Source organism: Rhodococcus sp. IEGM 1306 (genome assembly GCF_036541985.1).
GTDB classification, from domain to species: domain Bacteria; phylum Actinomycetota; class Actinomycetes; order Mycobacteriales; family Mycobacteriaceae; genus Rhodococcus_F; species Rhodococcus_F qingshengii.
On the sequence record NZ_JAZHFF010000001.1, the window covers coordinates 241,902 to 356,108 of the forward strand.

The 114,207-nt window shown below is 61.8% G+C and carries 110 protein-coding genes (2 of these 110 running past the window's edge); 60 read left to right on the forward strand and 50 right to left on the reverse strand.

Annotated elements, in window-relative coordinates:
* From V3587_RS01270 to V3587_RS01290, 5 genes are all read right to left on the reverse strand, one after another.
* On the reverse strand, window positions 1-53 hold the start of the coding sequence (locus V3587_RS01270) for an NAD(P)H-dependent flavin oxidoreductase (protein WP_411742220.1). 853 nt of this gene lie to the left of the window's left edge; the window shows 53 of its 906 coding nt (coding positions 1-53); the start codon lies at window positions 51-53; the stop codon falls past the left edge of the window.
* Window positions 54-106: 53 nt separating this feature from the next.
* Window positions 107-1,762: a class I adenylate-forming enzyme family protein gene (locus V3587_RS01275; protein ID WP_283376236.1), complete on the reverse strand. Its 1,656-nt coding sequence runs from the start codon at window positions 1,760-1,762 to the stop codon at window positions 107-109.
* A 41-nt stretch (window positions 1,763-1,803) separates the two neighbouring features.
* Window positions 1,804-2,568 carry an SDR family NAD(P)-dependent oxidoreductase gene (locus V3587_RS01280; RefSeq protein WP_283376037.1) on the reverse strand — a complete coding sequence of 255 codons (765 nt, stop codon included), beginning with the start codon at window positions 2,566-2,568 and terminating at the stop codon, window positions 1,804-1,806.
* A gap of 54 nt (window positions 2,569-2,622) precedes the next feature.
* On the reverse strand, window positions 2,623-3,753 hold the full coding sequence (locus V3587_RS01285; protein ID WP_003939840.1) for a thiolase family protein: 1,131 nt from the start codon (window positions 3,751-3,753) through the stop codon (window positions 2,623-2,625).
* A gap of 134 nt (window positions 3,754-3,887) precedes the next feature.
* On the reverse strand, window positions 3,888-5,351 hold the full coding sequence (locus tag V3587_RS01290; RefSeq protein ID WP_283376038.1) for an MFS transporter: 1,464 nt from the start codon (window positions 5,349-5,351) through the stop codon (window positions 3,888-3,890).
* 195 nt (window positions 5,352-5,546) lie between these two features.
* Here V3587_RS01290 and V3587_RS01295 point away from each other — a divergent pair, with 195 nt between their 5' ends.
* A complete protein-coding gene (locus V3587_RS01295) occupies window positions 5,547-6,704 on the forward strand; it encodes an acyl-CoA dehydrogenase family protein (RefSeq protein WP_003940617.1) in 1,158 nt (385 codons plus the stop codon).
* Window positions 6,705-6,770: 66 nt separating this feature from the next.
* On the opposite strand, the gene V3587_RS01300 is transcribed toward V3587_RS01295, so the two are convergent.
* Genes V3587_RS01300 through V3587_RS01310 form a run of 3 tightly spaced genes read right to left on the reverse strand, consistent with a single transcriptional unit; the run spans window position 6,771 to window position 9,893 of the window.
* Window positions 6,771-7,991 carry a CoA transferase gene (locus tag V3587_RS01300; protein ID WP_054188392.1) on the reverse strand — a complete coding sequence of 407 codons (1,221 nt, stop codon included), beginning with the start codon at window positions 7,989-7,991 and terminating at the stop codon, window positions 6,771-6,773.
* 31 nt (window positions 7,992-8,022) lie between these two features.
* Window positions 8,023-9,021 carry a MaoC family dehydratase gene (locus tag V3587_RS01305; RefSeq protein WP_054188391.1) on the reverse strand — a complete coding sequence of 333 codons (999 nt, stop codon included), beginning with the start codon at window positions 9,019-9,021 and terminating at the stop codon, window positions 8,023-8,025.
* Window positions 9,018-9,893: an HpcH/HpaI aldolase/citrate lyase family protein gene (locus V3587_RS01310; protein ID WP_054188390.1), complete on the reverse strand. Its 876-nt coding sequence runs from the start codon at window positions 9,891-9,893 to the stop codon at window positions 9,018-9,020. Before V3587_RS01310 ends, V3587_RS01305 begins: the two co-directional genes overlap by 4 nt.
* A 200-nt stretch (window positions 9,894-10,093) precedes the next feature.
* Between V3587_RS01310 and V3587_RS01315 the strand changes: the two genes are divergently transcribed.
* The 5 genes from V3587_RS01315 to V3587_RS01335 all read left to right on the forward strand — a co-directional run bounded on the left by V3587_RS01315 (window position 10,094) and on the right by V3587_RS01335 (window position 14,230).
* Window positions 10,094-11,245, forward strand: coding sequence for an acyl-CoA dehydrogenase family protein (locus V3587_RS01315; RefSeq protein WP_003940468.1), 1,152 nt, complete (start codon window positions 10,094-10,096; stop codon window positions 11,243-11,245).
* A 31-nt stretch (window positions 11,246-11,276) separates the two neighbouring features.
* Window positions 11,277-12,023: a GntR family transcriptional regulator gene (locus tag V3587_RS01320; RefSeq protein ID WP_042448526.1), complete on the forward strand. Its 747-nt coding sequence runs from the start codon at window positions 11,277-11,279 to the stop codon at window positions 12,021-12,023.
* A gap of 67 nt (window positions 12,024-12,090) precedes the next feature.
* Window positions 12,091-12,543, forward strand: a complete 453-nt coding sequence (locus V3587_RS01325) for a MaoC family dehydratase (protein WP_003940415.1) — start codon at window positions 12,091-12,093, stop codon at window positions 12,541-12,543.
* Window positions 12,544-12,583: 40 nt separating this feature from the next.
* On the forward strand, window positions 12,584-13,780 hold the full coding sequence (locus tag V3587_RS01330) for an acetyl-CoA C-acetyltransferase (protein ID WP_050654613.1): 1,197 nt from the start codon (window positions 12,584-12,586) through the stop codon (window positions 13,778-13,780).
* Between the two features lie 60 nt (window positions 13,781-13,840).
* Window positions 13,841-14,230 carry an ArsR/SmtB family transcription factor gene (locus V3587_RS01335; protein WP_003940184.1) on the forward strand — a complete coding sequence of 130 codons (390 nt, stop codon included), beginning with the start codon at window positions 13,841-13,843 and terminating at the stop codon, window positions 14,228-14,230.
* Between the two features lie 7 nt (window positions 14,231-14,237).
* Here the strand turns inward: V3587_RS01335 and V3587_RS01340 are convergent, their stop codons facing one another.
* From V3587_RS01340 to V3587_RS01350, 3 genes are all read right to left on the reverse strand, one after another.
* Window positions 14,238-14,735: a hypothetical protein gene (locus V3587_RS01340; RefSeq protein ID WP_003940625.1), complete on the reverse strand. Its 498-nt coding sequence runs from the start codon at window positions 14,733-14,735 to the stop codon at window positions 14,238-14,240.
* A 111-nt stretch (window positions 14,736-14,846) separates the two neighbouring features.
* The gene (locus V3587_RS01345) at window positions 14,847-15,497 is read right to left on the reverse strand and encodes a pyridoxamine 5'-phosphate oxidase family protein (protein ID WP_003940212.1); all 651 of its coding nucleotides are present in this window, start codon (window positions 15,495-15,497) and stop codon (window positions 14,847-14,849) included.
* Between the two features lie 17 nt (window positions 15,498-15,514).
* The gene (locus V3587_RS01350; RefSeq protein WP_030537185.1) at window positions 15,515-16,468 is read right to left on the reverse strand and encodes a DNA-3-methyladenine glycosylase family protein; all 954 of its coding nucleotides are present in this window, start codon (window positions 16,466-16,468) and stop codon (window positions 15,515-15,517) included.
* 45 nt (window positions 16,469-16,513) lie between these two features.
* On the opposite strand from V3587_RS01350, the gene V3587_RS01355 reads away from it, so the two are divergent.
* Complete coding sequence (locus tag V3587_RS01355; RefSeq protein WP_054188389.1) at window positions 16,514-17,065, forward strand: ribonuclease H family protein; 552 nt, start codon at window positions 16,514-16,516, stop codon at window positions 17,063-17,065.
* 5 nt (window positions 17,066-17,070) lie between these two features.
* On the opposite strand, the gene V3587_RS01360 is transcribed toward V3587_RS01355, so the two are convergent.
* The 3 genes from V3587_RS01360 to V3587_RS01370 form a co-directional block, all read right to left on the reverse strand.
* The gene (locus V3587_RS01360) at window positions 17,071-18,069 is read right to left on the reverse strand and encodes an acrylyl-CoA reductase family protein (protein ID WP_283376039.1); all 999 of its coding nucleotides are present in this window, start codon (window positions 18,067-18,069) and stop codon (window positions 17,071-17,073) included.
* An 80-nt stretch (window positions 18,070-18,149) separates the two neighbouring features.
* Entirely contained in the window at window positions 18,150-19,283 is a 1,134-nt protein-coding gene (locus tag V3587_RS01365; RefSeq protein WP_050654615.1) for an oxidoreductase, read from the reverse strand.
* 4 nt (window positions 19,284-19,287) lie between these two features.
* Entirely contained in the window at window positions 19,288-19,815 is a 528-nt protein-coding gene (locus tag V3587_RS01370; RefSeq protein ID WP_283376040.1) for a nuclear transport factor 2 family protein, read from the reverse strand.
* A gap of 125 nt (window positions 19,816-19,940) precedes the next feature.
* Between V3587_RS01370 and V3587_RS01375 the strand changes: the two genes are divergently transcribed.
* Complete coding sequence (locus V3587_RS01375) at window positions 19,941-20,846, forward strand: amidohydrolase family protein (protein ID WP_172403435.1); 906 nt, start codon at window positions 19,941-19,943, stop codon at window positions 20,844-20,846.
* A 52-nt stretch (window positions 20,847-20,898) separates the two neighbouring features.
* On the opposite strand, the gene V3587_RS01380 is transcribed toward V3587_RS01375, so the two are convergent.
* The 3 genes from V3587_RS01380 to V3587_RS01390 all read right to left on the reverse strand — a co-directional run bounded on the left by V3587_RS01380 (window position 20,899) and on the right by V3587_RS01390 (window position 25,686).
* Window positions 20,899-23,637 carry a S8 family serine peptidase gene (locus V3587_RS01380; protein WP_283376041.1) on the reverse strand — a complete coding sequence of 913 codons (2,739 nt, stop codon included), beginning with the start codon at window positions 23,635-23,637 and terminating at the stop codon, window positions 20,899-20,901.
* 339 nt (window positions 23,638-23,976) lie between these two features.
* Window positions 23,977-24,720, reverse strand: a complete 744-nt coding sequence (locus V3587_RS01385) for an SDR family NAD(P)-dependent oxidoreductase (protein ID WP_030537180.1) — start codon at window positions 24,718-24,720, stop codon at window positions 23,977-23,979.
* Window positions 24,721-24,747: 27 nt separating this feature from the next.
* Window positions 24,748-25,686 (reverse strand): 3-oxoacyl-ACP reductase, encoded by a 939-nt coding sequence (locus V3587_RS01390; protein ID WP_007729451.1) that lies wholly within the window; start codon window positions 25,684-25,686, stop codon window positions 24,748-24,750.
* A gap of 370 nt (window positions 25,687-26,056) precedes the next feature.
* Here V3587_RS01390 and V3587_RS01395 point away from each other — a divergent pair, with 370 nt between their 5' ends.
* Complete coding sequence (locus V3587_RS01395; protein ID WP_007729448.1) at window positions 26,057-27,652, forward strand: acyl-CoA synthetase; 1,596 nt, start codon at window positions 26,057-26,059, stop codon at window positions 27,650-27,652.
* 56 nt (window positions 27,653-27,708) lie between these two features.
* Here the strand turns inward: V3587_RS01395 and V3587_RS01400 are convergent, their stop codons facing one another.
* The 3 genes from V3587_RS01400 to V3587_RS01410 form a co-directional block, all read right to left on the reverse strand.
* Window positions 27,709-28,956 (reverse strand): Nramp family divalent metal transporter, encoded by a 1,248-nt coding sequence (locus V3587_RS01400; protein WP_020909201.1) that lies wholly within the window; start codon window positions 28,954-28,956, stop codon window positions 27,709-27,711.
* A 129-nt stretch (window positions 28,957-29,085) separates the two neighbouring features.
* Window positions 29,086-29,577 carry a nuclear transport factor 2 family protein gene (locus tag V3587_RS01405; RefSeq protein WP_003939809.1) on the reverse strand — a complete coding sequence of 164 codons (492 nt, stop codon included), beginning with the start codon at window positions 29,575-29,577 and terminating at the stop codon, window positions 29,086-29,088.
* 32 nt (window positions 29,578-29,609) lie between these two features.
* On the reverse strand, window positions 29,610-30,485 hold the full coding sequence (locus V3587_RS01410; RefSeq protein ID WP_083056640.1) for a TIGR03619 family F420-dependent LLM class oxidoreductase: 876 nt from the start codon (window positions 30,483-30,485) through the stop codon (window positions 29,610-29,612).
* Between the two features lie 138 nt (window positions 30,486-30,623).
* Between V3587_RS01410 and V3587_RS01415 the strand changes: the two genes are divergently transcribed.
* The 4 genes from V3587_RS01415 (at window position 30,624) to bphC (ending at window position 34,784) form a co-directional block, all read left to right on the forward strand.
* Window positions 30,624-31,532 (forward strand): IclR family transcriptional regulator, encoded by a 909-nt coding sequence (locus tag V3587_RS01415; protein WP_007729442.1) that lies wholly within the window; start codon window positions 30,624-30,626, stop codon window positions 31,530-31,532.
* A 76-nt stretch (window positions 31,533-31,608) separates the two neighbouring features.
* On the forward strand, window positions 31,609-32,478 hold the full coding sequence (locus tag V3587_RS01420; protein WP_019745379.1) for an alpha/beta fold hydrolase: 870 nt from the start codon (window positions 31,609-31,611) through the stop codon (window positions 32,476-32,478).
* A gap of 171 nt (window positions 32,479-32,649) precedes the next feature.
* Entirely contained in the window at window positions 32,650-33,828 is a 1,179-nt protein-coding gene (locus V3587_RS01425; RefSeq protein ID WP_283376042.1) for an acyl-CoA dehydrogenase family protein, read from the forward strand.
* A 35-nt stretch (window positions 33,829-33,863) separates the two neighbouring features.
* Window positions 33,864-34,784: a biphenyl-2,3-diol 1,2-dioxygenase gene (gene bphC / locus V3587_RS01430; protein WP_003940493.1), complete on the forward strand. Its 921-nt coding sequence runs from the start codon at window positions 33,864-33,866 to the stop codon at window positions 34,782-34,784.
* Between the two features lie 64 nt (window positions 34,785-34,848).
* Here bphC and V3587_RS01435 read toward each other — a convergent pair whose 3' ends face one another.
* From V3587_RS01435 to V3587_RS01445, 3 genes are all read right to left on the reverse strand, one after another.
* The gene (locus V3587_RS01435; protein WP_019745377.1) at window positions 34,849-36,162 is read right to left on the reverse strand and encodes a bifunctional o-acetylhomoserine/o-acetylserine sulfhydrylase; all 1,314 of its coding nucleotides are present in this window, start codon (window positions 36,160-36,162) and stop codon (window positions 34,849-34,851) included.
* A 37-nt stretch (window positions 36,163-36,199) separates the two neighbouring features.
* Window positions 36,200-36,715, reverse strand: a complete 516-nt coding sequence (locus V3587_RS01440) for an OsmC family protein (RefSeq protein WP_007732784.1) — start codon at window positions 36,713-36,715, stop codon at window positions 36,200-36,202.
* Window positions 36,716-36,956: 241 nt separating this feature from the next.
* A complete protein-coding gene (locus V3587_RS01445) occupies window positions 36,957-37,718 on the reverse strand; it encodes an enoyl-CoA hydratase-related protein (protein ID WP_064074266.1) in 762 nt (253 codons plus the stop codon).
* Between the two features lie 117 nt (window positions 37,719-37,835).
* Between V3587_RS01445 and V3587_RS01450 the strand changes: the two genes are divergently transcribed.
* Entirely contained in the window at window positions 37,836-38,429 is a 594-nt protein-coding gene (locus tag V3587_RS01450; RefSeq protein WP_003940428.1) for a TetR/AcrR family transcriptional regulator, read from the forward strand.
* On the opposite strand, the gene V3587_RS01455 is transcribed toward V3587_RS01450, so the two are convergent.
* Window positions 38,430-39,032: a TetR/AcrR family transcriptional regulator gene (locus V3587_RS01455; RefSeq protein ID WP_058037890.1), complete on the reverse strand. Its 603-nt coding sequence runs from the start codon at window positions 39,030-39,032 to the stop codon at window positions 38,430-38,432.
* Between the two features lie 325 nt (window positions 39,033-39,357).
* Between V3587_RS01455 and V3587_RS01460 the strand changes: the two genes are divergently transcribed.
* From V3587_RS01460 to V3587_RS01525, 14 genes are all read left to right on the forward strand, one after another.
* A complete protein-coding gene (locus V3587_RS01460) occupies window positions 39,358-40,161 on the forward strand; it encodes an SDR family NAD(P)-dependent oxidoreductase (protein ID WP_283376043.1) in 804 nt (267 codons plus the stop codon).
* A 55-nt stretch (window positions 40,162-40,216) separates the two neighbouring features.
* Window positions 40,217-41,338, forward strand: a complete 1,122-nt coding sequence (locus tag V3587_RS01465; RefSeq protein WP_003940189.1) for a DUF5938 domain-containing protein — start codon at window positions 40,217-40,219, stop codon at window positions 41,336-41,338.
* Window positions 41,339-41,411: 73 nt separating this feature from the next.
* A complete protein-coding gene (locus V3587_RS01470) occupies window positions 41,412-42,932 on the forward strand; it encodes an AMP-binding protein (protein ID WP_283376044.1) in 1,521 nt (506 codons plus the stop codon).
* 205 nt (window positions 42,933-43,137) lie between these two features.
* Window positions 43,138-44,517, forward strand: a complete 1,380-nt coding sequence (locus V3587_RS01475) for an MFS transporter (protein ID WP_007732774.1) — start codon at window positions 43,138-43,140, stop codon at window positions 44,515-44,517.
* A gap of 137 nt (window positions 44,518-44,654) precedes the next feature.
* A complete protein-coding gene (locus V3587_RS01480; protein WP_042448493.1) occupies window positions 44,655-45,197 on the forward strand; it encodes a VOC family protein in 543 nt (180 codons plus the stop codon).
* Between the two features lie 2 nt (window positions 45,198-45,199).
* Window positions 45,200-45,964 carry an SDR family NAD(P)-dependent oxidoreductase gene (locus tag V3587_RS01485; RefSeq protein ID WP_042448491.1) on the forward strand — a complete coding sequence of 255 codons (765 nt, stop codon included), beginning with the start codon at window positions 45,200-45,202 and terminating at the stop codon, window positions 45,962-45,964.
* A complete protein-coding gene (locus tag V3587_RS01490; protein WP_042448488.1) occupies window positions 45,954-46,874 on the forward strand; it encodes a 3-keto-5-aminohexanoate cleavage protein in 921 nt (306 codons plus the stop codon). Before V3587_RS01485 ends, V3587_RS01490 begins: the two co-directional genes overlap by 11 nt.
* A 58-nt stretch (window positions 46,875-46,932) precedes the next feature.
* Complete coding sequence (locus V3587_RS01495) at window positions 46,933-47,289, forward strand: hypothetical protein (RefSeq protein ID WP_007732768.1); 357 nt, start codon at window positions 46,933-46,935, stop codon at window positions 47,287-47,289.
* Window positions 47,290-47,336: 47 nt separating this feature from the next.
* A complete protein-coding gene (locus V3587_RS01500; protein ID WP_197686824.1) occupies window positions 47,337-47,723 on the forward strand; it encodes a hypothetical protein in 387 nt (128 codons plus the stop codon).
* Entirely contained in the window at window positions 47,720-48,715 is a 996-nt protein-coding gene (locus V3587_RS01505; RefSeq protein ID WP_042448479.1) for a dihydroxyacetone kinase subunit DhaK, read from the forward strand. Before V3587_RS01500 ends, V3587_RS01505 begins: the two co-directional genes overlap by 4 nt.
* 32 nt (window positions 48,716-48,747) lie before the next feature.
* Window positions 48,748-49,377: a dihydroxyacetone kinase subunit DhaL gene (gene dhaL, locus V3587_RS01510; protein WP_007732765.1), complete on the forward strand. Its 630-nt coding sequence runs from the start codon at window positions 48,748-48,750 to the stop codon at window positions 49,375-49,377.
* Window positions 49,374-50,267: a 3-keto-5-aminohexanoate cleavage protein gene (locus V3587_RS01515; protein ID WP_007732764.1), complete on the forward strand. Its 894-nt coding sequence runs from the start codon at window positions 49,374-49,376 to the stop codon at window positions 50,265-50,267. The genes dhaL and V3587_RS01515 overlap by 4 nt, the downstream gene beginning before the upstream one ends.
* Window positions 50,260-51,990, forward strand: a complete 1,731-nt coding sequence (locus tag V3587_RS01520; RefSeq protein ID WP_042448473.1) for an IlvD/Edd family dehydratase — start codon at window positions 50,260-50,262, stop codon at window positions 51,988-51,990. Before V3587_RS01515 ends, V3587_RS01520 begins: the two co-directional genes overlap by 8 nt.
* Window positions 51,977-52,732 carry an SDR family oxidoreductase gene (locus V3587_RS01525; RefSeq protein ID WP_007732761.1) on the forward strand — a complete coding sequence of 252 codons (756 nt, stop codon included), beginning with the start codon at window positions 51,977-51,979 and terminating at the stop codon, window positions 52,730-52,732. The genes V3587_RS01520 and V3587_RS01525 overlap by 14 nt, the downstream gene beginning before the upstream one ends.
* Before the next feature lie 5 nt (window positions 52,733-52,737).
* Here V3587_RS01525 and V3587_RS01530 read toward each other — a convergent pair whose 3' ends face one another.
* The 3 genes from V3587_RS01530 to V3587_RS01540 form a co-directional block, all read right to left on the reverse strand.
* Window positions 52,738-53,523 carry an IclR family transcriptional regulator gene (locus V3587_RS01530; RefSeq protein WP_007732760.1) on the reverse strand — a complete coding sequence of 262 codons (786 nt, stop codon included), beginning with the start codon at window positions 53,521-53,523 and terminating at the stop codon, window positions 52,738-52,740.
* A gap of 92 nt (window positions 53,524-53,615) precedes the next feature.
* The gene (locus tag V3587_RS01535) at window positions 53,616-55,172 is read right to left on the reverse strand and encodes an alpha/beta fold hydrolase (RefSeq protein ID WP_065455879.1); all 1,557 of its coding nucleotides are present in this window, start codon (window positions 55,170-55,172) and stop codon (window positions 53,616-53,618) included.
* A gap of 78 nt (window positions 55,173-55,250) precedes the next feature.
* Window positions 55,251-56,018, reverse strand: coding sequence for a MerR family transcriptional regulator (locus tag V3587_RS01540; protein WP_125052026.1), 768 nt, complete (start codon window positions 56,016-56,018; stop codon window positions 55,251-55,253).
* Window positions 56,019-56,193: 175 nt separating this feature from the next.
* On the opposite strand from V3587_RS01540, the gene V3587_RS01545 reads away from it, so the two are divergent.
* From V3587_RS01545 to V3587_RS01560, 4 genes are all read left to right on the forward strand, one after another.
* Window positions 56,194-57,144 carry a TauD/TfdA dioxygenase family protein gene (locus V3587_RS01545; protein ID WP_283376045.1) on the forward strand — a complete coding sequence of 317 codons (951 nt, stop codon included), beginning with the start codon at window positions 56,194-56,196 and terminating at the stop codon, window positions 57,142-57,144.
* A 142-nt stretch (window positions 57,145-57,286) separates the two neighbouring features.
* On the forward strand, window positions 57,287-58,417 hold the full coding sequence (locus V3587_RS01550; RefSeq protein ID WP_230359936.1) for an ABC transporter permease: 1,131 nt from the start codon (window positions 57,287-57,289) through the stop codon (window positions 58,415-58,417).
* Window positions 58,414-59,100 (forward strand): ABC transporter ATP-binding protein, encoded by a 687-nt coding sequence (locus V3587_RS01555; RefSeq protein ID WP_003939803.1) that lies wholly within the window; start codon window positions 58,414-58,416, stop codon window positions 59,098-59,100. The genes V3587_RS01550 and V3587_RS01555 overlap by 4 nt, the downstream gene beginning before the upstream one ends.
* Before the next feature lie 27 nt (window positions 59,101-59,127).
* Window positions 59,128-59,679 carry a TetR/AcrR family transcriptional regulator gene (locus V3587_RS01560; protein WP_054781557.1) on the forward strand — a complete coding sequence of 184 codons (552 nt, stop codon included), beginning with the start codon at window positions 59,128-59,130 and terminating at the stop codon, window positions 59,677-59,679.
* Between the two features lie 9 nt (window positions 59,680-59,688).
* On the opposite strand, the gene V3587_RS01565 is transcribed toward V3587_RS01560, so the two are convergent.
* Window positions 59,689-60,063, reverse strand: coding sequence for a nitroreductase family deazaflavin-dependent oxidoreductase (locus V3587_RS01565; RefSeq protein ID WP_283376046.1), 375 nt, complete (start codon window positions 60,061-60,063; stop codon window positions 59,689-59,691).
* A 110-nt stretch (window positions 60,064-60,173) separates the two neighbouring features.
* Between V3587_RS01565 and V3587_RS01570 the strand changes: the two genes are divergently transcribed.
* From V3587_RS01570 to V3587_RS01595, 6 genes are all read left to right on the forward strand, one after another.
* A complete protein-coding gene (locus tag V3587_RS01570) occupies window positions 60,174-60,848 on the forward strand; it encodes a TetR/AcrR family transcriptional regulator (protein ID WP_208690225.1) in 675 nt (224 codons plus the stop codon).
* Window positions 60,849-61,044: 196 nt separating this feature from the next.
* Entirely contained in the window at window positions 61,045-62,517 is a 1,473-nt protein-coding gene (locus V3587_RS01575; RefSeq protein WP_003940419.1) for an aromatic amino acid ammonia-lyase, read from the forward strand.
* Between the two features lie 99 nt (window positions 62,518-62,616).
* The gene (locus tag V3587_RS01580) at window positions 62,617-63,732 is read left to right on the forward strand and encodes an ABC transporter ATP-binding protein (RefSeq protein ID WP_099697510.1); all 1,116 of its coding nucleotides are present in this window, start codon (window positions 62,617-62,619) and stop codon (window positions 63,730-63,732) included.
* Window positions 63,729-64,379: an ABC transporter permease gene (locus tag V3587_RS01585; RefSeq protein WP_003940005.1), complete on the forward strand. Its 651-nt coding sequence runs from the start codon at window positions 63,729-63,731 to the stop codon at window positions 64,377-64,379. The genes V3587_RS01580 and V3587_RS01585 overlap by 4 nt, the downstream gene beginning before the upstream one ends.
* The gene (locus tag V3587_RS01590; RefSeq protein WP_030536962.1) at window positions 64,376-65,116 is read left to right on the forward strand and encodes an ABC transporter permease; all 741 of its coding nucleotides are present in this window, start codon (window positions 64,376-64,378) and stop codon (window positions 65,114-65,116) included. The genes V3587_RS01585 and V3587_RS01590 overlap by 4 nt, the downstream gene beginning before the upstream one ends.
* A gap of 11 nt (window positions 65,117-65,127) precedes the next feature.
* Window positions 65,128-66,036, forward strand: coding sequence for an ABC transporter substrate-binding protein (locus tag V3587_RS01595; RefSeq protein ID WP_030536963.1), 909 nt, complete (start codon window positions 65,128-65,130; stop codon window positions 66,034-66,036).
* A 522-nt stretch (window positions 66,037-66,558) separates the two neighbouring features.
* Here V3587_RS01595 and V3587_RS01600 read toward each other — a convergent pair.
* From V3587_RS01600 to V3587_RS01655, 12 genes are all read right to left on the reverse strand, one after another.
* Entirely contained in the window at window positions 66,559-66,717 is a 159-nt protein-coding gene (locus V3587_RS01600) for a hypothetical protein (protein WP_180279583.1), read from the reverse strand.
* A gap of 121 nt (window positions 66,718-66,838) precedes the next feature.
* Window positions 66,839-67,807, reverse strand: coding sequence for a formimidoylglutamase (hutG, locus tag V3587_RS01605; RefSeq protein ID WP_099697511.1), 969 nt, complete (start codon window positions 67,805-67,807; stop codon window positions 66,839-66,841).
* 23 nt (window positions 67,808-67,830) lie between these two features.
* Complete coding sequence (gene hutI, locus V3587_RS01610; RefSeq protein ID WP_029256288.1) at window positions 67,831-69,021, reverse strand: imidazolonepropionase; 1,191 nt, start codon at window positions 69,019-69,021, stop codon at window positions 67,831-67,833.
* 37 nt (window positions 69,022-69,058) lie between these two features.
* Entirely contained in the window at window positions 69,059-70,732 is a 1,674-nt protein-coding gene (hutU, locus tag V3587_RS01615; RefSeq protein ID WP_099697512.1) for a urocanate hydratase, read from the reverse strand.
* A 42-nt stretch (window positions 70,733-70,774) separates the two neighbouring features.
* Window positions 70,775-72,211 (reverse strand): purine-cytosine permease family protein, encoded by a 1,437-nt coding sequence (locus V3587_RS01620; RefSeq protein ID WP_003940251.1) that lies wholly within the window; start codon window positions 72,209-72,211, stop codon window positions 70,775-70,777.
* Window positions 72,212-72,414: 203 nt separating this feature from the next.
* Window positions 72,415-73,779 carry an FAD-binding oxidoreductase gene (locus tag V3587_RS01625; protein ID WP_054187470.1) on the reverse strand — a complete coding sequence of 455 codons (1,365 nt, stop codon included), beginning with the start codon at window positions 73,777-73,779 and terminating at the stop codon, window positions 72,415-72,417.
* Between the two features lie 16 nt (window positions 73,780-73,795).
* Window positions 73,796-74,869, reverse strand: coding sequence for a histidinol-phosphate transaminase (locus tag V3587_RS01630; protein WP_054187469.1), 1,074 nt, complete (start codon window positions 74,867-74,869; stop codon window positions 73,796-73,798).
* Entirely contained in the window at window positions 74,866-76,434 is a 1,569-nt protein-coding gene (hutH, locus tag V3587_RS01635) for a histidine ammonia-lyase (RefSeq protein WP_099697513.1), read from the reverse strand. The genes V3587_RS01630 and hutH overlap by 4 nt, the downstream gene beginning before the upstream one ends.
* Window positions 76,435-76,543: 109 nt before the next feature.
* Complete coding sequence (locus V3587_RS01640) at window positions 76,544-77,335, reverse strand: IclR family transcriptional regulator (RefSeq protein ID WP_007732728.1); 792 nt, start codon at window positions 77,333-77,335, stop codon at window positions 76,544-76,546.
* A gap of 91 nt (window positions 77,336-77,426) precedes the next feature.
* Window positions 77,427-78,089 carry an IclR family transcriptional regulator gene (locus V3587_RS01645; protein ID WP_003939923.1) on the reverse strand — a complete coding sequence of 221 codons (663 nt, stop codon included), beginning with the start codon at window positions 78,087-78,089 and terminating at the stop codon, window positions 77,427-77,429.
* A 37-nt stretch (window positions 78,090-78,126) separates the two neighbouring features.
* Entirely contained in the window at window positions 78,127-79,269 is a 1,143-nt protein-coding gene (locus V3587_RS01650) for a CaiB/BaiF CoA transferase family protein (protein WP_054187466.1), read from the reverse strand.
* 11 nt (window positions 79,270-79,280) lie between these two features.
* Window positions 79,281-80,450 (reverse strand): acyl-CoA dehydrogenase family protein, encoded by a 1,170-nt coding sequence (locus tag V3587_RS01655; protein ID WP_007732726.1) that lies wholly within the window; start codon window positions 80,448-80,450, stop codon window positions 79,281-79,283.
* 234 nt (window positions 80,451-80,684) lie between these two features.
* Here V3587_RS01655 and V3587_RS01660 point away from each other — a divergent pair, with 234 nt between their 5' ends.
* From V3587_RS01660 to V3587_RS01685, 6 genes are all read left to right on the forward strand, one after another.
* Complete coding sequence (locus V3587_RS01660; RefSeq protein ID WP_283376047.1) at window positions 80,685-85,331, forward strand: NAD-glutamate dehydrogenase; 4,647 nt, start codon at window positions 80,685-80,687, stop codon at window positions 85,329-85,331.
* Window positions 85,332-85,440: 109 nt separating this feature from the next.
* Complete coding sequence (hutC, locus tag V3587_RS01665) at window positions 85,441-86,196, forward strand: histidine utilization repressor (RefSeq protein ID WP_024487384.1); 756 nt, start codon at window positions 85,441-85,443, stop codon at window positions 86,194-86,196.
* Window positions 86,197-86,413: 217 nt separating this feature from the next.
* Window positions 86,414-87,808 carry a serine hydrolase domain-containing protein gene (locus V3587_RS01670; RefSeq protein ID WP_283376048.1) on the forward strand — a complete coding sequence of 465 codons (1,395 nt, stop codon included), beginning with the start codon at window positions 86,414-86,416 and terminating at the stop codon, window positions 87,806-87,808.
* Window positions 87,809-87,900: 92 nt separating this feature from the next.
* The gene (locus V3587_RS01675) at window positions 87,901-88,980 is read left to right on the forward strand and encodes a dipeptidase (RefSeq protein WP_007732718.1); all 1,080 of its coding nucleotides are present in this window, start codon (window positions 87,901-87,903) and stop codon (window positions 88,978-88,980) included.
* 32 nt (window positions 88,981-89,012) lie between these two features.
* Window positions 89,013-89,948: an alpha/beta fold hydrolase gene (locus V3587_RS01680; protein WP_283376049.1), complete on the forward strand. Its 936-nt coding sequence runs from the start codon at window positions 89,013-89,015 to the stop codon at window positions 89,946-89,948.
* Window positions 89,949-90,035: 87 nt separating this feature from the next.
* Window positions 90,036-90,542 carry a ClbS/DfsB family four-helix bundle protein gene (locus V3587_RS01685; RefSeq protein ID WP_050656853.1) on the forward strand — a complete coding sequence of 169 codons (507 nt, stop codon included), beginning with the start codon at window positions 90,036-90,038 and terminating at the stop codon, window positions 90,540-90,542.
* Here the strand turns inward: V3587_RS01685 and V3587_RS01690 are convergent.
* Window positions 90,533-91,111, reverse strand: coding sequence for a GNAT family N-acetyltransferase (locus tag V3587_RS01690; RefSeq protein ID WP_030536976.1), 579 nt, complete (start codon window positions 91,109-91,111; stop codon window positions 90,533-90,535). The two genes, V3587_RS01685 and V3587_RS01690, sit on opposite strands and share 10 nt — an antisense overlap.
* A gap of 214 nt (window positions 91,112-91,325) precedes the next feature.
* On the opposite strand from V3587_RS01690, the gene V3587_RS01695 reads away from it, so the two are divergent.
* Entirely contained in the window at window positions 91,326-92,120 is a 795-nt protein-coding gene (locus tag V3587_RS01695) for an SDR family NAD(P)-dependent oxidoreductase (RefSeq protein WP_149357914.1), read from the forward strand.
* A gap of 1 nt (window position 92,121) precedes the next feature.
* Here the strand turns inward: V3587_RS01695 and V3587_RS01700 are convergent, their stop codons facing one another.
* Genes V3587_RS01700 through V3587_RS01715 form a run of 4 tightly spaced genes read right to left on the reverse strand, consistent with a single transcriptional unit; the run spans window position 92,122 to window position 94,888 of the window.
* A complete protein-coding gene (locus V3587_RS01700) occupies window positions 92,122-92,580 on the reverse strand; it encodes a nuclear transport factor 2 family protein (RefSeq protein WP_161121085.1) in 459 nt (152 codons plus the stop codon).
* Window positions 92,581-92,631: 51 nt separating this feature from the next.
* Window positions 92,632-93,420, reverse strand: a complete 789-nt coding sequence (locus tag V3587_RS01705) for an SDR family NAD(P)-dependent oxidoreductase (RefSeq protein ID WP_020909164.1) — start codon at window positions 93,418-93,420, stop codon at window positions 92,632-92,634.
* Window positions 93,421-93,450: 30 nt separating this feature from the next.
* The gene (locus V3587_RS01710; protein WP_003940353.1) at window positions 93,451-93,747 is read right to left on the reverse strand and encodes a hypothetical protein; all 297 of its coding nucleotides are present in this window, start codon (window positions 93,745-93,747) and stop codon (window positions 93,451-93,453) included.
* Window positions 93,725-94,888, reverse strand: a complete 1,164-nt coding sequence (locus V3587_RS01715; RefSeq protein WP_003940257.1) for a Rieske 2Fe-2S domain-containing protein — start codon at window positions 94,886-94,888, stop codon at window positions 93,725-93,727. Before V3587_RS01715 ends, V3587_RS01710 begins: the two co-directional genes overlap by 23 nt.
* A gap of 237 nt (window positions 94,889-95,125) precedes the next feature.
* Here V3587_RS01715 and hsaA point away from each other — a divergent pair, with 237 nt between their 5' ends.
* The 7 genes from hsaA to V3587_RS01750 all read left to right on the forward strand — a co-directional run bounded on the left by hsaA (window position 95,126) and on the right by V3587_RS01750 (window position 101,065).
* Complete coding sequence (hsaA, locus tag V3587_RS01720) at window positions 95,126-96,292, forward strand: 3-hydroxy-9,10-secoandrosta-1,3,5(10)-triene-9,17-dione monooxygenase oxygenase subunit (RefSeq protein WP_003940567.1); 1,167 nt, start codon at window positions 95,126-95,128, stop codon at window positions 96,290-96,292.
* A gap of 38 nt (window positions 96,293-96,330) precedes the next feature.
* Complete coding sequence (locus tag V3587_RS01725) at window positions 96,331-97,623, forward strand: glutamine synthetase family protein (RefSeq protein ID WP_007732696.1); 1,293 nt, start codon at window positions 96,331-96,333, stop codon at window positions 97,621-97,623.
* Between the two features lie 65 nt (window positions 97,624-97,688).
* The gene (locus tag V3587_RS01730; RefSeq protein WP_007732695.1) at window positions 97,689-98,048 is read left to right on the forward strand and encodes an ArsR/SmtB family transcription factor; all 360 of its coding nucleotides are present in this window, start codon (window positions 97,689-97,691) and stop codon (window positions 98,046-98,048) included.
* Window positions 98,041-98,502 (forward strand): SRPBCC family protein, encoded by a 462-nt coding sequence (locus V3587_RS01735; protein WP_007732694.1) that lies wholly within the window; start codon window positions 98,041-98,043, stop codon window positions 98,500-98,502. Before V3587_RS01730 ends, V3587_RS01735 begins: the two co-directional genes overlap by 8 nt.
* Before the next feature lie 81 nt (window positions 98,503-98,583).
* Window positions 98,584-99,465: an SMP-30/gluconolactonase/LRE family protein gene (locus tag V3587_RS01740; RefSeq protein ID WP_007732692.1), complete on the forward strand. Its 882-nt coding sequence runs from the start codon at window positions 98,584-98,586 to the stop codon at window positions 99,463-99,465.
* Between the two features lies 1 nt (window position 99,466).
* Window positions 99,467-100,483, forward strand: coding sequence for a TIGR03617 family F420-dependent LLM class oxidoreductase (locus tag V3587_RS01745; protein ID WP_007732690.1), 1,017 nt, complete (start codon window positions 99,467-99,469; stop codon window positions 100,481-100,483).
* Window positions 100,484-100,513: 30 nt separating this feature from the next.
* A complete protein-coding gene (locus V3587_RS01750) occupies window positions 100,514-101,065 on the forward strand; it encodes a pyridoxamine 5'-phosphate oxidase family protein (RefSeq protein WP_073512548.1) in 552 nt (183 codons plus the stop codon).
* 79 nt (window positions 101,066-101,144) lie between these two features.
* Here V3587_RS01750 and V3587_RS01755 read toward each other — a convergent pair whose 3' ends face one another.
* Window positions 101,145-102,677, reverse strand: coding sequence for an FAD-dependent oxidoreductase (locus V3587_RS01755; RefSeq protein WP_037128865.1), 1,533 nt, complete (start codon window positions 102,675-102,677; stop codon window positions 101,145-101,147).
* A 153-nt stretch (window positions 102,678-102,830) separates the two neighbouring features.
* Here V3587_RS01755 and V3587_RS01760 point away from each other — a divergent pair, with 153 nt between their 5' ends.
* From V3587_RS01760 to V3587_RS01790, 7 genes are all read left to right on the forward strand, one after another.
* Window positions 102,831-103,457 carry a TetR family transcriptional regulator gene (locus V3587_RS01760; RefSeq protein ID WP_030536987.1) on the forward strand — a complete coding sequence of 209 codons (627 nt, stop codon included), beginning with the start codon at window positions 102,831-102,833 and terminating at the stop codon, window positions 103,455-103,457.
* 192 nt (window positions 103,458-103,649) lie between these two features.
* On the forward strand, window positions 103,650-104,813 hold the full coding sequence (locus V3587_RS01765) for a steroid 3-ketoacyl-CoA thiolase (RefSeq protein WP_007732681.1): 1,164 nt from the start codon (window positions 103,650-103,652) through the stop codon (window positions 104,811-104,813).
* Between the two features lie 34 nt (window positions 104,814-104,847).
* A complete protein-coding gene (locus V3587_RS01770; RefSeq protein WP_283376050.1) occupies window positions 104,848-107,028 on the forward strand; it encodes an acyl-CoA dehydrogenase in 2,181 nt (726 codons plus the stop codon).
* A 7-nt stretch (window positions 107,029-107,035) separates the two neighbouring features.
* Window positions 107,036-108,238 (forward strand): lipid-transfer protein, encoded by a 1,203-nt coding sequence (locus V3587_RS01775; protein WP_003940027.1) that lies wholly within the window; start codon window positions 107,036-107,038, stop codon window positions 108,236-108,238.
* Window positions 108,238-109,107: a MaoC/PaaZ C-terminal domain-containing protein gene (locus V3587_RS01780; RefSeq protein ID WP_042448411.1), complete on the forward strand. Its 870-nt coding sequence runs from the start codon at window positions 108,238-108,240 to the stop codon at window positions 109,105-109,107. Before V3587_RS01775 ends, V3587_RS01780 begins: the two co-directional genes overlap by 1 nt.
* Window positions 109,107-109,757, forward strand: coding sequence for a PaaI family thioesterase (locus V3587_RS01785; protein WP_003940283.1), 651 nt, complete (start codon window positions 109,107-109,109; stop codon window positions 109,755-109,757). The genes V3587_RS01780 and V3587_RS01785 overlap by 1 nt, the downstream gene beginning before the upstream one ends.
* A 78-nt stretch (window positions 109,758-109,835) precedes the next feature.
* On the forward strand, window positions 109,836-110,624 hold the full coding sequence (locus tag V3587_RS01790) for an SDR family NAD(P)-dependent oxidoreductase (RefSeq protein WP_007732675.1): 789 nt from the start codon (window positions 109,836-109,838) through the stop codon (window positions 110,622-110,624).
* Window positions 110,625-110,655: 31 nt separating this feature from the next.
* Here V3587_RS01790 and V3587_RS01795 read toward each other — a convergent pair whose 3' ends face one another.
* Entirely contained in the window at window positions 110,656-111,480 is an 825-nt protein-coding gene (locus tag V3587_RS01795; RefSeq protein ID WP_283376051.1) for a mycofactocin-coupled SDR family oxidoreductase, read from the reverse strand.
* A gap of 135 nt (window positions 111,481-111,615) precedes the next feature.
* Here V3587_RS01795 and V3587_RS01800 point away from each other — a divergent pair, with 135 nt between their 5' ends.
* The gene (locus tag V3587_RS01800) at window positions 111,616-111,771 is read left to right on the forward strand and encodes a hypothetical protein (RefSeq protein WP_003940615.1); all 156 of its coding nucleotides are present in this window, start codon (window positions 111,616-111,618) and stop codon (window positions 111,769-111,771) included.
* Between the two features lie 40 nt (window positions 111,772-111,811).
* On the opposite strand, the gene V3587_RS01805 is transcribed toward V3587_RS01800, so the two are convergent.
* The 3 genes from V3587_RS01805 to V3587_RS01815 all read right to left on the reverse strand — a co-directional run.
* A complete protein-coding gene (locus tag V3587_RS01805; protein ID WP_283376052.1) occupies window positions 111,812-113,308 on the reverse strand; it encodes a DUF222 domain-containing protein in 1,497 nt (498 codons plus the stop codon).
* Window positions 113,309-113,384: 76 nt separating this feature from the next.
* Window positions 113,385-113,900 (reverse strand): nuclear transport factor 2 family protein, encoded by a 516-nt coding sequence (locus V3587_RS01810; protein WP_007732673.1) that lies wholly within the window; start codon window positions 113,898-113,900, stop codon window positions 113,385-113,387.
* Between the two features lies 1 nt (window position 113,901).
* Window positions 113,902-114,207, reverse strand: the 3' end of a protein-coding gene (locus tag V3587_RS01815) for a TIGR03619 family F420-dependent LLM class oxidoreductase (RefSeq protein WP_283376053.1). The gene runs 591 nt beyond the window's last position; the window shows 306 of its 897 coding nt (coding positions 592-897); its start codon lies off the right edge, out of view; the stop codon is at window positions 113,902-113,904.

Below are 114,207 nucleotides of genomic sequence, written 5' to 3' on the forward strand. Positions count from 1 at the left end.
ATGCCAGAGGTGCACTGCGCGATGACGAGGTCAGGAGTCGAGATGATGAACATCGGTGAAGCGAGAACCGGGACACGCAGTTGCGACGTCAGGTCTGCGAAGGTCGTCACCTGGAACCGCCTTTCTGATCGACGGATTCGAGAAGTCTCGAGCGGAGGTCGGTCTTGAGGACCTTACCGGCAGCCGATGTCGGAAGGAGTTCTACCTCGACGACTTCGCGAATCTTCTTGTACGGCAGCACCTGCTCGGCGACAAACGCCTTGATCTGCTCGGCGTCGAACTCGGCGCCCGGAATCATCACCACGAAGGCTACGGGCTCCTGGCCGTTGCTCCCCACTTCGCGGCCGACAACCGCAGCAGTCGAGATCGCCGGGTGCGAAACCAGAATCTCTTCGAGTTCCCGCGGATAGACGTTGTACCCCTTGTAGATGAGCATGTCCTTGGCCCGGTCACAGATGAAGAGGTATCCGTCCGAGTCCAGGTACCCGATGTCTCCCGTGTCCAACCAGCCGTCGACGAACTGTTCTGCGGTGGTTTCCGGGTGTCCGAGATAGCCGTCGGTGACCTGAGGCCCACGCACCCACAGTTCGCCGCGTTCGTTCTCGCCCAGAACGGTCTTCCGGTCGAGCTGATCGCGAATCTGGATTTCGGTGTCGAAGATCGGGAGGCCGACGCTGCTCTGCCGATATTCCGAGCCGTTGATCAGCGGAGCGGCCGTGACCACACAGGTGGCCTCGGTCAGCCCGTACCCTTCGACGACGAGCGCTTTGGGAAATGCCCGGCGGAGTGCGGCGAGCGTGACACTGTCGATCGGGGCGGCACCCGAAGACACGACGCACACGCTGTCGGTGTTGCGCACCGTAGCGTCGGGATGAACCGACAGTGCGTGCCACATGGCGGGAGACCCGGTGAGATAGGTGGCCTCGTGCTTTTCGATCAGCTCGAGCATCCGGCCGGGTTCGAACCGACCGGCGAACACCTGGGTGAGACCGGAAATCAACAGGAACGACGTGTTGAGCAACGAATGTGCGTGGAAGAGCGGGGAGACCACGATGGTCGCCCCGGTCCCGGGCGTCGGACCGAGCACGTCGAGGCCGTCGATGCGTCGAGGCGTGACGAGACCGTCAGGACCTGCTTCCAACTCGTGACCGGTTCTCCACCCACACATCTGCGTGATGTTGCCGACGACGTTGCGGTGAAGAACACGAACACCTTTGGAGACTCCGGTGGTTCCGCCGGTGAACGCGATGTGTGCGATGTCGTCGCTACGAACCGAGGCAGGGGTGAATTCGGTGGGTAGATCGGCGATGAAGGAGTCGAATGCGACGACCGACTCCGGTGTGTCGAGCGCGCCCTCGGTGTCCTGGACCATCACGATCGTACGCACGGAGGTTCCTGAAGCGGCCGCGAGCAGTACGTGCAGCTGCGAACTCTGAGTCACTGCAGCAACGGCGGACGTCTCTTCGATCTGCTTGCGCAGGCCGAGCTCTGGCTGCAGTGGGTTGACCAATGTGACTGTCGCCCCGGCCTGTAGGCATCCGTAGTAAGCCTGGAGGAACTCGACGCAGTTCCCGAGGTGCATCAACACCACGTCGCCGACGCCCACCCCGGCTTGCCGCAGTGCGCCGGCGAATTGCGCACTGCGCTGACCGAGTTCGCGGAAGGTGCACGTACGCTCGCCTTCCACGACGGCGAGGCGGTCACCGTAGAGCGCCGCCATGCTGGGCGCCCAGTACGCCATGGTGGTATCCGGGTATTGCATGTTGTGCCGCAGTTGTGGATTGGCGATCACGCTGGTGCCCGTCACCGGGGAGCCATTCGGATAGCGCCGTCGAGTCTGATGGTCTCGCCGTTGAGGTAGCCGTTCTCGAGCATCGAGACGGCGAGCTGGCCGAACTCGTCCGGACGACCCAGTCGTGAGGGATTGGGAACAGAGGCTTCGAGGGCCGTGCGCACGTCTTCGCGTAGGCGCGCCAGCAGGGGAGTGTCCATGATGCCGGGAGCAATGGTGTTTACGCGGATTCCGCGGCTGGCGAGATCGCGGGCAGCGGTGACCGTCATACCGACGATGCCGGCTTTGGACGCTGTGTAGTTGATCTGACCGATCTGACCTTCGAATGCTGCGACCGACGCCGTCATGATGATGGCACCTCGCTCACCGTCCACTGCGTCGAGTTCCGCCATCCGCTCGGCGCCGAGACGGAGTGCGTTGAACGAACCGACAAGATTCAGCTTGACGACGAACTCGAAATCTTCGACCGATCCGGCTTTTCCGTCCTTGTCGAGAATGCGCATACGACGCCCGGCGCCCGCGCAGTGGACGACGCCGCGGAGGCCGCTGCGCTCGTGCGCCGCGTCGAGTGCTTCGGCGAATTGTTCGCTGTCGGTGACGTCGGCCGGGGCGAATTGTGCGGCAGCACCGAGATCGGCCGCCACCTGCTTACCGTCGGACGAAGGCAGATCGATCAACGTGACCTGCGCTCCGGCGTCGAGCAGCCGTCGAGCGGTTGCCAGGCCGAGGCCTGAAGCGCCGCCGGTGATCGCGGTGGAAAGTCCCTCGAGTTTCATGGATCAATTCTTCTTTCCTGCTGGATGACGTGTCGGCCCGAAAGCGTTGTCGGGTCAGATCAATTCGAGAATGGTCGCATTGGCCATGCCGCCGGCCTCGCACATCGACTGGAGACCGTAGCGAATTCCGTTGTCGCGCATGTGATGTGCCAGGCGAGTCATCAAGATCGCACCTGATCCGCCGAGTGGGTGGCCGACCGCGATAGCGCCGCCGAGCGGATTCACACGATCGATGGCTGCGCCGGTTTCAGCCTGCCAGGCAAGCGGGACGGGGGCGAATGCCTCGTTGATCTCGAAGGCGCCGATGTCGTCGATGGACAATCCGGAGCGATCCAATGCCTTTGCGGTGGCGGCAATCGGACCGGTGAGCATGATGACCGGGTCGTCGGCTGCGACCACTGCGGTGTGAATACGAACGAGCGGCTTCCACCCACGTGCCCGGGCGTACTCGCTGGTCGTGACGAGTGTGGCGCCCGCCCCGTCGGAGATCTGAGAAGAGTTGCCGGCGTGGATGGCACCGTCGGCGTCGAAGGCCGGGGGCAACTTCGCGAGCGACTCCACACTTCCGCCTCGCCGAATGCCTTCGTCCTGGGACAAGCCCGCGATCGGAGTGATCTGCCCGGTGAATGCCCCTTCATCGGTGGCACGGGCCGCGAGTTCGTGTGAGCGGAGGGAGTATTCGTCCAGAGCTGTTCGTGTGAGTGCCCATTTCCGGGCCATCATCTCGGCGCCGGTCCCCTGGCTGAAACCGTCCACCCCGTAGCGTTCGAGTACCGAAGCCGGAAAATGCTCACCGTTCTTGCTGGCGGTACCCATCGGTACTCGTGACATCGATTCGACGCCTCCGGCTACGACCACGTCGTTCTGACCGGAGATGACGGTGGCCGCAGCAAAGGAAACTGCCTGCTGGCTCGATCCGCAGGCCCGGGTCAGTGTGACGCCGGGAACGCTGTCGGGCCAGCCGGCAGCGAGTGCCGCTGTGCGGGCGATGCTTCCGGCCTGCTCGCCGACCTGACTGACGCAACCCCAGATCACGTCGTCGACCGTCGCCGCGTCGAGTCCGGTCCGTTCAGCGAGCGCACGCAGTACATGGGCGGACAACTCGGCCGGATGGATCTCCGAGAGGGCGCGGCCGCGACGGCCGATCGGTGTACGTACTGCGTCGACGATGACGGCATCTCGCATGTATCTCTCCTGCTGTTCGTGCCCGGTTCTGCGACTGTGCGGTCGGGGCGTGTCTCGAGTCGATCACGAGCGGGTCGACCCGGCAATGTCTTTCGGTGAATGGCTTTGTTAGCGAATGGCTATACGTGGAGTACTCAGCCTCGGATGAGCTTGCGATCGCGCTCGGGATTGGCGAAGACGAGGACCAGAACCGCGGCGATCACTCCGATGACGCCGATTGCCTGGAAGGACTGGGCGTAGCCGTCGGCCGGGGTTGCAGCGTTGTCCACGATGACTCCCGTTGCGTAAGGAGCAATCAGGCCACCGATCGACATGATGGCGAGGAAGAATCCCATCGTTCCGGCAGTCTGCTGCGGCGGGCACAGCTCCGAGATCGCAGCGTTGATGAGCGGGAAGGTGATTGCCGAGAACCCGTAGCCGATCGAGACCATGGCGACAGCGACGATGGGGGTGGAGATCTGTGGCAGGAACAGGAGAATCGATCCGCAGATCAGAACGCCGACACAGGGAACGATGACGCGAACCGTACGAGAGGTGAAGCCGCGGCCGATCAACTTGTCCGTGACGGAACCGGAGGTGATCATGAGGACGAGACCGACGATCGAGGGCAGCGCGAACATCGAACCGGCTTGCATCGCACTGTATCCGAGGCCGACCTCGAAGTACGACGGCAACCAGGTGAGAACGACGGTGGTCAGCGCGTAGATGGTCGCGATGAGGAAGCAGCAGCTGACGAAGGTGCGGGAGAGCAGGATCTTGCGCCACGGAACGTTGGGCTCGGTGACCGCCTTCGTGGCTGTCCCGGCTGCCTCGGTTGCTTCTGTATCTGCAGTCTTGGTCGCCTTGACGGCCTTGCTCGTGTACGGGCCCTCGGACCAACCGGCCAGCCAGCAACCCATCCACACGAGACCGAGAACGGAGAGCGAGAGAACTGCTGCGCGCCAGCCGTAATGAACGGCGATGAAGGTCAGTACCGGCGCGAGGGCGATCTTTGCGACAGAGGCGGATCCGGCGAGCATTGCGCCGGGAAGGCCGCGCTTGGCCGGCGGGTGCCACGAGTACGCCGCGGTGTGCATCAGCGCCGAACTGGGGCCTTCGGCAAATCCGAGGAGCATGCGCGAGACGATCAACATCGCGAGGCTGGCGCCGAGAACGAGGGGGAGCATGACCACGGACCAGATTGCGGCCAGGATCAACAGCGCCCAACGCAGGGTCAGGTACTTGTTGAGCGGTCCGGCGAGGAATCCACCGATGCAGAACATCAGGAAGAAGAGCGAGCCGACCATGCCGATTTGCGAAGACTTCAGTCCGAGCTCACGAGCGAGGGGCTGAGCGATGATTCCGAGGACTGCCTTGTCCGCGTAGTTGACGATGTAGAGGAAAACGACGAGCCCGGTCATCGTCCACGCACGCTTGCGGGTACCGAAGACGGGAACTGCTGACGAATCTGGCGTTGCTGTTGCTTCGGGCTGGACGTCGTTACGCTGTGGCGCGATGGGGGTCACGTGGTGTCCCTTCGAGACTGGTGGGCGGATGCGATCGTGCTCGAAGCGCGGCCTCGAAGCGATCGATGGTGGTGTGTTTGCCGGCTGACTCATTCAACGTGTTCTGGATCACTTTGAGCAATGTCGCGTCGATGATCGGAACGATAGCGGTTGCCTATGTATCGCAGGTCAGGCCATATTGGTACGCCCTATCGGACGCATAGCCGATGAGTGTTGGATCGAATGCGGAACATTGAGGCAAGGTGAGATCAGGATCACCCTGTCCCCTTGACCGACTGGAGTTCATACATGCAGCGCACCGTGTTCAACGAGGATCACGAGGCATTCCGGGCAACCGTTCGCGATTTCATCGCGAAGGAAGTAACCCCGGTCCACGAGAAGTGGGAAGAGGACGGTCACCCGCCCCGTGACTTCTACCGACGACTCGGAGAGCTGGGCGTACTCGGAATTCAGGTGCCGGAAGAATACGGCGGAGGCGGCGAGAAGTCGCTCAAGTTCAACGTCGTCGTCGCCGAGGAAGTTGCTGCCGCCGGGGCGTCATTCGGCTCGCAGTCGGTGCATACGAACCTGATCCTGCCCTACCTGCTCGAGTACGCGAACGAAGAACAGAAGAGCCGCTGGTTGCCGGGCTTCGCTTCCGGAGATCTGATGTTCGCGATTGCGATGACCGAACCGGGAACAGGATCGGATCTGGCGAACATCGCGACCACGGCCAAGCTGTCGGAGGACGGTACGCACTACGTGGTCAATGGTTCCAAGACGTTCATCACCGGTGGAGTACTTGCCGACCGCGTCCTGGTGGTGTGCCGTACCGCGCCCAGCACAGCGGAGAACCGGCGCACGGGGTTGTCGATTCTGGTGATCGATACGTCGTCGCCCGGATACTCGGTGGGGCGCAAGATCAACAAGATCGGGCTCAAGACCTCCGACACTGCGGAGCTTTCGTTTGTCGACGTCAAGGTGCCCGTCGAGGACCGACTCGGAGAAGAGGGCGACGGCTTCAGCTATCTGACCCACAACCTGGCTCAGGAGCGGTTGACCATCGCGTTCGGAGCGGCCGCCACTGCCAGTGCAGCGCTTCGCTTTGCCATCGACTACGTCAAGGACCGCAAGGTGTTCGGCAAGCCGGTCGCGGCCTTCCAGAACACCAAATTCGTTCTGGCCGAATGCGCTACCGAGGTTGATGCCATCCAGCTGGTGTCCGACAACGCACTCGAATGTCATGACCGCGGCACTCTGACGATTCCCGACGCAGCGAAGGCGAAACTGTTCTGCACCGAGGCGGCAGGTCGAGTGATCGACAAGTGCCTCCAATTGCACGGCGGGTACGGCTACATCACCGAGTATCCCATCGCGCGTCTTTACGCAGACACGCGTGTCACACGAATCTACGGTGGCACAAGTGAAGTCATGAAGACCATCATCGCGAAGGATCTTGGTCTCTGACGCACTCTCGACATGTTGTCGGCCTCGGAACAAGTGTTCCGAGGCCGAAAACATCTTCCGGGTAGGTCAGTTCGCCGGAACCCCGACCACGCCGTCCGCGATCAGCGTCGAGGCGTGATCGGCGTTGGTTCCGAGGATGTCGGCGAGCACCGCGATCGAATCGCCGCCGACCTCGGAGGCGGGTCCGGTACCCAGGTGTGCGCCGTCGAACGAGGCAGGATTGGCGGCAGCCAGGTAGCTTCCGATTCGAGGTTGATCGAGTGCGGAGAACATCGGGTTGTTCTCCAGTTCGCCAGATTTCACCACTTCCTCGAAACTGCGGTACCTCTCGAACAGAACCGACGATGTGTCCAGCGCTGCAGCGATCTCGGCGCCGCTGTGTTCCCGGAACCAATGTGAGAACAGAGCAGTGAGTACCTCTCGATGACGGTAGCGATCCGCTTCGGTGGAGAAGTCGGCTCCGAGCGCAGCTTCGACAGCGTCGACAGCCGCCGTGGTGCCGGTGACCGACGCAAGGTCGCGGAAATGGCGGGTAGTGAGTGCAACGATCATGAACCGTTCGTTGTCGCTGGAGACGAAATCGATTCCGTACGTGCCGTAGACGGCGTTTCCGCCGGACTCGCGACTGCGACCGTTCACTTGTACCTCGGTGAGGTAACCGAGGGTTCCCGCGGTGGCCAATGCGACGTCTTCGAGTGGGAGCGTGATCCGAGATCCATGTCCGGTCGAGTCACGTTGGCGCACTGCGGCAGTGATCGACAGGGCGGCGTAGAGCCCGCATGCGACGTCCCAGGCGGGCAGTGCGTGGTTGACAACTCCGGCGTAGTCGGCGGGGCCGGTGATCTGTGGAAATCCCAAGGCGGCGTTGACCGTGTAGTCGACTCCGGGGCTGCCGTCGCGGCGTCCGAGGATCTCGAGGGTGATGACGTCGCTACGCAACTGGGCCAGGGAGTCGTGGCTCATCCACTTACGGCCGCCGGCGTTGGTGACCAGGATTCCGCCGCCAGGTCCCGGCGCCGTGACCAGTTGGCGTATCAGTTCTTGGCCGCGTTCGGCGCGCATGTCCACTGACAGTGACCGTTTGCCTTTGTTGAGTCCGGTCCAGTAGATGCTCTCGCCCTTGTCTGTGACGGGCCAGCGGTTGTAATCGGAGGCACCTCCGATCGGGTCGATCCGGATCACCTCGGCGCCGAGTTGGGAGAGCGTCAGTCCGCACAGCGGCGCGGCGACAAAGCTCGAGACCTCGACGATGCGAAGCCCGGACAGCGGGCCTGGGCTCTGAGTCATGTGTGGTCCTCCGTGATAGAAGAGTGTGTGCTCATGCCATCAACACGGTGAAACGCCAGTCGAGAACCGGAGTTTGTGTTGCAGAAGCATTGTGGGAGAACACGAGCGAACGCAGTTGCACTGCGGTTCCGTGTTCGAGGGGCGACGAGTTTTCGACGTGCAGTTCGCTCGTGAGGGTATCGCCCTCGTGAACGGGTCCGGTGTGATCGCACGAGTGCCACCCGAGAACCGTCACCACGTTGGGCAGAGCGCGAGTCGCCTGGGCGAGTGCGATCCCGATGGTGTGGCCGCCGTAGACGAGGCGACCGTGGGCGCCGACGCGATCGTCATGGTGCGTCGCTGCGATGTTCAAGCTCAGCCGGGCAAGTTCGGGTGCGCTGGAGACGACGTCGCCGCTGCTGTGGAAGACGGAGCCCACCAAATCGGAATCGAAGTGCCTGCCGGGTACCCGCTCTCGATACGTGTCGAGGTCCCAACCGTCAGGTGATACGTACGGAGCCGGTTCGGACGGACCGATCGCCCCGAGGTCGTCGGCGTGGCGAGTTCTCGTCTCGATCGGGTCGGGGCTCAGGGGGAGCATGGCGCAGCGGTAGAAGTCGAGGACCGTGTTGCCGTTCTGATCAGCAGACGTCATCCGTAGCGCGGCAAGTCCGGTGGCGCCGCGTCCCGGCTTGGCCGAGTTCTCGCGTAGACCGACAACCTCGGTGCGCGTGTACAGAGTGTCGCCGAGTACCGGGAAACGGTGGAATCGCAGTCCACGGTAGAAGAGGTTCGCCTTGACGTGGTGTGTGACCACGGTTGACTGGCCGATGGCGATGTCGGTGACCAGTCCTGGATTCGCCACTGGTGCAACGGAACCCGTGACGCTCGACGACAAGTGTGCGTCGAGAGGCAAGCGCATGCGGTCACCGAGGATCGCCTGATGGGAGGCGGCGAGTCCACTGGTCAACGTCACCGCGGGGGCTTCGTCGAAGATCTGACCATGGGTGAGCTCGTCGAAGTACGGGCCTCCCACGTAGTGCTCGCTCATACGGTGACTCCTTCGGCTCGGGCAAGCGTACGACGCGCTGCCACGGCCACAGCTTCGTCGAGCATCTGGCCGTCGAGTTGGGCGGCACCCGAACCCAGGGTTTCGGCTTCTTCGAGTGCGGTCAGTACCCGTCGGGCGTCATTGACGGCGTCGTCCGAAGGAGTGAATGCGGTAGTGGCCGAGTCGATCTGCGCCGGGTGGATGACCCATTTGCCGTCGAACCCGAGAGCGCTGGTCCAGTGCGCGGCGCGGCGGAAAGCGTCGTCGTCGGTGATGCCGAGAAAGGGCCCGTCGATGGCTGCGACGCCGGCTGCGCGGCAGGCGATCAGGATTCTGTCCTGGACGGCAAGCCAGTGTTCAGGCAGTGCCGAGCGTGAACGGCCGAGCGCTGCACCGAGATCGGCGTATCCGATGATCACGGCTTGGAGACGAGGAGTCGCGCGGGCGATGGAGTCGGCATTCTGGACGCCGAGCGGAGTTTCGATCAGGGCTTGCAGGGTGGTGTGGTGCCCACCGGCAGTGAAGAGGATGTGCTCGGCCTCGAGTAGTTCGTCGGCGGACTCGACCTTCGGGACGATCACGCTCGTCAGCGATTCTCCGAGGGCGCCGCAGGCGATCAGGTCGTCGCGGGCCCATGGTGTGGTCAGGCCGTTGATTCGGACCGAGATGGTGCGCGCCCTACCGAACTCGTGCACCAAGGTGCTCACGAGGGTTCGCGCCAGGTCCTTGTTCGCCGAAGTGACGGCATCTTCGAGGTCGAGAATCACCTCGTCTGCGTTCGAGAAGAGTGCTTTGCGTGCCTTGCGCTCGTCTGAACCCGGCGCGACCAGGGACGCGCGACGTCTGGTGGCGCGGTAGTGGTTCTCGTCCATAGTGTGTCGATTACCTCGATCTGGAAATCAAATGTACGGCCAGTTGTGAAGTGGATGAGCTGCCGTGAACGGCGTTGATGTGCACGGAACTGCCTCGATGCTGGCAGTTGCTGCGTATCGATGTCAAGGCGCGGTATTGACATTGCGCGAACAATATCGAAATATGGCCGTACAAACTTATTTCAAGTCGAGGCGGATTCATGCTCAAGCTCAACGACGAAGAGACATTCCTGATCGAAACCGTGCGCCGGTTCGTCGACCGAGAGGTCAAGCCCACGGTCCAGGAGGTGGAGCACGCGAACGAGTATCCCGAGAAGTGGATCGATCAGATGAAGCAGATCGGGATCTACGGGCTCGCGATTCCCGAGGAGTACGGCGGATCGCCGGTGTCCATGCCCTGTTATGCGCAGGTGACGCAAGAACTGTCGCGCGGATGGATGTCCCTGGCGGGAGCGATGGGCGGGCACACTGTGGTCGCCAAGCTCATCTCGCTGTTCGGTACCGAAGAACAGAAGGTGAAGTACCTGCCGCGAATGGCAACCGGCGAGATCCGGGCAACGATGGCCCTCACCGAGCCCGGCGGAGGTTCCGATCTGCAGGCCATGACAACCAACGCCAAGAGCGACGGCACAGATCTGGTCGTCAACGGCGCCAAGACATGGATCACCAATGCCCGCCGATCCGGCGTGATCGCCTTGCTGTGCAAGACCGATCCAAGCGCAAGCCCTCGTCATGCGGGCATCTCGATCGTTCTCGTCGAGCACGGCGAAGGGCTGACCGTCTCCCGCGACCTCCCGAAGCTCGGATACAAGGGCGTCGAGAGTTGTGAACTGTCCTTCGACAATTACCGCATCTCCGAGTCGGCCATTCTGGGCGGTACTCCCGGAAAGGGTTTCGGGCAGATGATGAAGGGGCTCGAGACCGGCCGTATACAGGTGGCTTGCCGCGCACTGGGCGTCGCCACGGCCGCACTCGAGGATTCACTTGCCTACGCGCAGCAGCGCGAGAGCTTCGGCCAGCCGATCTGGAAGCACCAGTCGATCGGCAATTACCTCGCCGACATGGCAACGAAGCTGACGGCCGCACGGCAGCTGACGTGGCACGCGGCGCAGATGTACGACAGCGGCGAGCGGTGCGACATGGAGGCAGGCATGGCCAAGCTGTACGCCTCCGAGGTGGCGATGGAAATCGCTTTGTCCGCCGTCCGCATCCACGGCGGTTACGGCTACTCGACGGAGTACGACGTCGAGCGGTATTTCCGTGATGCACCACTGATGATCGTCGGGGAGGGAACCAACGAAATTCAGCGCAACGTGATCGTTTCGCAGCTGGTTGCCCGCGGCGGTCTGTGACGGACCGGTGAGCAAGTAGGATCATGTCGCTATGAGCGGTAAGGAAAGAGAGACGGAGCCGGCGTACCAACGCCTCTCTCGTGAGCTTCGTCAGCAGATCTCTGCCGGTACCTACCGCGACGGCATTCAACTGCCCACCGAATCCGAACTGGCGCAGCATCACGGCGTGAGTCGGCAGACGGTCCGCCGAGCCTTTCACGATCTGGTTGCCGAGGGCATCGTGTACCGAGTACCCGGGCGCGGAACGTTCGTGACCGAGAACAGCGGCCGCTATCTCCGTCATCTCGGATCCATCGAAGATCTCATGAACCTTTCGCGGGACACGACGATGGAAGTGGTGTCACCGCTGCACCGGCGCGTGGACATCGAGGCGGCCAGTCGGCTTCGGCTCGACACCGACGTCGTGTACACCGTGGTCTTCCGGCGGATACACGAGGGAGTTCCGTTCGTGCAGACGACGGCGCATCTGCCGGAGGCGATCGCGCGGCAGATCATCGACCTGCCCGCCATGGCGGCCGGTGCGGTGAGCGCCAATACGGTGATCGGCTTGCTGGAACCGCTGATCGACAGTCCGATTGTCGAAGCAGCACAATCGATCACGGTGTCCCCGGCCACGGCGGACGTTGCCAGGGACGTCGATTGCGAAATCGGCCACGCCATGTTGCGGGTGGACCGTTTGTACTCCAACGCGCAGGGCGTTGCCAACGAGTTGTCGGTGAGCTATTTCTTGCCGGAGCAGTACACGTATCGGGTCACGCTGCGCCGCGGCGCACATTGACGCTGCGCCGCGGCGCACATTAGCGCTGCACTTTTCTTTGCTGTTCAACACCTTTCAGGAGAGAACTATGCGAATTTTCAACGGAATCGACGAAGTGGAGACGGCTGTCGGTGAGCACTTGGGCTACAGCGCGTGGTTCCCGGTCACACAGGACCGGATCGACAAGTTCGCCGACGCCACCGAGGATCACCAGTGGATTCACGTGGATCCCGAGCGCGCAGCGCAGGGTCCGTACGGCGGCACCATCGCCCACGGCTATCTGACTCTTTCGTTGTTGCCGGTGCTCGGCGCTCAGGTGATGCGTGTCGACGGAATCTCCATGACCGTGAACTACGGAAGCAACAAGGTGCGATTCCCCGAACCGGTCAAGGTCGGTTCTTCGGTGCGGGCAGGTGCGGAGATTCTTTCCTTCGAGCGCACCGCGAAGGGCGCGACGATAGTCGTGCGGTACACGATCGAAATCGAAGGAGCGGGTAAACCTGCGCTGGTGGCGGATACCGTGCGCCTGTTGGTCTCCTGAATCCTTTTCCATTCTTCCAGAACGAGATTCGAGGTCAGTTGTGAAACGAGCAGCATTGGTGGCGCCGGTCAGAACCGCGGTGGGCCGTTTCGGAGGGGCACTTCGTGACGTGCCTGCGGAAAGTTTGGCTGCCACTGTCGTCAAGGAGACCGTGCGTCGTAGCGGAATCGATCCGTCCCGCATCGACGACGTCGCGATGGGGCAGTCGTATGCCAATTCGGAGGCACCGTGCATCGGAAGGTGGGCGGCGCTCGAGGCCGGGTTGCCGATTTCGGTAGCCGGCTTCCAGACGGATCGCCGATGTGGAACGGGTCTGCAGGCCATCGTTACCGCGGCCATGATGGTCCAGACGGGTGCGGCCGACGTGGTTCTCGCGGGTGGCGTCGAATCGATGAGCGGGATCGAGCACTACACCACCGGAGCGCGGTGGGGCACCAGATCCGGTGGGCTGCAACTGTTCGACCGCCTCGATCGTGGCCGCGAGCGCTCGCAACCCGAGTGGCGATTCGGTCGGATCAGCGGAATGATCGAAACGGCCGAGAACGTCGCGACACGCTGCGGGATCACGCGGGAAGAGTCGGACACCTTCGCCGTCGACAGCCACCGAAAGGCAACACTGGCAAGAGAATCCGGCCGCTTCGATGCCGAAATCGTCGCCGTCGAACTGACGGATCGAAAAGGGAACGTCACACAGTTTCGTGCTGACGAGGGGATTCGTCCGGATACCTCACTCGAAACCTTGGCACGGCTGCGTGCGGTGACCGAGGGAGGCGTCGTGACCGCCGGTAACGCCAGCCAGCAGAACGACGCTGCGGCAGCGATGTTGGTTGTCGCCGAGGATCGTCTGGACGAGCTGGGGCTGGAACCCATCGGGTTCCTCGACAGTTGGGCCGCGGCCGGTTGTGAACCGGCGCTGATGGGCCTCGGGCCGGTTGCCGCCGTCTCGAAACTGTTTGCTCGCACCGGGGCACGCTTTGCCGATTTCGATCTGGTCGAGCTGAACGAGGCGTTTGCGTGCCAGGTTCTCGGCGTCGTGAAGGAATGGGGATTCGAGGACCTCGATCGCCTGAACGTCAACGGTTCCGGCATCTCGCTCGGGCACCCCGTGGGAGCGACGGGTGCGCGTATGGCAACAACCGCGCTTCACGAACTCGGCCGACGCGGCGGCGGAAAAGCGCTGTTGACCATGTGTATCGGCGGTGGCCAGGGTATGGCGGCCGTGGTGGAGTCTGCCTGACGAGGTTCGCTTCTGGGTACACTTGCGGCGGGGGATCGGAAGTTCTACGGAGGCAGTCGGTTGACGAATGCAGGCGCAGCAGACACCAGTGGCGCGCTGAGCGTCGAGGATGTTCGTCGCGCCAGGGCCGCACTCGAGGGTTTGGACGTCACCAGTTGGTCCGGTCGCTTCGAGCTTCTCTCCGACACCAATCGTCTGCGTCTGTTGCTCTGCCTTCATCACGCACCGGGTATCTGCGTCACGGATTTGTCCGTGGCGCTGGGGATGAGCGGCACAGCCGTCTCACATGCGCTGCGGCTACTGCGTAGCCAGGGGTGGGTGAGCGCGACCCGCGACGGCCGATCGATGCGATACCAACTGGCGGACGACACCGTTCACCAGCTGCTGCATTCGATCGGCGCCACACATTTTCACGACGAGACACCCACCCCCGGGCACACGCACAGCTGAGCGCTACTCAAGGAGTCGCGAAGAACTTCTCGACGGCCGGCGCAGCGTTCGGGTTTCCGTTGGTGATTCCTGCGCCGACTCCGGCAACCGTGCCGATGACTCCACCGACGATGCAGCCGGCGATGAAGTTCGGGAAGATCGACAGGCAGCCGATTCCGACGCCGAGGTTAGCTCCGATCAGGGTCGATTGCAGACCACCGTTGTTCCAGCCGATATTGACCTCGTTGGCCATCGTGTCGAACGCGGCCTGCTTCGGATCGTTACCGGGGAAGAGCATCAACGCCGCCTGGCTGTTCGACTCTGCGGTCGGTGTCAGTAGGGGTTGGGACGGATCGAAGCCCGCATTCGGGGGCGCTGCGACCGCGGTGCCGGCTCCAGCGCCGACTGCGGCGACGACGAGAACGGACATGGTGAGAGTTCGGGACAGTTTCATGGGGACGGCCAATCTGTCTGTGTGGAACCAGTCGTGAATGGTGGCGGTGCAGTTCGTTAACCAGAACTCCACCGTCTGGATCGATCGTGCGGACCTCCTCGGGCACAACGGGACCCGTCGTCTCCGCGCGACGGGCCGTGTTTGGTGGCTACCCGACTCCGAGTGCCCTGAAACCGCCTAGTCTCATTCGTTTTTCGACAACCGCGCACGCAATTCTTCGACCTCGGCAGTAAGCCGATCTACCTCGGCTTGCAGGGGTTGGCGTGCCAGAGCGAGGGATTCGTCCATGCGCTCCTTGTCGAAGCGTGGCGTGATGTTTCGACTGCAGTTCCAGTCGAACGCTTCGACGTCGATGACGATGGAACGCTGGGCTTTTGCCGTCATGGTGCCGCCGGGGACTTGCAAGAGCTGTTGCAGTAGTGCAGGGTCCTCGTCCGCTTCGATCACCTGCGCGCGCCCGTAGATCTTCAATCTCGTTCGCGTCGGGTAATCGATGACGAACAGCGAGATGCGATTGTTCTCTTCCAGATTGCCGAGCGTCACGAATTGCTGATTGCCGGGGAGATCGGCGAATCCGATTCGATTCGGGCCCAACACATGCAGGAATCCGCGCGGGCCGCCGCGATGTTGGACGTACGGCCAACCGTCGGGCGTCACCGTGGACATGAAGAAGGAATCCACGGATTTCACGAATCCCTGCGCGCGGAAATCGAATTCCATCGGGCCTTCGTCGGGCTGATCGAGTTTCGAACCGTACACGGTGAAACTTCCGGTCGACCGCTGACGCTCCACCGCAGCGGGGGAGAAGGCGATGTGTGCGTATCGGGTCGACATTTTCCAACTCCTGATGCTCAGTGCCAACGGTGGTCGGCAACGGCAGTTCGCGGACCGAACTTGGGTTTGACGGCTTGCCCGCTGACCTGCAGGAGCCTCACGGCGCGGTATCGATGCGGTTGAAGGGGAGCGAGGTACTGCACCATCTCGGCGTCGTCGATCGGTTCACCCAGCAGTGACCACCCGACGACGGCAGCGAGGTGGTAGTCGCCGACCGAGAGTGCATCGGAATCGCCGAATGCACGCTGAGCCACTTCGGCGGCAGTCCAGATCCCGACGCCGGGTACCGCTCGCAACCGTTTGGTCGCCTCGGTCCTGGGGAACGTGGATGCCTGCTCGAGGCGGTCGGCGACGCGAGCGCACTGAACGATCGTCTTGGACCTCGCGGGATCGACGTTCGCGCGATGGAATTCCCATGACGGCATTCGACGCCATTGGTCCGCGGTGAGTGGAACCCGCATTCCGTCGGGCGCGGGGCCGGGTGGGCGCTCCCCGAACTTGGTCAGCAGGCGGCGCCACGCGGCGAATGCGTCGATGCCGTGGACTCGTTGCTCGAGGATCGCGGGAACGAGAGCTTCCATGACGCGGCCGGTGCGGCCGATGCGCAGATGAGGGAAGCGTCGATGAGCTTCGGCGAGCTTGGGATGTTCGGGGGCAAAATCTTCGGCTTCGTCGTCGAGACCGAGCAGCGCTTCGGCGCCGGTCAGGAATTCCGTGGCGCCGGGACCCCAGGCCTGTACCCGGACCGTATGGCGATCCGACTGGGTGATGCGGTAGGTCACAGGACCCGAAAGTTGGCGGGAAACTCGCCAGATCGCTCCGTCGGCTGACCGTCGATGTGCGGGGTCGCCGGGTCCGCGCTGATGCGGGCTGAGCGTCAGCGCGGCATCGAGCGGTCGCTGAGAAGTCACCGTGACTTCGTCGACCGGAGATAGCGGCGTCATCGAGGTCAGCGTATCGCCACCGTCCATCCTCCGTTAAGGCGTGTGTCGGTGGCGCAACGTATTGTCCGAGCCATGATCATCGTGAGCACCGACGGATCCTGTCTGCGAAACCCCGGTGGGGCTATCGGCTGGGCGTGGGTCAATCACGAGGGTCCGAGCATGTCCGGCGGAGAAGCGTCCGGCACCAACCAGATTGCAGAGTTGCGTGCTCTGTTCGAGGCCGTCGTCGCCCATCCCGGTGCTGATCCTCTACTCATCGAATCCGACTCGCAGTACGCCATCAAGTGCGCTTCCGAATGGTTGCCCAGTTGGAAGCGCAAGGGCTGGAAGACCGCGAGCGGCGGGGCGGTCAAGAACCTCGAACTGGTGCAGAGTATCGATCGAGCCATCACCGATCGAGTCGGTCCGGTGCGCTTTCGCTGGGTGCGCGGGCACGTCGGCAACCACTACAACGAAATGGCAGACAAGCTGGCCGGCGAAGCCGCACGCGCCATCGTCTCGGGGGACATCGCATCGGTCCCGCTTGCTGCCCCGGTGAAGAAGGAACCGACCGCCGTGAACTCTCCTTACAAGGAGAAGTCCACGACGGTCGAAGAACCGGCAGATCTGTTCACACTTTTCTGAGCGGTTCAGAATCCGTCGGCAACCTGAACCAGCGCCCGGCCGGTGTACTTGCCATCGCGTACCTGATCGATCACCGAGACGACGTCGCGGACGGCAACGAGGTTCGTGATCTCCTTCAGATGACGTGGGGCCAAGTCGGAGCCCAGCCGGGTCCACAGCGCGCGACGGGGTTCGATCGGCATCAATACCGAGTCCATGCCCAGCAGTGAGACTCCGCGGAGAATGAACGGCAGCACGGTCGTAGGCAGCGCGGCGCCGCCGGTCAATCCGCTGGCAGCGACAACACCGCCGTAGTTGATCGTGCTCAGAACGTGAGCGAGGGTCTTTCCACCGACGCAGTCGACGGCCGCCGCCCACTGAGATTTTCCGAGCGGGCGAGGCTTGGCGTCGGGATCCTCGGGGAGCCGGCCGATCACCGAAGACGCACCGAGTGACGTCAGAAGGTCTGCCGCGCCGGGCTTACCGCTGGAGGCGACCACGTCGAAGCCTGCGCTTGCCAGAAGGTCGACGCTGACGGTGCCGACGCCGCCGCTCGCGCCAGTCACCAGGACGGGACCGTCGGCTGGCTTCACTCCGCTGGCCAGAATGGCTTGGACGCTCATGGCTGCGGTGAATCCTGCCGTGCCGATCGCGGCAGCGTCGGCGGTGGAAATGCCGTCGAGCTTCACGACCCACTCGGCAGGCAAACGGGCGATCTCGGCGTAGCCGCCGTTGCGGGCGGTCCCGATCTCGTAGCCATGTGCGACGACCTTGTCTCCCGGGGCGAATGCGTCGGACTCGGAGGCAATGACCTCGCCGGCGACGTCGATGCCGGGGACGATCGGGTACTCGCGAACCACCCCGCCTTTCGGCGTGACCGCGAGCGCGTCCTTGTAGTTGACGCTCGAGTACTCGACGCGAATGGTGACCTCACCTGCCGGGAGGAAGGATTCGTCGACGGTTTCGGGGGCGAAGTCGATGGTGCCGTCGCTGTCGCGGGCGACCCAGGCGTTGAAAGTAGTCATGGGTCGAACATAAAGGCCTTCGGCCCTGTGCGCCTTTTTGGTAGTGCGAACTACCGGAAAGGCGCACAGGGGCGGAGCCCCTAGATCAAGCTGCCCTCATGCACCGCTCGATCGAACGCCGGTAGCGGGCCACCGGCGCGCAGGGTAGTTGCCAATGCAGGATCGGCGAGATGGAGACGGCCGATCGCGATCAGATCGAACTCTCCGCTGCCGATGCGCTCCTCGAGCTGTGGGATGTTGTCGACTACAGGTGCGACGCCTTCGATGCGGCTGTCCCGCAGCGACTTTCCGATACCGACGCTGCCGACGGCCATCGTGACGGCGCCGGTCAGCTTCTTCGCCCAACCCGCCAACGAGAGATCGCTGCCTTCGAAGGCCGGCACGTCGAAACGCCTGATGCTGGCGTCGAGAACGTCGACTCCGGCGTCGACCAGCGCGCCCAGGATGACGCCCAACTCTTCGGGGGTTTCGGCGATCTTCGCGGTGAAATCTTGCTGCTTGTGCTGTGAGAAACGGTAGATGATCGGCAGATCCGGTCCGATGGCCGCGCGGATCGCGGCGACGACGGCGGCCGGGAACCTGGTACGACGCTCCAGGTCGCCTCCCCACGCGTCGTCGCGCTGGTTGGTGCCCTCCCAGAAGAAGGAATCGAGGAGGTAGCCGTGACCGCCGTGGATCGCGATGCCGTCGAAGCCGAGTTCGACGGCGTGCTTCGCGCTACGGACGTACGCGTCGATGACGTCCTGGATGTCCTGCTCGGTCATCGCTTCGGTGCTCGCCTGTGCGCGTTCGACGTAGGCAGCGGAGTACGAGGTGACGCCGAGCGGGCCCCATTCGCCTGAGGGGCGCATCGGCTTGAGTGAGGGGTCCATCTGCGTCATCGCGCCCCACAAAGGTCCGACGTGCCAGAGCTGAGGCACGATCTTGCCGCCCGCAGCGTGCACGTCGTCGACTACCTTCCGCCATCCGGCCTGAGCAGCGGGAGTGTGGAGGTTGGGGACGTTGGCGTGGTCGACAGCAGTCTCGTGATCGATCGCGACGCCTTCGGTGACGATCAGTCCGGTGCCGCCCTCAGCTCGTCGGCGGTAGTACTCGGCGACGTCCCGGCCAGGCACGCCCTCGATGGAGTACGTGCGCGTCATCGGCGACATGACTATGCGGTTGGACAGTTCGAGCGAACGGATGCGGAGCGGTTGGAACAGCGGGTTGGTCACTTCGTCACAGCGCTTTCATGAATCGGAAGAATCCGGGGTCCTGGTCGACACGGAGCCGGGTGAGGGTTCGGTAGCTGATCAGCCACTTGCCGTCTTCTTTGCGGTATTTCTCGTGGTAGTGGCCGTAGCCGTGTAGGTGCAGTTCTTTCTCGCCGTCGTTCCACCACAGCATGTCCTCCATCGCCCAGATGCCGGTTGCGGTGGTGGACGAGGTCAGCACGATTTCGGGAGTGTGTGCGTGGTGCGCCGTGGTGAGGGGGATGTCGCCGTCGAGCATGTTCCGAATTGCCGCGGTGAGTTTGTCGATGCCCACTACCTGGTTCGAGGTGTCGCCGGTCTTGGGTTGCTTGTCTGTCGGGAGTCCGCCCCACGTCTCGCTGACGACGTCTGCGGTGTGCAGGGTTGGGTAGACGTGCCACTGCTTGGTGTCCATGCAGCGTAGGCGCGCGGCGAACACACGCTTGATTTCCTCGATTGCGAGCAGTTCCTCGACGGCACTGATCGACCCCACTTCGGACTCGGCCTGAGACATTCAACCTCCAACGGTGATCGGCAAGATGGGTTCACATTCGGGTGCTCCGGGCGGGCCGTCAACGACCTGTCCCGGTGAGCGCGACGGCACTCGGTATGGTCGAGCGAACGAAAGGGGTGTCAGACGTGTGTACCGAAGAGGTCCCATCGACTGGACCGGAGGAGATCGCCGAGGTTCGGGCTTTTTGGCGCGAGTTGGGTGTTCCTGGCGTGATCGACGTCCATACCCATTTCATGCCGAAGAGCGTCATGGACAAGGTGTGGGGCTACTTCGATTCGGCGGGACCGATGATCGGTCGTCCTTGGCCCATCGCCTACCGACTTGCCGAGGAGGAGCGGGTACACCGTCTCCGCGAGTTCGGTGTCCGGGCTTTCACGTCGATGATCTACCCGCACAAGCACGCGATGGCAGAGTGGCTCAATCAGTGGGCCGTCGAATTTGCCGCGCAAACTCCTGATTGCCTGCACACGGCCACGTTCTATCCCGAGGAGTCGGCGGCGTCGTACGTCGGAAAGGCCCTGGATTCGGGCGCGCGAATCTTCAAGTCCCACATCCAGGTCGGAAACTACGACCCGAACGACCCTCTGCTCGACAAGGTCTGGGGTCAGCTCGAGGACTCCGAGACGCCCATCGTGATCCATTGTGGATCGGGACCGGCGCCGGGGGAGTACACGGGACCTGATCGCATTGCTTCGCTGCTCGCACGGTACCCGCGCCTGTCGTTGATCGTCGCCCACATGGGGATGCCCGAGTACAGCGAATTCCTCGATCTGGCAGAGGCTTACGGTAATGTCCGCCTGGATACGACCATGGCGTTCACCGACTTCACGGAAGAGCAGTGTGCCTTCCCGAAGGCGGACGTATCACGGCTCGTCGACATGCAGGACCGGATTCTGTTCGGTAGCGACTTCCCGAACATTCCGTACCCGTATCTCACAGCCTTGCAAGCGGTTACGCGCTTCGATCTCGGAGACGAATGGCTGCGAGCCGTCGTGCACGACAACGCTGCCAAGCTCTTCTCGGTGAGCTGAGTCTCACCGAGAAGAGTGAATTTGGGCGAAGGTGGTTTGACTTCCGCCTGGGTTATCTCGGTTTCAGCAATCGTGAGTCCATCAGTATTAGACGCCCATCGTCGACAACAATTATCTCGCTATTTGCTGTAAATGCAAGATCGACCATCGTATGGAGGTTTGGAACAGACACTTCAATAGTTGATTCATCATCTTGTGGGATAAGGATGATCGTAGGGTCCGTCCTGCCGAAAGAGTTACCTAGATAAGATATTGCGGCGAGTGTTCCTTTTTTATCGATGGCTATATTTCCAATGAAACTGCCACGCGTAAGGTAGGGTTGTGAGTCGTCTATGTCGGATCCCGCAGGAATCCGAACGATGGTTCCCTCGAGTTCGTTCGAGATGGAAGCGAAGAGGTCGTGTCCTTCGTTGAATACTGCACCTGATTCGACAGTTGAATCAGGGTATTTGGCGTCCATTCGAATTAGATTTTGAGTCAGGTCGGTTGGATGATACGTCGCCGACGTCGATTCGGCGGGTATCTTAAATATTCCTCTGGCAGGTCCGTATGTCATATAGATATTTCCGAGGGGGTCGACTCCGAGGTATACGCTATTTCCGTCCCAGCCCCAATTGGGGAAAGAAATCGTCCGAAACGGTATTGTCTCCCCGTCTTGATATGTGCGTATTTCGAATCCGTATCGACCGTCTGTTGATAGAACGGACAATTTGTTTTCATTGTCGACTATCAAGTCGCGAATAATTCTTTGCGATGGTGTCGAAGGGTCGACCGAAATCAGTCGGTGCCAGTCTTTTCCCTTAGAACTTGCCGCGAAGATATTTCCGGTTTCGTCGCCGACAAAAATACCTCCAAATGATTCGACAGTAACCGCTGTGATGTAATTGTTGGCTCCGGGGATTTTCAGTTGATATTGAAGTATGCAAGTGATTGTGGAATGTGCGCTGAGAAGATGTACGGTAGGGTCACCGCTGCGTGGCGGACTAATCTCAATACTGTCGGTTGATGAATCATCTTCCAAGCATTGTTTTACACGTTCTGGTCGAGCATTGGGATATGCGCTCAATGCGAGTGCAGCGGTGCCTGTGACGTAGGGTGCAGCCATTGATGTGCCCGCGTCGGAACGATAGGTGGACTCGCATACTCTCTGAAACCATGTTGATAGGTTGTTTTTACACCTAGAAACCGTGCTGAGAACTTGGTCTTCAGCAGGACCGTCCATCGTGCCTCCCGGTGCAACAATGGTGACCGCCTCGCCGAAATTGGAGTATGGCGCCCAATTGGAATCGCGGGTGGTAGCGCCGACGCTGACAACTCGATCCGCTACGGTAGAGTCTGGATCTGCAGCGAGTGCTGCGGGGAAGTGGTCGGTGGCATCGGCGCATTCATTTCCTGCGGCGGCGACCCATAGCGTGTCCGGTGAATCTCGGACTACCGATGCAAGGTTTCTCCTGATCTCATCGCGTCCTCTTCGGTCGCCAAAGGTATCGGCTACGCAATCGTAGTCGTCAGGGCCGGAGAAGTACTCAAATGGCGCAAAACCCCAGCTTATGTTAACGACCTTTGCGCCTGCCTTCGCCGCGGAAGTCATGTTACGAACAAGATAATTGAGAGGCATAATGCCGTTGGTCGGGGTGCCCGAGAAATCTCTCAAATCGCACCGCTGTGCGGCGCCGGTGATCCCAACACCGTTGTTTCCCGTGGCGCAGGCGATCCCCGCCACATGAGTGGAGTGGTCTTCAGTCCTTCCTGAGTACGAATTCATCGGTGACCGAGACATATTCGCGGAAAGGTCCTCGTGTCGACTATATATGGGACCAGCGTCGATTATTCCGACTATGACATTGGGGTCTCCACCATTTCCTAGGAGATCCCACGCTCGAGAGGCTTGGATTTGCCGAAGCCCCCAGTTTGCTTCGTTATCGCTGACCCACTCCAGATTCGGAGCTTTGCCGACGGGTTTATTCATCGGGTCGTTAGGTACGGAATCTAGTTTGGCTATGTAGTTGTTTGTTACCTGGGCGACGCCCGGGTGGGATTCGATCGAGGGCTTCAATGATTCTATATAATCCGGAGTTCTATCACGGAAGCGAATTTCGTAGATTCCAAGACTCGGATCGGCGCCGTAAATCACCGACCCGGTCGATGATGCCACCTCTCTTATGACGGTATCGGGATTGTTTGCCGGATCGACCCAAACTAGCAGTTCATCGCTGATCTGTGGATAGTCTTGAAAGGTAATTATTCTATCTATCGATGGGGGTGTGAAATCCGAAGGAATATGGAATGCGTCTGCGAAATCTGTTTCCACTGTGATTGTCAACGGTGGACCGATCTGGCCGCGTGCATCCGCGAGTTGCACCGCGCCGCTGTAGGAATCGCGTGAGCTAGCGGGCATAGTTATTAAGAGGGGAAACTCCACGGTCCCCGCATCTGACTCCACCCCGGCAGCGGCGTCGATTACGGCAATATCGGAAAGCGTTCCACTTATGTTCGCAGCGAGCGCACCAGTTGGGGAGCCTTGGGGATTCCAAGTCAGCCCGATCGAACGGGTCGAGCCCTCTGGGATCGTATAGTGGAGAGAATCAGTCGCCCACTCTCCAGATGCGGGCTGCCCAGGATCGGGCGTAGAAGTCGTTGTCGTTGTCGAGGTTTGCGTAGACGAGTTTCCATTATCGACAGAACCGGAGAGGGAGCCTGTGTTCGGCTGACATCCCGCAGCTAGAAGGATGAGGGCGGGGGTGATTGCCGCGACTATCGCCCTGTTTGAGTAGCGTACACGGCTAGTCATGCGGTCGCGTTGCAGGATTGATGGCGGTGAGGGCTACCCAGCGTATCCAACATTCCGTTGTGGGCTGGCCAATCCACCAGGTGTACTGGTCTCCGTGAATCGTCCATGAATCTCGGAATCGCGCACATAGCAGTTACAGTCCTCCCGTAGTTTACGGGAATCCTTGCATTCTCTGGAGAAATTTCATGTCGTCCGTTCGGATGAATCTTTGGGCTTGTCAATCTGCTGGACCAACACTTTAGGCCTGTCCGATCTATATGATTGCAACCGAGAAAAGACGGGTTGTTCACCGAGATATGTCTACGCCCTTGGGCTGAGCCCACCGAGAAGAACTTCGGCTCAGCGCAGTTTGATGCTGCCGCCGTCGGCCATCAACGTCTGTCCGGTCATGTACTTGGAATCGTCGCTCGCCAGGAACACCACGACGGGAGCGATGTCGGTTTCGGGATCACCGATGCGTCCGAGAGGCACCTTGGCAACCGATGCGGCTGCGCGCTCAGGGAAGGCTTCCTGCCACTTGACGACGCCTTCGGTGGCGGCGAACGGGCAGACCACGTTGACCCGAATGCCTTCCGGCGCCCACTCGTTGGCGACGACGCGCGTCAGGCCTCGCACAGCTTCCTTGGCCGCAGCGTAGGACGTCTGGGTGGGCATTCCGTCCAAACCTGAACCCGATGCGAAGTTGACGACCGAACCCTTGGTCTTCGCGAGTTCGTCGTGGCACGCCTGCATGAGGTGGACAACGGGGTAGAAACCGGTGTTGAAGGACAGGTCGAACATGTCCTGCGTGGTTTCGAGCAACGGAGCCTGACGGGACGCGTGAGCGTTGTTCACCAGGATGTCGAGCTTGCCGAAAGCCTCGAGTGCGGCGTCACGGATCTGCTCGGCCGAACCGGCGGCAGCAAGGTCGACGTTCAGGAACTTGCCGGAGCCGGCCAGTTCTTGTTCGAGGGCCTGGCCCTGCTCGTCGTTGATATCGACGAACAGGACCTTCGCGCCTTCACGGGCGAAGACTCGGGTGATAGCGCGACCGATTCCACCGGCGCCGCCGGTGACGATCGCTACCTTGCCGTTCAACCTCATGAAAACGCTCCTCTTCGTAAGTGCTGCTCAAACTGTTGCGGTCTCGTCGACTGCAAGTGCAATCTTTTCGAGGCCGGCGATGCTGTAGGCGGCGTAGGTCTCGTACGGCCCACGGCCGGAGAAGTAAGACGAGAGCTGGCCACCGAGCTCTTCGACGGTGAACGCGGATCCGGCTGCGTCGAAACGGTTCTCGACCTTGGGTGCTTCCATCAACGCCACCATCTTGCCGTAGACGACGAAGACCTGTCCGTTGATCTCGTCGGAATCGGGGGATGCGAGGTAGCTGACCAGGGTCGCGACGCGCTCGGGTGCAAGCGGATCGAGGCCGACGACGCCGGTGTTGTTCTCGCCGAAGGCTTCTGCCGTCATGGCGGTGCGCGCGCGGGGGCAGATCGCGTTGGTGCGGACGCCGTAGCGGGAGAGACCTGCTGCGCTCGAGAGCGTCAGAGCGGTGATGCCGGCCTTGGCTGCCGAGTAGTTGGGCTGTCCGGCGCTGCCGAAGAGGAAGGCCTCGGAAGAGGTGTTGATGATGCGGCCGTAGACCGGTGCGTCGGCTGCCTTGCTGGCTGCGCGCCAGTGGACTGCGGCTGCGTGCGAGGTGGCGGCGTGGCCCTTGAGGTGCACACGGATGACGTCGTCCCAATCGGATTCGGTCAGGTTGAAGATCATCTTGTCGCGCAGGATGCCTGCATTGTTGACGAGGATGTCGAAGGATCCGAAGTTCTTGACAGCCTCTTCGATGATGCGCCCGCCGAGCGACCAGTCGGAGACGTCGCCGGTGATGGCGAGTGCCTGTCCACCTGCGGCCTTGATCTCGTCGACCACGTCGTTGGCCGCTGCACCCATGTCGTTGACGATGACGGCTGCACCGGCAGCCGCGAGTCCGAGTGCTTCGGCGCGACCCAGGCCGGCGCCGGCGCCGGTGACGGCGGCAACTTTGCCTTCCAAGCTCAGTGATTGCGTCATGTCGTGCTCCTTCGATCCGGGCGGTCGGGTACGTCTTGCAGAATTAGTATTCATTCTAATTTGAAGTCGAGAGTTCGGTAGTCGGTTCCGAAAAAATCATTCGAGCGAAATCAGAATTAGTTCTAGTTTTGAACAGAAGTTTGGCCGACTGAGGAGGAGTCTCACTCAGCGGGAGCGGTGATCTGGGTCACGAGCGCTGCATGCCACCTTGGGGCGACGCGGCGATCCCACCGCGTACGCGTTTGCGTCACCACCGATCCGCTCAGTTCTCGGCCGCATTCGTCGGCTCCAGGGTCGGATAGTTCCCACCGAAAACGCAGTACGGTCGGCCCCGAATTCACCGGGCCGGACATCAAGGAAGGCACCAGCAGTGTCACTGAATTTGGCAGATCTGTACGAGGGCATCTCGGATCTGATTCCGGACCGCACGGCGCTCGTGTGCGATGGTCGTCGTCGCACCTACGTCGAGCTGGACGAGGGCTCGAATCGCATCGCCCGCCACCTGGCGAGCGTCGGTGTCGGGCCCGGCGATCACGTTGCTCTGCACATGCGCAACAGCATCGAGTTCGTCGAGAGTTTGCTCGGCTGCCTCAAGATTCGTGCGGTCCCGATCAACGTCAACTATCGCTACGTCGACGCCGAACTGACCTATCTGTACAACGATTCGCAGTCGGTGGCACTGATCGTGGACGAGGAGTTCGTTTCCGTCGTGGAGACGGTTCTCCCGGCCGCGCCCGGCATCAAACACGTCGTTGTCGTCGGCAAGTCCGTGGTCCGCGATATCGAAGGTGTCGACGTCGTTGGATACGCCGACGCTGCCGCGGAGCAGCCCGCTACTCGTGACTTCGCGCCCCGCAGCAACGACGACCTCTTTGTCATCTACACCGGCGGCACGACGGGGATGCCCAAGGGTGTCATGTGGCGTCATGAAGACTTCTACTTCGCGGCGCTCACCGGCGGAAATCCGTTCGGTCCGCCGCATACGACCGCTGAGGCTCTGTTCGCCGCGGTGCCGAACGTTCCCGCGATGAACATGCTCAGTACCGCACCCCTGATGCACGGTGCGGCGTCGTACTCGCTGTTCACCGGATTCTTCATGGGCGCCAACGCAATTCTCATGGCGCGGTTCGACGCGAAGGCGACGCTGCAGCTCGCCGGAAGTGAGAAGGCCGTCTCCATCACCGTCGTCGGAGACGCGATGGCACGTCCGCTCGCAGACGAATTGGCAGCAAACGCAGCAGATTACGACCTCAGCACGGTCGGAATGGTCTCGTCCGGCGGAGCCTTGTTCTCGCTCTCACTGCGGGAGCAGCTCAAGTCGATGCTTCCGAACCTGGTGATCCGCGACGGATTCGGCTCCTCGGAGTCGGGCGTCGACGGCAATCTGGAGATCGGCGAAGACGGCCTGATGCGCATCGCCGCTCGCGACGAGACCCGCGTCGTGGACGAAAGGATGCGGCCGCTGGAGCCGGGATCGCCCGAGACCGGCTACATCGCTCGCAGCGGTCACGTGCCGGTCGGCTACTTCAATGATCCGGTCAAGACCGCGGCTACGTTCCCGGTGATCGACGGGGTGCGGATGTCGGTGCTCGGCGACGTCGGACGCGTGGAAGCCGACGGCTCGATCGTCTTGCTGGGACGTGGTTCTCAGTGCATCAACACCGGCGGGGAGAAGGTGTATCCGGAAGAGGTCGAGCAGGCGCTCAAGAGTCACCCGGCGGTGCTCGACGCTTTGGTCGCGGGAATTCCGGATGCGAAGTTCGGTGAGCGCGTCGCTGCGGTCATCACGACCCGCGAAGGCTTCGACGTCCCGGACGCTGCCGAGATCGGTGAGCATTGCGCGTCGCAGGTCGCTCGGTACAAAGTGCCGCGCACCGTCATGAACGTTCCGTCGATCAGGCGTTCTCCCAGCGGAAAGGCCGACTATCGCTGGGCCAAGGCCACTCTCGCCGAGCAAGTCTCCTAGTCCGGCCGGAGCCGTCCAGCGCGTTTGTGAGGGACGCGTTGGGTGGCTCCGGTGCTCTAGCCTGTCACCGTCAGAACCAGCAGAGCGACGTTGAGTGCAACGATCAAGCCCGCCGCAATCCACGCCGCGACGGTCGTGAGCGGGGCATTGCGCGCGTCGCCCATGAGTTCGGGGTCCGAGGTCATTCGCACCAGCGGGATGATCGCGAAGGGGATGCACAGGCTCAAGACCACTTGGCTGAGCACGAGCGCCAGCGTCGGGTCGACGCCGAGTCCGAGCACGATCAGTGCCGGGATGAGCGTGACGATCCGGCGTGTGATCACCGGAATCCGAATGGCCAGAAGACCATGCATGATCTCGGCGCCGGCCGCGCATCCCACGGAGGTCGACGCGAGTCCGGAGGCGAGGAGGCCGATCGCGAACACCACGGCTACGCCCGGGCCGAGCGAATTCTCGATCGCGGCATGCGCGCCGTCGATGGTGTCGGTGCCGGGTACTCCGCGCAGCGCCGAAGCGGCCAGAAGCAGCATGCCGATGTTCACGCCACCGGCGATGATCAACGCGACGACGACATCCCAACGGGTGACTTTGAGTAGTCGCTGCAACCGTGGGCCGGGTTTGATGTGGCCGTGGCGATCACGTGCCAATGCGGAGTGAAGGTAGATCGCGTGCGGCATGACCGTTGCTCCGAGCATGCTGGCGGCGAGCAGTACGGTCTCGGTTCCTTCGAAGCGGGGGACCAGTCCGGCGACCGCTTCGCTGCCGGAGACGTCGGTGAAGGCGAGCCCGGTCAGGAAGCCGATGGTGATGATGGCCAGCAATCCCATCACCACGAACTCGAAAGTGCGCTGTCCGCGCCGACTTTGGATCGTCAGGATCACCATCGACACGCATCCGGTGATCAGTCCGCCGAGGAAGAGCGGGATGTTGAAGAGCAGGTTGAGTGCGATGGCCCCGCCGATGACTTCGGCGACGTCGGTCGCGATCGCCATCATCTCGGCCTGGAGCCAGAACGCGCGGCGGTTGTTCTTACGCAGGCGCTGACCCAGCATTTCGGGCAGGGATCTGCCGGAGACGAGACCGAGTTTCGCGGACAGATACTGCACGAGGACGGCCATCGCGTTGGCGAGTACGAGTACCCAGATGAGGAGGTAGCCGTACTTGGCGCCGGCGGTGAGGTTGGCGGCGACGTTGCCCGGATCGACGTACGCGATTGCCGCGACGAACGCCGGACCGAGCAGGGCGATGGATCTCCCCGTGGGTCGTCGGCGCGGAGTCGTCGGCTCTTGCGTACTGGTGCTCATCGGTCTCCTGGTCACACGTACTCGGACCTGTTGGTTCGAATAAGTGAACTATAGAGTTCGGGGAGCCGAACTTTCAACAGCTGTGCGCGGTTAGCGACCGCAGAGGGTCCCTAACCGCGCACAGGCCGGTTAGGCCGTCACGCCGGCAGCCAGGAGAGCGCGAGCCTCGGGTCGGCCGTCCAGGAGGGCGTTGGTACGCAGTTCGACCTTCCACTCGCCGTCCGTCTTGATCAGTTCCCAGCGGTTCGCGGTGATGCGGAGGACCTTGAATCCCGTCGGGTTCTCGGGGTCTTTGATGACCAACTGCGAATGGCAGGTCGCGACGGCCTTGTTGCCGTCGATGCGGATGTGGGCGGGTGTCATCATGTGGGCCGCGCCGTTCATGATCCAGTTCTGGTGTGAGGCGCTGTGAACCATCGCGCGCAGTTCGCCGCGGCCGTGCATCGCACCGGTATCGACGTCGTAGACGCCGTCCTCGAGCCACAGGTTCGCGACCTCGTCGGCTGATCCGCTGTCGACGGCAGGGCTGTATGTGGTCAGCAGTTCGGTGATCGCGAGCTTGTCCTCGAGCAATTCCACTCGGGCGAGCAGGGATTCGATCAGGGCGGTCGAGTCGGTCATCGGTACGTCCTTTGCATTGGATTGTCGGGGAATCAGGAAGTGGTGAAAGAGAAGCCCTCGGTGAGGGCGATTCGGTGAAGTTCTTCGAGTTGTTCGCAGTAGTGCTCGACGCTTCGAGCGCCGACCGAGCAGCTGGCGATGGTCGCCCCGGCGTCACGGACGCGAGTCAAGGCGCGAAGGGTGGATTCGCGATTGCCGAGAGGATCGAGCGGCGCACCGGCGGGAAGCACCACGTCGAATCCGTCGGGGAGCGTCGTGGCGTCGAGCATTTCCTTCAGTTCGGAGAATCGCAGCCCGAACGGCACCCACCCGTCGCCGTGTGTGGTGGCCCGGCGCAGCGATCTCTTGGTCCGGCCGCCGATCCACAGCGGCACCCGTTTCTGGACGGCGTGGGGTTCGACGACAAATCCGGAGTAGTCGTAGAACTCGCCGTGATACTCCGGAGTCGGCGTCGACAGTGATGCCCGAAGTGCGGCCAAGGCATCGTCAGCGCGCGCTCCTCGGTCGGCAAATGGAGCATTTATGAGATCGAATTCTTGTTTCAGAGTCCCCACCCCGAGGCCGAGTATCAGGCGTCCATTGCTGACGCGATCAAGCGTTCCGTAACGCTTGGCGATCTCGAGGGGGTGGTGGTAGCCCAACACCAGCACCTGGGTCGCCAGCAGGATTCTTGATGTACGCGCGGCGAGAAAACCAAGGGTGGCGAGCGGATCCCAGTAGGTTCCGCCGCGCTCGGCGGCAATCTCCTCGGGGACCGCCACGTGTTCACTGCAGGTCAGATGATGGAAACCGAGTCGATCCGCCGTGGCGGCCACTGTGGCGATCTCGCCGATGTCAGCACTTGCCTCCCACTCCGAGCGCGTGCTCGGGTGCTGAATCAGGACCGGTGTGACGATTCCCAGGTGCATCGGGCGTTTATAGCGTCCCCACTCGCCCGGTGGCAGGTGAATTACCGCTGATCGGGATCGAAAAGATCGATTCACTTTCCAGAAACTGTGACCTGGGTTATAGTCGGTAGAATCAATTCCAGTTTTCGGGAGGCGTCCATGACCATTGTTGACATGAACGACACACTGTCCACCGTCCAGACTGCCGGTGGGCAACCCAAGAAGGATCTGCCGCCGTCGATGGTCGAGCGGATGACACTGATTCTCGACGCCTTCGACGGCCGCGCCGCGCGGCTGACGCTGGAAGAGGTCGCGTGCCGTACTCAGTTGCCGCGCTCCACGGTCCACCGCATTCTCGATCAGCTGGTCAAGCTGGACTGGGTCGATCACGCATCGTTCGGCTACTGCCTCGGGCGTCGCGCGCTCGGCCTCGGTGGTGGCGACGGCGGCCACAGCCAGATCCGCGAAGCCGCTGCACCGCTTCTGCACGAACTGCACCTGCAGACCGGCATGGTCGTTCACCTGTCGGTGCTCGACGGACGCGAGAGCGTCTATCTCGACAAGGTCGGCGGACGATTCGCCGCGGCGCTCCCGTCCCGCGTCGGCGGCAGAGTGCTCGCTCATTCGACGGCTGGTGGCAAGGCGATGCTGGCGTGGATCGACCCCGAGCGCGTCGACGCTCTGTTCGGGGCTTCTCTTCCCCGCTGCACCGAGAACACGATCACCGACGTCGCTGTGCTCCACCAGGAACTGAACCGCATCCGTCAGCGTCGGGGACTGGCCTTCGAACGCGGGGAGTCGGCGCGTGGAGTCGCTTGTGTGGCTTCGGCAATTCGCGGACACGAGGGTCCCGTCGGCAGCATCGCGTTGTGTGGTGACATGCGGACCGCTCAGCTCGAGCGAGTTGCTCCGCTGGTCGTCGACGCGGCTCGCGAGGTCTCACGGACGCTGTACCCCGAACTGGGTGCTCCTCGCCGCGGCCGCAAAACGCCTCCCGTTCCGACCAATACGTTCTCGGCGGAGACGATGGATCGCCTGCTGGCAGCGTCGTCCGACCACTGGATCTGACGTATTTTGATCGACTTGTCTCGCTGATCGGGACGAGTCATAGCAGCTCAGCGGTCCTGATGGCACCGTTCGGACCATGACGACTGAACTGAGCTACGAGGGAACTCTGAAGGAACTGCAGACCGATCTCGGTGTGCTCCGGTACCACGAAGCCGGCGACGGCCCGCCGCTCCTGCTGCTGCACGGATCGGGCCCCGGCGTCACCGGTTGGCGTAACTACCGCGGCGTTCTCGCGGACTTCGCGGAGCACTTCCACTGCTACGTTCTCGAGTTTCCCGGATTCGGCGTCAGCGATCCCGGCCCCGACCATCCCATGATGATGGCGCAGGCGTCGGTCGGGATGTTCCTCGACGGCCTCGGCCTCGGCCCGGTCCACATGATCGGTAACTCCATGGGCGGCATCGTCGCCACCAAGGTCGCGATCGACGAGCCGCACCGGGTGAGCAAGCTCGTCACCATCGGCGGCATGGGAAAGAACACCTTCTCGCCGGGGCCCGGTGAAGGCATCAAACTCCTCATGGAGTTCACCGACAACCCCACCCGCGAAGCCCTGGTCCGCTGGTTGCATTCGATGGTCTTCGACCGTGCCGTCGTCACCGAGCAGCTCATCGAAGAGCGTTGGGCCCTGGCCACCGAGCCGACGACGCTCGAGATCGCCCGTCGTATGTACAGCAGCAAGGCCATGGCCGCCATGGGCGCGGCTGCCGCTGCGTCGACCGCCGTGCCGTACTGGGCGCAGCTGAACAAGATCAAGGCGCCGACGCTGTTGACCTGGGGACGCGACGACCGCGTCAGCCCCGTGGACATGGCGATTCTGCCGATGCGCGACATCCCCAACGGCGAAGTTCACATCTTCCCCAACTGCGGACACTGGACGATGATCGAAGCTCGCGACGCCTGGGTCGCGTCCGTTCTGGCATTTCTGACGCGTCCAGAAGGCAAGTAAGGCCCGTGCGCCTTTTTGGTAGCCCCCACTACCAAAAAGGCGCACAGGGGTGCTCCCACTCACCGGGAAGCGTTTCTGCACTTCGGTGGGCTACCTGCCACCGTTTCACCAACAGATTTTCATTCTGCCCAGGCACTCGCCGGGTAGCGAAACCAGAAAGCCGGAAAAATCATGGGTCAGGTTCTGGACAACATCTCACAGTTCGCCGACGAGATCCGCGCTGACGGAGTCGAGGGCGACAAGCTGATGCGCTTGACGGACGGCAGCGCGAAGCGCTTGCGCGACTCCGGCGTCATCCGGATGTTCCAGCCGAAGGAGTTCGGAGGCCTCGAGGCGCATCCGCGTGAATTCGCCGAGACGGCAATGGCTATCGGCGCGATGGACGGTGCCACGGGCTGGGTCAGCGGCATCGTCGGTGTGCATCCGTGGGAGCTTGCGTTCTTCGACCGCAAGGCTCAGGAAGAGGTGTGGGGAACCGATCCTGATACGTGGATAGCGTCGCCGTATGCGCCGATGGGTGTGGCGAGGCCGGTCGAGGGTGGGTACATCCTCAACGGTCGTTGGTCGTTCTCGTCCGGCACCGATCACTGTGACTGGATCATGATCGGCGCGATGGTCGGTGACGAGTCCGGCAAGCCGTTGATGCCGCCGAAGCACCTGCACGTACTGCTGCCGCGCTCCGATTACGACATCGACCAGGACAGCTGGAATGTCGTGGGCCTGCGCGGAACCGGGTCGAAGGACCTGATCGTCAAGGACGCGTTCCTGCCCACCTACCGCACGATCGACGCCGGAAAGGTGTACGACGGGACGGCGTGGAAGGAAGCGGGTCGTACGGAGACGTTGTACAAGTTCCCGTTCTCGTGCATTTTCCCGTTGGGGATCACCTCGTCGTTGATCGGTATCGCCGAAGGTGCGTTGGCGTGCAACATGGCGGCGCAGCGTGAGCGTGTGACGGTCAGTGGTGTTCCGATCAAGGAAGATCCGTACGTGCTGTTCGCGATCGGTGAGGCTGCGGCCGAGATCGCTGCTTCTCGGGCTGCGATCTTGGAGACGGTGGATCGTTTCTGGGACATGACGGAGAAGGGGCAGGAAGTTTCGTTCGAGCTTCGTGCGATCGGTCGCCGTACGCAGACTGCTGCGGCGTGGCGGGCGGTGCGGGCGGTGGACGAGATCTTTGCTCGTTCCGGTGGTGGGGCTTTGCAGTTGAACACGCCGATGCAGCGGTTCTGGCGTGACGCTCATGCCGGTTTGGCGCACGCGATCCATGTACCCGGTTCCATCTTCCATGCGTCGACGCTCTCGCAGCTCGGCGGCGAACCGCAGGGTATCCACCGCTCGATGATCTAGTCCCACAAATACTTTCGAAGCAAGGACGGTTAGGCATGACTGAAATTCGGGGCCTGGGGTATCTCAGGATCCAAACGCAGGACGTGGCTCGCTGGCGCGAGCTCGTGGTCGACGGACTCGGCCTCGCGGTCGGTAGTGGCCCGGAAGCCGACGGCCTCTACTTGCGCCTGGACGAGCGTCGTGCGCGACTGATCGTCCTGCCCGGTGAGACGGACAAGGCTCTCGCAGTGGGCTGGGAAGTGCGAGATCAGTTCGCGCTCCAGCGTGTTCGTGAAGCAGTGGAGAAGGCCGGAGTCGAGGTCGAGGTTCTTTCCGAGGTCGACGCCAGCTACCGCGATGCCGAGCAGGTCATCGCATTCGACGATCCCAACGGCAACCGAGTCGAGGTCTTCTTCGGACCGGTACTCGACCACAGCCCGTTGGTCACCCCGCACGGCGGCCGTTTCGTCACCGGCGATCAGGGCCTCGGCCATGTGGTGCTTCCGGTTACGCGTTTCGACGAGGCATACACCTTCTACACCGAGGTGCTCGGATTCCTCCCGCGCGGTTCCATCCGTCTCGGCGGTATCGATGCGCCGCCGCCGGCTCGCCGCGTTCGCTTCATGGGTGTCAACCAGCGCCACCACAGCCTGGCGTTGTGCCCGGCGCCGCCGGTTGACGAGCCCGGTCTCGTGCACCTGATGATGGAAGCCGAGACTCTCGACGCCGTCGGTCAGGCTCTCGATCGTGTTGCCAAGCTCGGCTTCTCGATCTCCTCGACGTTGGGTCGCCACACGAACGACAAGATGGTGTCGTTCTACGTGCGCGCACCGGGTGGATGGGATCTGGAGTTCGGCTGCGAAGGCATGCTTGTCGACGAAGCCTTCTACACCGCTGAGGAAATCACGGCCGACAGCTACTGGGGCCATGACTGGTCCGAGAGTGAACCGCTGGCCGCGTTCACTCCCAAGAGCTAGCTCTTACGCAACGAAAAAGCTCGGTCCCAATGCATATCGGGGCCGAGCTTTTTCGTGCGATAGATCAGGAAGCTGCTGCGGCCAAACCGGTTTCGAGGTCGGCGAGAATGTCGTCGATCCCTTCGATGCCGACCGCAAGGCGGACGAGCCCCGGGGTGACGCCCGAAGCGAGCTGCTCCTCGGGGGTGAGCTGCGAGTGCGTCGTCGACGCGGGGTGGATGACGAGTGAGCGAACGTCACCGATGTTGGCGACGTGGCTGTGCAACGTCAGTGCGTTGACGAACTTCTTGCCTGCGTCGACTCCACCGGCGAGCTCGAACGCGACGATGGCGCCGGTTCCCTTGGGAGCCAGCTGCTTTCCGCGCTCGTGCCAGGGCGAGGATTCCAGTCCGGCGTATGCGACCGACGTGACTTCGGCGCGGCCCTCGAGGAATTTCGCGACCTTCTGGGCGTTGGACACGTGGCGCTCGATGCGCAGGCTCAGTGTCTCGATACCCTGCGAGATGAGGAAGGCGTTGAACGGTGCGATGGCCGAGCCGAGGTCGCGCAGAAGCTGAACGCGTGCCTTGAGGGCGTAGGCGGGTGCGCCGAGATCGGCGAAGGTGACGCCGTGGTAGCTGGGGTCGGGGGTCGTGAAGTTGGTGTGGCGTCCCTGGGTCCAGTCGAAGGTGCCACCGTCGACGATGACGCCGGCGATCGCGGTGCCGTGTCCGCCAAGGTATTTGGTGGCGGAGTGGACGACGATGTCGGCGCCGTGCTTCAGCGGCTGAATGAGGTACGGAGTTGCGACCGTGTTGTCCACGATGAGCGGGATGCCGTGCTCATGGGCGACTGCGCTGATGCCGGGGATGTCGAACACGTCGTTCTTGGGGTTGGAGATGGTTTCGCCGTAGAACGCCTTGGTGTTCGGACGGATTGCCTCACGCCAGTGATCGAGGTTGTCCGGGTCCTCGACGAAGTCGACGGTGATACCGAGCTTGGGCAGCGTGTAGTGGAAGAGGTTGTACGTGCCGCCGTACAGGCGAGGGCTTGAGACGATGTGGTCCCCGGCCTCGGCGAGGTTGAGGATCGCGAAGGATTCGGCGGCCTGACCGGACGCAACCAGCAGAGCCGCGACTCCGCCTTCGAGGGCGGCGATGCGCTGCTCGACGGCGTCCTGCGTCGGGTTCATGATGCGGGTGTAGATGTTGCCCGGCTCGGCGAGGCCGAAGAGCGCCGCCGCATGGTCGGTGTTGTCGAAGACGTAGCTGGTGGTCTGGTAGATCGGAAGCGCCCGAGCGTTGGTAGCGCTGTCCGGGCCCTGTCCGGCGTGGACCTGCTTGGTTTCGAACGACCAATCGGCGGTCGGATCGGTATCGACGGGGGTGTTCTCGCTCATGAATTCATACTCCGTGGTGAAGGTGGGTTGGTGCGGGTCAGGCGGTTTCGACGACTGTATGCACTGGGACGGGATTGCGGGTGAGATCGAGTACGGGGCAGTGGGCGTCGACCGTTTCCTGCAGTTCCAGGTAGCGCTCGCGGGTTTCGGGGCCGGTCAGGGTGACGACCACGCGGACCTCGGAGAATCCCGGGCGGACGGCGTCGTCGAAGCCGAAGAATCCACGAACGTCGAGGTCACCTTCGGCTCTGGCCGAGATGTCGTCGAGAGCGATGCCGAGTTTGTCCGCCCAGACGCGGTAGGTGACCACCTGGCAGGAGAGCAGGGAAGCAAGGTAGTACTCGACAGGATTGGCTGCGGTGTTCTCGCCGCCGAGGGCCGGCGGCTCGTCGACCTCGACGCTGTACTTACCGAGAGAAATGGTGCTGGCAACGGCGTCGTGCGCCTGGGCGGAAGCCTTGAATACGACGTGCGCTTTGCTGGCGTCTTTGTCGATGGCGTCGGCGTTGGCTGCTACGACGGAACTCAGGTGTGAGATGGAGGCGGTGGTCATGACAGAAATGTCCCCTGATCTGGGTGTACATACGAGTATCGACGTGAGCGGCGCTCACGTCGTAGGTCCGATCAGTAGATCGGACACCCGGATGTACAGACATGCGCAAAGTCGACATGGCGCCGCCGCGTCAGCAGCGTGCCCGTCTCGTATGCGCCGATTCCCGTCACAGGAGAGACTGTAACCGGTTCATACCCTTTCCGACCAGACGTATAGGAAATCTGTCTCGGATTGTGGTCTGTCATGCGGGCGGCAGTCCGCTCCATCGGGGTGTCCGACGAGTGGCGAAAGCGTCGAGTCCTTCGGCGATGTCCGGAGAGCGCAACACTGCGTCCTTGGCGTCGTCGGTGACCTTCCATCCGTCGGCGTCGGCGTCGGCGTAGAGAGCCTCGATGGCCTTCAGACTCAGACTCACGGAGGTGGGGGAGGACTCGCAGATCTCCGCTGCCATCACCAGTGCCTCGTCGAGTGCCTTACCAGGGGCAGTGACTGCATTGACGACGCCGAGGTCCTTTGCCCGTTCGGGATCGAGTGTGCGGCCGGTGATCAAGAGTTCGCGGGCGACGTTGATCGGAAGCGCGCGAGGCGCCCGAAAGAGTGCTCCGGACGTCGCAACCAGACCGCGTTTGGTTTCGGGAAGGCCGAATTGCGCTGTGGCGGAAGCGACGATCAGATCGCAGGCCAGTGCGATTTCGAAACCGCCACCAAGCGCGTAGCCCTCGACTGCAGCGATCAGGGGCTTGTTCCGCCGGCGCCGGATGACGCCGTACTCTCCGCCGCGAGGCATGCGGAGGTCGGCCCGCTCTCGGATATCGGTTCCGGCGCAAAAGATGTTGGGGGTTCCGGTGATGATGCCGACCCACAGATCAGGGTCGTCGTCGAGAATATTCAGCGCGGCTTCGATTCCCTCGGCAGTCTCACGGTTGATCGCGTTACGGCGTTCTTCGCGTTCGATCCTGACGATGAGAACGCGGTCATGGCGTTCGGTGGAAACAGTCGACATAATTGGACTGTAGTCCACCTATCGGAGGCGGAGGTGCGTCACCTGACGGGACGGACATTGGACACATTCCGGACTGTGGCGAAGACTGTGTTCTGAGGCGGAGAAGGGCAGGTCGACGTGATTTCCAAACGAGAACAGAACAAGCGCGATACCAACGACAGGTTGCTCTCGGCTGCTCGAATTCTGTTCTCGGCGCAGGGTTTCGCCAGCACGACCGTCGACGACATCGCCGAGCGAGCCGAGGTGTCGCGAGCCACCTTCTTCAATTACTTCCAGGGCAAGGACTCGGTTCTCGAGGCGCTGCACAGTGATCATCTCGATCAGCTTGCGGCACTGGTGGATCAGCTCATGGAATCGCCGATGCCGACTTCTGATCGGATCTCCCGGATTTTTCAGGACTTTGCGCAGCAAGCGATCATGCATCCGCGCTATCTGCGCATGGTGACTGCAGAACTCGAGCGCGACTTCGCCTCCTCCGGAGCGGGGGCGGCCCACGATCATCGGTTCCACGTGGAACTTCTCCGGATCGTCACTGCCGGTATCGAAGCCGGCGAAGTGAGATCGGACTACCCGCCGCTCTTTCTCGCACAGATGATCGGTGGTACGTACGGAGCGTTGGTCCGCTTCTGGCGGCAAGACGCCGATTACGACGTGGTCGGAGAATTCGATCGCGGAGCCAGGTACGTCGCGGAAGGCATCGCTGCTCGCTGATCAGGAAGTGGGCACTACCAGAGGCAGCATCTGCTGGACGCTCACCGAAAGATAGTTTGCGGCAGTCTGATCGCCGGACAGATGGCGCAGCAGGCTCTGCTGGAACAGGCCGTCGAAGATTGCGTACATCGCCGCCGAGGTGACCGATGCCTCTACGTCGAGAAGCTCGGCGTAGCGAGAAACAATGCGCCAGATCATGTTTTCGAGACTCTCGTCGATCGCGGCGACGTCGGCTCGGAACGACTCCTCGAACATCGACTGCGCGCGCAGGTCGTACCAGAGGCGGTGCATCGTGGGTTCTTCGATCATGGTCTCGGCGAGCAGTGCGCCGAAACCGGTTTTCAGTTCCTCCGGTGTCTTCGCGGTGGCGACGATGCCGTCGTAGCGGGTGACGCAGCGTGCCTTGTAGTGGCGCACGCAGTGGGTGATGAGATCGACCTTGTCGCTGAAGTAGTAGTGCAGGACGCCGTGGGAGAACTCCGAATTCTGGGCGATTTCGCGCAGGCTCGTGCGTGCGTAGCCCAATTCGGCCAGGGTTTGCAGTGCGGCCTCGGCGAGTTGATCACGTCGCTCGGAGAATTTGTCGACCTGGCGACGCGACACCTTGTCTGCGTTGGACCGCTTGGCGGAGTCGGACTGCTGGCCCGGTGAGCTAGGTGCAGCCTTTTTCCCTGCCTCACTAGGCTTCTCGACTGTCGTGGTCACGATGGCACGTCCTGTTCCCTGCGGTTTCCACAGCGGCACGATCACCGCGTCCGAATCAGTGTAACCCCTGGTCTTTGACGAGCGTGTAACAAAATCTTGACAGTCGTCAAGATTTCTCTTGACACTCGTCCAAAGTTGAATACTCTGTGACTCACACCACTTGGCAGCGTCGCTGTGAACGGTGGCATCGCGAGAGTCGTTTCAGTCATGGAGGCAGTCGAAAATGAGCGTGTTTGATCTCGAGGGACGAAAATCACTGGTCACAGGTGGTGCCAAGGGGCTCGGAGCCGGAATGGCTGAGGCGTTGGCGAAGGCGGGGGCGTCAGTGATGATCGGCGACGTTCTCGAAGACGAGGGTCGTGCCACCGCAGAGGCTGTTGGTTCGGGCGGAGTCAAAACCGGCTTCGTAAAGCTGGACGTCACCGACGATGCCAACTGGGAAGAGGCAGTCGCCGCCACCGCGGAGACCCTCGGCGGCTTCGACATCCTCGTCAACAACGCAGGCATCGAGATTTCCTCGCTGGTGGTCGACCTCGATCCGAATGACATCCGCCGTATGTGTGAGGTCAACATCCTCGGAACAGCGCTCGGAACCAAACACGGACTGCGCAGCATGCGTCCGGGTGGCGTAGCCGGAACCGGCGGTTCCGTCATCAACATCTCTTCAGTGGCCGCAACCATTCCGTTTCCCGGGATCAGTGGATACTCCGCGACCAAGTCCGCGGTCGATCGCTTCACCAGAGTTGCCGCCGCCGAGTCGGGCAAGCTCGGCTACGGAGTCCGCGTCAACTGCATCTACCCGGGTCTTGTCGCCACGGAGATGGGTCTCGGACTCGCGGCGGACATGGAGAAGCTCGGTCTCTGGCCCAGCGCCGAAGCAGCAGTCGGAGACGTCATCGGCCTCACCCCGCTCGGCCGCCTCGGTGAAGTGAACGACATGGCTGACGCCGTTGTGTTCTTGTCCTCCGACGCCGCGCGATTCATCACCGGAATCGGCCTACCGGTCGACGGTGGCATGGGCATGTAACTCGCCCTTCATTCGTACGTACACCCTTCTCACGTCTTCGAAAGGTTCCACGAACATGTCCGAAAAGAAGCCCGTCATCGTCTACGGCGTCTCCGGGTACACCGGCCGTCTGGTGTGTGAATACCTGCGCGAGTTCAACATCCCGTTCATCGCAGCCGGCCGCGACGCCGCTCGCATCCAAGAGGTCCTCGACAAGATCCCTGGTTTGGACACCGTCGATCACGAAGTCGTCGAGGTCGAGCACACGGTCGAGGCTCTCACCGAATTGTTCACCGGCGCACAGGTTGTCAGTAATATGGTCGGCCCGTTCATCAAGCTCGGCGGCACCGTCGTCGAGGCCGCGTTGAATGCCGGTTGCCACTACATGGATACCACCGGTGAGCAGGACTGGGTACTCGACGTCCAGGAGAAGTTCAGCGACAAGTATCAGGAGAAGGGCCTGCTTCTCTCGCCCGGTATCGCGCAGATGTACACCACCGGTGAGATCGCGGCCAATATCGCACTGGAAACGCCGGGGCTCGATACGCTCGACATCCTCGTGCTGTGGAAGGGATTTCCCACCTACGCGTCCACTCAGACGATCTTCACCATCCTCAAGGCAAACTGGTACTACCTCGAGCAGAACAAGTACGTGCAGTGGGCGCCCGGCCAGACTTTCGACGTCGTCGTTCCGGGCCAGCACGAAACTGCGCTTGCATTGCCGTGGGGCGGAACATGCCACCCGGTGTGGTTCAAGAACGATCCGCGAGTTTCCAACGTCAAGGCTGCGGGCGGAGTGTTCGACCGCACCGTGATGGAAGGCGTTGTCGCGACGCAGAAGATCGTGGAGGAGCAGATCAAGACCCTGCCCGCCGACGAGCAGGAAGCCGCCTTGGCCGAGATCGCCGGATCGGTTCAGGCCGGTATGCCCCCTCGTGAAAATCCGCGCATCAACACCTCACTCGACTCCGTCTACGCGTCGGGCCCGCTGGGTCGCTCGCACGTCGTGATCCACGGAAACTGTAACTACAAGCAGACGGGCCTCCTGCACGCCTATGCAGCGCATTCTCTGCTCCAGCAGGCGCCGAAGCGGACCGGGCTTGCCTCGGCTTGCCAGGCGTTCGGCCATCGCGAACTGCTCGGCGCGCTACGTAGTTTCGGGCTGGCTCTGGAGCCGGAAGTAACCATCAACGCCTAACTCGTCGCCCTCGTCATCATGTTCACGGCTCCCGGCGTGTAGCGCGCCGGGAGCCCCGCCCTGGAGGCTCCCCATGCGTTTGACCGACTATCTCGACAAGGGAGCCTCTCTTGGTTCCACCGCACCGTGTTTGACGATGGGGGAGCGCACTCTCTCCTACGGCGAGGTGCAGCAGTTCAGCCGACGCTTCGCAGCTTCACTCGCGGCTTCGGGCATCGCGCCGGGCGAAAAGGTCGCGATTCTGTCCGGCAACGACCCGATCTCGTTCTCGTGCGTATTCGGAATAAGCCGGGCCGGCGGCGTCTGGTGCCCGATCAACCCTCGCAACGAAGCTGCGGAAAACCGAGACCTGTTGGATTTGTTCGATTGTCACGCTCTGTTCTTTCAGAAGTCCTATGCGCCGCTAGTCGACCAGATCAAGGATGCGCTTCCCCAGTTGGTGACGCTCGTCTGTATCGACGGCGAATGGGATTCGGCACAGTCCCTCGAAAGCTGGCTCGGGGAAAAAGAACTCGACGCCGCGGCGCCCGACGACGTCACCATGCTGGTCGGCACCGGTGGTACAACTGGACGGCCAAAGGGAGTGATGTTGACCGGGCACAACATCGAGACGATGACCGCAATCACTTTGATGAGTTATCCGTTCGAGGGGCGCCCGGTGTATCTGGCGCTGGCACCGTTGACTCACGCCGCCGGTGTTCTGTGCTTCCCGATCATGGCCCTCGGCGGCGAAGTGGTGATCATGCCGAAGCCCGATCTCGGGTACTTCCTCGCGAACGTTCAGAAGCACAAGGTGACTCACACCTTCCTGCCGCCGACGCTCATCTACATGCTGCTCGAGCACGAGGCCCTGTCTGCCACGGATCTCAGCTCGCTGCAATGCTTCTGGTACGGAGCGGCGCCGATCTCCCCGACCAGGCTAGAGGAAGCGATCGACAAGATCGGCCCGGTCATGGCTCAGCTGTTCGGGCAGAGTGAAGCCCCCATGATGATTTCGACGATGTCACCGAAGGAGCACTTCGGCCCGGACGGCACTGTCGCAACGTCACGACTTTCCTCGGCCGGTCGACCGTCGCCGCTGGTGACCGTGGGGATCATGGACGACAAAGGCACGCTGCTCGGACGTGGCGAGCGTGGTGAGGTGGTGATTCGCAGTTCGTTGGTGATGGCGGGTTATTACAAGAACCCCGACGCAACCGCGGAAGCGTCAGCCCACGGCTGGCATCACACCGGCGACATCGGATACCTGGACGAGGACAATTTCCTGTTCATCGTCGACCGTGCGAAGGACATGATCATCACCGGCGGTTTCAACGTCTATTCGGTCGAGGTGGAGCAGGCACTCATGGCGTATCCGGGGATTCAGGACTGCGGAGTGATCGGGTTGCCGGATGACAAGTGGGGCGAACGCGTTGTGGCAGTGGTGCAACCGCACCTCGGCGCCGACATCGACGGCGCCGAGGTGATGGCTTTCGTGAAGGCTCGCATCGGAAGTGTGAAGACTCCGAAGCAAGTGATCGTCTGGGACGATCTACCTCGCTCCAAGGTCGGCAAAGTTCTCAAGAACGAGATCAAGAGCGAGCTGACTGGCTGAATACCCTCGGGACGCCTATGTTTCACCGCACGGAGTGCCTGTCGAAACCGACAGGCACTCCGCTTTCTTGTCACCCCGGCTGGTCGATTGCTCACGAATCGAGTACCGATCATCGGGAATCGTGTCTGTGAAGTTCGAATCGCGACCCGCATCGTCTCTGTGTCAGCCATCACAATGATGTGTTCGAATGAGTACGAGGTGAATCATGCGTCACGAAAGAACAGTCACCGAGCAACTTCCCCTTCCGGCCAGGACCGTCCGGAAGGTCATGCTCCGCTTCATGCCGGTCATCGGATTGGCATACATCGTCCTGTATCTCGACCGATTGAACATCGGCGTTGCAGCATTGACGATGAACAAAGAACTCGGAATATCGGCCTCGATGTTCGGGTTTGCGGCCGGAATCTATTTCTGGAGTTACACGATCTGCGAACCCCCGAGCAACTACATCCTCACAAAGGTCGGTGCGCGGCGCTGGATCACACGAATCATGATCACGTGGGGCGTGGTCACCATCGGAACCGCGTTCGTTCAGGGTGCCAGCGGATTGGTGGCAGCACGATTCCTGTTGGGTATTGCCGAAGCCGGCTTTTCGCCCGGCATGCTGTTCTTCGTCTCGAAGTGGTTCCCGAATCGGGATCGAGGCAAAGCAATGGCGTGGATCGTGACCTTCATCTGTATCTCCGGCCTGGGTACTCCGATCACCACACACCTGATGGCTATCGACGGCTTTCTCGGGCTTTCCGGATGGCGATGGGTTTTCATTCTCACCGGCGTCCCCGCTGTGGTCATGGCGTTTGTGATCTACAAGGTTCTGCGGGACAAGCCTTCGGAGGCGGAGTTCCTCTCCGAGGAAGAACGCGGTTGGCTCACCGATACGCTCGAGTCCGAGGCGCAAGAGCGCGAAGCGGTCGTCGGTAAGCACAGCTTCCTCCAGGGACTCGTGCACCCACGAGTACTGGTGTTGATCTCCGTGTTCATTTGTTTCACCTTCAGCCTCAACGGTTTCCAGATTTGGATGCCGCAGATTTACGCGCAATTCGGGATGAGCACCAATCAGATCGGATGGGTTGCCGCACTACCTGCACTGATTGCGATCGGACCGATGATCTGGTGGACGCGCCATTCGGACCGCGCCGGAGAGCGCCCCGTGCACTTCGCCATCGCCGCATCGGTCGCAGCACTCGGATTTGCTATTGCTGCGCTGTTCTTCACCACACCGGTTGTCGCTATCTTCGGATTCTGCATCGCCGGGATCGGTCTCTACAGTTCGATGAGCATCTTCATCACCATGCCTTCGAGCTTCCTTACCGGCGCTGCCTTGGCGGCAGGTTTCGGTGTCATCAACGGAATGGGTAACCTCGGAGGCTATTTCGGTCCACAGGTCACCGGCTGGATCAAGGACGCGACCAACAGTTTCACACCGGCAATCGGGGTGTACTCCGCGGTGCTGGCGACGGCAGCATTGATCGTGCTGCTGCTCAAGGTGATCACCAGAAAGGCCGACAAGGCCAACGACCAACTGACACTGGATTACCGGGCGGAGCGCGACGCCGGAACCTTGGTTGCACCTGAACAGGCTTGAGCCGAGTCTCGGCCCCGGAAGATTCCCGATCAACGGGAATTCTTCATTCTTCAGGCGAGCATGCGCAGGACATCATCACTTATCAGGATCACAGTCGTCGACCGTGGTTTCGTCGGCAACGAACAAACGAGGACTTCGTGAGTAGATACTTCGGGCCTTTGCGCCAATTGGGTTTTGTGGTCAACGACATCGACAGCGCGCTGAAGCATTGGATCGACGTTGTCGGCGTTGGCCCCTTCTTCTTCGTGGAGGACCAACCGTTGAACGACTTCGTCTTCCGTGGCAAGTCGAGTGCGCCTCGATTCAGTGTGGCGCTCGCGCACAGCGGAAGCGCGCAGATCGAGCTGATTCAACAACACAACGATGAGCCGTCGGCATTTCGCGAGTTCGCCGATCGAGGGCTCGAAGGACTTCAACATGTTGCCTACTGGACAACGGATTTCGATCGATATGTGGAGGAATCCAAGAACCGAGGGCTCGTCGAATTGCAGAGTGGTAGATCCGGTAGTGGCGCACCGGACGAGCGATTCGTTTACTACGAGGACGGCCCGTATCCGGGAACAGTCATCGAAGTCTCGGAGGTCAGCGGAAGGAAGGGCGATCTGTTTCGCGCAGTCGAGGCTGCATCGAAGGAGTGGGACGGGTCGAATCCCATTCGCGACATGAGGAAGGTGCTGTAGTCGTGAGTAGGAAGGTAGCGATCGTCACTGGTGGCGCATCCGGGATCGGCCTGGCAACGTGCAAACGATTCGCCGACTTGGGTTGGCATGTCATCTCTGCCGACCTGTCGCATACATCCGGAGACACTGCGCCAGAACCAGATACACGGACGGTCGGCGTTCGAGTGGATGTCACCGATGAGGGAGACATCCGACGGCTTCGCGACGTCGCCGAAGAGCTGTTCGGTCGTGTCGACACGGTTGTGACCTCGGCGGGAACCGCGGACAACGCGCCGATCCGGCACACCACACCCGATCGATTCAGGCGAACCCTCGAGCTGAACCTCGTTTCCACGTTTGCGGTGGTCAGGGAGTTCGTGGATCTGCTCGCCGCAGATGGCGGCGGATCCGTGGTGACAATTGCCTCGGTTTCCGGCCTACGCGGCAGCGTAGACCGTGCTGCGTATTCCGCATCGAAAGGTGGCGTGGTCGCGTTGACCACACAACTCGCGATCGAGCTCGCCGGCGAGGGGATCCGAGTCAATTGTGTTGCACCGGGTTCGACGCGGACACCGCTTGCAAGTCGGGCCCAGAGCCCTGAAATGCAGAGCGCCATCTTGCAATCGATCCCGTTGAGCCGTTACGCGGAGCCGGCTGAGATTGCTGAAGTCGTGACCTTTGTCGCTGGTCCCGGCGCCGGTTTCGTGACGGGTCAGACGTGGACAGTCGACGGAGGTCAGTCGATGACAGCCGGTTGGAATCTTCCGAAGGAGCGACATGACTCTTGAGGCAACGTCCAGTACAACGGAGAAACCGGTAATCATCGGAGTGCACGTCAACGAGAACACCATGCGCGCACCCAATCCCCACATTCCGTGGACGCCCAGCGAAATAGCCGACACTGCCCTCGCTTGTGAGGGTGCGGGGGCGTCGTTGATGCATTTTCACGGTCGAGCCGTGGACGGCGGCGTGGATCACTCGGCGGCGACCTACGGAGAGATCGTCGAGCGGGTTCGGGCGGTATCGAATCTGCTGCTTGCGCCGTCGATGGCCAATGTTCCCGGCTACACGATAGACGAGCGGCTGTCGAATCTTGCCCCGAACCAAAGTGATCCGAAACGACGTTCGGACTTCTTGGTCGTCGACATGGGCTGTGCGGCGATGGACTTGATCGATGCGACGACAGGCTTGTTCGCAACCGATTCCAGGGTCTTCGTCAACGACACTCGAACACAGATCGAATTACTCTCGCGCGCTAGTGAATTGGGTCTGGTGCCGTATCAGACGTCATTCAACGTGAGTTGGACGCGCGCGATCTTCGCCCACGCAAGGGTGCGGAATCCGTCGTCACCATTGGTGATCGCTTTCATTCTCGGTGGTGACGAGTTTCCGGCTGCACATCCGGCGACAGCAGCAGGGCTACGTGCGCAACTGGACCTCCTGCCGGCTGATCTTTCAGTGGAGTGGATCGTCTCGGCCTACCGAGGCAATGTTCTTGCAGCAGCGGAGGAGTCGATCAAGCGCGGGGGCCATGTAGCAATCGGTGCCGGTGACTACCACTACGAAGAACTGGGATACCCCTCCACACCTGATCTGGTCGCCGAAGTTGTTTCGATCGCTCGGCGGTACGGGCGTGAACCCGCAACTCCTGATCAGGCACGTCGAATTCTAGGGGTGGATGTCCATGCGAGTAGTTGAAACCGAAGGTGCCGAACCTACTTTGGTTCATTCCTCTAACGGAACGAGAGTGTGGATCATGGATTCGATTGCGTTTGCTTCCTCGGCTCAGGCCGGTGATGTGATCGTGACCGGATCACACGGAGGGACGAGTGCTGGAGAGTACGCCGTCGGGTTCGGGGTTCGTGTTGTGGTGTGCAATGACGCCGGCATAGGGAAGAACAAGGCCGGAATCGCAGGTTTGGCTGCGATCGACGCCCAGAAGATCGTTGGCATTGCAGTCGGACACGAGAGTTCGCGTATTGGAGATGGCAACGACGTGTGGGAGTGCGGCATCGTGACGTATGCCAATCCGACTGCAGTCGCAGCGGGTGTGCGTGTGGGCAGCCGCGTTTCCGAAGAAGTGCTGGCACTGATAGAGAGGAGCGTCGACTGATGTTTCGGAACATTGTCGGTGTGGAGAACGGTAGACAGATTGTCGTCATGGACAGTATGTCGCAGATCGAACGGTCGGACCGCGACCGCATCGTCGTTGCGGCATCCAACGGCGGTCAAGAGTCAGGGCGGATGGCGATTGCGACGGGCTGTGCGTTGGCGGTGCTGAACGATGCCGGAATCGGCAAGGACAACGCGGGGATCATCGGAATCGTCCGCATGGGAGATTCGGGACTTGCCGGCGTAGCGGTCAGTCACGACTCTGCCGAGATCAGCAATGGAATGGATATGTGGCACAACGGAACTGTTTCGTATGTCAACGAGCCTGCAGCGGAGGCTGGGATACGGGTCGGTGACAACGTTCGCACGTGTGTGAGTGCGTTTGCGGTTCGCTTCCCTGTCGGCCCAATGTCGGCGTCCGAGAGTTCGTCATGATCGGCCATGTGGTCAACCGGCCCGAGGATGTAGTCCGCGAAGCGCTCGAAGGACTTCAGATCCTGCACCCGGAAATGCTCTCCTACCACCGAGATCCGTTGTTTGTGACTCGCGCGGGTGTCGCCCGAGACAAAGTTGTGTTGGTCTCAGGTGGCGGGGCCGGGCATGAGCCGTTACACGCGGAGTTCGTCGGATCCGGCATGTTGGACGCCGCAGTTCCTGGGTCGGTCTTCGCCAGTCCCACAGCCTTTCAGATCCGCGCTGCGGTCAATGCTGTCGAGACCGGACGGGGTGCACTTCTCATCGTGAAGAACTACACCGGAGACAAACTGAATTTCTCGATCGCGGCCGAGTTACTCGGAACTGAGCGGCAAGTGGAGATCGTGATGGTCGACGACGACCTCGCGACGACGACTGCAGACGAGGGTGGACCTGGACGTCGTGGTACCGCTGCGGTAATTGCCGTGGAGAAGATTTGTGGGGCGGCCGCGGAACGGCACTGGGCGCTTTCCGAGATCGCTGACCTGGGGCGCCGGGTGGTGGCGGCGTCGGCGACGTTGGGTGCAGCTTTCCGCTCGTGCACGGCTCCCGGACAGGATCGTCCGTCCTTCGAACTGGCGCCAGGGGAGATGGAGTTCGGCATCGGAATCCATGGCGAGCGTGGACGTGAGACGCGTCCGACGGTTCCTGCCGCCGAACTCGTGGCGCAGTTGTCGGAGCCGATCCTCGATGCTGTCGGGGTTGAGCGCGGGGACGGTGTGATAGCGATAGTGAATGGGCTAGGGGCAACCCATGGACTCGAATTATCCATTGCCACTGCAGAATTAAAGTCTTTCCTCGAGGATGCCGGTATCGGTTTGGATCGTGTGATTGCAGGTTCTTTCGTCACTGCATTGGATATGCACGGGCTCTCTATCACCCTTCTCCGTTCGACCGAGGAGTTTCTGGATCTCTGGGATGCAACGGTACGCACTCCCGCACTCGCTTGGTAACTCGAATATGCACTACTGAAAAGAGTTTCATGATGACAATGTTGAGCGTCGGGGACACTCGGGCGTGGATCGATCGATTTGCCGATGCCGCCGAAGATCAATTCGATTCCCTCACAGATTTGGACCGGCTTGTCGGAGACGGCGATTTCGGAATGAATCTGCGGACGGGCCTGCGAAGTGCGGTGCAACGACTTCGTTCCGACCCGCCGACCAGTCCTGGTGAAGTGTTCGCCCGTACGTCGGATGCGTTTCTCGACATCGGTGGGACAAGCGGACCACTTCTCGGTCTGTGGTTCGGCCGGATCGGAGCAGTCTCTGGAGTTGAAGTGACCGCAACAGACTTGGCTTCTGCCCTGGGTACGGCGACAGCTGCGGTGCAGCGTCTCGGCAATGCCCAGGTGGGTCACAAGACCATGGTCGACGCCATGGTCCCCGCAACCAGCGCATTGACCGAGGCGGCAGTCAGCGGGGCAACCTTGTCCGCTGCCTTGAACTCTGCGGCCACGGCTGCGAGGCTCGGCGCCGAATCGACTCGCGCGATGCTCGCCCGCCGCGGACGCGCGACCTACGTGGGAGAACACGCCAGGGGCGTCGAGGACCCGGGGGCATCGGCGATTGCCATGTTCTTCGCCGCATCCAGCTACAGGAGCGTTCCGGCATGAGCGATCTGCGAGACAAGGTCATCGTCACAGTTGCCCCGACGGGTGGCTTCCTCACTGTTGCCGACAATCCGTTCATTCCGACTCAGCCTGAGCAGATTGCGGCGGATGTGGCACGCTGCCACAGCGCTGGAGCCAGCGTGGCAGCACTTCATGCTCGACGACCGGACGATCAAGCGACCTGTGATGCCGCAATCTATCGGCAGATGAATACGCTTGTCCGCCAAAGCTGCGACATCGTGATCAACAACTCGACCGGCGGCGGAGTCAACGGTGACATGGTGAGTGTTCGCAGTGACGGTGCGCGCATCGTGGACTGGGACGCGAGGCTCCAGGGCCTGCATGGCGGCGCAGACACATGCACGCTCGATGCCATCACGGCCTATGTGACCTCACCGGTCGGTGAGGTACTGATGGACACGCCGCCCAGTCGTGCCGCCGAACTGGCAGCGTCAATGCGCAAACTAGGAATCAAACCTGAGTGGGAGGCCTTCAGCCCGTCACATCTGCTCCAGGAGATACGTACGTTGACCGAAGGGCAGCCTGGCCCGCACCTCGTCAATCTTGTACTGGGACTTGATCGAACTTTTCAGAATGCGATGCCGTACTCCCCGCAGATCTTGCAGCAGATGGTGGAACACCTACCGGAGAAATCGGTCTTCTCCGTGAGCATCAGCGGGCCAGATCAACTGCGTGGTCTGACTCATGCACTCCTGCTCGGAGGGCACGTGCGTGTGGGAATCGAAGACTATCCGTTTCTCGCGAATGGAGAGCCGGCCGAGAACGTTCGTTTGGTGGAGAACATCATCGACATCGTCCAGCGACTCGGAATGCAGCCTGCAACACCTGGGGAGGCAAGGGCAATCCTTGGTTTGGAGGGTTCGGATGAGTAGAACACCGACGAGTAGAACACTTCGCTCGCAGGATTGGTTCGGAGGCAATGATCTCAATGCATTCATCCACCGCTCGTGGATGAAGAACCAGGGTATCCCTGATCGGATGTTCGACGGCCGACCGGTTATCGGTATCTGTAACACGTATTCCGAGCTCGCGCCGTGCAACGCTCACTTCAGAGATCTGGCCGAGCAGGTGCGACTGGGAGTCATCGAAGCAGGCGGATTTCCAGTTGAGTTTCCGGTGATGTCATTGGGTGAGACGATCATCCGCCCCACCACGATGCTCTATCGGAACCTCGTCAGCATGGATGTGGAGGAGTCGATTCGAGCCAATCCGATCGACGGCGTCGTACTGCTCTGCGGCTGCGACAAAACCACCCCGGCGCTGGTGATGGGCGCAGCCAGTTGTGACCTTCCCACCATTGTCGTATCCGGTGGGCCCATGTTGAACGGCCGCCATCAAGGTAAGACTGTCGGATCTGGAACCTCGGTGTTCGAGATGAGTGAAGCAGTGCGAGCCGGATGCATGAGTGAATGTGAGTTCAGAGCAGCGGAATCGGCTATGTCTCGATCGCCCGGTCACTGCAACACTATGGGCACCGCGTCGACGATGGCGTCGCTTGTCGAGACTTTGGGCCTCACGCTCCCCGGTAACGCTGCGATCCCGGCAGTGGATTCACGGCGACGTGTACTTGCACGCGACAGCGGCGTGAGAATCGTGGAGATGGTGGCCGAGAACCTGACGATGTCTTCGGTCGTCGACCGAAATTCATTCGAGAATGCGATCAAGGTGAACACGGCTATCGGTGGGTCCACCAACGCTGTGGTGCACTTGCTTGCCATCGCCGGGAGGCTGGAAATTCCCCTCGAGCTCAGCGATTTCGGGGAGCAGAGTCGTGACGTTCCCCTGCTGGTCAACCTCATGCCTTCGGGTACCTATTTGATGGAGGATTTCTTCTACGCAGGCGGACTGCCTGCGGTGATCGCCGAGCTCGGAGACATCCTCCATCTGGATGCCGCCACGGTTACCGGAAAGACTCTCGGTGAGAACAACTCCGGCGAAACAATTTGGGACGACGACGTAATTCGTAGCACGGCGGCACCGTTGCTGGAGCAAGCCGGCATAGCGGTATTGACCGGCAATCTCGCGCCGAACGGTGCAGTGATCAAGCCATCTGCGGCGTCGCCGGAGTTGCTCAGCCACGTGGGCCGTGCGGTCGTGTTTCACGGAATGGACGACTTCACGGCGCGCGTCGACTCGCCGGATCTCGACATCGAGGCCGACGACGTCATCGTCCTCACCGGCGCTGGACCGAAGGGGTTTCCGGGTATGCCAGAAGTAGGTAATCTGCCACTCCCTCGAAGGCTGCTCGAGCGGGGTGTACGAGACATGGTCAGGATCTCTGATGCGCGAATGAGCGGAACAGCCTTCGGCACAGTCGTTTTGCACGTTGCGCCCGAAGCGGATGCCGGTGGGCCTCTCGGCGCGGTCAGGGATGGTGATTTGATCGAGTTGGATGTTGCTCGTGGGGTCTTGCGTGTACTCGTCGACGACGACGAGCTGGCCAGGCGTCTCGAGGCGTTGCCGCCACGCGTACAAAAGAGTACGAGTGGGTATCAACGACTGTTCGTGGATCATGTGATGCAGGCCGACCGCGGAGTCGATTTCGATTTCCTGGTGGGCAGGCGCGGAACGGAGGTACACGGTGACAATCACTGAGCGTGTCGGCCGAGTCGTGGTCGTGACCGGTGCAGGGTCGGGACTCGGCCGCGCAATGGCCAGAGGTCTACTCGATGCAGGACACCACGTTGTATTGGCTGGTCGAAACAGCGTGAGCTTGGAAGCGACAGGTGGGGGTCACGAGCGCGCAGTGGTAATTCCCGCTGATGTGTCCTCGCCCGAATCGGTTCACCGGTTGTTCACATCCGTGACTGAGCGTTTCGGCAGACTCGATGTGCTTGTCAACAACGCAGGGACATTCGGGCCGTCGGGGAGTGTGGACGAGATCGATCCTGAAGCGTGGAACGCGACAGTCGCAGCCAATCTCACCGGCGTATTCCTTTGTGCGCGTGAAGCGATTCGTATCATGAAAACACAGGATCCGAGAGGAGGCCGGATCATCAACAACGGGTCGCTCTCCGCTCACACGCCCCGGCCCGACAGTGCCGCCTACACGGCGACCAAACACGGTGTGTCAGGTTTGACGAAGTCGATCTCTCTCGACGGCCGAGAGTTCGACATCTGTTGCAGTCAAATCGACATCGGCAATGCGGCAACTGACATGACAGCCGGAATCGGCCACTCGGCAAGACAAGCTGACGGCACTACCAGGCCCGAGCCGACATTCGATCCTCGTCATGTCGCGAACACCGTTGTGCAACTGATAGATCTACCACTCGACGTGAATGTCCCGACTCTGACGATCATGGCAAACCGGATGCCGTACGTCGGGCGCGGTTGACGGCATCAGCGTCGTTGTAGGACAGGGCGGACGACGGACTGGGCACTCGAGAGATCACGTGAGATGGCGATTGCCGTCGTCCGCACCGCCGCGTCGATACGGGTCAGATTTATTCGGCCTGCCATACCGGAAATGGAGATTGCGCCGAGGACGCCTTCGTCCGGGCCGAATATTGGTGCTGCGGCGCCGACGATCCGGGGAAATGCTTCCTGGCGGTCGAAGGCGACACCACGCTTGCGAACACGATCCAGTTCTCGGTGGAAGAGTTCGGGATCGGTGATGGTGTTCTCGGTGTGTGCTTCGAGGACAGTGGGCATCGTGAAATCCCCAGAGTTGGTGAACGCCAATACTGCTTTGCCGGAACAACTTGCGTGTGCAGGCCACCGACCACCGATTTGCTGCGGAAGGCGTGGTCCGTCGTCGCCACGGAAGACATCAAGGTAAACCACGTCGAAACCGTCCAATACAGCGAGTCCCACGTTGTGTCCCGTTGCTTCACGCAAGGCCGAAAGGTGGCGCCGCGCTGCTTCGCGGAGGTTTCGCTGCCGTGGAACAGATTCGCCGATCTCGAACAGGAGGAGACCCAAGCGGTAGTTGGTTCCTTGCCGTTCGAGCAACCCGACTCGGACGAGATCGTCGACCATTCGATACACCGTTGTTTTGGCCATGCCTGTCCGTCGAACAAGCGCTGCTGCGCTGAGAACGCCTGAGCTGTCACGAAAAGTCTTCAGTATCTCGGTGGAACGACCAATTGCGGAAACCTCGCCATCGGCCCGATGAATGGGACTCACCGAACTATTCTGTCTGCCTGATGCGAGATTGTCGAGGGGCAATCGCGCATCAGATCACGCAGGTCTTCCGGTGATGGGATCGCCGGAAATCGTCACGACTCGCACACCACGTCTTCTGCCGGCAGTGAGCCGTCGAGCAGGTACGAGTTGACGGCGGCGTTCGCGCAAGTATTCGCGTAGCCCGGGAACACCGCATGAGTGCGGCCTGGAACTGTCACGAGCCGTGAGCCTTTCATCGCTTCATGCATGCCGAGGCCTTCGTCGTACGTCGTGCGGGTGTCACCGGTTGCCTGGATCTGCAATGCCGGAACGTTGTTGTCGATGTCGATCCGCGTAGGGGCCTCACTGCGCCAGAACGCGCACGGCATGATCGTGTTGTGTGTGCCGGCAAAGATCGGCTGATCATCACGGTGCTCCTCCAACTTGTTGCGGTACCACTGGGGATCGCTCGGCATCGACACATCTCCGCAGACGATGGCGATTGTCCCGGCATAGTCAGGACCGGTTCCCAGTTCGGTCTGGAACCATGCCTGCATCAATCCCGTCAGCTGGGGATGGATGTTCTCGACGGTCTTGCCTGCGGCGAGATCGCGCAACTGAACCAATACCTGTGCGAATGCCTCGCTCTCCTTCTCGGTGTCGCCGGTTCCGTTGACGTACATCAGGAATGGAAGGACGTGATCGTCGACGGCATGGTCACCGATCTGTATCGGAGTGGTGGCCGCGTCCGAGATCAGCTTCTCGATGAGGGCGCGAACTTCGGCGGGCGTCGATCCGAGTGCATAGGTGGAGTTGTGTTCTGCTGCCCACTGCGAGAATCCGTCGATCGCTTTCTCGTTGGCCGGGCCCATGTCCTGGAACATCTCGTATCCGTATTTCTTCGGATCCGGTGCACTGTCGAGAACCACACGGTCGATCCTGTCCGGGAACATTTGAGCATAGGTTGCACCGAGGTATGTACCGTACGACCACCCGAAGTACGACGCCTTCTCCTGGTCGAGGGCGCCACGAATCACGTCGAGGTCTCGGGCGATGTTTTGAGTATTGATGTGCGGCAGATAGTCCGGGTACTTGTCCCAGCATGTGTCAGCGGCCTCGCGTGCGAGCGCAACACTCTCGTTCCATCCCTCGTCCGTGGTGCCCGGCGACCGCATCCATGTCATCTGTTCGACGCCGCAGTCGATCGGTGTGCTCTTGCCGAGTCCTCGGGTGTCCATGCCGATGACGTCGTATGCCGCTGCGACTTCCGGTGTCATGCCCGCATTCAGAATCTCGGGCAATCCCAGTCCTCGGCCACCCGGGCCACCAGGGTTGGTGAGCAGGATCCCTCGTCGCTGTGCGGGGTCGGTGGATGCGACCCGCGAGATCGCCACTTCGATCGTTTTGCCGTCAGGGACGGAATAGTCCAAAGGTACTGTGACCATGGCGCATTCACTTGCGGTCGACGTTCCGGTGTCTGTGGCGCATGGCCCCCACTCGAGATCCTGTTCGTAGAACGCGCTGAGATTCGATTGTGGATCTTCCTGCGGAGTAGCAGGATCCGAGCACGCCGCCAATGCAGGTACGGCGAGCGCAGCAGCGGCGATTGTGGTAGCCAGCCACCTTCGTGATCGAGGCATGCGTGATCTGGGCATGGTGAATCCAGTCATTGTCGTGTCCTTGCGTTGAGCCCATTTTCGGGCAGTGTTGGTCACCCCACTTCGAATGTGGGGGTTGATCAGGGTTTTTCAGAGGCGGGATTGACGGGCGGCGAACTCCGCGGCCACAGCCTTCGCGAATCTTTCCTGGGTGACGGTTCGTCGATCCGCTTGGTGTTCGCGCAGTACCGCTACCAGCCGGGTGGGGGAAGCGTCCTCCGGTGCAGCCTGTTCGGGTAGCACGCTCTCGGTGAAGTCGCAGAACTGAATGGCAAGGGCCGCAATCGTGTCCGCGTCAGCCGGTGCGTCGGCGAGGGCATACATGCGAGTTATCAATTCGATGGCCTGCTCGCGGTTCGGCTCGGCCAATACCCGGCGATGGGCGGACAGGAGTGAATCGCAGACCTCGGGATCGCCCCCGGAGACCGTGAGTGCGAGGATCAGAAGTTCACGCTCGTTGTCGATCCACGCTGTCGGCGCACCGGCAACGACGTACTGTGCGAGCACTTCCGAAAACGCGTCGGGTAGTTCAGGATCGGCATTGCGGCGTAGCGACTCGATGTGCGCACGCTGAACAGCGATCTGTTCGGCCTTCGTCGCCAATTCCTTGTCGAGGGCATCGAGTGCGGTCCGAGTGTCGTGAGCGTCGCCGTCGAGTAGTTCGGCGATCTTGGCAACAGGAATCCCCAGATCGCGCAGGCGGCGGATGCGACTCAGTCGTGCCAGGTCCACCGCCCGGTACGTGCGGTAGCCGTTGGGTTGGCGTTGTGGTTCTTCGAGAAGGCCGTTCGAGTGGTAGTAGCGCACGGACCTGACGGTGGTGCCGGCCAATTTGGCCAGCTCGCCGATGGTCATCATCGCCCTGCCCTCCCGTGATCGAATCGGATTCCGTCTGTGAAAACCATTCTCCAACCTTGACGCGGCGTCAGGGTCAAGATTCGCGCCGGAGAACGTGACCGTTGACACTTTAAGGAGGCGGACTTAATCTGACTTTTGTCCTTTACGACATCGTCGATTTCGAGGAAGTGCCCTGATGGCTACCCTTTTTCCTGCGGCAACAATCTTTCCGATCCCCACCGACCCGCTTGCTGCGTACGGTCCACTCGTTGCTCGCCGGAATCCCGAGTCGGTAGTTCCGGCACCGTACGAACACTTTGCGGTCAAGGCGGTCGCGCCGACGATCGGAGCGGAAATCTCCGGTATTCGACTCGGCGGGGGCCTGTCTGATGCCGTGATTGCGGAACTCCGCCGAGCTCTCCTCGAATGGAAAGTCCTCTTCTTCCGCGATCAGGACCTCGACCGAGCGGAACATCGAGCTTTTGCCGAGCGTTGGGGCGATCTCGAACAGCATCCGTTCTTCAAGTACACGCAGCCCGGGCAGACGGACGTCGATGTCACGACACTGGCGAAGGATGCGATGGTCGGCGGAGTCGAGAACAACTGGCACAACGACGTTACGTGGCACGAGTTTCCTTCGTTCGCAGCAGTTCTTCGTGCGGTCGAGGTGCCGGAGGTGGGTGGTGACACTTTGTGGGCCGATACTGCAGCTGCCTACGATCTGCTTCCTGAAGACATCAAGAAGCGTATCGACCCGCTTGTTGCAGAACACGATTGGATCAACTCGTTCGGCAGGTCGATGCCGGTGGATGCGGTCGAGATGTTGCGTCCGAAGTTCCCCGCTGTGCAGCATCCGATGGTTCGGATCATTACGGAAAGTGGCAGGCGGGTGTTGTTCGTCAACATGACCTTCACGCAACGGATCTTGGGTGTGTCAGAAGAAGAATCGAACGAACTTCTCACGATGCTGTATCGCCACGTCAATCGTCCGGAATTTCAGGTCCGTTTGAAGTGGGAGCCGAATACTGTTGCCTTCTGGGACAATCGGACCTGCCAGCACTACGCGGCCAGTGACTACTTCCCGGCTCGTCGTGTGATGGATCGAATCTCGATTGTCGGGGATCGACCGGTGGGCGTCGGGGGCTGATACGACGCTCAGCGCCTCGAGTGTCTACTACGGGAAGTAGTAACGCACCTCACATAGTTTTTCGACGCCTTGTCGATATGATTTCGACAAGGCGTCGATAAAAGTCGGCGTGACTCGCACCGACGACTTTGGAGCTTCCCGAATGTTCCTCGCCCTGCGTGAACTGTGGTTTGCGCGAAATCGATTCCTCTTGATGGGTGCCGTGGTTGCCCTCATCTCGATCCTGATGGTGATTCTGTCCGGCCTCTCGTCCGGCCTGGTAAACGACGGTGTCTCCGCTTTGCAGCGGACGCCGATTCAGGCGTTTGCCTTCGCGCCGGACACCAAAGCCGACTCAGCGTTTTCGCGCTCGGTCGTCACCGAGGAGCAGGCGCAGGCATGGCGCATGCAACCCGATGTCCAAGACGCCGAGCTCTTCGGCAACATGATCGTCAATGCAAAAACTCGCAGTGGCACGCCTGTCGATCTCACGCTCTTCGGCATCGAACCTGGCTCCTTCCTCGAGCCCGTCACCGCCGACGGGAGGGGACTGCATGCCGACACGGACATCATCGTCAGCTCTACCTTCCGTGACGACGGTGTTGCGATCGGTGACACCGTGATACTCGATCGACTCGGTACGGAGCTGACAGTTGTCGGATTCACCGAAGACAAGCGCACTTTCGGTCACGTCGACGTCGCCTACCTGCCCCTGCGTACTTGGCAGGAGGTTCACGCCGGTGCCAAGATCGGCGAAACCGCCAATGCCAGTGCCTATTCCGAAGCAAGTGTTGTTGCGATTCGGGGCATTGGTGGCGCGTTACCGGATCTCGTGTCGGGCGATGCGGCGGCGGGAACGTCCGCAAAGACGCTCGAGGAATCTTTCGACTCCTCACCAGGGTTCTCCGCGGAAATGATGACTATGTCGATGATCAAGGCGTTTCTGTACGCGATTTCGGCCCTGGTGGTCGGTGCATTCTTCAGTATCTGGACGGTTCAGCGCGGTCGTGAACTCGCAGTGTTGCGCGCGATGGGAGCCTCTACCGGCTTCCTGCTTCGTGACGGCATGGCGCAGGCACTGGTAGTGCTGCTTGGTTCCATCGGCCTCGGTGTGTTGCTGGGCTTGGGGCTCGGTTCGGGGCTCGAAGGCGGGGGGATGCCGTTCGCCCTCGAGTCCGGCCCAGTCGTCAACGGCGCAGTGCTCTTGGCGGTACTCGGGCTGGTCGGCGCAGCCGTTGCCATCGTCCGTGTTACCCGTGTCAACCCGCTCACCGCATTGGGAGAAAACCGATGACCACAGTCGAAAAGACCACAACCGGATTGGTATTGACCGCTGTCAGTCTTCGATTCGGTGACGGTGACTCCACCGTGCTCGCCCTCGACAACGTGAACCTGGAGGTCTCGTGCGGCGAACTTGTCGCGATCGTCGGACCGTCAGGCGCTGGAAAGTCGAGCTTGCTCGCTGTGGCAGGCGGACTCGGTCGGCCGTCGAGTGGAACGATTGTCATCGACGGCGTGGACGTGTCGGCGATGCCGGCCCGTGCTCTCGCCAAACTTCGACGAGACAAGGTCGGCTTCGTCTTTCAGTCCGGCAACCTGATTCCAGCGCTGACGGCGCGCGATCAGCTTCGGCTGATTCCCAAGCTCACGGGGCGGCCGGGTCGCGATCCCGAGGAGTTGCTCGACTCGGTCGGTATGAGTCACCGTGCAGATCGTCGACCCGGTCAACTCTCCGGCGGTGAACGCCAGCGCGTCGGTATCGCTCGGGCATTGATGAGCAATCCCTCGCTACTGCTCGTCGACGAGCCGACGGCTGCTCTCGACCGCAAACGCAGCCATGAGGTGGTCGAACTGCTCTCGCGCGAAACTCACGAGGCAGGCGTCGCTACGATCATGGTGACCCACGATCACGACGTGCTCGGGCACTGCGACCGCATCCTCGAAATGGTTGACGGTCGGTTGCGTCAGAGCGAGTAAGCCCGCGAGGGGACTGGAGGAGATTCGGTGCCGAGGATCGATGCGCCCACTGTGGTCGAGCATCGTGCTGCTCAGCGCCGTGCCCTCCTCGACGCTGCACACGCTCTTCTGTCCGAGGCCCCGGACCGGCCCCCGGGGCTCGGTGAGGTGGCAGCGAAGGCCGGGCTCGCCAGGTCGAGTGCCTACCACTACTTCCGGTCCCGGGAAGATCTCCTCAGTGCCGTCGTCGAAGACATGTTCCCGCGCTGGAACGACAAGATCGTCGAGGCGATGGCAGGCGCAGACGATCCGGTATGGGCGTACGTCGAGGCAAACCTCCAACTGGTTGCCGACGGGGAGCATGCGATAGTCGGAGCGCTGGCGACGCTGACCCCACAAACGTTTCGAGATTCGCGGATCATGGAAATGCACGACAGTCTTGTGCTTCCGCTGGTCGAGGCCCTCCGCCTCCGTGGCGTGTCGGACCCGAAGCTCACCGCCAAGTTGATCAACTCGCTGGTGCATACGGGTACCGAACTGATCGAATCCGGTTGCAGCATGGAGGAAGTCAGGTCCGCCGTGCGTGAGGTCCTCGCGTGACGGGCACCCTCAGGCCGTAATCAGATCCATCCGAAGGTACTCGGTGATGCGGAGCAGCCTCGGGGGTTGGGACACGTCTGAGGAAAGTGCTTGAAATGCTTCGTCTTTCGCGACGAGGCGTGGGGTGCCGAGTCTCACCTCCGTCTCGTCGACCGACAGTCGAGCGCTTCCCGCTCTCAAGACGTTCTGCACCCAGTCCGAGCCTGATCCGTACACCAGAATGAAGACGTAGCCACCCTCGACCGGATAGGCGTCGAGGGGCGTCCGGTAGGTCGTGCCGGATGTGCGTCCGACGTGAGTCAGTACCGGCCATTTACCGCTCGAAATTGCACGCGGGTTGAACACTCGCTTGTTGACATGTCCCCACCATCTCGGCATCGGCATTGCGATCTCCCTTCGCGAGCGCCTTACGAACGTAAGGCTGGCTTACACCTGTAAGGGTGACTTACGTATGTAAGGTTGTCAACGTATTCGTTCCTCGGAGGGGAGTCTGTGTGTCACGGCAACCGCGACAGTCGCTGAACAGGACTCGCGTAATCGAGGGTGCGATCCGCGTTGCCGACGCGGGTGGTGTCGAGGCCGTCACGATGCGACGGGTGGCCCAGGAGCTGGGCATCGAGGCGATGTCGCTCTACCACCACGTGCCCAACAAAGATGCGATTTTCGACGGCCTCGTCGATGCGGTCTTCGAGGCGATCGACCTGCCCGACAGTGAGTGTGCGGATTGGCGAGATGCAATCCGTGGACGCGCCTTTTCCGCTCGCGCAGTCCTGTCGCAGCACCGTTGGGCTCTCGGTCTGCTGGATTCGCGACGCAGCCCTGGCTCGGCGACCCTGCGTCATCTCGACGCTGTGCTCGGAGTGCTCCGGAAGGCCGGGTTCACACTCCCGATGGCCGCCCACGGAGCCTCGCTGATCGACAGCTACATCGGCGGATATGTTCTCCAGGAGGCGAATCTGCCGATCAGCGGGCCCGTCGACGTCGAAGAAGTTGCGAGTGACATCCTCGAGCGCCTTCCGGCTGAAGAGTTGCCCTTCCTTCACGAGATGATCGTCGATCACGGTCTGAGTCCGGCTTACGACCACACGAGTGAGTTCGCCTACGGTCTCGATCTCATCCTCGATGCGCTCGAGTCGCGTCGCGCATCGGCGGCACCGGTCCTCGAATAGCGACGATTCGTGTCCAGTTGCTCACCCTTACTGGGGTGACGCAAGGTTGTGTGCACGCGGGTGAGCTGCAGTGTCCCTATTGACAGGTGGCTGTATATACAGGACTATACATTCATCAAAAGTGACCCAAGGCACATTGCGTAGATGATGTGATGCACGCCCGCGGTGGCCGAGTCCTTCGATCGATGGAGTTCTGATGACTGAACGTCTTCCTGGAGAAGACCGGACGGAAGACGACAATGTCCTGCTCGACGGGAAAGGGTTGTCGGTTCACCGGGTGAACGAAATCGCGCGAGAGCCGGCCGTGATTCGACCTGCCGACGCGGCTCTCGAGCTCACACGGCGGTCATGGGAGACCGCGGTTCGGGTTTCCTCCCGTCAAGCGGTGTACGGGCGCACTACCGGGGTAGGCGGGAATCGCGAAACATCCGTCTCCGACGGTGTGCAGCAGGATCTGAGGCTTCTGAGAAGTCACGCAACGGGATCGGGCCCCAGGCTCCCTGACCGGTTGGTGCGCGCCGCGATCGTCATCCGCACCAACCAGATCCTCAACGGCGGCTCAGGTATGCATCCCGACATCATCGACGGTCTGGTTGCTGCTGTTGCTTCACAGAACCTGCCGACAGTGCACGCACGCGGTGCGATCGGAACGGGTGACCTGAGTGCGTTCTCCGAAATCGCCATGGGGCTGATCGGCGAGAGCCCGCTTCGCGACGGACGCACCGGAATCGGTTGGACTCCGCACCACGGTGATGCACTTCCGTTCATTTCCACCAATGCGATGACGGTGGCGATCGCCGGCGACACCAGTATCGAAGTCGCGGGGTGGCTTCAGCACTGCTTGGTTGTCAGTGTTCTTTCCGTGCTTGCGTCGCGTAGTTCTGTCGAACCGTTTGCTGCACAAGTACAGTCGGCAAGAATGCACTTCGGTCAAGCGGAAGTCGCAGAGCGGGTTCGCGATCTGCTGGCACCACACGACATCACACCCGTGAGAGTTCAGGACTCGTTCGGGTTTCGCGCCCTACCGCAAATCTTGGGTGCCACCTGGCAAGCGGTGCATCGACTGCAGAACACGCTGAGTATCGAGATGAATTCGTCTTCGGAGAATCCGCTGGTGTCGGTCGAAGACGACATGGTGTTCCACAACGGAAATTTCCACGCAATGCCAATAGCCCTTGCAGTCGACGAGGCGAAGTTGGCGGTCGCCAGTGCTGCCCTGCTCTCGCAATGTCGGCTCGCCAACCTCTCCGACCCCGCAGTCACCGGCCTTCGTGCGTTCCTTGCAGACGGTCCCGACGGCAGCAGCGGAACCATGCTTCTCGAATACACGACTTCTGCTGCCATTGCCGAGATCCGCTCGTCGGCGGCACCGGGGTCGTTGGGCCACACGGTAATTTCGCGCGGCACCGAGGATCACGCAAGTTTCGCATCCCAAGCTGCAACTCAATTGGCGGACATTCTTGCCCAATCTCGATTGGTGCTGGCGTGTGAACTGATCTCGGCAGTTCGCGCACTCTCGCAACAACAGCGTGAGCTGGATCCGGCGACCGAGCTCGGCGCGTACCTCGCGCGTGCGCGTTTGGTGCTGGACACGAGGACCGAAGACCGGCCACTCAGTGCAGATCTGAGTGCCGCCGTGAACTTTCTTTCTCAACCGCTCGACCAGTAAGCAGGTGGACCGAATCACAAGTAGGTGTGTGCTCGAACGGAACTCGACCATTTCTCCTGGGTGCGTCCGGACTCAGGTCGACACGAAAGTAGTTCGTAGATGATCAAATTCGACAAGGTCACCAAGGCGTATCCAGACGGAACCATTGCCGTCGATGCTCTCGATCTGGAGTGCCCGACGGGAAAGATCACCGCGTTGGTGGGTCCTTCCGGCTGCGGCAAGACGACCTCACTCCGCATGATCAACAGGCTGATCGAACCGACGTCAGGCACGATTTCGCTCGACGGCGAGTCCACGGCGGGAATGGATCCGGCCCTTCTGCGTCGACGCATCGGGTACGTGATCCAGCACGCGGGTCTCTTTCCCCATCGCACCATCGTCGACAACATAGCGACCATGCCTCGATTGCTCGGTGCGAGTAAAAAGGAATCTCGCACTCGCGCTATGGAATTGCTCGAAACGGTTGGTCTGACGACCAACTTCGCCGACCGCTATCCGTGGCAGCTCTCCGGAGGGCAGCAGCAACGAGTCGGTGTTGCGCGAGCATTGGCTGCGGATCCGTCATTCATGCTGATGGACGAACCGTTCAGCGCCGTTGATCCGGTTGTTCGCGGCCAGCTGCAAGACGAGTTTCTCCGTCTGCAGAAGGAAATCGGAAAAACGATCATCATCGTCACCCACGACATCGACGAAGCGCTGAAACTCGGGGATCAAGTGGTGGTTCTGCGTACCGGCGGCATTCTTGCGCAGGCGGCGACGCCCCTCGAATTGCTGACTCAACCTGCCGACGAATTTGTTGCCGACTTCGTCGGACGTGACCGTGGGTACCGATCGTTGGGGTTCACGACATTGGACGGCGACCTACCGACGGTGTCAGAACCCGTTGCGCATCTAGCCGATTCCGCTGCGGCGGCCCGCGCACTCACCGGCGATACGTGGCTGTTGGTAGTGGATCCCGCGAACAAGCCGCTCGGGTGGGTGAGGCCGGACGCGCTCACGGATTGTATTCGCCCGGATGACTTGAATCTCAGTGGAACACTTGCTGATTCCACCGGGACGATGCGCGCTCTGCTGGATGCGGCGCTGTCAGCGCCGAGCAAGCGGGGCGTTGTCGTGGACGACGCCGGACGCCTGGTGGGAACCGTCACTGCGCATGCTGCAGTGGAAGCCATCGAGGCTGCCGATCTGGCTGACGCGGGGAGGGCACTCCGATGAACTTCGAATGGCTCGGACGTCAGTCCGACCGGATCATGGACTTGGTGGGATGGCATGTTCTGCTGTCGTTGATCCCCTTGGTGATCGGCTTGGTGGTCGCGTTGCCGATCGGCTGGGTCGCCTATCGCAGTCGTCGGTTGCATCCCTACGTGGTGGGGACGGCCGGATTGCTCTACACGATCCCTTCGCTCGCGCTCTTCGTGCTCCTGCCTCCAATTCTGGGTACCAAGATTCTGGATCCGATGAACATCATCGTGGCGCTCACCGTGTACACCGTTGCTCTGCTCGTGCGGGTAGTGGCCGACGCGCTCGATTCGGTTCCGCCGGAGACGGTTCTGGCAGCGACGGCGATGGGTTACCGGCCGTATCAGACGCTGTTGAAAGTGCAGTTGCCAGTAGGAGTTCCGGTGATCTGTGCAGGTTTGCGCGTCGCAGTCGTCTCGAACGTCAGTCTTGTCTCACTCGGCGCACTCCTGGGTATTCCGCAGATAGGTTCCTTGTTCACCCAGGGATTTCAGTTGCGTTTCTACACGCCCATCATCGCGGGTATCGCTCTGTGTCTGGTGCTGGCGTTGATCCTTGATCTCCTCATCATGTTGGCGAATCGGCTGTTGACGCCGTGGACCCCGAAAGTGACTACATCATGATCAGCTTCCTTCTCGACGGATCCCACTGGACCGGGCCGGACGGCATCCCCACCCTTCTCGTTCAGCATTTGATGTACACATTCGCCGCGCTGGCGGTGGCTGCGGTTATCGCGATCCCGCTCGGTCTCTACATCGGACATACGGGCCGTGGCTCCGTTGTTGTTGCTGGACTGGCCAACTCGCTACGAGCGCTGCCGACCATCGGTCTGCTGATCCTACTGGTTCTCATCATCGCGCCGTCATTCCCGAACAAACTCGCGTATCTGATCCCCAGCCTCATCGTCCTGGTGCTTCTCGCGATCCCTCCCATTCTCACCAACACGTACGCCGGAGTTCGAGCGGTCGATCAGGCTGCAGTCGACGCCGCGCGGGGGATGGGATTTCGGTCGATGCGGATCTTGACCGAGGTCGAGATTCCATGTGCCCTACCACTCATGTTGTCCGGCATCAGAAGTGCCGTGCTTCAGATCGTCTCCACTGCGACTGTCGCCGCTTACATTTCTTTGGGCGGACTCGGCCGGTTGTTGATCGACGGAAAAGCTCAGAGCGATTACGGCCAGATGGCGGCCGGAGCCGTACTGGTATCGCTGATTGCCCTGGTTTTCGATCTCGGAATCGGAGCACTGACTGCGCGGGTCGTTTCGCCTGGCCTGACCAGGCGCGATCGGAAGAAGAAGACCGAGAAGACCGCCGCCCCCTCACAGCGCACCGCTGTGCCTGAGCCCGCACCGATCTGAGGACGTTCGACATGAAGAAGGTATTGATCGCCGCGTTGGTCGGCGTGACAGCGGTTGCGTTGTCCAGCTGCGGAATCGGCAAGGACCCCTTGGCTACGGACGGCGGCGGTAGTGCTGAGGGCGCCATCGTGATCGGTTCCGCCGATTTTCCCGAGAGCCAACTGATTGCGACCATTTACGCCGAAGCGCTTCGTGCCAACGGTATCGACGTTACCGAGAAGTTGAACATCGGTAGCCGAGAACTCTATGTACCGGCACTGCGCGACGGTTCCATCGATCTGATCCCCGAGTATTCCGGCGCCTTGTTGCAATATCTGGACAGCAAGACAACGGCGACGGCTTCAGATGAAGTATCCGCTGAAATCGATGCGAAATTGCCCAAGGGTCTGGTGGCTCTCGAGCCCTCGCCCGCAGAGGACAAGGATGTACTTGCCGTCAAACAGGAGACGGCGGAAAAGTATTCGCTGGAGACCGTCGAGGATCTGGTGCAGCATGCCGACGAGTTGACTCTCGGCGGACCGCCGGAATGGAAGACGCGCGAAAACGGCGTCGCCGGCTTGAAGACCAAATACGGCCTGACATTCCGGGAGTTCCTGGCACTCGATGCAGGTGGACCCCTCACGCTCAATGCGCTTCTGAGCGGGCAGATACAGGTTGCCGATGTCTTCAGTACCGATCCTGCGATGCGCTCGGAGAACTTGGTTGCACTCGAGGATACGAAGCACCTGTTCCTCGCGGAGAACATCACGCCGATCATCAACGAGTTGAAGGCTCGCGATGACGTCCGATCCGTGCTCGCGGGGGTTTCGGCGGCGCTGACCACCGAAGATCTCATCGAGATGAACCAGCGCGTTGCCGATCTCGACGACATGAGTGACATCGCTCAGGACTGGTTGCAGGAGAACTCCCTGGTGCCATGATCGAAGGCCGGGGTGGCGTCCTTGTCGTCGGTCGAACAGACGATATCGATACGACCCCGCTCGGGGTAACGTCGCGAAGTCAGGCATGCCTCGACCTCGCGGCGAGCCGTTCCGACCAAGGATGCCGACATGCCGAGAAGCCGACCGCGCACACCCATTGGACGAGTTCGGAACGGCGCAGCCACTACAACCACGGTTGTAGTGGCCGGCCTGTGTCTGGCATCAGGCTGGAACGCCCATGCAGTTTCCGAGTTGCGCTGTAGTTCCGCTCACGACGCCTAGTGGCACCGGACGGGCAATTCTCACCAGCGAGGGCGTCACCGTCATCGAATCACCGCCGGGAACGCTGACCGACCGCGGCGTCGGTGACGGCTCCACCGTCGCTCAGATCGAATCGGTTTACGGCAACGATCATTCGACACGGACGATTCAGACTGAGTCAGGCCAATCGATCTTCGTCACCACCGGTGATCCGGGGCAAGTCGGTAATGGCGACCCCGGAGGGTTGATCGGCTTTTCGATTCACGGCGGCACGGTCGGGCCTCCTGTGATCGGTGGTGTCCCCGGCTTCGAGTACTGCTCGGGCAATTCGTCGACTTCGACTTCACGATTGCCGACGGCATCCACATCCGAGGGGTGCGGAACGATCACGTACCCCGAGACAGGCGTTGTCGCCTCCATCGACAATCTGCAAGGCGGCATCACTTGTGAGGTGGCAAAGGACATAGTTTCGAGTGCTCGGACAGAACTCGTGGAATCAGTTTTCAGGCAGTCCCGTAGATCTGCTGGAGGCGCGCCGAGGCTAGCGCTGAACCGGCACGTGCTTCGTGACTATCCGGTGGATCAGACGAGCAGCCGTTCGGGCGGTGCGATTGTCGACGTCGAGGCTCGGGTTCAGTTCGGCGACATCGAGAACCGCGAGTTTTCCGCTGGACGTGACTCGGTCACATACGTATTGGATGGTTTCGAGGCTGACTCCGTAGGCCGCAGGTGCGCTGACGCCCGGCGCCACAGCTGCAGGCAGGACGTCGAGGTCGATGGTCAGGTAGACCAGATCGACGTCGTCGAGGAAGTCTGCGAGGAACTGATCCACGACGCCTCGGCCGATCGCTCCGCATTCTTCGTCGAGCAGATAGCGAACACCGAGGCGGTGAGCCGTGTCGAACAGCGCCGTGGTGTTGCTCGGTTGGCTGATTCCGATCACGCTGTACTGATGCGAGGTGCCTGCCGCGGCTTCGTCCTCGGCGATCTGACGAAAGGGTGTGCCGGAGCTGGGTATCGGATCGCCCCGCAGGTCGAAATGCGCATCCAAGTTGAGGATTCCGAGTTTGGCTCCGGCGGTTCGCAACTCGGAGCCCGCGACGCCGAGGTATGTACCGTAGGCGATTTCGTGTCCTCCCCCGAGAACCACGGGGAAGTGTCCCGAATCAAGCGCAGCGCTGACGGCGTTCCCGAGTGCGGCTTGACCGGCCTCGAGTTCTTCACCCGACACGGCAACGGTTCCGGCGTCCTGAATCAGCAGTGGTTCGGCCAGTGCCATGGAAGCCAACCCGGCTCGCAAAGCGTCGGGGCCATCCGCGGCGCCGCGGCGGCCCTTGTTGCGGCGGACTCCTTCGTCGCTGGAGAATCCGATCAGAACACAGTCGCCGGGAGCTGTTTCGGCTGAATACGGTTGCACGGCATGATGCCACCGCAGATGCTCGGCAGTGGTGCCGTCGGAGCGCCCGGTCCACGGCTTGGGTTCGATGTCGACTGCGATCTGATGAGCCACGACGGCCTCCCGGTGAGTGTATTTCAGTAGCTTGTGGCGAGTGCGCCGTTTTTCCAGACCTCGCGCACCAGAGGGACGCCCGGGCGGTAGGCGAGGTGGAGGTACGACGGTGCATCGAGCGCGATGGCGTCGGCACGTGTTCCGAGAGAAAGGGTTCCGACGTCGGTGCGCTGCAGCGCCCGGGCGCCTCCTGCAGTGGCTGCCCAGACTGCCTCGGCGGGTGTCATGTGCATGTCTCGCACCGCAATTGCTATGCAGAACGGGAGGCTGGTGGTGTAGCAGGTGCCGGGATTGCAGTCGGCGCCGAGAGCTACGGTGACGCCGGCGTCCAGCAGTGCGCGGGCGTCGGGGTACTTGTTGCGGGTGGAGAAGTCGGCACCTGGCAACAGTGTTGCGACGGTGGAACTCTGAGCCAGGGCGTCGATGTCCTCGGCGGTGACGTAGGTGACGTGATCGACGGACGCGGCTCCCATCTCGACGGCGAGCTGAACTCCTGGCCCTTCGCCGAGTTGATTGCCGTGGACGCGGGGGATCAGTCCAGCGGCGACGCCTGCGCTGAGGACTGCATGTGCCTGTTCGCGGTTGAACGCCCCTCGTTCGCAGAAGACGTCGATCCACTTCGCGTGTGGCGCACAGGCAGGGATCATCTCGTCGCACGCCATGGCGACGTAGTCATCGGCGCGGCCGGCATATTCGGGTGGTGGAACGTGGGCGGCCAGCAGTGTGACCTCGTCGGTGAACTGTCCGGCGATCAGTGCGCTGCGTAGTTCGCTCTCGGTGTTCTGCCCGTATCCGGTCTTGCATTCGACGGTTGTGCTGCCGGAGCGCAGGGATTCGTCGAGTAGGCGTCGAACATTGGCCTGCAATTGTTCGTCGGTGGCCGAGCGCGTCGCTTCGATGGTGTTGCGAATACCGCCCGCCGCGTACTTCTCGCCCGCCATGCGAGCTGCGAATTCCTCGGCCCGCTCGCCACCGAACACCAGGTGCGAGTGACTCTCCACGAAACCGGGGAGCAGGGCCCGACCGCCGATATCCTGACCGATATCGGCAGCCGGGGCGTCGGCGGAATCACCGACCCAAGCAACAACGCCGTCGTCGAAAACGATTGCCGCGTCGTGTCGTACGCCGAGCTTGCCCTCACCCAGAGTCGGGTCATTGGTGACGAGGGTTCCGATGTTGGTCAGAACAGTGGTTCGAGAACCATTCGTGGTCAATGTAATTCCTAACTCAGGGTGAGGTGGTGAAGCTGTTTCAGTTCTCGGTCATCGGGATGCGGACGCCGCGGGTGGCTGCCGTGTCGATGGCGTGGTCGTATCCTGCATCCGCATGCCGGATGACACCCATCCCGGGATCGTTGGTGAGAACTGCTTCGAGCTTCTTGGCTGCGAGTTCGGTGCCGTCGGCGATGCACACCTGTCCCGCGTGGATGGAGCGTCCCATACCGACGCCGCCGCCTTGGTGGAGTGAAACCCACGAAGCGCCGGACGCGGTGTTGACCAGGGCGTTGAGCAGCGGCCAGTCGGCGATCGCGTCGGACCCGTCGATCATCGATTCGGTTTCGCGGTACGGCGAGGCGACCGATCCGGAGTCGAGGTGATCGCGGCCGATGGCGATCGGTGCGGAGAGCTCGCCCGAGGCCACCATCTCGTTGAACTTGAGGCCGGCGAGGTGGCGCTCACCGTATCCGAGCCAGCAGATGCGAGCCGGAAGGCCTTCGAAGGCAACCTTTTCGCCGGCCATGGTGATCCAGCGGCGCAGGTGCTCGTTCTCGGGGAAGAGTTCGAGGATGGCCTTGTCGGTGGCCTCGATGTCCTTGGGATCACCCGAGAGCGCCGCCCAGCGGAAGGGGCCGAGGCCTTCTTCGAAGAGCGGACGGATGTAGGCGGGAACGAATCCGGGGAAGTCGAATGCACGGTCGTAGCCGGCCTTGCGGGCCTCGTCGCGGATGGAGTTGCCGTAGTCGAATACCTCGGCGCCGGCGTCCATGAATCCGACCATGGCCTTGACGTGTGCGGCCATCGCGTTGCGGGAATCTTCGGTGAACTTCTGCGGATCCTTCTCCGACATGGTCTTCATGTCGCCGAAGTCGATGCCGATCGGCAGGTAGGCGAGGGGATCGTGCGCCGAGGTCTGGTCGGTCACGATGTCGATGGGGGCCTTCATCTCCAGCAGCGCCGGGAAGATCTCTGCCGCATTGCCTTCGAGGCCGATGGAGAGCGGCTTCTTGGCATCGCGTGCCGCGGTCGCCAGTTCGAGCGCGTGCTCGATGCTGTCTGCCTTGGTGTCGAGGTACTTGTGGGCGATACGACGGTCGATGCGGGTGATGTCGCAGTCGACGCAGATCGCGACGCCGTCGTTCATAGTGACGGCGAGAGGCTGAGCGCCGCCCATGCCGCCGAGACCCGCAGTGAGGGTGATCGTTCCGGCGAGTGAGCCGTTGTAGCGCTTCTTCGCGATGGCGCCGAAGGTCTCGTACGTACCCTGCAGGATTCCCTGGGTGCCGATGTAAATCCAGGAGCCTGCGGTCATCTGGCCGTACATGGTCAGGCCGAGGTCTTCGAGACGGCGGAACTCTTCCCAGTTCGCCCAGTCACCGACCAGGTTGGAGTTGGCGATCAGCACTCGCGGTGCCCACTCGTTGGTGCGGAAGACACCGACCGGCTTGCCGGACTGCACCAGCATGGTCTCGTCGTTCTTCAGCGTCTTCAGCGTGGCGACCATGGCGTCGAAGGCAGCCCAACTACGCGCTGCGCGACCGGTTCCGCCGTAGACGACGAGGCTGTCCGGGTGCTCGGCAACATCGGGGTCGAGGTTGTTCATGAGCATGCGCAGGGCACCCTCCTGCTGCCAACCGAGCGTCGTGAGCTCGGGGCCGCGGGGAGCACTGACGGGGCGCGGCTCGTGGCCGGGGGTGCTGATTTCCATTGTGTTCTCCTAGCTTGCTGAAGTTCGAAAGACGTTGGGGGATCAGACGCGAGAGTCGGTCATCGCGGTGTGATCGGGGTAGATCATCGACGAAGGGGGATTGCTCGTGCGCTTGGCGAGTGGGTAATAGATCAGCCCGGTGAACACGATGCCGACCAGCCACGAGATGTCGGCGCCGCCGAGCATGTCCGTGACGGGGCCGGTGTACATCTTCTGGGCGAGGAACGGGATCTGGGCGAGAACGCCGGCGGCGTAGCAAGCCAATGCGGTGAAGTTCCATGCTCCGTATCGACCGTTGACGTCGTACAGCGCCGGAATGTCGATGCGTTCCTTGGAGATCAGGTAGTAGTCGATCAGATTGATCGCACTCCACGGCGTGAACACCATCAGCAACACCAGGACGAAGTTCTTGAAGTTGTCCAGGAAGTCGGCGCTGGCGGCGATGGCGATCAAGACCGAGACCGCAGTGAAACCGAGGATGTAGAGGGTGCGCGCGGTGCTCGAGATTCGCGACTGTCCGTTGAAGGCGGTGACGGTGGTCAGGATCGACATGAATCCGCCGTAGGCGTTGAGCACGTTCACCGTCAGCTTGCCGACCAGGATGACGAAGTAGATCAGGAAGGCGATGGCAGCGGGTCCGGCCAGATCTCCCATGAAGCCGACCTGGTTACCCAGGAACGCGTCGCCGGCGCAGGCCGCGACGAGAGCGCCGAAGGTCATGGACCACTGCGATCCGATGACACTACCGAGGAACGTCGACCAGAACGTGGTGCTCTCGGAAGTGCTGCGCGGCAGGTAACGCGAGTAGTCGGCGACGTACGGGCCGAAGGTGAGCTGCCAACCGGCACCCAGCGAGATCGCGAGCAGGAAGGTGACTATGTCGAAGCCCTTGATGCCGACGTACGAGGCGACGTCGTACTCGAGGAACAGTCGAACGGCCAGGTAGGAGAATCCGACGATGCCCACGACGGTGGCGATCCTGCCGACGATGTGGATCAGCTTGTAGCCGGTGACCGCGACGAATGCGGTGAGGAGACCGAAGACGACGATGCCGACGGTGGGGCTGTCGATGTGCAGGATCTTGTTGACGGCCTGTCCGGCCAACACGGTGCCGGTGGCAGCGAAGCCGAGGTACATCAGGATGACGAGAACAAGCGGTACGACTGCTCCCTTGACGCCGAACTGGGCGCGACTCGAGATCATCTGGGGGAGACCCATACGCGGGCCCTGTGCGGAGTGAAGCGCCATGACAGCGCCACCGAAGATGTTGCCGATCAGAAGTCCGACGATCGCCCAGATGGCGTCCGCGCCGAATACGACGGCGAGAGCGCCGTCGACGATTGCAGTGATCTGCATGTTGGCGCCGAACCAGAGAGTGAACTGGCTGCGCGGGGTGCCGTGTCGTTCTGCATCCGGGACGACGTCGATAGTGCGTCGTTCCGGAGTGAGGATGACCTCGGCCGGTCCATCGTGAGTCATAGGCCTGTCTTTCTGCTGCGAGCCCGTCGAGCGACGGAATCGACGTCGGGGTATTGCCCACCTTCTTCGTGCTTGGTGCTTTGCGCCTTGTGCTTTGTGCGCTGGGTCACTGTCACTGCGGATAAATGTATATGCCTGTATATACAGGCGTCAATACCCAGGACCCGTTTTCGCGTAAATGCTGTGTAACACCGCGCGAGAAATCAGAAACCCTTACCCGGGTTGAGGATTCCGAGCGGGTCGAAGGCAGCCTTGATCGATCGGTGCAGTTGCATGCTGTCCTCGCCGAGCTCGAGAGAGAGCCAGCGACGCTTCAGAACGCCGACGCCGTGCTCTCCGGTCAGAGTTCCGCCGAGTTCGAGAGCACGCCGGAAGACCTCGTCCGCGGCGGTCCACACGGCTTCGGGGACCGAGCCGTCGGCAGTGCGGTCGAAGACGAAGGTCGGATGGACGTTGCCGTCACCAGCATGCGCGACGGTCATGATCTTGACCATGTGCTCGGCGGCGGCTCGGTCGATACTCTCGAGCATGTCGGGCAGTTTCGACCGCGGGACCCCGACGTCTTCCACGAGACATTGCCCGAGTCGTTCGGAAGCCGGATAGGCGAGTCGGCGAATCTCGAGTAGCTGTGCGGCTTCTGCCGCGTCCTGCGAGACGGCGACAAAATCTGCGCCCGCCCTCTCGAAGTGTTTCTGCATCGCCGCGGCTGCTGCGTCGGCATCGACCCCGTCGGCCTGTGCGATCAGCATCGCGGCGGTGTTGTCTTCCAACCCGATTCGTTTCCAGTCGTCGACTGCGCGCAGCGTTGCTCGATCGATCAGCTCCAGCAGGCTCGGTCCGATCCCGTCGCGAACGACCGCGGTAACTGCGTCCGCTGCGGAGCGGAGAGAATCGAAACTGCCGACGACGGTGACCGGTGCTCTCTTGGGCTTGGGCTGCAACTTCAGCGTGGCACTCGTGACGACTCCGAGTGTTCCCTCCGAACCGACGAGAAGACTGGTCAAGTCGTATCCCGCAACACCTTTGACGGTCCTTCGGCCTGTCCGCACGATCCGACCGTCGGCGAGCACAACCTCGAGACCCAGGACTGAATCGCGGGTGACGCCGTACTTCACGCAACGCAGTCCACCGGCGTTGGTGGCGATGTTTCCGCCGATCGTGGAGATCTCGAAACTGCTCGGATCAGGGGCGTACATCAGCCCGTACTCGTCTGCTGCTCGACTGATGTCGGCGTTGATCACCCCGGCTTCCACGACAGCGAGTTGATCGTCCGGATTGACCTCGAGAATCGAGCGCATGCGAGTGGTCGAGATGACCAGGCAGCCCTCGACGGCTGCCCCGCCGCCCGCCAAACCGGTTCCCGCACCGCGGGTTACCACCGGGACACGGTGAGCAGTAGCCCATTTCAGCGCCTCGGAAATGTCGGCCGCAGTTTCGGCGAGCATGACGGCTGCCGGATGGCCGGGTTCGGCGAGATGGGCCTCGTCACGGCGGTACGAGTCCATTACCGCAGGGTCGGTGATCAGGCGACTCGAACCGATCGACCGAGCAAGTTCGTGGACGGACATTCTTTTCTCCAGTCGGTCAAAGGTTGTATGCGAGTGCATCCACAGCGGAGATCACGGCGTCTTCTGCTGCCCGCTCACCTACGGTCACCCGCACTCCCTCGCCGGGGAACATCCGGACCGAGACACCCTGCGCGACGCAGGCCGCTTCGAGTGCAGAAGCTCTCTTGCCGAGAGGGATCCACACGAAGTTGGCACCGCTCGGGACCGTCTCGACGCCGCGCAGAGCCAATTGCTCACGTAGGTGAGAACGACCCTCGGTCACCGTTTCGACTATCGAATCGGTGTGTGCCGGATCGGTCAGGGCCGCGCAGGCCGCGGCCTCGGCAACGGCGCTGAGCCCGAAGGGCGGTGCAGCGCTGCGAAGATCCGCTGCGATCGCCGAGTTGGTGACGGCATAGCCGGCACGAAGTCCGGCCAATCCGTAAGCCTTGGAGAAGGTTCGGAAGACGACGATGTTGGGAAAGGCTCGAAGCAGGTCGACGCCGTCGACGTCGCTGGTCGCGAACTCCCGGTAGGCCTCGTCCAGGAGGATGAGGACGTCGCTCGGGATTGCACGGGCGAACGCGACGAACTCGGCGGTCGAGAACTCGCTACCGGTCGGATTGTTGGGGTTGCAGACGAGTACCGCGCGGGTTTGCGGGGTCACCGCCGCCGCCATTGCACTCAGATCGTGCCGATGTTCGGAATCGAGTGCGACGGGGACACCGCTCGCCCCGGCGATTCCGATCAGTATCGGGTACGCCTCGTAGCTGCGCCACGGGTAGACGACCTCGGTGCCCGGACCCGTGTACGCAGTCAATACCTGCTGGAGCAGTGCCAACGAACCGGCGCCGACCAATACCTGGTCGTCGCCGACGCCCAGGCGGCCGCTCAACCGAGCGATCAGCGTGTCGCCGAACAGCGACGGATACAAGTGCGAGTGTGAGGCCGCGAGATTGACGGCCTCGAGAATGGCCGCCGAGGGTGCAACCGTCGACTCGTTGCTCGACGCCCGCCACCGAACCTGCTCGAGGCCGGCGGCTTTGGAGTATCGAGGGAGTGCTTCGATTTCGGGTCGGGGGCGAGGCCTCAGCGCACCGGGCGCGCTCATGCCAGGGCGCCGATCGCGTTCTCCGCGGCCGCAACAAGTGCACCCGATGCCGCCAAGTCCACCGCGGCCTCGATCTCGGGGGACAGGAAGCGATCGGTACCCGGCCCCTGCACCTTCTCGCGCAGGGTCCGAAGGACGGCTCCGGTGGCGGGGGAGGGCTCGAGTGGGGAGCGCAAATCGATTCCTCGTGCTGCAGTCAGTATCTCGATCGCGAGAACTCGGGTGAGACCGTCGATGGACCGGCGGAGCTTGCGTGCACCCGACCATCCCATGGAGACGTGATCTTCCTGCATGGCCGAGGAGGGAATCGAATCGACACTGGCCGGGCTCGCGAGTCGCTTGAGTTCGGACACGATGGCAGCTTGTGTGTACTGCGCGATCATCAGTCCGCTGTCGACACCGGGGTCGTCGGCGAGGAAGGGGGTCAGACCGTGATTGCGTGCTACGTCGAGGAAGCGGTCGGTTCGGCGTTCGCTGATCCCCGCGACATCCGCGGTCACGATGGCGAGAAAGTCCAAGACGTAGGCCACGGGAGCTCCGTGGAAGTTACCGTTCGACCGAACCCTTCCGTCGAGAGTGACGACGGGATTGTCGACAGCACTGGCCAATTCGCGCCCGGCAACCAGTCGGGCGTGATCGACGGTGTCGCGTGCGCCGCCGGCAACCTGCGGTGCGCACCGCAGTGAGTACGCGTCCTGAACTCTGGTGCAGTCAGGGCCCGCATGGCTGGCGACGATCGGGGAGTCGGCAAGCAAGCGCACCATGTTCGAGGCGGCCGCGCCCTGTCCGGGGTGGGGGCGAAGCGCCTGAAGATCGGCGGCGAACACTTGATCGGTGCCGAGCAAGCCCTCGACGCTCATAGCGGCAGCGATGTCGGCCAACTTGAGCAGATGATCGAGATCGGTGATCGCAAGGGCCAGTTGACCGAGCATCCCGTCGGTACCGTTGATCAGTGCGAGGCCTTCCTTCTCGGCCAGAACCACCGGTTCGAGACCATGGGCAGCCAATGCCGTTGCCGCATCGGTGAGTTCACCGTCGGCGGTGCGGACGAAACCTTCACCGATGATTGCCATCGCCACATGCGCCAGTGGTGCCAGATCTCCCGAGCATCCGAGGCTGCCGTATTCGTGCACCACCGGGGTGATGCCTGCGGTGAGTAGGTCGGCGTACGCCTGTGCGACTACAGGGCGCACTCCGGTCCGCCCGGTGGCGAGCGTCGACAGACGCAGAAGCATCAAGGCCCGGATCACTTCGCGTTCGACTTCCGGTCCCGAACCTGCCGCATGTGAGCGGATCAGGCTGCGCTGCAACTGTGTCCGCAGATGCGCCGGAATGTGCCGGGTGGCAAGTGCGCCGAATCCGGTGGAAACTCCGTAGATCGGTGTGGGGTCTGCGGCCAGGGCTTCGATGCGTGCACGACTTTCGGCGATCGCGGCCAGTGATTCCGCGGTCAATGCAACGCCGTATCCGTTGCGCGCGACGTCGACGACGTCGGCGATGGTGACAGCGCCGATTCCGACCTCGATGGTTCGGGTGGCTGTCTGGGTGGCAGGGGTGGCGTTCATGGGACTCCAATGATGATGCGTGGCTATCTAACAAAGTCTTGTATACGAGACTCTAGTCTTGAATATGAGACGAAAACAAGGCCCGCAAAGTACGGAACGGAGAAGTTGGCTACATGTCTGCGGTCGGGGTCTCCACCATTCGATCTCCGAGATCGGCGGAGAACTCGGCGCTGACGGCGCGCACTCGGTCGGCGATCAGGGCACTCTCCTCGGCCGATTTGGAGCCGGAGAGGAAGGTGACGCCGAGAGCTGCGACCGGACGACCGTCCCGTGTGATCACGGGGCTGGCGATGCAATTGATCCCGGATGTCGTCGCATTCTCTTCGACCGCATATCCGCTCTCACGTGCTGCGGCGAGCAGTTCTCGCAGTTCGGCGAGCGTCGACGGACCCGTTCCGGTCCGCGTCGGCCAGGTGTACCCCTCGTAGAGCGCGCTGATCTGTTCCGCATCCAGACGGCTCAGAATCGCCCGCCCGACTGCGGTGAGATGCGCCGGAAGGCGGGTCCCGATCTCGGTCACCAACCGAACGCCGGGCTTCAGAGGTTCACGTTTGTCGAGGTAGATGACGTCAGAACCCTGAAGTACCGCCAGATGGGAGGTCTCGTCGGTCGACTGAGTGAGTGCCAGCATGAATCGTTGGCCCTCACGGTGAAGTGGGCCGGACCGCATGTACGACGCACCGACTTCGAACGCCGAGACACCCAGGGTCCAGGCGCGTTGATCAGCCCAGTACGAGACGAACCGTCGATCCCGCATGACATTGAGGAGGTGATGCGTCGTACTCTTCGGCAGCTCGAGGGCGCTGGAGATTTCTGCCGTCGCCAGCGGCACACCCCGGCGGGCCAGGAGATCGAGCACGTCGAGCACGCGCTCAGCAGATTTCACGCGGCTCGTCGTCATGTGGGGTGTGTCCTTACGGGTAGGGCTGAGGTGGGAGCGGGGAACCACATTGTCTCGGATACGAGACTGAATCGCCAAGTGCTCGGGGTGGTCAGGGTGTCTGGCTGCCGAGTTCCGCGGACAACCGGGCGCAGTGCTCCACCAAGACACGACCGTGGCTGGCGCAGACCTCGTCCGTCAGACGGAATGTCGGGCCGACGACGCTGAGCGCTCCGGCTATCTGACCGACCGCGTTGTAGATCGGCGCGGCAACTCCGGTCGAGTGATCCTCGATGGTGTCGTGCGCAATGGCGTACCCGCTCTCGCCTACCTTGCCGCTCAACGCTGCGCCGACGGCGGTGCCGTCCAGGGGAACGCTCTGGCCCACCCACCCCATGTGGCGGATCGCGTGCGTGCCCTCGATCTGATCGAGATACAGCGCAGTGTCTTTCGGTCCCTTCGTCGACAGGTAGGTCGACTCTCTCGTGGTTTCGGCGATGGCCTTCATCGCGGGCCGCGCTCTCGGCAACAGTTGATTGTCACCGAGAGCGCGAGCCCCGATCTGTAGTAGCCGCGGGCCGACGCGATAGACGTTGTCCTCGCCGCGGACGACGAACTCGGTTTGTTCGAGGCTTCTGATCAGGCGAAGCGCGGTACTGGTTGCCAGATCGGTTGCCTTGGCGGCGTCGCCGAGCGTCAACCCGCCGTGCTCGACGATCGCACCGAGAAGTTCGAACGTGCGATTCGCGCTGCGGGTCACGTCGCCGGGGGCCATGTCCTACTCCAAGTGCCGAGGGATGTCTGCGCTGAATCTATCGCGAGCCCGGCAGTACCTCACCGTGGTGCTCGTCCAGCAGGGGACTGCGGCGGACATCGGGGCGTCGGCTATCACCGAACACGACGGGTTGTCGTACGTAGGAGATTTTTCCTGCTACCGGGTGCTCGAACGATTCGACGACTCCGCGATACTCGGCCTGCGCGGAGGTGAGTGCCTGCTGGACGTCCCAGATTTCCGAGCCGGCGAGGCCCGCGTCGCCGAGAATACCGACCACGTCGGTGACGGTCTTTCCGGCAGCCCAGTTTTCGATCTCCTTGCGCAGTGCCGGTTCGTTCTCGGTCCGGGCGGTGTCGTCGGCAAATCGGGGATCTGCGATCAGGTCGACGCGATTCATCGTCTGCGCCAGCTTCTCGAAACCCGACTGGCTCGCAACTGCGAGGACGAAGAGTCCGTCGTCGGCCTTGTAGGTGTCGAACGGTGTTGACACCGGATGACGGTTGCCGACGCGTGGGGGAGTGAGCCCGGTGGATTGCAGTTGGCTGTGTGCTGTCGGCAGCATGGCGAGCATGCTGTCGAACATCGCGACGTCAAGGTGCTGCCCGAGTCCGCTCGCCCGTGCACTCAGCAGGGCGGTACTGATTCCCCAGGCGGCGAACAGCCCGGCGACCAGGTCTCCGAACGACTCACCCAACCGTGTCGGCCCGGATTCCTCCGAACCGGTGATGCTCATGATTCCCGAAAGAGCCTGGACTACAAGGTCGTAGGCGGCGGCTCCGGACATGGGCCCGTCCTGTCCGAAACCGGAGATGGACGCGTACACGATGCGCGGATTGCGAGCCCGCGCAGCCTCGTAGTCGATTCCCAGGCGCTTGGTGACGCCGGGGCGAAAGTTTTCGACGACGACGTCGGCGGTCTCGATGAGCGTCAGCAGCGCCTCACGGTCCTCGTCGTTCTTGAGGTTGAGTGCCACCGAACGCTTGCCACGATTCAGCACGTTGAAGTAGATGCTCTCGCCGTCGCGGAACGGGCCGAGGTGCCGAGAGTCTTCACCGTGTTCGGATTCGATCTTGACGACGTCCGCACCGGCGTCGGAAAGCAGTGCGGTGCAGTAGGGTCCGGCAAGGACGCGCGAGAGGTCGATGACCCGGATGCCGTCGAGTGGGGGAAGTGCAGTCATGTCCGCGCCTTTCAGAACTCGGTGGAACGCGGCGACGGAGCATTGCCGGCAATGGTGAGCAACTGGATCTGCGAGGTGCCCTCGAAGATGCGGAGAATGCGGCAATCGCGGTACAGGCGTTCGATTTCCGATTCGCGCATGAAACCTGCGCCACCGTGGATCTGTACGGTTTGATCGACGATCGAGAAGCAGGCTTCGGTGGCGACGTACTTCGAAATCGATGCGGCGCGGCGGATGTCCTGACCGGCGTCCTTGACGTCGGCGGCCCAGTCTGCGGTGACGCGTGATGCGACAAGTTGCGCGTCGCAGCCACCGAGGAGTAGCTGGATTGCCTGGAAGTCGAAGATCGGCGTGCCGAACTGCTTTCGCTCCGTTGCGTACTCGCGTCCCAGTTCCCAAGCGCGCAGAGCGATGCCGTTTGCCATTGCCGCTACGTCGATGCGTGCTCGGTTCAGGGCGGTCAAGGCAATGTTGCCGCCGCGACCTTCGGTGCCGATCACGGAGTCGAGCGGCAGAACGACGTCGTCGAGGTAGACGGTGTACGTCGGGGCCGAACGAATTCCCATCTTGTCCTGGGGCTCCGAGTAGCTGATTCCCGGAGTTCCCTTGGGGACGACGAAGGCGGTGATGCCTCGGAATCCTGCGCTCGGGTCCGTCTTGGCGAAGAGCACGACCAGGTCGGCTTCCTTGGCGTTGGAGATGTACGTCTTCGATCCGGAGAGATGCCAGCCGTCGTCCTCGCGTCGGGCGACGGTACGCATCGAGGCGATGTCGGAGCCGGCATCGGGTTCTGTGAGTGCAAAGCCGGCCAGTAGTTCGCCCGACGCGAGCTGGGGCAACCAGCGATGCTTCTGCTCTTCGGAGCCGCCGACGAGAATCGGCTCGAGGCCCAGGTAGTGGGCGGTGTAGATCGATGCCAGCGCGGCGTCGGTGCGTGCAACTTCTTCGATGGCGACCAGTTGGGTTCGTGTCGACAGACCCAGCCCGCCGAATTCCTCGGGCACGGAAATGCCCATGAGGTCCTGCTGCCCGAGGCGCTTGACCAGCTGCGCCGGGAACTCCTTGGACTCGTCGCGTGCGGCTGCTCCTGGGTGGATCTCGGCGTTGGCGAAGGCTCGGACAGTGCTGCGGAACTCTGCGAGATCGACGCTGTCGGTGTCGGGCGCGGTCTGGGTAGTCACGGGGGCTCCTTCGAGGCGGAATAGTTACGAATTTCATCTAATGAAATCTAATTGCCACTAGTTGGCATGGACTGACTATGGCCGAGGCTGGCGAATTTGTCCAGGGGTGAAGTTGTTGTGTCGCGGCTCACGTTCTGCAATGATCAACTTGTCTAAGCCTGTATAGACAAGTTGATTGCGGATCGAACCCACTACAAGTCGGAAGCAGCGTGGCTTTCGACGGAAGGTGCTGACATGAGCCTCGTTTCAGTCGACACGACACCGGACTCCGAGAATGTGAGGAGGGTGTCCAGTACGTATTTCGAGGGCTTGTCGGCGGATCGATACGCTGCGCTCGCCGAAGACCGCAAGCTGGCGATTGTCGCCGCGCACATGGACCTTTCGCGTCGACGAGGACACAACTCGTCGATCTCGCGACTCGCGCCGGCCGGGGAGTTAGGGGATGGCCCCGCGATTCAATACGTCGGCGACGACATGCCGCAGCTCGTCGAAGCGGTCTTGGCGACACTTGCCCGTGCCCGCGTGGAACCTGAATTCGTGGTGCACCCCGTGCTTCGCACAGCCGTACAACCGGCGCACAGCACCGAAGACGCCCGGGCCGGGGAGCGCACCGAATCATGGATCCACATAGGACTACCCGCACACTGTTCGGACGCGCAGGCGCAGGTGATCGCGGACGACGTCGCCGGAATCCTCGACCGTATCGCGCGTGCCTTCCGCGATTCCGTGCCCCTGCGGGACCTCGTCGACGAGGCGCGCGAGCAACTGGACTCGAACGGCTACGCCGAAGAAGCTGACTTTCTCCGGTGGTGCAGCGCCGGAAACTTCAGTGTCATCGGTGGTGCGCGAACTGTCGACAGTGACGAGCCGTACGCCATCGGCGTGCTCCCCGATCCAACCGGCTCTTCGGATTCGAAAGCGGCGCCCCTCGCGATTGCAGTGGTGTACCTCCGGCAAGGGTTCGGTGGATCCGAATACGCCACCGAGATCGACGTGTCCGTCGGCGACCGTGCGTACCGATTCGTCGGGTTCTTCACCGCGACCGGTATCGTCGCCGACGTCAGGCGAACCCCGCTCGTGCGAGGACGCGTCGCAGACATCTTCGAGGCCTCAGGATCCACCGTCGATTCGTTTGTCGGACAATCGATGCTGGCAGTGATTCAGTCGATTCCGGTCACAGTGCTCCTGGCGGCCGAGCCGGCCCGAATCGCGGACGCGCTGGACGAACTCACTTCCGTGGACGGCCGCACATCGATCCATCTGTTCTTGCAACCGGTGGGAAGTTCCCCGGTGACAGGGCGAGATCAAGAGTTGTCGGCTTTGCTCTTCGTTCCGCGCGAGAAATTCAGTACGACGATCAGAACAACGGCCGAGTCGGTACTCGCCGACGCACTCGGTGCCCACAATATCGAGTTCTCCAGTCGAGTCTCGGAATCCCCCTTGGCCGTCGTACATTTCACGGCCACAGTCGGCGGCGGCGCGAACTTCGCGTCGGCGCGACAAGCACGGGAGATTCGGGACCTCGTCGTCGACGCGTGCCTGACGTGGGACGAACGATTCGTTCTGGATGCTTCGCACTACGACGAGCGGCGCAGGCGTGCTCGGTTCGCCGAGCGCGTTCCGGTGGCATACAAGCAGGATTTCGACGCTGTCCGAGCCGCCGAGGACATGGCGGTGTTCGAGGGCCTCGCGCCCGGAGAAGTAAGTCCACGGTTGGCCCGATCTGTCGACGGACCGGGTACTCACCGTCTCGGGCTGTACGTCTCGGGTGATCCGCTCTCGCTGGGCGAGGTGCTGCCCGTATTGCAGAGCCTGGGCGTCGAAGTGGTCGACGAGCGTCCGTACGAGATCGCACCGGTGGGAACCGAACAGTCCAGGATCTACGAGTTCACGCTCGACTATCCGAGTGCTCCGGTCGAAGGCTTCGACAACTTTGCCGCGCGATTCGCGGCGACGTTTGCCGCGGTTCGAAACGGTGACGCCGAGCCGGACTCGTTCAACGAATTGGTCGCGATCGCGGGACTCGGCTGGAAACAGGTAGTGGTGCTGCGGGCATACGCGGAGTTCTTGCAGCAAGCGGGATTTCCTTACAGCACCGGTCGCGTCGCCGAGGTACTTGCCGATCATCCCGAGATCGCCGGCAGATTGTGCGAATTGTTCGAGAGCCGTTTCGATCCTGGCGTCGTCGACGGAGATCGAGGTGCACGTGCAGCAGCGGACGTGGAAACGGCCGTGGCGCAGGTGCAAGGACTCGACGCCGATCGGATCCTGCGCGCATTGTCCGAACTGGTCCGTAACACGTTGCGTACCAACTATTTCGTGTATCCCACTGAATCGCTCGGCGCGCTCTCGTTGAAGTTCGATTCGGAGAAGCTGTCCGTATTGCCTTTCCCTCGACCGAAGTTCGAGATATTCGTGTACTCACCCGATGTAGCAGGTGTGCACCTTCGTTTCGGTACGGTGGCTCGCGGCGGCTTGCGCTGGTCGGATCGGAAAGAGGACTTTCGCACCGAGGTACTGGGATTGGTGAAGGCGCAGGCAGTCAAGAACGCAGTCATCGTGCCTGTCGGAGCGAAGGGCGGATTTGTCGTCAAACGCCCACCGGTTCCAGGGCTGGGCGCAGACGCAGACCGAGAAGCTGCGTTGGCGGCCGGGATCGATTGCTACCGATCCTTCATTCGCGGACTACTCGATCTGACCGACAACGTCGACAAGCAGAGCGGGGCCGTTGTCGCGGCGCGGCGGGTCGTTCGCCACGACGGAGACGACACGTATCTTGTTGTCGCCGCGGACAAGGGAACTGCGAAGTTCTCCGACATCGCGAACGAGGTTGCCGCGGAGTACGGATTCTGGCTCGGCGACGCCTTCGCGTCCGGCGGGTCGGTCGGCTACGACCACAAAGCCATGGGTATCACGGCGAAGGGCGCCTGGGAAAGTGTCAAGCGGCACTTCCGTGAGCTCGGCGTCGATACCCAGCACGATGACTTCACCGCGGTGGGGATCGGAGACATGAGTGGCGATGTCTTCGGCAACGGTATGTTGTGCAGCAAGCACATTCGCCTGATCGCGGCGTTCGATCATCGGCACGTGTTCGTCGATCCGAACCCGTCGCCTGAGCGCTCGTACGGCGAGCGATCACGTCTCTTTGCGCTCCCACGATCCTCGTGGGCCGACTACGACCCGACCTTGATCAGTGCGGGCGGCGGAGTGTGGGAACGCTCGGCGAAGCGCGTTCCGATCAGTGACGAGATGCGAGAAACCCTGGGCCTCGAGGGCGACGTCACTGAACTGACTCCACCGCAACTGGTTCGGGCGATTCTGCGGTCCCCGGCAGATCTGTTGTGGAACGGCGGCATCGGAACGTACGTCAAGGCCTCCGGTGAGTCCGACCTCGAAGTCGGTGACAAGAGCAACGACGCCGTTCGGGTGAACGGCAACGAAGTGCGTGCCCGAGTGATCGGTGAAGGAGGCAATCTCGGCCTCACCCAGGCCGGACGGATCGAATACGCACGCGGCGGTGGACGGATCAACACAGACGCCCTCGACAATTCGGCCGGAGTCGATTGTTCCGACCACGAGGTGAACATCAAAATCCTTCTCGACTCCCTGATCAGCTCAGGCGTCGTCACGGACTCACGTCGTGACGCACTACTCGAATCGCTGACCGACCAGGTCGCAGAACTCGTTCTCGCAGACAACCGTTCGCAGAACGAACTGATAGGTACCACGCGGGCGGATGCGGGGGCGATGATCGGTGTGCACGGCAGAGTGATTTCCAACCTCGAATCGCGCGGGATCGTCGACCGTGTCATCGAAGGGTTTCCGACCAAGAAGCAGTTCGCCGCGGCTGAGAAGTCGGGAACGGGGCTGACGTCGCCGGAACTCGCCACACTGATGGCCCACGTCAAGCTCGATCTGAAATCCACGCTGTTGGCGGGAAGCTCGATCGACAACCAGATCTACCGCAAGGCGCTGGTGAACTACTTTCCGGAGGGCGTTCGAGTTGCAGGGGGCGACGCCCTCGACCGGCACCCACTGCGGCGCGAGATCGTCGCGACCGTGCTGACGAACAACGTCATCGATCGGGGCGGCATCACCTATGCATATCGGCTCGGTGAAGAGGTCGGCGCTGATCCGGAAGACGCGGTACGTGCCTTCACCGTGGTTTCCGAGGTGTTCGGACTGTGGAAGTTGTGGCACGACATCAGCGAAGCCTCGATCTCGACCGCCGTATCCGACGAGTTGATCCTGCTCACCAGGCGACTGCTCGACCGGGCGTCACGGTGGATGCTGACACGTCGTCCGCAACCGCTGGCCGTCGGGGCCGAGATCAGCAGATTCGGTGATCGCCTCGCGGAGGCGTCGGCAGAGCTCGATGGCTGGCTGGTAGGCGCAGATCAGCGGAACCTGGCTGCGCGAACGGTCCTCATCACGGACAAGGGCGCGCCGGAGAACCTGGTCAGGCGAGTGGAGATATTGCTCGATCAGTTCGGACTGCTCGACGTGGTGGAGATCGCGGACCTTGCCGATCGGACGATCTCGGAGACCGGCGAACTCTATTTCCGGCTCGGTGAGCATGTTGGGCTCGTCCCGATGCTCAATCGAGTGTCGGCATTGAGCAAGGACGGAAAATGGAACGCGTTGGCGAGGTTGTCGTTGCGGGACGAGTTGTACTCGACGGTGCGGGCCCTGACCCTCGACGTCTTGGCCGACGCGGAAGCGGGTGACACGACAGCGGAAAAACTCTCGAGGTGGGAAGAAAGGAATGCGTCGAGAATCGAGAGGTCCACTCTCGCGCTCGCAGAGATCGAAGCGTCCGGGCAACACGATCTTGCTGCGCTTTCGGTTGCGACGAGCCAATTGCGGCGCATGGTGGGTTAGGTCCGGCGCGGACGCTCGCGGATGGATCGGAAAGGTGCACGAGGCGGATAGACTTCGGAGGCCGAACGGGAGAACCGACTCGGTGGTTTTCGACGAACGGGTGGTGGCGATGGCGATTGCCGAAGTGGACGCAGAACTCGCCGTGCTGTTCAACGAGGCAGGCGGCGAGTCCGCCCCTGCCTACGAACGGGTCAAGAACCTCGTGGTCTCGCAGATCAACTCGGGTCGGTGGACCGAAGGCGATCAGCTGCCTTCGGAGAATCAACTGGTCAGTGCGCTGGGGTTGTCACGAATGACGATCAATCGAGCGCTTCGCGAACTCACCAGCGACGGTCTGATCGTGCGGATGATGGGGGTCGGTACTTTTGTCGCCGCCACGAAGACCGCGTCCCCGCTGTTCGAAGTCAAGAACATCGCCGACGAGATTCAGCGCCGCGGCCACCGTCATCGAACCGAGGTCGTCTTCGTTCGTGAGGAAGAAACCGACCACGGGCAGACGTTCCTTCGTGAATCGGTGGGCAAACGGGTGTTCCATTCGCTGATGGTGCACTTCGAGGACGAAACTCCGATTCAGGTGGAAGACCGATTCGTGAATCCGAACGAGGCGCCAGACTATCTGCGCCAGGACTTCACCGCGATCACCCCCAACAACTACTTGAGTGACGTTGCGCCTCTGGTTCGCGGCGAGCATGTCGTGGAAGCGGTGTTGGGTAGCCCGGACGAATGCGAGCTGTTACGCATCGATCGCGGGGAACCGTGCCTGCTGATTCGCCGCCGCACCTGGTCGGCTAACGGATTGGTCAGCGCGGCGCGCTTGATCCATCCGGGTTCACGCAATCGCTTGGAAGGAACCTTCGAGCGCTGATCGTTTCGAATGGCGAATCCTGAACACTCGCTCGTCCGATTGCACCATTTTCGGGGTCGACTTCGGTGCAATCGACCAGGACGTGACTGCGAGCACACTGAGATCATGGGTGGACGGTTATTGCTTCCGCAACCTCACTTCCCGACGAGTGAGACCTGAGCGGATCCCAGCAACGCCGTCTACGCCGCTCGCTTCCATGATCGAAGGAGTTCGACCTGTGACCGACTTGCCCAAGGACCTACTTGTCGCCCCGAAGTGGCAGGAACGCCTCGACGAACTGGCAGCCAAGCATTCGGTACCGGGCGCGCAGGTCGGTGTGATCGCGCTGGGCGAAGACGGCGCAGCGGACATCCGTGTCATCACCACCGGAGTGACGAGCCTGAACACGCGCGTCGACGTCGACGCAGACACCCTGTTCCAGTACGGATCCGCGAGCAAGATCTGGACGACGACGCTGATCATGCAGCTCGTCGACGAGGGCAAGCTGACGCTGGACACCCTGGTGGTGGAGGTGCTTCCGGAGTTCACGATCGCGGATCCTTCCAACACGAAGGAAATCACGATCCGCCAGTTGCTCACGCACACAAGCGGTATCGACGGAGACCTGTTCAACGACACCGGTGACGGTGACGACTGCGTCGAGAAGTACGTCGACGAACTCGCGACCGCGATCAGCGTCACCGAGCCCGGCGGGCATCTGAGTTACAGCAACGCGGGTTTTGCCGTTGCCGGCCGCATCGTCGAGGTCCTTCGTGAGATGACGTGGGACGAGGCGTTGGTCGAATATCTTTGGAAGCCAATCGGATTGACGCACATCATCACCAAGGCCAAGGACGCGCCGCTGTTCCGCACGGCCGTCGGCCACGTGGCCAACCCGGATCGGACGTCGCCGGACAAGGTGATTCCGACCAAGCAGTGGCTGCTTCCGCGCGGTATCGGTCCGGCCGGGATCATCACCGGATCGGTCAGCTCGCTCCTGACCTTCGGTGCTGCACACATGCGTGACGGACTCGCATTGACGGGTGAACGCATTCTGTCCGAAGAATCCGCGCGCCTGATGCGCACTCCGCAATTCGACCTGACCGCGGTCTCGAGCGTCGATCAGGCCTGGGGTCTCGGCTGGATCCTGTCCGACTGGGGCGGCGTGACGTCCGCGCAGCACGGTGGTGCGACAATCGGCCAGATCACTCGTTTTCACACCTTCCCCGAGCTCGGTCTCGCCATGGCCGTGGTGACCAACTCGCGTGGCGGCGGCGCCCTGGCCCACGACATCGAGAAGGAGATCGCCCAGGAGCTCGATCTCGTTCTGCCGGAACCGAAGTCCGAGCCAAATGCTGAAGACATCGACCTGTCGCAGATTCTCGGAACCTATGAATCGACAACCGTGCGAATCGAACTCACGCGCGGCGAGGACGGCGGATTCCAGGTGCAGAACTTCGCCAAGGTCGAGATCGACGGCGAGCCGCCGGCTCCGCCCACCAAGGTCGTACCTCTGTCCGCCTCCAGGTTCTTGATCAGTAACGAGAGCGCTTCGGGTGAGATGGCTCATCTCACGATCGATGGCGAGCAATATCTTTACATGACAAGGCTTTTCAAGAAGATTTCCGACTAGTCGCGGCGATTCTCTCCGCTGAATGAAATCTCGGGCAGGTCGAAGGCGATGAGGGCCCTCGACCTGCCCGCACTACTTTTCGAGGAAAACTCATGATGAAACCTCTCGCTCCTTTTCCGGACGTGAATCACCCCGCGGCACTCGATGCTTACGGCCTTGCGCCGGTCATCGACGGTCACAACGATCTGGCCTGGACGGCTCGCGAAACTGCCGCATACTCGGTGGAGAATCTCGAGAAGGATTCCATCTTCCAAACCGACATCGACAAACTCGGTCGCGGCGGCGTCGGTGCGCAGTTCTGGTCGGTTTACACCCCGTGTGACAGGACGGAGCCAGAGGCGGTTCAGTACACACTCGAACAGATCGACTACGTGTACCGGATGATCGAGCGATATCCGGATACTTTCGAATTCGCGCGTACAGGTGACGACGTGCGTCGCATCTGGAGCGAGGGCAAGGTCGCGTCCTTGTTGGGCGCGGAGGGCGGTCACAGCATCGGCAGCTCGCTCGGTGTCCTGAGAATGATGGCGCGCCTTGGTCTTCGGTACATGACGCTGACGCACAACGACAACACCGGGTGGGCGGACTCCGCGACGGACACTCGAGTACACGGCGGGCTGACCGACTTCGGTCGCGAGATCGTGCGCGAAATGAATCGGCTCGGCGTACTCGTCGACCTGTCGCACGTCTCGGTGGAAACGATGAGAGATGCCATCGAGACGTCGTCGGCGCCGGTGATTTTCAGCCATTCGTCGTGCTCTCAGCTATGCGGTCACCCCCGTAATGTTCCCGACGACGTCATGCGACTGCTCGCGGACAACGGCGGGGTCATCATGATCGCCTTTGTACCCATGTTCCTTTCTGCCGAGTACAACGAATGGTTCAAAGGCGGGCGAGTCGGCCCACGACCGGCGATGACAGTGGACCATCTCGCCGACCACGTCGAGCATGCCCGAGACGTCGCGGGCATCGACCACATCGGTTTGGGCAGTGACTACGATGGGTTCGACGACTTTCCGGACGGTATGCAGGACGTATCCGGTTTCGCGGTGTTGATAGACCGTCTGGCGGAACGCGGTTGGTCCGCGGAGGACTTGGCAAAGCTGATGGGCAACAACGTGTTGCGTGTGCTCGACGAGACCAGTGCGGCCTCGATGTCGAGCCTTTCCTAGCCGTATCGACGCCCGAGAAGATGAGGATGAGAATGAAGAAGATTCGTACCGTTGCACTGAAGCTGGTTGCTTCGGTGTCCGTAGTTCTGGTTGTGCTGGTATCGATAGCGCTCGTATTCAATGTCGGCTCCAGCAAAGCGAGCGTTCCGGCCGGGGAGACGGGCAACCAGTTCGTGTCCGTCGACGGAAAGAACATGAGCTACTCGATCCGCGGCAACGGCGATCAGACCATAGTGCTGTTACCCGGGTTCGGAACGTCCGCACCGATTCTCGACTTCACACCGCTTGTCAACGAGCTCGCACCCGACTACCGCGTCGTCACGATCGAGCCCTTCGGTTACGGCTACAGTGACGGAACGGACAAGGACCGCACGACTGCGAACATCGTCGAAGAGATTCATACGGCAGTACAGTCGCTGGGAATTGACGAATACATCCTCATGGGGCACTCGATCACTGGTCTCTATGCGCTGGACTACACCGCGAAGTACCGTGACGAGGTCACCGCATTCGTGGGTATCGACAGCAGTGTTCCAGGGCAGCCGAACATGGATACCAAATTCCCGATCGACGCACTCCGAGTTGGAAGGCAATTGGGCTTGGCGGAATTGCTGTCCAAGGTCGTCGGTGGTGAAGCCTCGGACGAGTACCTCGATCCCGCCGCGAAGGACGAGATGCGACAGTTGACTGCGAAGAACAACTTCAGCGATACCTATCTCAACGAGATGGATCATCTTTCCAGTAACTTCGCTGAAGCAATCGGCAAGACGTTCCCAGCCGATCTTCCGATTCTGTTGTTCGCCGTGAACAATTCAGAAGTTCAGGGCTGGGCAGAGCTGCACGAGGGGCAGGCAGCCTCCGTCGACCACGGAGAGGTGATCTTGCTGGACGGAGACCACTACCTGCACCACACCAGGTCGAAGGAAATCGCCGAGAACCTCGGAAGGTTCTTGGGTGAGCTGAACTGAATCCGGGAGGACGTTAAAGTTGGAGGCGGGGCCATCGAGTCGAGATGGTCCCGCTTCTTTCTTCTCCACTGATCGTTCGGAGGCATTGTGGCGCAGACCTGGTCACGCGAAGAACTGGTGAGCGAGCTGGACTCGGCGTATTCGAAACTCGAAGCGTTACTCGACGGCGTCGCCGAGGCCGATGCGTTCGACGCCGTTGCCGTCGACGCGTGGACGGTGCACGACGTACTCGCTGTGCGTGTCTGGTGGGCAGAGGCCGTCGCAGAGTGGATAGGTGCCGGGCTGCGAGACGAGGCTCCGCAGACGCCGGCGGCGGGTTACAAGTGGACGCAAACACCCGCACTGAACCAGTCGGTTGTCGACGCGAGCATCGACATTCCGGCTCAGGAGCTTCGTGACCGCTTGGGAGCTGCTGTTGCGATATTGCGCAACTACATCGAGACCCTTGACGACGATCAACTGCTGTCGGTCGGGGTTTTCTCGTGGACCCGGACGTGGCCGGTCTCGAGGTGGATCGCCGTCAACACGATCACCCAATACGCGTCGTTGTCGAAAATGATTCGGCGAGTGCTGAAGTCGAACAATCAGCCCTGAAGTCGATGCATCCGCCATACGTCCGGTCCGTCGGGGAGCGAGGTCTGGCCGACGATCGTGAAACCGAACCGTTGGTACAGCGGTAGATTTCGTTCGGTCGACGTATCGAGCCAGCAATTCTGTTCGGTTCGATCCAGTTCCGCCAAAGCATGTTTCAGTAGCGCAGAACCCAATCCGGTTCCGCGTGAGCGCGGCGTCGTACCGATCGTTGCCAACGACCACGCGTTGTCGGGGACGGGAAGCGCAGACAGTTGTTCGTCAGCCTGAAGAACGCGCTCGAACCGATCTCCGTGCAGTTCGACGATCTTCTCGACGGTCGCTTCATCAGGCTCTGGAGCGTCCGGCGGCAGGACTGCGATGACGCCGTTGCCGGAATCGTCTATGTAGGAACGCCCGAACGGTAGTGCCAGGTGTTCGAGGTAGATCCGTTGCAGAGTCGCGACGCGTTCCACGTGGGAGTCTTCGGCGACGCACCAGTTCGTCCAGGGGTAGTCGGCAAACGCCTCGCCGAGAACCTCGGCGGCACGGTCGAGGTCGTCGATGGACAGCGGTCGAACAGAATTCTGCATAGTGCCACTTCAGCACAGTGAGGTCTTCCGTCGCCACTCGATTTCGGCGGTGTAGCAGGTGCGCGGGCCGTGGTCACGTACTTGTGAGTTCATTCAAGAAAGTTGGACGAGGCTGTCGATCCTGCGTTGACTGGTAGTGATCGGGCAATCGCCGAGCTGTCAACTCCGGGCACGTGGGATCCGGGTACGGCGATTCTCCGCGAAAGGAACAGATATGAACAGGCTCGAAAGCAAGAGTGTAGTGATCACAGGCGCCGCCAGTGGAATCGGGCGTGCAGCAGCACAACTCATGGCGGCAGAGGGCGCCAAGGTGTTGGTCGCCGACCTCGATCCTGCGCGTGCAGAGGAAGCGGCGGTGGCGATTCGCGAGACCGGTGGCAATGCACTGGGTTTCGGCGTCGATGTCATGAGCGAGGACTCTCTGGCAGCGATGATCGAAAAGGCGGTCGCCGAATTCGGCGGCATCAACGTCCTGTGTAATCACGTGGGCGGTAGTAACCCGCGCAAGGATCTCGACCTGCTCCGGATGGACTTGGACGAGTGGGATCGCGTGATGTCGCTCAACGTCCGCAGCACTGTCGTCGCTTCACGACTTGCCATTCCGCACATGAACAGTGCCGGTGGAGGATCGATCGTCAACACGGCCTCGGTAGGTGGATTGATCGGGGATTCCCTGCAGTCTGCCTACGGATCCGCCAAAGCGGCAGTCATTCGTCTGACGCAGTACATCGCAGTCCAGTACGGAGCAAACGGTGTTCGGTGCAATGCCGTAGCGCCGGGCGCGATCATGACACCCGCTCTCGTGGACAACATCCCCGCTGATGTCATCGACGGTATGAAGCAGGCAAACGCCCTGCCTTACCTCGGCGAACCCGAAGACATCGCGCATGCCATGGTCTACCTGGCTTCGGACGAATCTCGCTACATGACGGGGCAGACCCTGGTGGTCGACGGCGGACTCACCAGCAAGAGTCCGCTCGCGACCGGCCGTTCGTCGATGTTGAGCTGAATCAGCTCCGCCAACCGCTGGGGCCGGCGCCCAGAACCTCGATGGATCCCTGACTGGCGTGTGAATGCTTGGTGCGGTGCGTCATTCGCCACTTTCCGTCGATCCGCGCCCATGAGTCGTGGTAGTCGCCGAGGGTGAAGAAGTTCAGGTGAGCCTTGCTCCCGGTGCCCACATGCATGTCGCTGACATAGGAGCAGCTGGTGGCGAGATCGCCGACCACCTCGACCAGCACGTTACCGATCAGATGTTGGGTGGGACCGCACTCGTCGAGGAACGAGCGGATGGACGCCACTACCTCGGCGGGTCCGCGCAGAGTTCCGGTGCCCAATTCTGCCGTAGCGTCCGGCGTCATGATCCGGTGGAGTTCATCCCACGCTCGCGCATCCATAGCTCGGGCGAACTCGAAGATGGAGCGGGTGATCTCGCGTTCGTCGAGAAGAGTGGTGATGTCGATGCTCATGCTGTGCGCCTTTCTTAACGTCGGGGGGTTAATAAAGGCGCACAGCAGATGTCAGCGGTTGAGCAGCTTGCGCATCGCTTCGGCAGCACCCTTGACCATCTTGTCTCGGGGGAAGCCACTGCGCTTCTTGGCGCCTTCGTAGTTTCCTGCAGCCACCCAGATCGGGCCGTCGGCAAGGTGTTCGAGACCTTCACGTGCAACATCTTCGGGCTCTGCGACGTTCATGCCCGGGATGTCGAAGTTCAGTCCCGCGCGAATCATAGCGGGTGTGCGAGTGACACCGAGAATGAACTCGACGACGTGAACGCCGTACGGCTGGAGTTCGAGCCACAGGCTTTCGGCGAAGATGCGCCCGAATGCCTTGGACGCCGCGTAGATGCTCTGGTGCTCGGAGCCCATGAATCCGGCCAGCGAACCGAGCAGCATGATGCCGCCGCGTCCGCGATCCTTCATCAATCCGCCGAAGTGGTGCGAGAGTTCGAGCTGCTTGTTGATGTTCAGCTCGATGACTCCGGCAAATCCCGTCAGATCTCCGGTGACGAACTCGTGGCCGTAGCTGTTGGCGCCGGCGTTGAAAATGAGGAGACCAACCTCGACGTCGTCGGTGACAGCCTTGATCTGATCGAGCGCGTCCGGAACGAGCAGATCCAATGCGAGAGTGCGTACTTCGACGCCGTTGGCGCGTGCCTTGGCCGCGGTCTCCTCGAGCGGGCCCGGCTTGCGGGCGATGAGAACGAGGTTGATGCCGATCTTGCTGAGCTCGTCGGCGAACCCTGCGCCGACACCTTCTGAACCGCCGGCGATGACTGCCCACGGGCCGTAGTACTGAGGATCGATCATTACTACCTTCTTCGAAAGATGTTGGCTTGACTAGTGAAACGGAGTCGGTACGGGTTCGCTGTCGTCGACGATCGGCTGAGGCACCGGCTCGTCGTTGAGGATCTCGAGTTCGCCCGCTGTTGCAGCGTTCACGATGGACGCGATCAAGGCGCCGCACTGCTTGCGAGGGGCACCGGGTCGTCCCTCTCGCTGCCCGAATTCACGGTCGTCGGCGATTTCGAGGCACTGGGCGCGGGCCTGGTCACTCCACTGAACGGTGGTGTGTTCCCAACTGTTCTTCTGGACCAGGACCTGAGCCTTGCACTCAGCGCACTGAAGAGGCTGCATCTTCGTCTGCCTTCTTTGCAGCGAGGTTGTCTTCGACTTCCTTCTGCCAGGCTGCGACGGGTCGCGCGGTGTCGAGTTCGAATTCGAAGCGCTCGGTCATCTCGGGAGCGATGTCCGCGACATCGACGTAGAACTGTTCGTACCAGCGACGGAGCTGGTAGACCGGGCCGTCTTCTTCGCACAGGAGCGGGTTCTCGATGCGAGTCTTGTTCTTCCAGATCTCGACGTCCTGCTCGAAGCCCTTGGCGATGAACGTACCGAAGTTCGCGGCCATCGCGTCGGCGGCCTCACCCTGGAAGCGATCGGACTTCTTGACGATGATGCCGTACTGGAGCACGAACTTGTCAGCGCTGACCGGGTAGTGGCAGTTGATGAGTACAGAGTCGACGTTGTAGTCCTCGTACTCGTAGGTCAGGTCGTCGACCATGAAGGAGGGGCCGAAGTATGTCGCAACCGAGTTGCTGCCGACCATCTTCGGGGTGCCTGCTGCGTGGGGACGCATATCGGAGCGAGCGACGCCGCGCATGTACTGCGTTGCGGCGTGGCCTTCGAAGACGTTCTTGAAGTACGTCGGGAAGGAGTAGTGCACGTAGAAGAAGTGCGCCATGTCGACGATGTTGTCGACGATTTCACGACAGTTGGTGTCGACGGTCGTGGTGTACCAGACCCAGTCGCTCCACTCGTCGCTGAGCGCGCCTTCGATGCGGGGGATAGCCACGTCGTCGGTCGGCGGGTTGCCCTCGGGGTCGTGCCAGACGAAGAGCATGCCGTCCTGGTCGAGGGTTTGCCAGGCGCGCGTCTTGGCCAGCGGGGGGACGCGGCGTGCGTACGGAATCTTCTGGCACTTGCCGTTGCCGCCCCAGCGCCAATCGTGGAACGGACAGGCAATGGCGTCGCCCTTGATGGTGCCCTGGCTCAAGTCGCCACCCATGTGACGGCAGTACGCGTCGAGGATCTTGACGTTGCCTTCACTGTCGGCGAAGACGACCAGTTTGGTGCCGAACGCCTCGATGGAGTGCGGCTGGCCGTCCTTGAAGGACTCCGTGAGTCCAATGCAGTGCCATCCACGCGCAAAGCGTGTAGGCGCGGTTCCAGCTTGGATCTCGCGAACCTCGTCGTTGTCGGACTGAGTGATCGTCACGATGAGTCCCGTCCTTTCCAGGGGCAGTGTCGACGCCCGACGCTAGGGGAGCGTGAATTGCCTCTGGGGTCTCGTCTCACTGGCCGGGACCAGCGGCGAGCGCGAGGATCCGGCGGCTGATCCCGGCCTCCGGGACTTCCGATCACCGGAACGCGTGACCGACATATCGTGACGGGGCAGCCGTTATGTCTATCTGCCGATCCGCTCCCTCACGGTTCGGTGCGAGGAGTGTCTCCCATGGTCAACAAGGTTCTGAGTTCAGTCCGTGATCTGCTTCCGAAGATCGCGGCCCGCGCTCAGAAGGTCGACGATTCGCGCAAGATCTCCGAACGGACCATCCGGGAGCTGTCCGAAGCCGGCGTCTTCTCCATGCTGGCGCCGAAAAGATACGGAGGTGCCGAGAGCGACCCGGTTCAGTTCTACGAAGTGGTCAGGGCCATCTCGGCTGCCTGCGGCTCGACCGGTTGGGTCGCGTCGGTGGTGGGGGTGCACCCGTGGCATCTTGCACTTTTCGACGACCGAGCGCAGGCCGACGTGTGGGGAGAGGATCAGACGACGCTCATTTCGTCCGCCTATGCGCCGGTCGGTCGACTGACGGCGGTGGACGGAGGCTACGAGCTATCGGGCCAGTGGGGTTTCTCCTCCGGTTGCGACCACGCGAGTTGGGCGTTGCTGGGAGCGATGGTGGTCGGCATGGATGGTCGTCCCGTCGATTTCATGACGGTGTTGGTGCCGCGCACCGATTACGAAATCCGTGACGTGTGGGATGTCGTGGGTATGCGGGGCACCGCGAGCAACGAGATCGTGGTCGAGAAGGCCTTCGTTCCCGAGCACCGATTGAAGCGCAACTACGAGACCGCACAACTGCGTGGGCCTGGCCAAGCGGTCAATCCTGGCCCGCTGTACAAACTTCCGTTCGGGAGCATCTTCACCTCGACGGTTGCCGCTCCGTGTGTGGGCATCGTCGCCGGTTGTTACGAGGGGTACCTGGACGTGATGCGTGAGCGCGTCCGTCTGAGTTTGGGTGGTGGACGGTTCAGCGAGGATCAGTTCGCTCAGGTCGCCGTCGCACGTGCGTCGTCGGAGATCGATGCTGCGATTCTGCAGATGGATCGCAATATCCGGGAGATGTACGAACTTGCTGTGGCCGGTCAGGAGCTCCCACTCTCGATGAGGCTGCGTGCGCGTCGTGATCAGGTTCGTGCGACGGAACGCTCGGTGGAAGCGATCGACATGCTTTTCAAGACGGCAGGAGGGAACTCCCTCTCTCGCGGAAACCCGATCGAGCGTGCGTGGCGTGACGTTCATGCGGGCAGCGTTCACGTTGCCAACGAACCCGAGCGCGCGTTGGCGCTCTACGGCCGGGCGGCGTTCGGACTGCCGGTGGAGGACAACCTGATCTGACGGGTTGGCGCGTCACCGGGTGGGGTATTTGCCTTTGGATGAGGGAAGTACCGGCTCTGACCATCGGCTCGATCGTCGACATGGCGGGTGTCGCGCGCGCGAAGGTGATGCCGGCCGGCCGAACCGGTGTCTTCGAGAAAGCCGGTGCGGGAGTCTCACCGAGCTGGAACGTCTTCTGTAGCGACGATCGGATTGCCTTCACCGATTCCTTTTCCGTCGTGGGTGATCTCCGGTTGCGTATCGACCGCTCCGACCTCCGTGATCTCGGCGGGGGCGTGTCGTGGGCGCCGGCGACGTTGCACGAGCAAGACGGTGCGACGGCTGCCGTGTGTACTCGGTCCGCACTCACTGCCGTCGTGGCGCGGCTTGCCGCCGACGGACTGGAAGCTCGGGTGGGTCACGAGATCGAGTTCACTCTTTTCGGTGATGCGTGCAACGGAGCGTGGTCGGCGTACGGGTTAGGTGCAGTCCTGCTCCGCGAGGACTTCCTCAAGGACCTTCTGCGCAATGCCGAACGCGCACAACTTCATATCGAGCAAGTGCATGCAGAGTACGGACCGGATCAATTCGAGATCTCCATCGCTCCGGCAACTCCTGTTCAGGCGGCCGACCTGGTGATACTGGCCCGGATCTTGATCAGCCGCACTGCCAGAGCCCACGGATTGGCGGCCTCGTTTTCACCGATACCTACGGTCGGAGGTGCAGGGAACGGTGCACACCAGCACTTTTCGTTGAACTCAGGTGGGCGGCCCGTCTTCTCCGGTGGCGGGCAGGAGTACGGGATGACCGACAAAGGATCGTCAGCTTTGGGTGGAATCCTCTCTCACCTCGCGGAATTCACGGCCATCTTTGCGTCCTCACCGCTCTCCGGGGTCAGGCTGCGACCGGACAATTGGTCGGGGGCCTACGTCTGTTGGGGGCTCGAGAACCGGGAAGCGGCACTGAGGTTCTGCGCAGAGTCACCGTCGAATCCACACGGCGCCAACGCCGAAGTGAAAATCGTCGATCCATCGGCCAACCCGTATCTGGCGACCGCTGCGATACTTGGCCTTTCGCATATCGGTATCGGCAATGCCTCGCCATTGCCGCCGGAAATTGTGGTGAACCCGTCGACTCTCACGGAGGCGGAACGTGATGAGCGCGGGGTGACCCGAGTCCCCACCGATCTGCGCGAGATAGTGCAGAAGTTCAACTCCTCCTCGGTGGCGAAGGAAATCTTCGGGGAGTCGATCATCGAAGCGATGGTGTCAGTGAAGGGAGTTGAGCGCGAGACTTTCTCCCAGATGGACGAGGCGACAACCGTCGAGCGGCTTCGATATACCTGGAGCTGAAAGGGTTGACGCGCAAGATGTCGAGTCCTATGTTTAAGCTATTCCTTAATTAAGGAGTTGCTTACATGGACGAGCGAAGTGGCCGACTCGATGCAGTGTTCAGCGCATTGGCCGACCCGACGAGGCGTGAAATGCTCTCTCGCCTCACTGATGGTTCGATGACCGTCGGTGAGTTGGCCGAGCCGTTCGAAATGAGTCGACCCGCCATCTCTCAGCATCTGAAGGTGCTCGAGCGAGCCGGTCTCATCGAACGAACCGCCACCGCGCAATGGCGCACGTGCACCCTTCGCGCAGAGGGTCTCGACGACGCCAGCGCCTGGGTCGACGAACACCGGCGAGGCTGGAACGAACGCTTCGACCTCCTCGACGAGCGTCTACGTGAGCTGAAGCAACCTCGACCGAAGAAGGAGAAGGACAATGAGTGACCAGAACGTCGATGCCACTGCAGAATTCACCATCACCCGGATCTTCGATGCGCCGCGCGACCTTGTCTGGCAGGCGTGGACCGACCCCGACGAGGCGGCGCGCTGGTGGCATCCGAAGGGTGTCAGCAGTCCTCGGGAGTACGTCACGATCGACCCCCGGGTTGGCGGAACGTACCGCTACCTGATGATCAACGACGAGAACGGAGCCGAGTACCCCACCGGCGGAACCTATCTCGAGGTCGACGAGCCGAAGAGGCTGGTCTTCACCTGGGGAAATCCGAGTGATCCAGTGGATGCCGCACCTCGGATAACGGTTACGCTCGCAGAACGGGGTGACAAGACCGAAATGACCTTCCACCTGGTAGGAATTCCGGGATTCAAGGGTGACGGGAATGCGTACGACGGATGGGAATCCGCATTCGACGTGTTGGACGAAGTTCGCGCCGGCGACTAGTCGGGAATCGGACACCGCGACAGCGGTGCCGGTGATTGAATGGGGCTGATAGTCCATTCGTCACCGACGCAGGAGAGCCTGATGGCACCAGAAGTTGCGGTAGTTCTCGAGGGATACACCTACTTCGAATGCCCGCGCTGGCACGAGAACCGGATCTGGGTATCGGACTTCTACACCTACCAGGTGATTTCGGCCTGCGAGGACGGGACAGACATACGCGTCGAGGCGGAGGTTCCAGGGCAGCCGTCCGGGCTGGGGTGGCTTCCGGACGGCAGATTACTGGTCGTCTCCATGCGGGACCAGAAGATTCTGCGGCGAGAATCCGATGGCGAGTTGGTGGTGCACGCAGACTTGTCCGGGTACGTCAGTGCCAACGTCAACGACATGCTGGTCGACGCACAGGGACGAGCGTACGTGGGCAACTTCGGGTTCGATCTGATGAACCTGGCCCCCGTCGAGACGGCAGATCTCCTCCGCGTCGACCCGGACGGATCGGTGCACGTCGTCGCGCGAGATCTCCACTTCCCCAACGGAATGGCTCTGACGTCGACCGGAGATCTGCTCGTGGACGAAACGCTGGGAAATCGAATCAGTGCGTTTGCCGTCCAGGCCGACGGCTCTCTGGGTGAACGCCGCGACTGGGCGTCGTTCGGGCCGGTGCCTGGTGGACCCGAGATGGAGACCACCCTCGCTCAGATCGTCGTTGCGGCGGACGGGTGTTGTATCGACGGAGACGATTCGATGTGGGTGGCCGATGCCCTCGGAAGCCGTGTTCTTCATGTGGGCGCCAGCGGGGAGATAGTCGACGAAATTGCCTTCGACAGCGGTGTCTTCGCTTGCGGACTCGGCGGTTCCGACGGTCGTACCCTGTTCGTTTGTGCCGCCCCGGATTTCAATGAACACGCTCGCAAGGTGGCTACCGAAGGAAAGCTGCTGTCGATTCGCCTGGAGCCTTTGATCTGATATGGAATTGGTGACCTCGCTACCTGCCGACACTCCGCTGCGGCAGGTAGCTCAGCACGTCCGACGCATCGAGAACCTTGGTTTCGACACGGTGCACATCTCCGAAACCATTCGTGATCCGTTTGCGGTGGCGGCCCTGGCCGTCGAGCACAGCAGTACTCTCACTGTCCGGACGTCGATGGTTGTCGCGTTTGCGCGCAGTCCCATGGTGACGGCTTTGGCTGCCTGGGATCTTGCGGGTTTCTCGGGTGGGCGATTTCAACTGGGGCTTGCGACGCAGGTGCGTGGGAACATCGTCGGGCGGTACTCGATGCCGTGGACGGATCCTGTTGCGCAACTGCGTGATTACGTCAGCGCTGTACGCGAGATCTTCCGAGTTTTTCAGGAGGGCGGTGAACTCGACCATGCCGGAACGCACTACACCTTCGACCGGCTGCAGCCCTACTTCAATCCGGGGCCGCTCGATGTTCCGGCTCCGGAGATCTGGACCGGGGGAGTGAACTTGCGCATGTGCTCACTGGCGGGAGCCGTCGCCGACGGTTTTGTTTCTCACCCCACCAGCTCCCATCCGAAGGTGCTCGCGGAGAGGATCATTCCATCGTTGACGGCAGGAGGAAGGAAGCCGCGACTGATTGCCGTTCCGAAGATGATCACCGGCAAAGATCCTGCCGCGATACTTGCTCAACGAGAAGCGGTGCGCAGTGAACTTGCCTTTCTCTACTCCACTCCGGCGTACCGAGTCGCGCTGGAGGTCCTCGGATTATCCGAGGTCGGGGAAGAACTGACAGTGATGGCGCGGGCAGGTGATTGGGCTCGACTACCTGCCGTCCTCACCGACGATGTTCTCGACAGGCTGGTCACGCAATGCACCTACGCCGAACTCCCCGAGGTGCTGAGTTCGAAATACGCGAGTCTCTGCGACGGCATTGCACTGGCGGTGCCGGCGAATCCCGCCGACGACCGCGTCTTCGCAGCGATGTGTGAGGAGATTCGAGCCGCCGCAGCGTCTGCCCCGTGACGTCCAGTCGGCGCGAACTACACTCTCGACATGGGGCGCGTCTACGAAGGCATCGATGAAAAGCTCACCACGTGGTTGCAGGCTCAACCGCTGTTCGTCGTTGCCACCGCACCGTTGTCTGCTGACGGGTTGGTCAATTGCTCACCCAAAGGGGGAGTCGGATCGTTTGTGGTGCTGACATCCACCCGGGTGGCGTACCTCGACCTCACCGGCAGCGGTGTGGAAACCATCGCGCACGTGCGCGAGAACTCCCGAATAACACTGATGTTCATGGCGTTTGACGGACCACCGAAGATCGTACGACTGCACGGTCACGGACACGTTCTGCTTGCAGGGTCGGAACCGTTCAACGAGCTTGTCGGTAGGTTCCCTGAGCACCCGGGGCTGCGGTCGATCGTCGTGGTCGATCTGACGCGCATTTCGGATTCGTGCGGATACGCAGTACCGCTGATGGACTACCAATCCGATCGTGACGTGCTCGACCGCGTAGCGGAGAAGAGGGGGCCGGAGCGGCTCATCGCCTATCGCGCCGAGAAGAACGCGAAGAGTGTGGACGGGTTGCCCGGTATCGACCTGGAGTGATACAAAATCGCGTCGCCGTGCGAAAGAGTGTGGGGCAGGTGATTCTGACATTGCCTGCCCCACGTCCTCGTTGTGCTGGTTACTTCGCCATGTCCTGGGCTGCTCGGTACGAGAAGACCATGGCCGTGCCGAGCGGAACGCCAGGACCGGGGTAGAAGCGGCCGCTCAGTGACGCGCTCGTATTGCCGGCGGCGTACAGGCCGTCGATGGCGCTGCCGTCGGCACGCAGGACTCGACCGTTGACGTCGGTGACCAATCCGCCCTTGGTGCCGAGGTCACTGAGGACGATGCGGGCCGCGTAGAACGGACCGTTCTCGATCGCCGTCAGTGCCGCATTCGCGCCGCCGTTGGGTGGGCAGAAGAATGCGTCGTACGGGTCTTCGCCGCGATGGAACTCTTCGTCGACTCCCAGCTTTGCGGCATCGTTGAACTTTTCGACAGTGCTGCGCAATGCGTCGGCCGGCAGTCCGGTCTTGGCGGCGAGTTCTTCGAGAGTGTCGGCGGCGACCCAGGTTCCGGCCTCGAGGTGCTTGGCGGGCGCCGTGTTCGGGATGCAGATGGCAGGTAGTCCGCCACCCTCGCGCGAGTCGAAGATCATGAACGACGGCACTGCAGAACCGTTGTCGTCGTGCGCATCCATGGCCCGGCCGAACTGGTCGTACGGGAGAGACTCGTTGAGGTAACGCTCGCCCGCGTTGTCGACGACGAGTCCGCCGCGAACGCCGACCATGAATGCGGCGCTGCCGTCCGGCTGCTCGACGCCGGGGCAGAACCACGCCTGATCGAGCAAAGCGGTTGCGCCACCGACAGCAATTCCGGCGGAGATCGCGTCACCGGTGTTGGCGCCGAAGGGACCCATACTCCAGATCGCTTTGCCGGGGGTGCCGGCCTGCTCACGCATCTCGGCGTTGCCTTCGATGCCGCCCGCTGCCATCAGCACACCGCGGTTCGCCTTGATTCGCTGGGTTTCGCCGCCGGATTCGACCTCGGCGCCGACAACCCGACCGTCTTCCACGATCAGGGAGGTGAGGATGGATTCGGTACGAAGTTCTGCGTTACCGGTGCTCTGGACTGCGGCCAGCAGTCGGCCGATCAGTGCGCGCCCACCGATCATCGGGCCGGGAGCATGATCCTGACCGGTGCGGTCTTGGTCGAGTTCCGGACGCACCTTGCCGGCGAGGTCACCGATGTCGGCGGGATCGAGATCGAGAGGGTTGATGGAGCGTCCCGTGTCCATCCGGCCTTCGGCCTTGTAGTAGTCGGGGAACGCACGGAACTCGAATTCGATGTGCGGGTTCTGCTCGAGTAGTGCGACGACATCGGGAGCGGTCTCGACATAGGCATCCTGGCGCTCGGACTCGGCGTCGCCGAGCAATGCGCGCAGATAGGTGCGTGCGTTCTCCGTTGAGTCGGGGAGTCCCGCACGTTCCTGTACTTGGGTTCCCGGCAGCCAGATGGATGCGCCCGAGTACGCGGAAGTTCCGCCGAAGCGATCGGTTTTCTCGAGGACGATCGTCGTCAATCCTCGAGCTGCCGCGGTGTATGCGCCGGTCAGCGCGCCGCCGCCGGAGCCGACTACCAACACGTCGCACTCGGTGGTCCAGTCCTGCATCATTGCGTCCTAACTCCAAGAGGGTGGGGTGTCCACGGAATACCGCACGGGGAGAGAAGGCCATGCCAGGTCCCACTGAGCGGGCAATATGCCGAGATGGGTGGTCGAGATGAGAGAATTGGCGAGGTCGTTCGCGACCGGGACACAGAATCGATGATGGGGGCGACGTTGCCGAGAATTGCCGAGGTCAGGGACGCTGCAGAGCCCAGTTCGGACGAGCAGCGGGCGCGCCATGTGCGGATGCTGGAAGCGGCGGCCGAATTGGGGACCGAGAAGGAACTCTCACGGGTACAGATGCACGAGGTCGCCAAGCGGGCGGGCGTGGCCATCGGCACTCTTTATCGCTATTTCCCCTCGAAGACGCACCTCTTCGTCGCTGTGATGGTCGAGCAGATCGACCAGATCGGTGCCAGCTTTGTCAGGCATCAGGTTCAGTCGGACAATCCGCAGGATGCGGTGTACGAGGTATTGGTTCGCGCGACTCGCGGGTTACTGCGTCGGCCGGCTCTCTCGACTGCGATGCTGCAGTCGTCCAGTACCGCCAACGTCGCGACGGTGCCGGACGTGGGAAAGATCGATCGCGGCTTCCGGCAGATCATTCTCGATGCGGCCGGGATCGAGAACCCCACCGAGGAAGACAACACCGGGTTGCGTCTGCTGATGCAGCTGTGGTTCGGGGTCATCCAATCGTGCCTCAACGGTCGAATCTCCATCCCCGATGCGGAGTACGACATCCGCAAGGGATGCGACCTGCTTCTGGTGAATCTCTCACGGCACTGACGTGACTTCGCCCCTCTCTGGGGAGGGTTCGTCATGTTCGCAAAATTGAAATCAATTCTATTTTTGAATCCGCATCAGTTGAGAGTTGATGTCAATCCGGACATTGCCCTGACATCATTAATAGAATAAATTACAGAAAATTAGACGGTGAGCCAGCTCACCGACCGAAAACTCCACGAAGGAGCGAACATCATGGGTCATGCAGTCATCGTCGAGGCCGCTCGGACACCGATCGGCCGTCGTCGCGGCGCCCTGGCGGGACTGCACCCCGCCGAGATTCTGGGAGCAGCGCAGCTCGGCGTTCTCGAACGGGCAGGCGTCGCACCGGAAGACATCGGACAGATCATCGGCGGCTGTGTCACCCAGGCAGGTGAGCAGTCCAACAACGTCACGCGGCAGGCGTGGCTGCACGCCGGATTGCCGTACAGCACCGCGGCAACCACTATCGACTGCGCCTGTGGATCCGCCCAGCAGGCAGTGCATTTGATTTCCGGCCTGATTTCGTCTGGTCAGATCTCGGCCGGTATCGGCTGCGGCGTCGAGGCTATGAGCCGTGTGTTCCTGGGTCAGGCAAACGCACCGGGAACGGGAAACCCGTACCCGGACGACTGGACCATCGACATGGGTGACCAGTTCACCTCCGCGCAGCGAATTGCCGAGAAGCGTGGGATCACGCGCGCCGACGTCGACGCGTTCGGTCTGGAATCGCAGCGCCGAGCAGCTCAGGCTTGGGCAGAAGGACGCTTCGACCGCGAGATCGTGCCCGTCAAGGCTCCCGTGGTGGACAAGGAAGGCGTGCCTACCGGTGAGATCGCCACTGTCACTCGCGACGGGGGACTGCGTGAGACGACGGCAGAAGCGCTGGCTGGGCTCAAGCCGGTCATCGAAGGCCATATCCACACCGCCGGCAACTCGTCGCAGATCAGTGATGGCGCGGCTGCGGTACTGCTGATGAGCGAAGAGCGCGCACAGGAACTGGGATTGAAGCCCCGCGCGCGGATCGTCGCGTCCGGCATGGTCGGATCCGATCCCTTCTATCACCTGGACGGGCCGATCGAGTCCACCCAGATGGTGCTCGACAAGGCCAAAATGACCTTGGACGACATCGATCTCGTCGAAATCAACGAAGCCTTTGCCTCGGTCGTGCTCTCCTGGGCGCAGGTTCACGGCGCAGACTTGTCCAAGGTCAACGTCAACGGTGGTGCGATCGCGCTCGGACATCCCGTCGGTTCCACGGGCGCTCGTCTGATCACCACTGCGCTGCACGAACTCGAGCGCTCGAACAAGTCGACGGCTCTGGTCACGATGTGCGCCGGTGGCGCTCTCTCGACCGCCACCATTATCGAACGCATCTGACCCGTACTGACACTGTCGAATTGACGAGGTAGACATGACTATTGGATTGAGTGAAGAAGATCGTGACCTCCGCGACTCCGTACGGGGCTGGGCGGCGCGTCACGCAACACCCACCGTCGTCCGTGAAGCCGTCGAGGCGAAGGTCGAAACTCGCCCCCAACTCTGGAACGGGCTTGCCGAGCAGGGGCTTCTCGGACTACACGTAGCCGAGGAATTCGGCGGCGCAGGATACGGATTGGTCGAACTCGCCATCGTCGTCGAGGAACTTGGACGCTCGATGGTTCCCGGACCATTCCTGCCGACGGTAGTGGTCAGCGCTGTTCTCAGTGATGCCGGAGAAACGGACAGACTGCCGACGCTCGTGGATGGCAGCACGCTCGGAGCTGTTGCACTGCAGCCGGGGTCGCTGAAGATCACCCGCGACGGCGACAACACCACCCTCAGCGGAACGTCCAGCCAGATTCTCGGCGGCCATGTCGCTGACCTGTTCCTCCTCGCGACGGACAGCGGATTCGTTCTGCTCGGACGTGACCGCCTCGAGGTCACGGACTTGGCCAGCTACGACGTCGTGCGTCGTAACTCCGAGGTCACCGTCGACGGTTTGGTGCTCACCGATTCCGAGATCCTCACCATCGATACCCAGCGTGTACTCGACATTGCCGCAACACTGTTCGCGGCCGAGGCATCAGGCTTGGCCGACTGGGCAGTCACGACGTCGGCCGACTACGCGAAGGTGCGTCAGCAGTTCGGTCGCCCGATCGGCCAGTTCCAGGGTGTCAAGCACAAGGCTGCACGTATGCTCGCGCTTGCCGAACAGGCACGCGTCTGCGCTTGGGACGCTGCGCGTGCGCTGACTCCCGCCAACGGCGTCGGTGCCGAAGAGGCTTCTCTCGCAGCAGCCGTCGCCGGAGCCACGGCCCTCGAGGCTGGCTTCTCCGTCACGCGTGACTGCATCCAGGTGCTCGGCGGAATCGGCTACACGTGGGAGCACGACGCGCACCTGTACCTGCGCCGCGCGCAGTCCCTGCGAATTCTGCTGGGTTCCACGGCATCCTGGCGTCGTCGCGTTGCCGAGCTGACCATTGCCGGCACCCGTCGCGTGCTCAGCATCGAGTTGCCGCCCGAGGCCGAGGCGGTCCGCGCCGACGTTCGCGCCGAGCTCGGTCCTGCGCTCGAACTCGAAGGTGCCGCGCAGAAGACGTACCTCGCGGAAAAGGGCTACACCGCACCGCACTTCACGGCTCCGTGGGGCAAGTCCGCCGACGCCGTCAGCCAGCTGGTCATCGCCGAAGAACTGCGCGCTGCGAAGATCAAGCCGCACGACATGATCATCGGCAACTGGGTCATCCCGACGCTCATCGCGCACGGCAACGAAGAGCAGCTCGCCAAGTTCGTCCCGCCGTCACTGCGCGGCGACATCGTCTGGTGTCAGCTCTTCTCCGAGCCCGGCGCAGGTTCCGACCTCGCCGCGCTGAGTACAAAGGCCACCAAGGTCGACGGTGGCTGGAAGTTGCAGGGCCAGAAGGTGTGGACGTCGATGGCACGCGACGCGCACTGGGGAATCTGCCTCGCGCGCACCGACGCCGACGCACCCAAGCACAAGGGCCTGTCCTACTTCCTCATCGACATCAAGAACAGTGGCCTCGACATTCGTCCGCTGCGCGAGATCACCGGTGAAGCACTGTTCAACGAAGTCTTCTTCGACGACGTCTTCGTTCCCGACGAGTGCCTGGTCGGCGAGCCAGGCGACGGCTGGAAGCTCGCTCGCACCACGCTGGCCAACGAGCGTGTCTCGCTGTCCAACGACTCGTCGCTCGGATCGGGTGGCGAGGCTCTTCTGAGCCTGGTCGACGGACTGCCCGGTGGCATCGACGACGAGCAGCTGACCGTGCTCGGAAAGGTGCTGTGCGACGCGCAATCCGGTGGTCTGCTCGGTCTGCGCACCACGCTGCGCTCGCTCACCGGCGCGCAGCCGGGTGCCGAATCCTCGGTGGCGAAGCTGATCGGTGTCGAGCACATCCAGCAGGTCTGGGACGTGGCAATGGAGTGGGCCGGACCGAGTTCACTTCTGGGCGAACAGCATCGGATGTCTGCAACCCAGATGTTCTTGAACTCGCAGTGCATGTCCATCGCGGGTGGTACAACCAATGTTCAGCTCAACATCATCGGTGAGCGAATCCTGGGTCTGCCTCGCGACCCTGAACCGGGAAAGTGACCTGCACATGAGCAATCGCACCTTCGTCATCGGCGTCGGCATGACCAAGTTCGAGAAGATCGAGACCCGCGACTGGGAATACCCGGACATGGTGACCGAAGCCGTCTCGAATGCCCTGACCGATGCCGGGATCGGCTACGGCCAGATTCAGCGTGCTGCGGTCGGTTACGTCTTCAACGCGTCGACAGCAGGACAGCGAGCTCTCTACGAGACCGGTCTGACCGGCATTCCGATCTTCAACGTCAACAACAACTGCGCGACCGGCTCGACGGCGCTGATGATGGCGCGCGAGTGGGTCCAGGCCGGACAAGCCGAGTGCGCCTTGGCCGTCGGCTTCGAGAAGATGACCAAAACGGCGTTGACCGGTAACGGTGAGATGCCCAAGGTCACGACCTTGGACTCTCAGCTGAAGATCATGGTCGAGGATTACGGGTTCGCCCGATCGCCGATGACAGCTCAGCTGTTCGGTAACGCTGCCGTCGAGCACATGAAGAAGTACGGCACCACGGTCGAGCAGATCGCAGCGGTGGCGGTCAAGAATCACAAGCATTCGGTGAACAATCCGTACGCACAGTTCCGTGACGAGTACACCCTCGAACAGGTACTCGGCGACAAGATGATTCACGAGCCGCTGACACGTTCGCAGTGCTCGCCGACCTCGGACGGCGCCGGAGCCGCGATCGTCGTGAGCGAGAAGTTCGTGCGTGAGCACGGCCTCGAAGACCGGGCGATCGAAATCGTCGCACAGGCGTTGACCACTGACACCGAGGCAGCGTTCGCCGAGAAGTCGATGATCGACGTGGTCGGCGCGCCGATGACGGCAGCTGCGGCAGAGCAGGTCTTTGCGCAGGCCGGGATCACCATCGATGACGTCGACGTCATCGAACTGCACGACTGCTTCGCGATCAACGAGATCATCACCTACGAGGGCCTGGGGATGTGCGCGGTCGGAGAAGGCGGAAAGCTCGTCGAATCCGGCGCGACCACGTACGGCGGCCAGTGGGTCGTCAACCCGTCGGGTGGTTTGATCTCGAAGGGACACCCGCTGGGCGCGACGGGCTTGGCGCAGTGCGCCGAACTCACGTGGCAGCTCCGCGGGACCGCGGATGCGCGGCAGGTCGAAGGCGCTCGTATTGGCTTGCAACACAACCTCGGACTGGGCGGCGCGTGCGTCGTGACGGTCTACCGAGCCGGAACTTTGGAGAACTGATGGCTATCGATCTCGAGGTGGCGTTGGCCGCCGAACCGACTGTGCGCGAGGCGTCGTGGACCGATCGCGACGTCATGCTCTACCAATTGGGACTCGGGGCAGGGGTGAATGCTCTCGATCCCGCTGAACTGACCTGGGTGTACGAAAAGGGGCTGAAGGTACTCCCGACGTTTGCAATGGTTGCAGGCCAGGGAGTTTCGGCGGGTGTACTGCCCGCACCGTCGATGAGTATGCCGGGAATCGACATCGATCTGCGAAAGATCCTGCACGGTGGGCAGTCGCTGGCACTTCACGCGCCCATCCCGTCGACGGGTGCTGCCCGTATTTCTTCTCGGGTCGCCGATGTCTGGGACAAGGGAAAGGCAGCTGTGATCGTTCTCGAGACGGCGGCCGAGGACCTGGACGGGAATCCGTTATGGACCACCGGAATGCAGATCTGGGCGCGCGGCGAAGGTGGATTCGGCGGCAACGCCGGACCCGAAGTTGTTGCCGGGGTGCCTGATCGAGCGCCCGACAAGGTACTGACGTCGAGCACGAGTCCCTCACAGGCGCTGGTGTACCGACTCAGTGGAGACATGAACCCGCTGCACGCTGATCCCTCCTTCGCGAAGATGGCGGGCTTCGATGCACCGATTCTGCACGGCCTCGCGTCGTACGGCATCGTCTGCAAGGCCGTGGTAGACGGGATTCTCGACGGAGATCCGACGCGGGTGAAGAACTACTCGGTGCGGTTTGCCGGTTCGCTCTTCCCCGGCGAATCCATCACCACCTCGGTATGGCAGGACGGCAACACACTGACGTTGGCGGCGACGTGCCCCGAACGCGAGAACTCCCCGGTTCTCACGCACGCAACAATGGAGATCAACTGATGGACCTCGGTTCGCACCCCACAGCAGCGACACATCCGGGCGGCACGATTCTGACGTCGCCGCCGCAGGACGCCCCGGTCGACCGGGCCACGGCAGCAGCGCGTCGCGTTGTCGACGCGATGCTGCGCACCGACCGCGGAAACGCCAATTTGGACCGGGTTGCGGAGGAGCTCAACAGCATTGCCGAGCATCTCGAACAGCACTCACCCGAGGTGGCCGAGCGGTTGATCGACATGTGGAACGGTGAGGGCGTGACTCGTCACGACCCCGTGACCGGCCCCGAGAACGCCATTGCGCCGCCGCTCGTTCTGGAAGGGCTCGCTGACGGGTCGGTGCAGGGAGTGGTCACGTTGACGCTGCCGTACCAGGGCCCTCCCGGCCATGTGCACGGCGGTGTTTCGGCGCTGCTGCTCGATCACGTTCTCGGCGTCGCGAACGCCTGGGGTGGAACTTCCGGCATGACAGCACAATTGAGCACTCGGTACCATCGCCCGACTCCGCTGTTCGAGCCACTCACGATCAGCGGCAAATTCCTGTCCAAGGACGGCCGCAAGATTCACACCGTCGGTGAGATCAAAACTGCGGACGGCGAATTGTGTGTGTCGGTAGAGGGACTGTTCATCGACAAGACCGTGCCGCGCCCCAGGTAGGGGCTTCGCCCCCGTGCGCCTTTTTGGTAGTGGGAACTACCAAAAAGGCGCACAGGGGTTCTGACGAAGGAGGGCCCAGTGGGCAAGCTCGACGGACGTGTAGCAGTGGTCACCGGTGCCGGTATGGGCATCGGGCGCGGAGTGGCGGGCGCGTTCGCGCGTGAAGGCGCGTCGGTGTTGGTTGCCGAGATCGACGAGGCAGCGGGCCTCGAAACCACCCAGTGGTTGCGGGACGAATGGGGCGCGGAGGCGGAATTCGTCCGGACCGACGTCACTGACAAAGCTCAGGTTGTTGCCATGGTCGACAAGTCCGTCGAGCGGTTCGGACGCCTCGACATCCTGGTCAACAATGCTTGGCGGACTTTCGGTTTCGCTCGGCTCGAGAAGATGACCGACGAGCAGTTGCGCGGCGGTTTCGACATGGCAGTGATGGCGGCATTCTGGGCGATGCAGGCTGCCCTGCCGGAACTGGAGCGTCACGGCACGGGCCGCGTGATCAACATGTGCAGCCTCAACGGCGTGAATGCTCACATGTACTCGGTGCAGTACAACGCGGCGAAGGAAGCATTGCGAACCCTGACTCGCACTGCCGCCCGCGAGTGGGCTCCCAAGCAGGTGAACTGCAACGTCATCTGTCCCGGTGCGCAGAGTGCGGCGTACAAGCGTGTCGCCGAAGCCAATCCGGAGAACGTGGCAGTGATGGCCGCACAGAACCCGATGGGGCGGATCGGCGATCCCCTCGACGACATCGGCCCCGTTGCGGCCTTCCTGGCAAGTGACGACAGCCGTTACGTCACCGGCAACACCCTCTTCGTCGACGGTGGTGGGCACATCAACGGCGTGCAGTGGGCGCCGACCGTCGACTGATCGACGGCGACGCAGCCGGTGTATCCGGCGTCTATTTGGCCGTGAACCCGGCGTCGACCGGCAACGCGATACCTGTGACGTATCGAGCCTGATCCGAAACCAGCCAGGCTATCGCGTTGCTGACGTCGGCAGCTTCGATCAACTCGACGTTCAAGAGGTTGCCCACGTCGGCTCCGCTCGATGTCGGGGAGTCCGCAAACAGCTTCGCGACCGCGTCGTTGACGACCATCGGTGTATTCGCGCCAGTCGGGTGCACGGAGTTGACACGAATATTGTGGGGAGCAAGCCAGTGCGACCACGTGCGCCCAAGCCCCACGATGGCGTGTTTACTCGCGCAGTAGCCGTCGGATCCGCCGGTGCCGTCACCTCCACGACCGACAAGTCCCAGAGTTGATCCGGTAAGGACTATTGCGCCACCTGTACCTTGTGCGATCATCGCGGGCGCTGCGGCCTGGACGGTATTCCAGACGCCGAATAGGTTGACCTCCATCTGGTCGCGGAAGGCGCGAGCATCGTCGATGTCCGGGGACATCATGCCGATACCGGCGTTGGCCAGGACGATGTCGACGCTGCCCAGCTCCGCAATTCCTTCGGATACCGCAGTTCGCAGTGCGGACAGATCGCGAACATCCACTTCTCGCGCGACGATACTTCGTCCCAGGTTCTCGACCGCTGCTGTTGTCTGCCGCAAATCGTCGGCGGTTCCCATCGGGTAGGCCACCGATTCGATCTGACGGCAGATGTCGAGCGCAACGATGTTCGCGCCCTCCTGCGCCAATCGCACGGCGTGGCTCCTGCCCTGACCTCGGGCGGCCCCGGTGATCAGTGCGGTTTTGCCTTCCAACTGTCCGGGCATGCGTGCTCCGTCCGTCGTGAATCACGATTACTCGGTCATGAGTACTGACCCGAGGGGACGGCGAAATTCGTCGCCGGCGACGTAGTCTGAGTTCAGTTACAGCGGGAACTCGCTTCGGAAGAGAAGAGGCTCGGGATGTCCGATTGGGTGAAGAAGGTCGAAGCTGAAGCCAAAGGGCTCCTCGCCGAGGCGGAAGAAGAGCTGACCGTCCTCGAAGGTGTCGACACCATAGATCCGCTTGCCGACGACGATCCGGCACCAGAAGACGGCACCAAGCCGACGTCAGACTGACCCTGCGACCCGTCGGCGCGCCTCGACACCGCTCGGTATCTCAGTACGGTGGCGGGTCGTCCCCGTAGTCGATGGGTTCTCGGCGGGCTCGCGGTGATTTCCGCCGCTTATATTGAACGTGCTCCTCTGCTCGTTTCTGTATCCGTCGGCGCTGGCGATTGCGTTCACTCTGGATACGGGCAGCTTTGTTCTCCGCCTGGGTCCGCCGATTTCGACCGCCCTGGGGCGGTGTCGGTTCGTGCGATCCAGCCATCAATCCTGCGGGTCGCGTTCGGTAACAATGCCCGGTCGGCGACGTCAGCGACATGGTCCGATCCTCGTTCGACGTGAACCGCCACCGGTCGGAATGCTTGAGGCGATGATGGTTGCGGCAGAACGCACTCATATTCGACGCGACCGTTTTACCGCCGCGTTCGGGGTCGCCGTGATGGAACGGTTCATTGTGGTCCAGATCGGAATTCCAGGCCGGGACATCACAATGCAGCCATTGGCAGCTGCCCGCGATGATCCGTAACCAGGTATCGAGAACGGCGCCCGGTCGGTAGACGCGCGCCGAAGCAGGCACCGGCTCTGCGACGTCATCAGCAGATGCTCGGACGTTTCGAATTACGGCGTCACGGGCGATATCGCGAGCATGCTCAGCGCTGATCACCCCGTACCCGTCGAGGTGGGCGGGCTCACCGCCACCGTGCAGAGTGGAATCAGTCATCACGACGTGAACCACGGGCCGACGAACGACAACACCACCGCTACGATCCTGCGGGCAATCATCTCGGCCACAGTTGCACGGCAAGAATTGTGATCCGTTGGTCAACTCGAAGAGCGCGTCGGCTCGTCGCTGCTCGTACGTTCGTGAGTCGTTTCGGCATACCGACACTGCCAACTCGCGTAGTCGGCCGTCGAATGCCCGAGCCTGCTCTGCCGGAACGCTTCCCAAGATCTTTGCCATCCCGTCCTCGGCAGCGCTGACCCCGACGAAGCGATCGGTGAGAGCACGGCGTCGGCGTTCTCGCATACCTTCCGGGTCCACCATCGCCACGATCCGATCGATCGCCGCTGTCAGTCGTCTTCCCGTCAAGCCCGTTCCGCCTGCTACTGGTGGGGCGAGAACCTGCTCGAGCAGTAGTCGTTCCACCTCGTCGATCAATTCGTCTTTCACGTTCGCGGTCGCGGAATCGATCAAGCCAACTCGGTACAGATCCAACTCGCCACGCGCCATCGCCGCTCGAGTGCGATGCAGACGAGTCTTTAACGAGAACCCCAACCCGATCAGCTTGCCGGCAGCCGCGCGACCCATCGTCAGTGACGCACCGACTTCCGACTCCGCCAACTCGTGTGCGGTCGACGACCACGCACCACTGGCGACATGCTCCGAGCTTCGCCGCGAAAAGAACTCGGCAATCACAGCGAGCTTGCGTTCGACCAGCATCGCCTCGCATGCATGCAGATCGGTCATGAGATCAACCAGCGCACAATCAGTTTCGGTACCGGTCAGCTGTGCTGAGATACCGAAGAGCTCTGTTGTGGGGTTGACCATGCATCGATCTTATTCGAATATGAGTTCGAATGGCGTCGAATTCTTAAATCAGTCGGAATAGTCGGTTTCCTGAATTTCAGTGCATCTCAAGCGTTAGTCGTAATGCTGTCAGCGGATCCGAGGCATCTCGACGCCCACGCGGACCAGGCCCTTCGGGGTTGACGAAGCGGCCCTCGTCCGAGCGAGTCCACTCGCGTACGGCCCATCTCTCCTTGATCGCCCAACGGCCGTCGCGTCGCTCCATGTGGTCGATGAACCGCGCACCACTGGTGAAGTTGATCATTCCGATGTCTTCGGGCCCGCCCCAGTGTGTGGACATCGAATATGCCTCGCTGATCGCGTGGTCGCCGTGCAGTTCGACCAGGTGGTTGCCGATGTGGTGCATCGTGCCGCCGATCGCGGAGAGTTTTGTTGTGGCCCAGGCGATGTACTCGTCGATGGTGCCGTCGAATCCGGTGTGATGGTCGATCGCGTCCGGGTGGTAGGCGCTGCGGACGAGATCGAAGTCGAGGCGATCGATGCCGCGGCAGTACGTCAGAACCACCTCACGAATTGCCTGCTTGTCGATGAGATCCTGCAGTGCCTGGTCCATGTCACGCCTCCTTGATGCTGGTCATCCAGTCGAGTAATTCCGGTAGTTCTTCGGCAGCGCAATCGAATACGGCAGGCCGAAGCGCCACGGCAGACGCGCCGCGGTCGGACCAGTCCAGGACCTTGTCAGCGGTTGCCGAGAGGTCGACGGACCGATTGTCGCGCCGAACCGGCGCCGCAGACACTTGCACACGTGCGGTATCCGGCTCGCGGTCGTGGGCTTCGAACGTGTTGCGCAGCAATGTGACACTGTCGGTGAACGTTCCCAGGTCGGTCGGGTTCACGGTCCAACCGTCGGCGACGCGTGC

Bases quoted from the DNA above. Each gene is read 5' to 3' on its own strand.
- V3587_RS01750 (WP_073512548.1), top strand. From the start codon at position 100,514: ATGGGGCGCGTCTACGAAGGCATCGATGAAAAGCTCACCACGTGGTTG.
- V3587_RS01280 (WP_283376037.1), bottom strand. From the start codon at position 2,568: ATGAAACTCGAGGGACTTTCCACCGCGATCACCGGCGGCGCTTCAGGC.
- V3587_RS01565 (WP_283376046.1), bottom strand. From the start codon at position 60,063: ATGCCGATGCCGAGATGGTGGGGACATGTCAACAAGCGAGTGTTCAAC.
- V3587_RS01345 (WP_003940212.1), bottom strand. From the start codon at position 15,497: ATGTCGACCCGATACGCACACATCGCCTTCTCCCCCGCTGCGGTGGAG.
- V3587_RS01380 (WP_283376041.1), bottom strand. From the start codon at position 23,637: ATGACTAGCCGTGTACGCTACTCAAACAGGGCGATAGTCGCGGCAATC.
- V3587_RS01355 (WP_054188389.1), top strand. From the start codon at position 16,514: ATGATCATCGTGAGCACCGACGGATCCTGTCTGCGAAACCCCGGTGGG.
- V3587_RS01325 (WP_003940415.1), top strand. From the start codon at position 12,091: ATGCGAATTTTCAACGGAATCGACGAAGTGGAGACGGCTGTCGGTGAG.
- V3587_RS01460 (WP_283376043.1), top strand. From the start codon at position 39,358: ATGAGCGTGTTTGATCTCGAGGGACGAAAATCACTGGTCACAGGTGGT.
- V3587_RS01580 (WP_099697510.1), top strand. From the start codon at position 62,617: ATGATCAAATTCGACAAGGTCACCAAGGCGTATCCAGACGGAACCATT.
- V3587_RS01810 (WP_007732673.1), bottom strand. From the start codon at position 113,900: ATGGACCAGGCACTGCAGGATCTCATCGACAAGCAGGCAATTCGTGAG.
- V3587_RS01785 (WP_003940283.1), top strand. From the start codon at position 109,107: ATGGACCTCGGTTCGCACCCCACAGCAGCGACACATCCGGGCGGCACG.
- V3587_RS01470 (WP_283376044.1), top strand. From the start codon at position 41,412: ATGCGTTTGACCGACTATCTCGACAAGGGAGCCTCTCTTGGTTCCACC.
- V3587_RS01675 (WP_007732718.1), top strand. From the start codon at position 87,901: ATGATGAAACCTCTCGCTCCTTTTCCGGACGTGAATCACCCCGCGGCA.
- V3587_RS01550 (WP_230359936.1), top strand. From the start codon at position 57,287: ATGTTCCTCGCCCTGCGTGAACTGTGGTTTGCGCGAAATCGATTCCTC.
- V3587_RS01465 (WP_003940189.1), top strand. From the start codon at position 40,217: ATGTCCGAAAAGAAGCCCGTCATCGTCTACGGCGTCTCCGGGTACACC.
- V3587_RS01535 (WP_065455879.1), bottom strand. From the start codon at position 55,172: ATGACTGGATTCACCATGCCCAGATCACGCATGCCTCGATCACGAAGG.
- V3587_RS01590 (WP_030536962.1), top strand. From the start codon at position 64,376: ATGATCAGCTTCCTTCTCGACGGATCCCACTGGACCGGGCCGGACGGC.
- V3587_RS01740 (WP_007732692.1), top strand. From the start codon at position 98,584: ATGGCACCAGAAGTTGCGGTAGTTCTCGAGGGATACACCTACTTCGAA.
- V3587_RS01595 (WP_030536963.1), top strand. From the start codon at position 65,128: ATGAAGAAGGTATTGATCGCCGCGTTGGTCGGCGTGACAGCGGTTGCG.
- V3587_RS01320 (WP_042448526.1), top strand. From the start codon at position 11,277: ATGAGCGGTAAGGAAAGAGAGACGGAGCCGGCGTACCAACGCCTCTCT.
- V3587_RS01495 (WP_007732768.1), top strand. From the start codon at position 46,933: ATGGATTCGATTGCGTTTGCTTCCTCGGCTCAGGCCGGTGATGTGATC.
- hsaA (WP_003940567.1), top strand. From the start codon at position 95,126: ATGGTCAACAAGGTTCTGAGTTCAGTCCGTGATCTGCTTCCGAAGATC.
- V3587_RS01445 (WP_064074266.1), bottom strand. From the start codon at position 37,718: ATGTCGACTGTTTCCACCGAACGCCATGACCGCGTTCTCATCGTCAGG.
- V3587_RS01515 (WP_007732764.1), top strand. From the start codon at position 49,374: ATGAGCGATCTGCGAGACAAGGTCATCGTCACAGTTGCCCCGACGGGT.
- V3587_RS01390 (WP_007729451.1), bottom strand. From the start codon at position 25,686: ATGACGCAATCACTGAGCTTGGAAGGCAAAGTTGCCGCCGTCACCGGC.
- V3587_RS01410 (WP_083056640.1), bottom strand. From the start codon at position 30,485: ATGCACCTGGGAATCGTCACACCGGTCCTGATTCAGCACCCGAGCACG.
- hutC (WP_024487384.1), top strand. From the start codon at position 85,441: ATGGCGATTGCCGAAGTGGACGCAGAACTCGCCGTGCTGTTCAACGAG.
- dhaL (WP_007732765.1), top strand. From the start codon at position 48,748: ATGACAATGTTGAGCGTCGGGGACACTCGGGCGTGGATCGATCGATTT.
- V3587_RS01500 (WP_197686824.1), top strand. From the start codon at position 47,337: ATGGACAGTATGTCGCAGATCGAACGGTCGGACCGCGACCGCATCGTC.
- V3587_RS01415 (WP_007729442.1), top strand. From the start codon at position 30,624: ATGACCATTGTTGACATGAACGACACACTGTCCACCGTCCAGACTGCC.
- V3587_RS01440 (WP_007732784.1), bottom strand. From the start codon at position 36,715: ATGACCACCGCCTCCATCTCACACCTGAGTTCCGTCGTAGCAGCCAAC.
- V3587_RS01385 (WP_030537180.1), bottom strand. From the start codon at position 24,720: ATGAGGTTGAACGGCAAGGTAGCGATCGTCACCGGCGGCGCCGGTGGA.
- V3587_RS01295 (WP_003940617.1), top strand. From the start codon at position 5,547: ATGCAGCGCACCGTGTTCAACGAGGATCACGAGGCATTCCGGGCAACC.
- V3587_RS01795 (WP_283376051.1), bottom strand. From the start codon at position 111,480: ATGCCCGGACAGTTGGAAGGCAAAACCGCACTGATCACCGGGGCCGCC.
- V3587_RS01360 (WP_283376039.1), bottom strand. From the start codon at position 18,069: ATGACTACTTTCAACGCCTGGGTCGCCCGCGACAGCGACGGCACCATC.
- V3587_RS01475 (WP_007732774.1), top strand. From the start codon at position 43,138: ATGCGTCACGAAAGAACAGTCACCGAGCAACTTCCCCTTCCGGCCAGG.
- V3587_RS01585 (WP_003940005.1), top strand. From the start codon at position 63,729: ATGAACTTCGAATGGCTCGGACGTCAGTCCGACCGGATCATGGACTTG.
- V3587_RS01370 (WP_283376040.1), bottom strand. From the start codon at position 19,815: ATGTCTCAGGCCGAGTCCGAAGTGGGGTCGATCAGTGCCGTCGAGGAA.
- V3587_RS01630 (WP_054187469.1), bottom strand. From the start codon at position 74,869: ATGAGCGCGCCCGGTGCGCTGAGGCCTCGCCCCCGACCCGAAATCGAA.
- V3587_RS01315 (WP_003940468.1), top strand. From the start codon at position 10,094: ATGCTCAAGCTCAACGACGAAGAGACATTCCTGATCGAAACCGTGCGC.
- bphC (WP_003940493.1), top strand. From the start codon at position 33,864: ATGACTGAAATTCGGGGCCTGGGGTATCTCAGGATCCAAACGCAGGAC.
- V3587_RS01600 (WP_180279583.1), bottom strand. From the start codon at position 66,717: ATGGAGGCGACAACGCCTGTCTCGGGGTACGTGATCGTTCCGCACCCC.
- V3587_RS01710 (WP_003940353.1), bottom strand. From the start codon at position 93,747: ATGCAGCCTCTTCAGTGCGCTGAGTGCAAGGCTCAGGTCCTGGTCCAG.
- V3587_RS01805 (WP_283376052.1), bottom strand. From the start codon at position 113,308: ATGGTCAACCCCACAACAGAGCTCTTCGGTATCTCAGCACAGCTGACC.
- V3587_RS01730 (WP_007732695.1), top strand. From the start codon at position 97,689: ATGGACGAGCGAAGTGGCCGACTCGATGCAGTGTTCAGCGCATTGGCC.
- V3587_RS01520 (WP_042448473.1), top strand. From the start codon at position 50,260: ATGAGTAGAACACCGACGAGTAGAACACTTCGCTCGCAGGATTGGTTC.
- V3587_RS01490 (WP_042448488.1), top strand. From the start codon at position 45,954: ATGACTCTTGAGGCAACGTCCAGTACAACGGAGAAACCGGTAATCATC.
- V3587_RS01300 (WP_054188392.1), bottom strand. From the start codon at position 7,991: ATGACTCAGAGCCCAGGCCCGCTGTCCGGGCTTCGCATCGTCGAGGTC.
- V3587_RS01725 (WP_007732696.1), top strand. From the start codon at position 96,331: ATGAGGGAAGTACCGGCTCTGACCATCGGCTCGATCGTCGACATGGCG.
- V3587_RS01275 (WP_283376236.1), bottom strand. From the start codon at position 1,762: ATGCAATACCCGGATACCACCATGGCGTACTGGGCGCCCAGCATGGCG.
- V3587_RS01700 (WP_161121085.1), bottom strand. From the start codon at position 92,580: ATGAGCATCGACATCACCACTCTTCTCGACGAACGCGAGATCACCCGC.
- V3587_RS01425 (WP_283376042.1), top strand. From the start codon at position 32,650: ATGGGTCAGGTTCTGGACAACATCTCACAGTTCGCCGACGAGATCCGC.
- V3587_RS01775 (WP_003940027.1), top strand. From the start codon at position 107,036: ATGAGCAATCGCACCTTCGTCATCGGCGTCGGCATGACCAAGTTCGAG.
- V3587_RS01690 (WP_030536976.1), bottom strand. From the start codon at position 91,111: ATGCAGAATTCTGTTCGACCGCTGTCCATCGACGACCTCGACCGTGCC.
- V3587_RS01755 (WP_037128865.1), bottom strand. From the start codon at position 102,677: ATGCAGGACTGGACCACCGAGTGCGACGTGTTGGTAGTCGGCTCCGGC.
- V3587_RS01405 (WP_003939809.1), bottom strand. From the start codon at position 29,577: ATGACCGACTCGACCGCCCTGATCGAATCCCTGCTCGCCCGAGTGGAA.
- hutU (WP_099697512.1), bottom strand. From the start codon at position 70,732: ATGGAAATCAGCACCCCCGGCCACGAGCCGCGCCCCGTCAGTGCTCCC.
- V3587_RS01400 (WP_020909201.1), bottom strand. From the start codon at position 28,956: ATGAGCACCAGTACGCAAGAGCCGACGACTCCGCGCCGACGACCCACG.
- V3587_RS01735 (WP_007732694.1), top strand. From the start codon at position 98,041: ATGAGTGACCAGAACGTCGATGCCACTGCAGAATTCACCATCACCCGG.
- V3587_RS01350 (WP_030537185.1), bottom strand. From the start codon at position 16,468: ATGGACGGTGGCGATACGCTGACCTCGATGACGCCGCTATCTCCGGTC.
- V3587_RS01505 (WP_042448479.1), top strand. From the start codon at position 47,720: ATGATCGGCCATGTGGTCAACCGGCCCGAGGATGTAGTCCGCGAAGCG.
- V3587_RS01765 (WP_007732681.1), top strand. From the start codon at position 103,650: ATGGGTCATGCAGTCATCGTCGAGGCCGCTCGGACACCGATCGGCCGT.
- V3587_RS01285 (WP_003939840.1), bottom strand. From the start codon at position 3,753: ATGCGAGATGCCGTCATCGTCGACGCAGTACGTACACCGATCGGCCGT.
- V3587_RS01290 (WP_283376038.1), bottom strand. From the start codon at position 5,351: ATGAGTCAGCCGGCAAACACACCACCATCGATCGCTTCGAGGCCGCGC.
- V3587_RS01645 (WP_003939923.1), bottom strand. From the start codon at position 78,089: ATGGCCCCCGGCGACGTGACCCGCAGCGCGAATCGCACGTTCGAACTT.
- V3587_RS01435 (WP_019745377.1), bottom strand. From the start codon at position 36,162: ATGAGCGAGAACACCCCCGTCGATACCGATCCGACCGCCGATTGGTCG.
- V3587_RS01545 (WP_283376045.1), top strand. From the start codon at position 56,194: ATGGCTACCCTTTTTCCTGCGGCAACAATCTTTCCGATCCCCACCGAC.
- V3587_RS01620 (WP_003940251.1), bottom strand. From the start codon at position 72,211: ATGACTCACGATGGACCGGCCGAGGTCATCCTCACTCCGGAACGACGC.
- V3587_RS01705 (WP_020909164.1), bottom strand. From the start codon at position 93,420: ATGATCGATCCTCAGTACTACGGCCCGTGGGCAGTCATCGCCGGCGGT.
- V3587_RS01780 (WP_042448411.1), top strand. From the start codon at position 108,238: ATGGCTATCGATCTCGAGGTGGCGTTGGCCGCCGAACCGACTGTGCGC.
- V3587_RS01420 (WP_019745379.1), top strand. From the start codon at position 31,609: ATGACGACTGAACTGAGCTACGAGGGAACTCTGAAGGAACTGCAGACC.
- V3587_RS01760 (WP_030536987.1), top strand. From the start codon at position 102,831: ATGATGGGGGCGACGTTGCCGAGAATTGCCGAGGTCAGGGACGCTGCA.
- V3587_RS01540 (WP_125052026.1), bottom strand. From the start codon at position 56,018: ATGATGACCATCGGCGAGCTGGCCAAATTGGCCGGCACCACCGTCAGG.
- V3587_RS01575 (WP_003940419.1), top strand. From the start codon at position 61,045: ATGACTGAACGTCTTCCTGGAGAAGACCGGACGGAAGACGACAATGTC.
- V3587_RS01745 (WP_007732690.1), top strand. From the start codon at position 99,467: ATGGAATTGGTGACCTCGCTACCTGCCGACACTCCGCTGCGGCAGGTA.
- V3587_RS01625 (WP_054187470.1), bottom strand. From the start codon at position 73,779: ATGTCCGTCCACGAACTTGCTCGGTCGATCGGTTCGAGTCGCCTGATC.
- V3587_RS01660 (WP_283376047.1), top strand. From the start codon at position 80,685: ATGAGCCTCGTTTCAGTCGACACGACACCGGACTCCGAGAATGTGAGG.
- V3587_RS01800 (WP_003940615.1), top strand. From the start codon at position 111,616: ATGTCCGATTGGGTGAAGAAGGTCGAAGCTGAAGCCAAAGGGCTCCTC.
- V3587_RS01310 (WP_054188390.1), bottom strand. From the start codon at position 9,893: ATGGACGAGAACCACTACCGCGCCACCAGACGTCGCGCGTCCCTGGTC.
- V3587_RS01305 (WP_054188391.1), bottom strand. From the start codon at position 9,021: ATGAGCGAGCACTACGTGGGAGGCCCGTACTTCGACGAGCTCACCCAT.
- V3587_RS01640 (WP_007732728.1), bottom strand. From the start codon at position 77,335: ATGACGACGAGCCGCGTGAAATCTGCTGAGCGCGTGCTCGACGTGCTC.
- V3587_RS01680 (WP_283376049.1), top strand. From the start codon at position 89,013: ATGAAGAAGATTCGTACCGTTGCACTGAAGCTGGTTGCTTCGGTGTCC.
- V3587_RS01695 (WP_149357914.1), top strand. From the start codon at position 91,326: ATGAACAGGCTCGAAAGCAAGAGTGTAGTGATCACAGGCGCCGCCAGT.
- V3587_RS01555 (WP_003939803.1), top strand. From the start codon at position 58,414: ATGACCACAGTCGAAAAGACCACAACCGGATTGGTATTGACCGCTGTC.
- V3587_RS01770 (WP_283376050.1), top strand. From the start codon at position 104,848: ATGACTATTGGATTGAGTGAAGAAGATCGTGACCTCCGCGACTCCGTA.
- V3587_RS01650 (WP_054187466.1), bottom strand. From the start codon at position 79,269: ATGACTGCACTTCCCCCACTCGACGGCATCCGGGTCATCGACCTCTCG.
- hutH (WP_099697513.1), bottom strand. From the start codon at position 76,434: ATGAACGCCACCCCTGCCACCCAGACAGCCACCCGAACCATCGAGGTC.